The following is an 81,291-nucleotide window of genomic DNA, read 5'->3' on the forward strand; positions in this document are numbered from 1 at the left end:
CGTTCAGAGACGGAGCCGTCCGCTCGATTGACGACCTCGCCGCCGCCGCTGAGTCCCGCATCGATTCGCTCGAACGCGAGGCCGAAGCTCTCGACCGTGTGGTGGAGAGGACCGAAGCCGCCGCCCAGGCCGACGCTCACCGTCATGCGATGGCCGGCTCGAACCTCAAGGAGACGATCGACTCCGCCGCGATCGACAAGAAGTACAGCGACGCGGACGAGAAGGACTCCGACGCGATCCACCGCCGGTTCGATCCGTGGGCGAACCGGATCGAGCAGTTGGAGAACGCCGGCCGGATCAAGAGGGGAACCGCCGCCGAGTATCGTCGTCGGCTCGAAAAGTTCATCGAGACCCGTCGCAAGCACCGCGAGAAGCTCCGCCAGAAGGAGCAACTCCGCGTCGCCCGCGACAACCGCAAGCAGCGGATCGGTCTCATCACGGGCCGCGAGAACGCCGCCGCCGAGCGGGGCGACTTCGAGGGGGCCGTCGGCCACGCCAAGGCCCGCGGTCAGGAATACCTCAACGCCGCTAACCGGGCCGCGAGCGACGGCCGCATCGCCGAGGCTCGCAAGCTCTCGGCGTTGTACGACCAGACCGGGGCGGACGTCCAGAAGTGGCGCCAGAAGGCCAAGGAAGCCGCCCAGGCGGAGAAGAAGGAACTGGAAGGCCACCGCGAGGAGTTGACGCGGATCAAGGAGAAGCTCCAGGGGGTGAAGGAGGCCGCCGCGGCTCTTGAGATCATCACCCCCGAGCACGTTACGCAGGCCCGGGAGTTAGCGAAGTCCTTGGCCGAATCCGCCCGAGCGATTCAGGCGATGGGCGGGGCGGCGGTCGCCGTGCCGAACGCGGACGGCTTGGTCCCGGGGAACGGCGAAGCCGCCCCTGTGGTGGAGCCCGTGCTCGCTCCGAGACCGAACCGACCGATTCCCGAAGGAGTCCAACCTCCTCCCCGCCCGGCTCCGCCCGAAGGCCCCGTCCACCACAATCCGTTCTTCGAGGCCGCCGAAGAGCGGCGTCGGATGGTCGCGGAGCGGGTCGCGGCTCGGAAGGAGGCGAAGGAAGAGGCGATGAGAGAAGCGGCTGAGGAACGACGTCTCAGGGCCGAGTCGATCAAGGAGAAGGTCGAAGCCCGCGAACGCCGGGCCTTGGAGTTGGAGGGCCTTCGATCCGACAGGCTGGAAGCGATCCGGGGCCGTGAACCGGGGCCTCGAGTGGACGCCCCCGCGGCTCCCCGCGTCGCCGCCCCCGTCCCCAACCCCGGCAAGCCGGGCGTGATCCCGCAAGGGGGCAAGGGAGCCGTCGGGGGGGCCGTGACGACCAACACCATGAACGACAACTCCACCACGGTGAGCGTCGGTCGTGTGGTGGTGAACAAGGACATGAAGATCGGCGACCTCGGGAAGAGCAAAGCCGCCGCGATCCGCATGGGACGCGGCTGATCGTCCCGGAGAACCGCTGACTCAATCACCGACGCCCCCGTCCCCCCATCGAGGGAGGCGGGGGCGTTTTCGCGTATAGGTCGTTCCTCGCTCTGTGCGGCCCCGTACGGCATCGTAGCGGTGGGCGGGCAATCCATCGGATCGAGCGACGGGAACGATCAGACGGCGTCAGCGAGAGCGAGTCGACTAGGTGGTCGGCTGGAAGTCCGACCACCCCGCCATCGCCCAGAGCGGAGCTTCCATCGACTTGAACGCCGACCCGATATCCCCGTATTCCATAGCCTCCATCCAGTCCGGGTCCCGATCCTCTTGGGCGACATCGCAGTACTGCTTGGCGATCCGGTGAGTTTCTTCCAGCATCCGGTAAACCGCATTCTGAATCAGGGATCGACGCTGTCGAGCCAGCCCCGTCGGGTCGGCCGACTTCACCTGAAGGAAATACGGTCTCAGGTCGTCTCTCTCCGCAATAGGCAGCGGGGCCGTTTCTCCACCGTCTACGGTCCGTTGGACGTAGGCTCTCGGGGCCGGGCTGTGATTCGTCATCGGGGTCGCTTTGCGTAAAAGACGGGGGCGAAGGCCGACGGGGTCGGCGTTTCGATCAGAGCGCGTTTCCGTCGCGGCGCCCAGCCCGAAGGCGTGCGTCGCATTGCCGCACCATGCGCCGCAAGTCATTGCTGTGTGGTGTGTTGCGTCGGTGTGTGTGTGGTGTGTCTCCGCCCACCACGCGGGGTTGGTCGCGTATTTACTTGTGTGGTGGGTGACGAGGGGCGGAGTCCTGTGTTACCATCGGTCCGGCTCCCGAGAGGAGCCTATATATCGCACCGCCTTGGGCGGTGATGAGGGACCGCCGCCAAGCCGGCGAAGAGATAGAACGACCCGGAAGAGCCGCATGCAGCGGCCCGGGTTCTGGTTTCGATATGCCGTTCACCACATTCGTGTGGTGGATCGCGTCCCCGCCCTCTCTCTATAAAGGCCCCCGATATGGTGGGTTATCCCTCGCGTGTGGTGGGTCGGTCCGTAAAGGATCGCCCGCTGAGACCGCCCAGAAGATCGCAGACCCGGAGAGCCCGCATCGATCTGGCGCCCCCGACGGGCCGCGAACGGGTCCGGTGGATCGAGGCCGGTCGTCCGCCGCTGCCGTTGTTCGCAGCATGTCCAGGGGGTTCGGCTTGAAGGCTTTGCCCCCCGCCATCCGGGCCGCCGACGTCGCTGCCGTCGCCGTGAACGGACTGCGGTGCGGACAGGATCAATACTCGCTCCTGCACGAAGAGCATCGCCTGATCGGCTTTGCTGACTCCGTCGTGACGATCGACAGACGGAAGCGGTTGCAGGCTCTCAAACGCCGCCTCGCCGGGATCGGCATGGAGACGACCGGGGAAGGGATGTTTGGGGACACGGCCGTGGTGGTGGTCGCCTTGGGCGAGCACACCGACGCCGACGGGGAACGACTGTTTGAGCGAGCGGTCGCCGACGTGCTGGCGCCGATCGAGGAACCTCCCATCCCTGCCGGGGAGGCGTCCTGATGACCGCCTACTCAGCCGCAGACTTATCCGGCATCCCCAAAACGGAGTGGATAGTGGACGGCGTCATTCCGTCTAATTCGTTTGCGATGGTGTACGGCGCCAGCGGGGTCGGCAAAACATTCTGGACGAAAGACCTGAGCTTGTCGGTTGCCGCCGGGCGGTCGTCAATTTGGGGGAGACGCATCCTACGTTCAGGCCCGACGCTCTATCTCTTGGGTGAGGGCAGCGGGGGAATCGACAACCGCGTCGAAGCATGGAGCCAAGCCCACGGTGTACGTCGACCGGCTCGGGCGATCATCTGGGATGGCGAGTTCGACGTGACCGACGAAGACTGCCGGAACGCCGTCCTAGCTGGTTACCGGCTCCATGTGAAAGCGGTGCCTGAGTTGATCGTCGTGGATACGCTCAATGCCTATTTCCCGGATGGAGACGAGAACAATTCTACAGTCATGAAGCGATTCGTCAGCGGCTGTAAATCGCTGCGAAAAACTCTTGGCGGAGGGACTGTCCTCGTGGTTCACCACACCCGCAGGAAGGCCGGAACGGCGGACGACGAACGAGGTTCCGGCGCCTTGCGGGCCGCGTGCGACGCCATCGTGCGTTTAGGTCGCGGCAAAGGATCGGATGAGGTGACGGTGACCTCCGATAAGACGAAGGACGACATTGGGTTCGACCCGTTCTCCCTTATGATGACCGCTGTGAAGCTGGATGAGGGCAGTTCCCTGGCGCTCGTCACCGCCGACAGTCCCGCTGCGAAGCTGGCCCGGTTGGCGCCGAAGCATCGCACGGCGTTGTCAGCGGTGGCCGATGAACTGGGCATCAAGCCGAGCAAAGGAGCCGACATTGGACGAGCATCCGGCTTGAAGGGCGGAGCGCTCACCGGGTTCACCGAAGCCGCCATCGCAGCCGGACTCATGACCGACAACGGGGAGAAGGGACACCCCCGGCGGCTCTCCGTCACGCCTGACGCAATCGCCGCATTGGCGGTCCCGGAGAACGGCCCCGAATCGTCCGGTTCTCCCGAGCCTGATCGAGCCGGTTCTCCCGTTCTCCCCGACGCCGTCGTTTCGGCGGGAGATTCGTAGACCCTGTTTGCGTAGGACCGTCCACCGATCGTCCGGGTTGTCCCGTCGTTCTCCTGTTTGGATAGATCGTCGGGGCGTCATGCTCTCCCGTTCTCCCACACCCCTTTAGGGGTGGGGAAGCGGGGAGAGCGCCGGATCGAGCCGACCGGATCGGGGCCGGTTGGGCTGGGGGGTGACGCGATCACCCGTCCACCACAGGCCCAGTCGATGCTCGCATCCGAGGATTGGAGTCCGAGACCCCTGTGGTGGACGGTCACCCGAGACAAACCAAGCCAGTCCCGCCCAGCAAGCCGTCAGCGTCCGTCACGGCGCACTGAGCGCGTCCGGTCGATCGATCCGGCCGGGGCGTCGCGTCTGAGATCGAGCCGTCTCAGACGGCCGTGGAGCCGAGACTGCCGCGGCGAAGCCGCGGGGTGGTCGGTGTCTCCCCCCCTACTCGTACGCAGCAACGAACATGATCGACCGTGAACCCGCCACACCCCGAACAGGATGCCCGGCGGTTCGGTGACGAGCCGATCCGCTGTTTCCCCGGCGGAAGCCGGGCGAACGCTGTTCCCTTCCCCGCTGTCGCGGAAGGCGGTCATGCGGCGAATCCTTCACGGCGTCGGCGGCGTGAAGCTACAAGCGACCTTCGACGGATCGAGGTATTGGGTCCGTCCTGACGATGTCGAGTTGTACCTCTTGGAAACGACCGAAGGCCGCACGCTGCCGTCGAAGCCGAAGGCCGCGGCGAAGCGGGCGGCAAGCGTGGCCGAAGAGGGGCGCTTCTACATGGCGTTGTTGGGGGTGGAACCTGTCGCCGCGTGAACGATGCCGCTGCCCGCCAAGACGTACTCGTCCAGTTGTCGGGCGTATTTGGCTAGCTTCCGGTCGGTCGTCTTCGCGTAGATCGCGGTGGCGGCCGTGCCGGAGTGGCCGAGCAGCGCTGACGCCCCTTCAAGGTCGAATTGCTCGCCCGCTGCGGTAGCGATGGCGTGCCGGAGTTGGTTCGGCGACCACGTCGGCACGTCCTTCCCGTCGTCCCGCGCCTGTCTCACCGCCCGGTGGATCGACTGCCGGTAGAAGTCCGTGTTGTATTGGACCTTCCGCGACCGTCTGCCCCCGCGTTGCTCCGCGGCGGCGTCGACCGGCCGGAAGATCGCCTCGTCCGCGGGGCGGTCCGCCCGTTTGAGCAGGAGCGGTCGAACCGCCTCGGGGATCGCTTTGACGAGCTTCTTTTTCCGCCAAGCGTTTTTGTGTCGGACGGGCGAGTACCGCCAATCGTCCCCGGATCGGTCGATGTGCCCCCACGAGAGCCGGCACACGTCCTGCGGACGCATCCCGCAAGCGAACTGGACGCAAACCATCTCCGCCAACGTCGGCGGCATGTACGCCATCGTGGCGACGACCACGTCCTGATCGACGGGTTGGACCGCGGCCGTCTCCCGGGCCGACGTGCGGCCCTCCTTCAAGTTCTCTACCGTCATCACGTGGTGGTGGGTGCCCTTCGGGACGAGCCCGTGAGACTCCCACCATTTGATCTGGTAGCGGAGATCGTCCACCAATGCGTTCACGTAAACGCGGGCGGCCGGCTTGCCCCCCTTCCCGGGCGTCACCACGAGGTATCGCTGGAAGGCCCGCACCATTGACGCATCGATACGGTCGGCGGGTTTCGTGCCGTTGAGCATCGCGAAGGTCTCCGCGACCTTCTTGTGCGTCCCGTAGGAGGACGTGTGCCCGCCGCTGCGGTGCTCGTCGCGGTAGTACTCGTCCGCGTGCACCATGAACTTGTGGCAGAGCTTGGCGATGCTGCCCCACCCTTCGACCGCCGGGCGGGTCGTGGACTCAGGATCGGCGACGTACGCCCCGACCCATTCGCGGTACTTTGCTTCGGCTTCGGCGGTTCCGTACCGCCCGAAGTACGCCCGCTTCCCGTTCGTCTTCGGGATGCGGACGAACGCCCGGCCGTCGGGATTTTTGGAGAGCTTGGGGAGTCGCATCGGGAGCCTTTCGTATCGGGTGATACGTTCCGGCGGTCAGCCTATTTCGTCAAGGGTCTATGGTGTAGGCGGTTCATGGTAGTTTCGCCGACATAGCCTGCCGCTTGTAGAACGGCAGCGACACGACGACCGCCGGTTCGGTGCGGCCACGGACGTCGATTTCCAACTCGGCGCCCTCCGCGGCGAGATCCGGCGGGACGTAGGCCATGCCGATCGCTTTGCCGAGCGTCGGCGAGTGCGTACCGCTGGTGACCTCGCCGACCGCGTCGCCGTCCCGCACTACGGCGGCGCCTTCGCGGGCGACCCGCTTGCCGCGCATTTCGAAGCCCACGCGAACCCGTTTCGGACCGGCGTCCTTCACGGCGGCGATCGCGCCGCGGCCGAGGAAGTCGTCCTTCTTCAGCGCCACCGCGAAGTCCAATCCAGCGGTCAGCGGGTCGGTTACCACACTCAACTCATGGCCGTACAGCGGCATTCCCGCTTCCAGCCGGAGCGTGTCCCGGCAGCCCAGACCGCAGGGGACGAGGCCGTGCGGTTCGCCGACCTCCCGAAGTTCTCGCCACATTTCCGTGGCCGATTCCGCGGGGACGATCAGTTCGAATCCATCCTCCCCCGTGTACCCGGTACGACTGACGATGATCTCAACCGGCGATTCGCCCGGCCGCTCCCAGACGGCGGGACTGGCCCGGTAGTACCCGAGGGTCTCCAGCAGCGGCATGTGGACCACATGCGAGACGATCTCGCCGGCGTTCGGGCCCTGCACCGCGATCATCGCGGTGGAGTCGGTGCGGTCGTCGATGGTCACGTTGAAGCCCTCGGCCTGCTCCTCGAACCACGTCAGGCAGGCGGGCCGATTCGAGGCGTTGACGACCATCAGCCAGTCGTCGGCCAACTTGGTCGTCAGCACGTCGTCGATGATGCCGCCGTCCTCTCGGCACAGTAGGCCGTACTTCACCCGCCCGGGCTCGGTCGGCACGCGGTTGGTCAGCAGGCGATCGAGGAACCGCTCCGCGTCCGGGCCGCTGAACCGCACCCGACCCATGTGGGAGATATCGAACAGCCCCGCCGCGGTGCGAACGGCGGCATGTTCCGTCACGATCGTGCCGTACCGCACCGGCATGTCGTACCCGGCGAAGTCGACCATGTGCCCGCCGGCGGCAAGGTGGGCGGCGTGCAGCGGGGTCGGTTTGAGATCCATCTCAGGAAGGTACGCCGGTGAGTCGCTCTCTTGAAGAGAGCGGCTCACTCAGGCGATCAATCGCTTGTACCCAGCGAGGCGTAGGCGTATTCGCGGTTCAGGCGGGCGATGTCCGTCACCTTGATGTTCGCTGGGCAGGCGGCCTGACACTCGTTCGTGTTCGAGCAGGCGCCGAAGCCCTCCTCGTCCATCTGGGCGACCATCTTCCGAGCGCGGTCTTTCCGCTCCGCGGACCCCTGCGGCAGCAGGGAAAGGTGCGAAACCTTCGCCGCGGTAAACAGGTGGGCGGCGGCGTTCTTGCAACTCGCCACGCAGGCGCCGCAGCCGATGCAGGCCGCGGAGTTCATCGCCGCGTCGGCGATCTTCTTGGGCACCGCGACGCTGTTGGCGTCCGGAGCACTGCCCACGCCGACGGAGATATACCCGCCGGCCTGTTGGATGCGGTCGAAGGCGCTGCGATCGCAGACGAGATCCCGAACGATCGGGAATCCCTTCGCCCGCCACGGCTCCAGCACCAGCGTGTCGCCGTTCTTGAACTGCCGCATCCGCAATTGGCAGGTGGTGGTGTTCGGCAGCGGGCCATGGGCCATGCCGTTGATCATCACTCCGCAGGTGCCGCAGATGCCCTCGCGGCAGTCGTGGTCGAACGCGATCGGTTCTTTGTCTTCCTGAATGAGCTGCTCGTTCAGGCAGTCGAGCATTTCCAGGAACGACATCTCCGGGTTGATGTCGTCGATCTTGTAGGTCTGAAACGCGCCGGGGCTGTCGGCATCGTCCTGCCGCCAGACCTTCACCGTCAACGAGAGATGGCCGCCGTCGGAGTGGGGGAGATCGATCATGGCTGGGCGCTAACCGCGGTGCGGAAGGAGCGATTCAGGACTTGTAATTGCGGCTGGTGAGTGAGACTTCATCGAACTTCAGCGGCTCGCGATGTTCGATCGGCGTCTCGCCCTCGCCCGCGTGCTGCCAAGCGGTGACGTGGGAGAAGTTTTCGTCGTCCCGCTTCGCCTCGCCTTCGGGCGTCTGATGTTCGCCGCGGAAGTGGCCGCCGCAGCTTTCGTCCCGAACGAGGGCGTCCCGGGTCTGGGTCTCGGCGAATTCAAGGAAGTCCGCCACGCGACCGGCGTGTTCCAGGCCTTGATTGAAGCTGCCGTTGGTCCCGGTGACTTTTAAATCCTGCCAGAACTCAGCGCGGAGGTTCTGGATCTTGTCGATCGCGGTTTTCAAGCCCTCGGCAGTCCGCTCCATGCCGACGTGCTCCCACATGATGCCGCCCAGTTCCTTGTGGAAGCTGTTCACGCTGCGGGTGCCGCCGACCGCGAGCAACGCCTCGATGCGGTTGCGGCTCTCGACGAGAGCTTCTTTGCAGGCGGGGTGGTCCTCGGTGATCTCGGTCCGCTTCATCTTCGCCAGATGGTCCCCGATCGTGTACGGGATGACGAAGTAACCGTCGGCGAGGCCCTGCATCAACGCGGAGGCGCCCAGCCGGTTCGCCCCGTGGTCAGAGAAGTTCGCCTCGCCGAGGACGAACAGGCCGGGGATCGTGCTTTGCAGGCGGTAGTCCACCCACAGGCCGCCCATCGTGTAGTGGACGGCGGGGTAGATTCGCATCGGCGTTTTGTACGGATCCTCGTCGGCGATCTCCTCGTACATCTGGAAGAGGTTGCCGTACTTGCCCGCGATCGTTTTGCGGCCGTCGCGGCGGATGGCGTCGCGGAAGTCGAGGAACACCGCGTTGCCCGTCTTGCCGACGCCGTAGCCGGCGTCGCAGCGTTCCTTGGCCGCCCGGCTGGCGACGTCGCGGGGGACGAGGTTGCCGAAGGCCGGATAGCGACGTTCGAGGTAGTAGTCGCGCTCGGCGTCGGGAATTTGCTCCGGGGCGCGGTTGTCGTCCTTCTTCTTCGGCACCCAGACCCGACCGTCGTTCCGCAGGCTCTCGCTCATCAGCGTGAGCTTGCTCTGGTAGTCGCCGCTCGCGGGGATGCAGGTGGGGTGAATCTGCGTGAAGCAGGGGTTGGCGTAATACGCCCCCCGCCGATGACAGCGCCACGCCGCGGTGACGTTGCAGCTTTTGGCGTTTGTGGAGAGGTAATAGACGTTGCCGTAGCCGCCGCTGGCTAGCACGACCGCGTCGCCGAGGTGGACCTCGAACTTCCCGCTGTTGAGGTTCCGCGTGACGATCCCGCGAGCGACGCCGTCGACCACGATCAGGTCCAGCATCTCCCGCTTGGCGTAGACCTTCACCCGCCCGGCGTAGACCTGCCGGTTCATTGCGGAGTAGGCGCCGAGCAACAATTGCTGCCCGGTTTGCCCGCGGGCGTAGAACGTCCGCGAGACCTGAGCGCCGCCGAAGCTGCGGTTCGCCAGGCTGCCGCCGTACTCCCGGGCGAAGGGCACGCCGAGGGCGGCGCAATGGTCGATGATCTTGTTGCTGATCTGGGCGAGGCGATAGACGTTCGCCTCGCGGGAGCGGTAGTCGCCGCCCTTCACCGTGTCGTAGAAGAGCCGCCAGACGCTGTCGCCGTCGTTCTGGTAGTTCTTCGCGGCGTTGATGCCGCCCTGCGCGGCGATGCTGTGCGCCCGGCGGGGGCTGTCCTGCACGCAGAACGATTTGACGTGATAGCCCAGTTCCGCCAGCGACGCCGCGGCGCTGCCTCCGGCCAGGCCGGTGCCGACGACGAGGATCTGGTACTTCCGCTTATTCGCCGGGTTGACCAGCTTCATCTCGCGGATGCAGCGATCCCACTTCTGCTCGATCGGCCCCTCCGGCACGCGGCTATCGAGCGTGTCGGTCCGAGCGGCGGCGGGTTCGTCGAGCGACGGGGCGGCGGGGGCGACCATGGGCGGCGGTCTGAACGAAAGGAGATTGGGGGCGAACGAGAGCGGGCCGCGAAGGCCGTCAATCGCCGGCGTCCGAGTCGGGCGAGCCGGCGGGGGCGACGTCCTCTGCCGTCATCGCTTCAACCGGTTGATTCAACGCTTGTTCACTGACATGCCGCGCCCGTTCCCGAGCTTCCGCGGCGCTCAGGTCGCCGACCTCCACGCCGGCGACCCAGACGTAGATCGGGATGCTGGCGAACCCCAGCCCGATCACGACCGCCAGGATCACGCCGAGCTTCTTCAACGGCCCTCCCAACCCGTGGGTCTCCAGCCCGACGGACCGGAACCAACTGCTCGCCCCGTGGGAGAGATGGAAGCCCAACAGGATCGAGCCGACCGCGTAAAGGACGAACGAGACCGGGGTTTGCAGGATCTGGATCGCTCGTTCGTAGCGGAGGAACAGCGGGCGGCCGTCCTCGCTTTGCAAGCCCTCGTCGACATACCGCTCGAACGTGGGATCCACGTTGTCCCGCAGACCGAACCGCATGTCGATCAGGTGCCAGATGAGGAACCCCAACACGATCGTCCCGCTGATCGCCATCCAACTCCGGGGGGCGAGATTGAGGTACGTCGTACGCTGCTTGGAGCGATAGCCGATCTCGTAACCCTCATCGCCGCGGCTGGCCCGGTTCTCCGCAACGAGCCAGTAGGCGTACAGCACGTGGACGACGAACAGAGCCAGCAGACCGGCTTCGGCCAGGTACAGCAGCGCCCCGAGGTCGTGCAGCTTGGCTGCATAGGTGTTGTACGCCTCGCTGCCGGAAAAGATCAGCAGGTTGCCGGCGAGGTGCGTCGCCACGAACCCTATCAACAGCAGCCCCGAGAGGCCCATGACGTACTTCTTGCCGATGGAACTCATCAGCAGTCGGCGGAGGGCGCCCACGGGGTCGGTCGCTCGGGTCGGACGAAGGGGAGAGGCAGCGTGTGTACGAACAGTCTAAGCGGCAAGGCTCGGTTCCCCCACCGGGGCGGGGTGACGCGGCTGCGAACCGCCGGAGACCCGGCCGATTCTGCCGCGTGAACCGATCGCCGACCGAGATCTAGCGTCGCCGGGACCGTTTCTTTTTAGGCTTGTCCTCGGCCGCTTTCGTTGGCCTGCGTCCCCCGCCCTTTGCCCCATCGGCCGAATTGCCGCGTCCCTTCGAGGAACCGCTGCGGCTTGAGGAACTGCGGCCCTTGGAGCGGCCGCGGGGGTTCGACGACCCGCGGTCGCCTTTCGGCGATCCCCCGCGTCCGCCGCTCCGGTCGCCGGAGTCCGCCTGCGGGGTCTCCGCCAACTCGAACTGCAGATTGCGGCCTTCGACGTCCACTTCGGCGACCTTCACCTTCAACGGCATCCCGAGTCGATAGGTGACGCCGTCGCGGCTGGTGAGGGTGTGAGCGGTGGCGTCGTGATCGAACCAGCCGCCGCCCAACGCTTCCCGCGGAATCATGCCTTCGGCCGGCAGTTCGACGCCGCGAACGAACACGCCGAAGTTCATGACGCCGGTCACGACCGCGTCGAACTCCTCGCCGACGCGATCTTCGAGGTACTCCAGCAGCTTCACGCGGATCAGTTCCCGCTCCGCCTTGTCCGCCCTGCGGGAGCGGTCGGAGCAGTGGTTCGCCAGCGCCGTGAGTTCCGCCTCGCCCTGCGTCTTGGGCTTCTCGCCCCGGCAGAGGGCGTCGATCAGCCGGTGGATCGTGAGGTCCGGGTAGCGGCGAATCGGGCTGGTGAAGTGCGCGTAGCACGGGAAGGCCAACGCGTAGTGGCCGCCGTCGCCGGGGCTGTACTCCGCCTGCTTCATGCTGCGGAGCAGCGCGTAATTCACCGCGGGCGCCTCCGTTTCGTGCTTCACCTCGTCCAGCAGCGCCTGCAGGTGCGGCCGGCTCTGGTACTGCTTGAGGTTGAAGCCGAGCGTCCCGACGAATTCGGAGAACTTTTTCAGCTTGGCCTCGTCCGGATCGTCGTGCACCCGGCGGATGAACGGCAGCCCGCGCGCCTCCAGCGCCTGCGCGACGGCAACGTTCGCGGCGAGCATGAACTCCTCGATGATCTCGTGACTGGCGTCGTGGTGGGCTTCGCTGGCCCCGACCACCTCGCCCTTCTTGTTGAGATCCAGGGTGACCTCCGGCATGTGCATCTCCAGCGCCCCGGCGGCGAACCGCCGTTTGCGGAGCGTCATGGCGAGCGAATACATGTCCAGCAGCAGGTGCCGCACGTCCTTGCGGACCTTGCGGGTGAACGAATCCGGGTCGTCGACGATCGGCATCACCTGTTCGTAGGCGAAGCGTTTGGTGACCTTGATCGCCGCGTTGGCGAAACGGGTCTTCACCGGGATTCCGGTCGGATCGAACTCGATGAAGCAGGTCTTCACGTATCGCACCTTGCCCTGCTGCAAGCTGGCGAGGCCGTTGGAGATGATCTCCGGCAGCATGGGGATCACTTTCCCCGGCAGGTACACGCTGGTCGCCCGGTCCTTCGCTTCCTTGTCCAAGGCGGAGCCGGGTTTGACGAAGTGGGCCACGTCGGCGATGTGCACGCCGAGCACCCAGTGCCCGTTGCCGATTCGTTTCAGGCTGATCGCGTCGTCGAAGTCCCGGGCCGTCTTCGGATCGATGGTGACCACCGTCTCCTTCGTCAGGTCGAGACGATCGCCGATGAACTCCTCATCGAACCGGCGGGCCTCCTCGCTGGCGGCGGCCAGCACTTCGTCCGGGAACTCCTCGGGCAGGTCGAACTCGCGCATCACGCCCAGTTCGTCCACGCCGGCGTCGCCGCGGCGGCCGAGCACTTCGATCACCACTGCCTCGCCGGGCCGGCCGGCAGAGGGGAATTTGAGGACGTCGATGACGACCTTCTCGCCCGGTTCCGCGGGGTGGGCGCCGGGGTCGCCGATGGGGATCGGTTCGAGGAAGGCGTCGCCGTCGACACGGACGAACGCGTTCCGGCCGGTCTCGTCGTAGGTACCGACGAAGCGGGTCGTTTGGCGTTCGATCACGGAGACGACTTCGCCGGTGATGCGGCTGCCGTCTCGCCCGCCCTTGCGGTTGACGATGCGAACTTCCACTTCGTCGCCGTCGTGGGCGTCGGCCATGTCGGACCGGCGGACGTAGACGTCGTGGTCGCGGCCCCGCGGATCGTTCATCGCGACCCAGGCGTCGCCGCTCCGGGTCGTCTTGATCCGGCCGATGCTGACTCCCGGGCGATGCCGGGCGCGGAGCTTGGCCCCGCGATCCGCGAGCGCTTTGCCGTTGGCGAGCAACGCATCCAGCGCGGTGCGATTGTCGGCCTTGAGCTGCGGCGACCCCCCGAGCTTCTTGAGCAACGTGGCCGCTTTGACCGGTTGATAATCCGGGTGCGTGAGCAGATCGAGGACGCGGTCCTCGGCGCTGCCGTCTTCGGACGCGGTCCGGTCGGACCGCGGGGAGGAGTCGGAACTCGCGTTCTTGCCGGTCCGCTTCTTCGGAGCGCGGCGCTTGGTGGTGGACATTCTGTCTAGCTTGATTTTGAAGTCGGAGCGACGCTCCGGGAGCCGCGACCGTCACTTCGGTCGAACAGCGGCGTGGTTGTGTGTGGGGTTGAACCCGTGGCGGTACGCAGCGCTGACGCTACGCGTCGTGTTTGGGGCCGCGGAACAGCCGGCGGCCGAGGCGGGGGTGGTAGGGAGTCAGCTCCGAATCCGTGTTGGGATCTTCGCTGAGAATCTTCAGGAACTCATTCACTTTGGCGTCGAGCGTATCGATCGCGTGCAGGGCGACCGCTTCGGGGCTCATCGGCTCCTTCACGCTGCCCTTCTCGGGCGTCCCGTGGTGGGACAGGATCAGATGCGTGAGGTGCCAGCGCTGGGCGTCCGGGAACGGCCGCCCGGTGCGGGCGACGGTCGCGGCAATCTTCTCGGCGAGCAGATCGCAAACGATCTGCATATGGCCGAGCAGCTGCCCCTCGGTCGTGTAGGTGAACGTTTCGGGGTCGAGCTCGCGCGTCTTGCCGAGGTCGTGCAGAAAACAACCGGCGAGCACCGTGGACGAATCGACGTCCGGGTACAGGTCCGCCAATCGAGTCCAGGCCAGCGCCATCGCCGCGGTGTGTTCGCACAACCCGCCGCGATGGGCATGGTGGGCCTTGATACCAGCGGGGACGGTGCGAAACGCCTCCATCAACGACTCGTCAGCGAGGAAGGTCGCCATCAAGTCACGGAGATCCTCGTCCGGCAGGCTGTTCAGGATGTCGGACAGCGCCGCGAAGGCCCGGTCGGTCGATTCGCTGGCGGCGGGGCGGAAGGCGTCGGCGTCGAAGTCGTCGCCGGCGGGCTTGAGCTTATGGGCGATGACCTGCAAACCGCCCTGATGGGTTTGAACTCGCCCTTTCACCCGAACGCCGCTGCCGGCGGGAATGGCGTCGAAATCACTTTCGGAGACGTTCCACATCAACGCGGAGATCTGTCCCGACCGATCCCGCAACTGAGCGAGCAGATACAGCTGCCCGTTCCGATTGGTCCGCAGGCTCTTTTCAGCGAGCAGAAACGGCTGGTCGATTGTCGCCCCGTCGCGTAAAGCGTCAACGGGGGTGCGCGCCTCGGGCGTCTTTTCGTCGATCATCTTCCTCCATCGTGACCCGGCGCCCGCCGATTGCAAGGCAAGAAGACGTGAAGACGCGGTTCCTCTGATCTTCCGCTTTACAAAACGGGAGGGGCGAACCCATCCTGCCCGGTTCGCGTCTCCCGCGCACCTCTTCCATCTCAGAACTTATGCGCTGGTCGCAAACGCTCGTCCCGACCCTCAAGGAAGTCCCTGCCGACGCGGAGGTGCCTTCCCATCGCCTCATGCTGCGGGCCGGATTGGTCCGGCAGGTGATGGCCGGGGCGTACACCTACCTGCCGCTCGGCTGGCGGGCGGTGCGGAAGGCCGCGGAGATCGTCCGTGAGGAGATGGAAGCCGCCGGCGCCGCCGAGCTGCACTTCCCCGCCATGAGTCCCATCGAGCTCTGGGAACGCAGCGGCCGGCGGGAGGCGTTCGGCAACGTGCTGTTGAACTTCGCCTTCCCCCGCGGCGATCGGAAGGTGCACGTGGCCCTCGGCCCCACCCACGAGGAGCCGATCACCGACCTCATCAAGCAGTCGATCGCCAGCTATAAGCAGTTGCCGCTGACGCTGTTCCAGATTCAGACGAAGTTCCGCAACGAGGAACGCCCCCGCTTCGGCGTGCTGCGGACCAGCGAGTTCCTGATGAAGGACGCCTACAGCTTCGGCACGGACATCGAACAGCTGAACGCCTCGTACGATGCGATGTACGCCGCGTACTGCCGAATCTTTGAGCGGTGCGGCATCCCCTACCTCGCGGTCGAAGCCGAGAGCGGCCCGATCGGCGGCGACGCCTCCCACGAGTTCATGATCCCCGCCGAGAACGGCGAGGATTCCGTCGTCCACTGCGAGGCCAGCGGCTACGCCGCGAACCTCGAACGCGCCGAAACGGGTCGCACCGCCCCGCAGATCGTCGTCCCGGACGATGTCCCCCCGATGGACGCGGTCGCCACCCCCGGCGTCTCCACGATCGAAGCCGTTTGCGCGGCGCTCGGCGTCCAACCCGAGCAGACGTTAAAGACGCTGCTCTACACCGCCGATGCGGGCACGGACGAAGAGCGGACCGTCGCCGTGGTGGTCCGCGGCGACCATGACGCAAACGAAGGCAAGATTCGTCGCGCCATCGGCGCCGCGACGTTATCGATGGCCGACGAAGCGACCGTGCGTCGGGTCACCGGCGCCCCGGTCGGTTTTGCCGGCCCGGTGGGGCTGGAAGGCGTCACGCTGCTCGCCGATCACGACGCGGTGACGGTGCAGCCCTCGGTCGTCGGCGCGAACTCCGCGGACGCCCACCGGACGAACGTTTGCTGCGGCCGCGACTGGACCGTGGAGACGACGCACGACCTCCGCGACGCCCGCGCCGGCGACCCGGACCCCAAGGGCGGCGGCCCCATGAAGGTCGTCCGCGGCATCGAAGTCGGCCACGTGTTCAAGCTGGGCACGAAGTACTCCGACGCGCTGGGGGCGGAGTACCTCGGCGAAGATCAAAAGCGGCGCAGCGTCGTGATGGGCTGTTACGGCATCGGCATCAATCGCATCGTCGCCGGAGCGATCGAGACCAGTCACGACGACCGCGGCATCATCTGGCCGAAGGCGATCGCCCCCTACCAGTGCCACATCATTCCGCTGGACATCAAGGACGAGGAGGTCATGTCCCTCGCTCAACGATTCCATGACGAGCTGGAAGCCGCCGGCGTCGATTGCCTGCTGGACGACCGGAAGGAACGCCCCGGCGTGAAGTTCGCGGATGCGGATCTGATCGGTCTGCCGACGCGGATCACGATCGGCAAACGCGGTCTGACGGAGGGCGTCGTCGAAGTGAAGCGCCGGACCGACGCCGACCCGGAGAAGATCGCCCCCGACGCCGCCGTCGCCCGGGTGCGGGAACTGCTGGCCTAGCGCAGCACAGCGTCCCGGACCCTTCAAGGGCCCGGGACGCTGGCGATTGCTCGCGACCAGGCTTGCCCTCACGCAGATGCGGCCTGAGCGTTGACGCTGCCCTCGGCGATCTGCGTCATCCGCTGATCGGCGGCGCCGGCTTCGTCGGCGCACTCCGCGTAGAGTTTTGAAGCTTCGTCCTGACCGCAACGAGAGGCGAAGTTCGTCAGGCAGCCGTAGCCGGCGATGTTGTAGTGCTGGATCCGCTGGGCGTTGGCGATCAGCGCCGCGTCGATGACGTGCTCGTCGCCGCTGGCAGCCAGCGTTTCCTCGGCCTCCTTGATCAACCCCTTGGTGGCCTCGCAGGCGTGCCCCTGGGGCGACTCGCCCTTCAGGCTGAACGCCTTCTCCAGCCGGGCGATCTGGGCCTTCGACTCGGCGATCTGAGTGCCGAACGATTGCTTCAGCACGGCGCTGGAAGCCTTCTCCTGGAGCTTCGGCAGGATCTTGGCGATCCGCTGCTCCGCGTCGTAGATGTCCTGCAACTGGGCGACGTACAAGTCGTCCATATTGCTGTAGGTCGTGCTGCTGAAAAGGCCCATCGGGAGCGCTCCGGGTCGGGGGTTTATCGGATGAACGTTCAGCCTAAGCGCCGGGCAACCGCTGCGAATCCGGCGGTTTGAGAGCGTTAACGTGGGGCGTCCCCCTGCCCCGCCCTCGCGTTGTGAAGCTTGACCAGACGCCTCAACTGCACCCGCGGAGCAGGAAGAACAGGCCGACGGACAGAACCGCCGAGACCAACAGCGAACCGGCGCAACCGAGCTTGTTGCTGTAGAAGGCGAACATCAGGAACGCACCGGGCGGAGGGGGATCGGAACGCTGCTAAGATGCGGCCTTCGCCGACGAATGACCGGCGGATAATCCCCGTTTCCCGCACCCGGCCCGCCCCGCGATGGCCTCCGTTCCCGTCACCGCCTCTTCCTCACCCCCGCCCGCGTCCTCGAAGGGGTCGGCGGACGGGCCGCTGTTCGCCACGCCGGCGGCGATGCAGCGGTTCCGCGAACCCGGCAGCACGCACACGCTCTCCGGCGGCTATCTGCTGTGGGCGCTGGCACCGTTCACCCTACTGACCGCGGGCGCCCACCGCTTCTATTACGGCAAGCCGCTGACCGGGTTGCTGTGGTCCGTCACGCTGGGGCTGCTCGGCGTCGGCTGGATCATCGACTTCTTCCTGATGCCCCGGCTGGAAAGCCAGGCCGACCGTCGCTACACGCCCGGGCCGTACGACTACAACATCGCCTGGATCCTGAACGCGATCCCCTTCCTGGGCATTTTCGGCATCCACCGATTTTATCTCGGCAAGTACATCACCGGGGCCATTTGGCTGTTCACCGGCGGCTTATTCGGCCTCGGCTGGATCTGGGATCTCTGCACATTGAACGAACAGGTCGATTCGCGGAACCGAGCGGTCCTCGGCAATCAGCCGAAGCAGGAAGGCGAAGGCGTGATGGGGGTCGGTTGGTGAATGATTCGACCGACGAACGGCCGTCCGGGGCCGCTGATGACTGCCGCGTCGCCTTCAAGGAATGGGCCGCAGTCTGTGATGCACTGTGCGAGGGCCGGGTCGATCTGATCCTTCGCAAAGGCGGCATCCACGAGCGACGGGGCGAGTTCCGCCCGGAGCACGACCGCTTCTGGCTGATGGCGACGCGATTCCACCAGGACGCCGCCGACCTTGCCCCGTTCCTCCACGACCGTCTCCCGGAACCGCCGCCGGAGGGCGTCGTGCGACTGCCGGGATGGTGTCAGGTCATGCGGACCTGGCAGGTGACTGACGAGGCAGACCTCGAAGCGCTCCGCGGGCGGCACGCGCTCTCCGACGCCACCGCCATCGACCGCTTCCGCTACAAGGAACCGGGCCTGTGGGCGATCGCCGTGAAGGTCTGGACGCCGGGAGCGCCGATCGAACTGCCGGATTCGCCCAGCTTCGGCGGGTGCCGGAGCTGGGTCGATCTCCCGGCCGTCAGCACGGCGGGGCTGCGTGCCGTTCAGACGCACGTTCCCCGCTGATTGTTTCCCCGGCGGGTTAGGAGCCGAGGATCGAGGCGAGTTTCTCGTCCGTCTCCGCAGCGCTGATTTCGCCTTTGCCGAAGCCGAGCAACGCCCCGGCCTTCACCGCTCGTTCCTGAGCATCCGCGAAGTTGGAGACCAGCATCACCGGCGGCGCCTCGTCTCCGGAGGCGATCGCTTGAACGGTCTGAAGACCTGACGCTCCGTCGGCGTCGTACAGGCGGTTCACCAATACGAGGTCCACGTTTCCCCTGGAGACCAATTCGAGGGCGTCTTCTTCGGAATCCACCTTCACGACGTCCGCATCGAACTTCCGTCGCAGATAGGAAGAGATCGACATGTGGTCGGGCACGCACTGGCCGACGTTCAGAACGCGAGGCATCGAATCGCTCGGGGGGGAAGAATGGGCGGGGGAAGATCTTAGACCGGAGAGCCCGTCAACGACGGCGGCTTCGGACCGAGATATTGATGCAACGTGCAGGCGAGCGTCCCGTTGTAGAGCTTGCGTCGTCGGTTCGCTTTGCGTCCGACCATCGTGGCGAACGCCGGGTGTGGGGTGAGAACCGCGGCGCTCCAGTCCTCCAATCGGTTGAACAACGCGGCGAGATCCTGATGCACCGTGTCCGCATCGCCGAGGCGCTCGCCGTAGGGAGGATTCGCCAGCAGTACGCCATGCGAACCCTTCGAGCCGGCCTCCGCGATCGGCCGTTGCTGAAAGTGAATGTCGTCCCCCACCCCGGCCCGCTCCGCATGATGGCGGGCGGCGGAGACCGCGTTGCGGTCGAGATCCCCGCCCTGCAACGGGCTGTCGAGCGGGGGGAGAGCCGCTTCGGTCGCCGCGGCCCGTTGTTCAGCCCACAGGTCCGGCGGAGCGAGCGGCCAGCCCTCGGCGACGAACTCGCGCTGCAGGCCCGGAGCCATGTTCCGACCGATGAGCGCCGCCTCGATCGGCAGCGTGCCGGTTCCGCAGCAGGGATCGAGCAACGGGCGTTCGCGATCCCAGACGCTCAACAGCACGATGCCGGCCGCGAGCGTTTCCTTCATCGGCGCCGGTCCAGAAAGATCCCGGTAGCCGCGCTTGTGCAGGCCGGGGCCGGTCGTGTCGAGCAGCAGGGAAACGTGATCTTTCCGCACGTTCACCTCGATCGGCACCGGCGGTCCGACCTCGGGCACCGGCGAGCCGGGAGCGTCCCCGCGGGCCTCGCAGAGCGCCTCCGCGATCGCTTTCTTCGCCATGCTTTGCAGCGTGGGCACGTGGCCCAACGCGCTCCGCACGCTGCGGGCGGTGATGGGGAAGGCGGCGTCGTAGGGGATCCACCGCGTCCAGTCGATCGCGCCGACGACCTCGAAGAACTGGTCGAAGTCCGTGCAATCGAATTCCTCCGCGACGACCTGCACCCGATCGGCAGCCCGGAGCCAGAGATTCGCCCGCACCAGGTCGACGGGTTCGCCCTCGAATCGCACGCGACCGTCCTCGGTCTCAGTGGGCGGCAGGCCGAGAGCCGTCAGTTCACGACCGACGACCGCTTCGAGGCCGAAGGCGGCGGTGGCTTGGAGGAGAAGGGGCAAGGGGCGAGGCGTAAGGCGTAAGCGACAGGACCGGGAGGCATAGCTTACGCCTTACGCCTCGCCCCTTGCCCCTCAGAGAACGCCGTGCAACGGCCCGCCGCGCTCCGCCAGCCGATCGACCTTCGCCGTGACGTGCGGATCTTCGATCAAAGGCGGCGCGTGGTGCGGTTTGACGCGGGCGTCGATGATCAACGGGCCGCGGCAACCCCAGTGCTTTTCCTCGGTGAAACTGTCCACGCCCTGCAGATCGGCTGCGGGGTTGGAGCGGGTGAACGCCGTCCAGAGCAGGTTGTTTGCCGTGCGAGCGCTGAACGCCGCGTCGTCGCACAGCACGATCAGCGGGAACAAACGCAGCGGATGATCACGGTCAATCGTTTCTGCGAGCCGGGCCGCGGCGCCGTCCTTCGTTTCGCAACTCGGTCCCGAGACGCACGCCACGCCCGGAAACGCGACCGCGGCGTGGTCGAATCCGTCCGGCAGTCGCCAGCCGGAGCGCAAGAACTCCGGCAGTTCCCGCCGCACCGGTCCGCGGGCGGCGAGGACGACCTTGCTGCCTTCGTTCAACCCGCTGCCGCTGTAGTCCAGCGTGTCGATCGTCGTGCGGGTCTGGAAATGCAGGTCTCGGGTCGGGTCGATCCGGGCGAGGCAGTGCATTAGGAACGCCGGCACGTCCTCCATCGCCGGCGGGTCGTCGGCCGCGTCCGCGATGAACAGATACTTCGCCAAGCTGAGCTGCCCCTGCCCCAGGATCGCGTTCGCCTGCGTGAGCAATTCCGCGGGCCGGTCGCTGGGCGTATGGGGCGAATAGCGCTCGCTGCCGGTCGCCAGCAGTAGCGGGTGCACGCCGGCGGCGTCGACGGCGTGCACGCCCTTCACCCCCGGCAGCACGGTCGGCAGCGCCGGGCCGGTGATTTCGTGAATCAACTCCCCGAACGACGTGTCCTCCTGCGGCGGACGACCGACGACCGTGAACGGCCAGACGGCCCCGTCGCGATGGTAGACCGCCTCGACCTTCAAGACCGGGAAGTCGTGCACCTTGGCGTAATAGCCGAGGTGATCGCCGAACGGCCCTTCCGGTTTCGTCCCGACGATCCGGCCGCTGAGGCAGAAGTCCGCCTCGCCGTAGACGCGCGGCCACCCCTCCCCCAAAGGATGCTTCGCCATCGGGATGCGGCGCCCGGCGAGCGCGCCGGCGAAGATCAGTTCGCTCAATCCTTCCGGCAGCGGCATCACCGCGGAGAGCGTCATCGCGGGGGCGCCGCCGACGAACACGTTCACCTTCAATTCTTCGCCCCGCTCGATCGCCGCGGCGTGATGTACGCCGATGCTGCGGTGCAACTGGTAGTGCAGGCCGATCTCCTCATCAGGGACGTACTCGTTCCCGCCCAACTGCACCCGGTACATGCCGAGGTTCGAGTTCATCACGCCGGGCTTGCCAGGGTCTTCCGTGTACACCTGCGGCAGCGTGACGAACGGCCCGCCGTCGTCCGGCCAACTGACCATCTGCGGCAGGTCGCGGATCGCGCAACGGTTCTTCAGGACCGGGCCGGATCGCGTCCGCTTCGGCAGCGTGGTCAGGGCGGCGAGGGGCACGTCGAAGTACTTCCACGGGGCTTTCAGGGCGACCGTCGGATCGACTTTCAGATCGACAAGGTGCTCGACCCGCTTCAGCGTGTGGCGGAACAGGAACTTCGCCCGTTCCAGCGTGCCGAACAGGTTGGAGGCCATCGGGAACCGACAGCCGACGACGTTCTCGAATAGCAGCGCCGGCCCGCCGGCGGCGTAGACCCGGCGTTGGATCTCCGCGGCTTCCAGGTGCGGATCGATCGGCTCGGCGATGCGCAACAACCGCTTATGGCGGTCGAGATCGTCGAGGGCGTGTCGGAGCGTCTTATGCACGGCGGGACGACGGTCCTGGACGACGGAGGGGACGACGGAGGGGCATGCCGACGGCGGGGGGCTAGACTCACCGGCCCGCTCCCCCGCCCTTCACCCGAACGCCGTTTTGAACTGGCTGAACGCCGCCCTGCTGTTCGCAATCTACGCGGGGCACTGCGAATTGATGGCGTGGTGGTGCAATCGAACGCACGGCTTGACGCTGCGGCATCGAACCACGACCAAGATCCGCGCGGTGCACGATTTGATCGTGCTCGGGGCGGCGCCGGGGCTGTTGTTCGGGTTCGGGCTGTTCGGGTATCGGCTGATGCGCGGCGGGGAGTGGGCGGCGGTGCCGTGGGGATGGAAAGCTTACTTCGGACTGTGCGGAGTCGGGGTCGTCTCGCTGCTGCTCTGCATCGCCCGGCATCTGTTCCGACCGCTACCCGCCGGGGCGAAGCGGTCGAGCCGACGCATCGACGTGACGGCGGACCTTGGATTCAAGCCGATCGGCGCCGGCAAGCGTCGCGCCCAGGCGGCCCTGCCGGGGAACGCTCAATACACCATCGAAGCGGTCGAGTTGGAACTGACGCTCCCCGCCCTGCCCCCGGGGTGGGACGGCGTCACGATCGGCCACGTCTCCGACACGCACTTTCAGGGCGAGGTCGCCCTGCCCTTCTTCGAGCGGGCCTTCGAGGAGATGGCCGCGTGGAACTGCGATCTGTACGTCTTCACCGGCGACCTGCTCGATCGGCCGCGGCGCATCGACTGGGTGGAACCCACGTTCGGACTGTTGCCGAAGACGAACCCGGAGTTCGGCTGTCGGTTCATTTTGGGCAACCATGACTGGCACTACCGCGTCGCCCCGCTGCGGGCGGCGATGGCGGCGGCGGGTTGGGAGGACCTCTCCGGTCGGGTGGAGACGCTCCGCCGCGGCGGCGATTCGCTGGCGATCGCGGGGGACGAATCGCCTTGGCTGAACGGCCCGCCGGACTGGTCCGCAGCGCCGCCGGAGGCGTTTCGCCTGTTGCTCGCCCACACGCCGGACCTGTTCCGCCGAGCGAAGGCGAACGCCGTCGACCTGATGCTCGCCGGCCACAATCACGGCGGGCAGATCGCGTTCCCGCTCATCGGGCCGATCTACGCCCCCAGCAAGCACGGCGTCCGCCACGCCGGCGGCACGTATCGCGAGGGCAGCCTGCTGATGCACGTCTCCCGCGGCCTCTCCGGCAAAACGCCGGTGCGATACGGGGCGATGCCGGAGATCACCCGCATCACGTTGCGGAACGATAGCCGTGCTCTTGAAGAGGACGGCTAACGCTGCCCCCTAGAAATCCGTGCGTGCGACGTGCCAGCAGGTCAGTCCCAGCATCACCGCCGTGAACGCGAGGTTGTGGATCAGCGGGCCCCAGAATCTCTCTTGAATGACCGGTTGTCGCAGGTCGAGGTCGGCGCCGAAGGCTTCGCGTGCTTCCTCCTCGTCGCCGCTGAAGAGGCTCGACAGCGTTTCGCCCAGCCCGATGCTGTCCGGCAGCAGGTAGTGCAACGGCGTGAGGCCGAAACGCACGATGTCGTCCCAAACTCCCGTCGGCGGGGCGAGCGTTTCGACCGCACGGTACGCGTCGCCGTCCGCCTCGAATCTCGTCACTTCATCCCCCCCGGTGCCGACCCAGAGGGCGCCGTCCCCCCCCCAACCGGCGGCGGAGACGTCGTCGAAAACGAGGCTTCCCTCGCCCTGTACATTGCCCACCCAAAGCGGCCCGTCGTGAGTGGCGAGGGCCAAGCGACCGGTATTGAGATCCGTCGAGAACCCGCGCGGGCGGCTGCCGGGGACCGGGGCGAATTCGCTTGTCGTTCCGTCCGGGGCGACCGCGACCCCTGTCCCGTCGGCGGTCACGGCCAGCGCCCCGCCGTCGCCGGTCGCGAGGACGACCGCCGGCACGCCGCCCGGTTTGCCCGGCTCGCCGTCCGCTTCAAACAGGGTGGCTTGCACGCTCGGCTCCGATTCTCCGGGCGGATAGAGCCGCACCACCCCGCCGGCATAGATCGCAATGTCGCCGGTCCGCGGGTCGATCGCCGCGGCGAACGGTTCGGGAAACGCGGGGGACACGGTGCCGTCGTCCGGCGGTTCAACGATCTGATCGACGTCGGCGCGCGTCTGCCTCGCGACCTCGTTCATCAGGGCGTCAAGAAAACCGCCGCTCGTTTCGTTCGCGGCCGATTCGACCCGCGGCGTAAATACGCCGAGTCGTCCGGCGAACAGGGGCGTGCCGTCGGGGCGGAACAGCAGTTGGGTCGTCAGGGGCGGGGCGGCGATGCCCACCCGCCCTTCCCAGTCGTTCTCCGCGGTCGCGGTGTAGAGACGTCGTGAACCGACGGTCCGTCGCGGCGGACCGCCGGCGCCGACCATGACGCCGGTCGCTTCGAGGGCCGCCAGCGTGTCGGTTTGAGGAACGAACTCGGGGCCGGAGAGCCGGTAGGTGGGAATGGCCGTGTCGCCGCGTCGGCGTCGGGATGTGGTCGGGTAGAGAGCCGGAGTCCATTCGTTCTCGGAAGCATTCCACCGCGTCACCCATCCGCCGGCGTCCGCTTTGAACACTTCGTCGTTGCCGGCGACTACCGCTGCCGGGCGGGCCGCGATGTCCATTTGCTGAACCGGCCGCCAAACGACGTTTAGCACGAATGACAGTGCCCAGACGCCGCCGGCAGCCATCACGCAGACGATCGGATTCTGCCACAACACTCCGACCGCCGCGCTGACGCTGTAAAAGACCGCGAATTGCACCACCAAAAGGCCGGAAGCGGCGACCAAACCAGCGTCCCACACGCCCAGCCGCAGCCCCGCGATCAGCCAGAGTCCGCCGCAGAGGTACAGCCCCGCCAAGCCCACGAACACGCACCCGCCGGCGAACTTCGTTAGGAACGCGACCGTTCGACTGACCGGCTTCGAAAGCAACAGGTCGATCGCTCCGCCTTCAAACGTCTGCGGAATCAGCGCCGCTGTGACCAGCAACGCGATCAGCACGCCGATCGGACCGGCCAGGTAGCCCGCGACGAACTCCATGATGAATCGGGCGATGAACCGGACGCCGCTGCGATTTAGTTCCAGCCCGACGGAATCGGCGATCGACTTGGTGAACTCCTCGGCCACGTCCCAGGGCCCGTAAGTGAGAAAGACACGTTCGGCGTCTGGAGCGGCGATTGCCTGCGGAAACGCGGCGGAAAGCAGCAGCCGATTGAGCCGACCGAGCCGTTCCGGGGGCAGCGACGTCGGCCCCTCGTCCAGCAGCGCTTCCAACTCGCTGGGATCGTCCGGGGAGGAGCCGAAACCACCGAAGCCGCCGCCGGACTCGGGCATCTTCACGGACTCGAAGGCGGTTTCGTCGTAGAACTCGGCGGCGGTCAGCACGTCGACGTTCAACGCATCCCGCAGTCGCTCCGATGTCGGGCCGGCGTCGTCCGCTGCGGGCGAGAGGATCGCTTTGCGAACGTCGGCCGAAAGCTGGGCCAGCACCCGATCGCCCGGTTGCTCGCCCTCTTTCGCCGCGTCGCGGCGAAGCTTCGCGGCCAAAAGCGGCGCGTCGATCAGTTCGTTCGACTGCAATCGCCAAGCCGTCTCGTCCCGCAACCCGAGGGGAGCCAGGACCGCCAGCACGAGGGTGAAGAACACCAGCAGGAACGGCAGCGTGCGGCTGCGGATCGCTTCCCGCACGCTGTCCTTCAGGATTGCCAGATAGGGACGCATGGGCGTTTCGTCGCTTCGCCGGAGGGGCGTGGAAGGTTCAGTTCGTGACGCCGCCGGCCTGCCGGACGCCGTCGGTTCCGGCGACGGGGACGCGGTCGTCGTCGGCGACGGCACGCAGGAAGGCGTCTTCGAGCGAGGGCTTCACGCGGAGCAGCGAGTGCAAACTCACCCCCGCATCACGCAGGGCGTCGACGGCGACGTCCACCTGCGCCTGATCGACGTCGCCCAGTTCTGCGGTGAACCGGCCGCGTCCGTCGTCGTCATGGCCGATCGATTTGAGCGGGACGCCGCCGAAGTGCGAGCCGACCAACGCGGACCGAACCGCCTTCTCCTCGCCGAGCAACCGCAGCGTGACCAGTTCGCCTCCGCCGCGCAGGTCGTCCAGATCGCCCAGCCCGCGGACTTCGCCGTTGCGCAGGATCGCCGCTCGGTCGCAAACCATCTCCAGCTCCTGCAGGAGATGGGAGTTGAGAAAGACCGTCTTTCCCCGGGCTTTCAGTTCTCCGAGCACGCGCCGAATATCCGCATGGCCGACCGGATCGACGCCGTCGGTCGGCTCATCCAGGATCAGGAGATCCGGATCGTGGAGCATCGCCTGGGCCAACCCCAGCCGTTGCTGCATGCCCTTGGAGAATTTGCGAACGTTGGTGTTGCCCCACTTGGACAGGCCCACCAGCGTGAGCAGGTCGCCGCGACGCCGCTTCACCTCGGCGCTGGAGAGGCCGGACAGCCCGCCGTAGTAGTCGAGGGCGGTATTCGCCGTGAGGTGCCGCGGGAGCCGGTGGCCTTCCGGGAGATACCCGATGCGGCGTCGCGCGTCTCGCGCCCCCGCGGGATGCCCGAGCACCGTCGCGGACCCGCCGGACTTCCGACAGATGCCCAGCAGCACCTTGATCAGCGTCGTCTTCCCCGCCCCGTTCGGACCGAGCAGGCCGAAGATCTCCCCCGGACGCACTTGAAAGCTCACGCCGCGGAGCGCGTGGACGGTCTTCCGGCCGAACAATCCGTCGCTGTAGGTCTTGGAGAGATCAACCGCGTCCACGACCGGCGGGCCGTCCGTGGAAGGGGCGTTCGGGGGGCGAGGCTCGACGTCACGGGGGGAAGCCGTGCTTGCGGCGGGGCTCTCGAACGGGTCCACGGGTTCGAGATCGGCGGGCGGCGCTTGGTTCGACACGGCCGCAGGATAGCGTCATTCGGGGCCGATCGTCCCGGCCGCGTCGTTCGCCATCCCGATTCCCCGCCCGGCGATCAGGGTCTTGCCCGATGGTCGGGGGGATGGGCGAGCCGTACCGTGACCCTGTTGCCCTTTTCAGACCGAACGTTCCGACCGAACCGAGCCATCTATGAACTTGCGGTATTTCGTGGTCGATGTGGAAGGTCAGCTCCGTCGCGTGCCCACGACGGCTGCGGAAGCGGTCTGGGGCGGCGAGGCGGATGCTGACGACTTGGACGTGGTTCTTGGATCCGAATTGAAACTCGTCACCGCCGTGATCGACGAGAATCTCGATCCGGTCATGATCTTCTTCCTGCGGGTCGAACTCGACCGCGGGGCGATCACCGAGGAGAGTCGGCTGGCGGCGGTCGAGGCGATCACGGCCGGTCACGGCCGTCGACTGAGCGATCCGCGTCAACGGCGTCAGTTTGAAGGCTGGCCCGACGATTGGCGTCGGCAACTCGCGGTGGCGTTGGACGCTCCGGCCGCGTCATTCACGAAACTGGGCCTCGGCGGGCCGCTGGCGCTGTCCGATCTGTGGGGCGTCTCGCTGGACACCGTGATGGCCTATTTCGAAAAGGCCATCGGGTAGAGGAATGAAATTCGCCGCTCCTCGGTGAGAAGAGCGGCGAACGGAAACGATCGCGTCGCGGACTAGATGATGCCCAATCCGGCGAGCCGGCGGACCCGTTCGAGGTACACGCGGGAGCGGCCCTGAATCGGGGTCATGAACTCGTCGTAGTTCGGGAACGTGTCCGGGGCGGCCTGTTCGAGCAGCACGGCCTCTTCGAGGTATTCGAAGGCCTCGTCGTAGCGGGCGTCGCGGTAGCGGAGTACGAACATCAGATAACTGACGCGCGGATCCGACGGGGTCCGCTCCAGCAAAATCTGCCCCAGTTGCTCCGCGGCGTGCGGGTTCACGCCGGGAACCGGAAGCGATTGGGTGACCACGCCGCCGCAACCGCACGGGGAGCAGGTCGTCACGCAGCGCGTACACGGCAGGCAGGCCTGCCGGGCGAGCAAACAATCGGCGGGAATCGCGACATGATCCCGCAGGTCATAGATGTCGTACGGGTTGCGAATGAGCTCCGCGAGCGGCGTCGGCTGAGTGATCACCGTCACCACCGGATCCTCCGTCACGATGACGTCCGGCCGCCTCGGATCCAGCGGCACGTCCACGTTCGGGGTCGGGGCGACGATCGCGGGATCCTGCAGGAGCGGGTTGACGGGCGGCGCCTCCTGCGGCGCTCCGACGCCGGGGACGGTCGTCTCCTCCATCGGCGCCCCGACGCCCGGCGCCCCGACGCCCGGCGCCCCGACAGACGGCTCCGGTGAGCCGAGGGCGGGCGGAGCGTCGCCGGCCGGCGGGTTCGCGAAAGGATCTTCCCCGGCAGGCGGGTTGTCGAACGGATCGACTTCCGCGGAGTCCGGTTGCGGCGGCTCCTGACCGGGAACCGGCGGCGCCAACCCGTCCCCGGGCGGCTGGGCGGGGGCGAACAGCAGGGGAATGCAGACGAGCAGGGTCGCGGGCACGACGGCACCTTGAGCGGGTGAGTGGCAAAACGGTTTGCCCAACTTACCCAATCTGCCGGTTTATGCGCTCTGGGGCGATTCCCGAGCCTTTCGCGCGCGGGTTACAGGCCCGCCGCGGAGCGCATTTGAGCCGGAGAGCGGCCGGTCTGCTCGCCGCCGGCGCCGCTGTTGGTGGGGGCGTAGGGGACGACGACGTCGGTCCGCACGCCCTCCGCGGGGATCTCGGCTTCCCGACCCAACGCCCAAAGCACGCCCTGCACGGAGAGCCGCCGGACGGCCGGCAGCTTGAAGTCGTACGGATGCCCCAACGTGGTGAAGAACACGCGGCCCGGTTCGACTCCGGTGGGTGAGAACGGATTCGTTTTCGTCCAAGCGACCGGCTGAACCGGGGGATAGCGGTCGCCCCGCCCGCCCTGCAATTGGCGGCTGCGGAGGGTTTCGCCGGTCAGCAGCGGCGTGCTCTCCGGCGCCAACGCATCGCCCCCGCCGGTGACGTGGTACAGCCAACTGTAAGCGTCGAACGGCGTCTCCACGCCATTCAGGATCGGCGAGGTCGCGTTCTCGCTCGTCGTGACCCGCGTCAGCGGGGCTTCGCCGTCGCTGAAGTGACCGTGATGCACGATCCATCGCTGACCGACGAGGGCGGCGATCTTCGTTTCATTCCAGTCGGCATAAGGATGGTCGGCCGAAAACTTGAAGGCGTGGGTGGCGGTGCGAAACCCGACGACGGGGCCGCCGCGCTCGACATAGGCCACGATCTTCGCCATCTGATCGACCGGCAGATCACGCCATCGGGTAAACAGCACGAGGAGATCCGCATCCTCCAAAGCCTCTAAGCCAGGAATGTGGTCCATCCGCGACGGGGCGACCCGGCCGTCCTTCGATTGGCTGAATAACAGAACCGGCTCGATTCCATGATCCCGCTTCAGCAACGCCGCGAGCATCGGCATTGATTCCTCGCTGCGGTACTCGTCGTCCGCCGCGATCAACACGACCTTTGCGGGGCTTGTGGGAGAGGTCGCCTCCTCCGGTCCATCCGGCACCGGATCGGGGCCCGGGGTGCAGGCCAGCAGCGGGACGAAGAGGAGTTGAGCGATCACCGCGATTTTCTCCAAGATCCGGGAGGGTCGTACGAATCAAGGAGAGTGTATCGCCGGTCGCGGCCGTTGGCCCGAACCCCACGCCCGTACTGGGGTTTCCCCCGTACCCAAGGTGCTTTGCTTTGGTAGGTTGGGGGGCTTCAAGCGGCCGGTGACCGGCCTCCATTTCCCCGCTCCCCGAGCTCACTGATGAAGAAGTTTACCCCCCTGGCCCTGATCGCCGGCCTGTGCCTCGTTCCCCTCGGCTGCGACAGCGTCGAAGAGGAAGTGAACGAGACCAACGAAGAGATCGCCGAGACCAATGAGGAAATCAACGACGCCGGCGCCGTCGTGACCGAAGAAGAGGGCGAGGAGATCGCTGAGGAGATGAACGAGACCGCCGAGGAAATGGAAGAAACCGACGAGCAGGTCGAAGAGGAACTGGAAGACGGCGAGCTGGGTGAGGAGGAACTCATCCTCGAAGGCGAAAGCTGAGCCAACGCCTGACGCCGATGCGTCCGACCCGCCGTGGGTTCCGCGGCGGGTTTTTCTATGCGCGAGATGCGGCCCGCAGGGTGCGGCGAAGCGAACCGAGGCACGGGCGACCAACGGCCGGGGGCGCTGCAATCCTTCCAGTCCGCACGGTCCTTGCCCAAAGCTAGGGCTTTGCTCCGAAAACCGACGACCCGCGGCCCGGGGCGGCGCCGGGACGTAGGTTCCAGAGCGGCAAAGAACGGTGCAATCCGTACGTCGCAGGTTCCGTCCTCGCGAGCAGTTCTCTCGATGCCCCCGCCCCCGCCGGCCCACGACTCAGAACTCGACCGCTGCTCACAGCGGCTTGGGCTGGAACGGCCCGTTCTGACTGTCACGGGGGCCGTCGGGCTGTTGCTGGGAAGTTTGGCTTGGGTCGTCACCGGGCAGTTCGCGGCGGCTCCGCTGGTGTTCGCCGCCAGCCTGACGACGGCCGTCGCACTCGCGGCGGTCCTCCATGGGCAGGCGTCGGTCGCAGATGCCCAAACTCAAGCGCTTGCAGCCGATTTAAAGGCGGCCTGCGGGCGGCTCGAACAACTTCGGCGAGCGGATGCTCGGCCTCCAGCGTTACCTGACCATGAACCTGACCAGCCGCGCGACTATGAGTTGAACGACCTGCTCTCGCAGTGCCTTGCCGCTCGGCGGGCGGAGGCCCGGGCAAAATGCGTCACGCTGCGGACGCAACCCTCGGACATGTATCTCGCCGTCCACGCGGCAGCGGGCGATTTGGCGGAAGCGCTCAGCGCTCTGTTGTCGGACGCGCTCGCCGCATCGGCGAGAGGGACGGTCGTGTTCGTCAGGACGCGGCTCGACTTTGATCGTGCGGTCGTGGAGGTGGAACGGGCCGGGACGCGTAGTGCTGACGGCTTCACGGAGGTTGCGCCCGGCGAGACTCGAACGCTTCCGTTCCCTCACATCGCGGGCGTCGAGGGGGGGCGGTTGACCGCGCAATCGCTCTCAGGCGGGGGCAACGTCACCGCGTTATCGCTGCCGTTCGGCCACAAAGCCGGCCGCGTGCCGGAAGTTCCCGCGGACGAAACCCCGACCGCTCCATTCCCCCCCCTCTACGCCAGCCGAGAAATCGCGGAGCCGATCTGCGTTTAGCGGTTCGTTCCCGATCCCCTATTTCCGCAATCCGAATCGCCGTCCTCCATGATTCGTCCGATGAACCACGCCGCCCCTCAGCAGTCGTCCTCCACCGCTCCGCCGCAAGCGGACGCCGGACGCTCCCTCGGCCGGATCGTCGTTTGCGATGACGAACCGCACATCACCCTGGCCGTCTCCCTGAAGCTGAGGAGGGCAGGATTCGAAGTCGAAACCCACGAGGACGGTCGATCCGCGTGGGAGAGCATCGCCCTGAATCCTCCGGCGCTGATCGTGACGGACTGTCAGATGCCCCGCATGAGCGGACTGGACCTGATTCGTTCCGTCCGTGCGCACGCCGCCACTGCGAAGACCCCGGCAATCATGCTGACCGGCAAGGGGTTTGAATTGAGCGAGGCGGAGATGCAGGTCGAGATGGGGCCGGTTCTGCTGTTCTCGAAGCCGTTCAGCCCACGGACGTTGTTGGACTCGGTCGAACGCCTCATGGGCGTTCGGGCGGCGTGAGCCTCTCCCCGGGGCTCGATCGGCCATTGGCATAGCCCGCGACGGGGCTCCTCGCCGGTGCGACCGGTGTATGTCGAAGGAGAGGGGCGATTTCGGCGCCCGACTGCCTCCCATTCTGCGCAAGAAAGGGGGCCGGTTCCGTAGACTTTCCGGGCGGTCGCCAGGCGTTCTCTCGGCGTGTCGTATCCCTCGGCGTGTCGTATCCCTCGGCGTGTCGTATCCCTAAGTGAGATCCCAGGCTGCCGTGCCGTCCGACGTCGCCCCACGCCGTCTCGAACCCTCTGAGTCCGAGCCGCTGGAATCCCTGCCGGTCTGGAAGCCGAGCAATCTCGTCGGCGGGCGACCGGATCTAGCGGTTTGGGGGATCTTCGCGGGCTGGCCCTTCGCGGCATTGTTCGGTGCGACGCTGTCGTGGCCGCCCGGAAGCGGCGGCTTGGTCCTGATGGCGGTGCCGGCGGTCTGGGTGGGAATGCGGTTGCCGGGGCCGGTCGCGGGAATGTTCGCCGCCCTTGCCGCGTTGTGTTGCGCGAGCGAGGCCACGTTGCTGCGCGTGCTCCGACGCTTGGGCGACTGGAACGGCGTGGCTCTTCCTGGCCCTGACGACGATCGTTTGTTCGGCCCGCTGGCGGCGGTACTCCTGATCGGACTCGTCTTCCGCGCGCTGCGGGATCGGCCGACGGAGTTGAACCTCGATGCGCCGCCGGCGGACCCTCGCCGCACGACCGGCGCCGGGATGCTGGAGCAGGCCGCATCTTTGTTGAGATTGCAGGGGCAGGACGAACTCGCCTGCGATTTGCCGGGTTCCGCACGACCGTTGGACGGCGTGATCCGCTCCGTCCGGGCGACGGCCCGAGGGTGCTTGCGGGTCGAACATGCGTCCGTTTGGCTGTGGGACGGGACGCGATTGCGAGAGGCGGGACCGCCCAGCGGAGGCAACGTGCGGACCTTCCCGCCGAATCCGCGGGCGGGGCTGGCCGCGTGGGTGCTCAAGAATCGCCGACCCGTGACGCGGCAGACGCTGGGAAAGTGGGTCACCCGAGATCATTCGCTGTCCGAAGCTTTTTCCTCAGACCCAGCCCCGCCGGCAGGGATCGCCCCGCTCCTCACCCGATCCAGTCCTGGGGAAGCCGGTTCGATCAACGGTGAAACGCTGCACGGACTGCTGATCGTCGATCAGCCTTTGGGATTCGACCCGCAGTTCCCCGCGATGCTCTCCGCGTTGGCGCGGTTCGCGGCGACGGCCCTGGAGAACGCTCGGCGATTCGACCTCGTGCAGGGACGGGCCCGCCGGGACGACCTCTCGGGGTTGCTGCGTCGTGATCCGTTGTTGGAAGAATTGGCGGTGATGCTCGCCCCCGTTCATGGTCAGCGACGCGGGCACAGCGTGGCCGCGGTCATCGGGGATCTAGATCACTTCAAAGCGTTCAACGATCGCCACGGTCATCTGGCCGGAGACGCGGCCATTCGTCAGGCGGCCGCGATCTGGCGCGACCTGTTGCCGGCGGGGGGGCGGTTGTGTCGCTACGGGGGGGAAGAGTTCCTCGCCGCCCTGCCCGACCACACGGTCCACGAGGCCGCCGAACACGCGCAGAAGGTCGTCGCCGCGATCCGGAATCATGGCGTGATCGACGACGGCCAAACGCTTCGTATGACGGCCAGCTTCGGCGCCGCGGCCGCGGATCCGATGGACACCCACGCGCACGGAGGAGGGGGCGCCGCCGCGGATCGCTTGATTCGCCTCGCGGACGGCGCCTTATTCGCCGCGAAGGAGGCCGGGCGCGACCGCGTCGCGCTGGTCGACTCGGACGGCATCCTGCTCGCCCAACCGTCGGGCGGCTCTCGGAAGTTCCAAGCGGACTAAATCCGCCCGCCGACCGTTGTCCTCCGGCCTTACGCACCGACCGGGGAAGGTCGCGGCGGCCCCTGGAGGATTGGACCGGGAATCTGCGGCAGCTTGCGCTCGGGCGGCGGGCTGGGCGTCTCTTCGTCAAACGTCCGCGACCCGCCCCCGCCCAGCTTGCGGAGCGAAGTGTAGAACACCGGCGTGAGGATCAGCCCGAACAGCGTGACGCCGATCATCCCGGCGAACACGGCGGTGCCCAACGCGATGCGCATCTCCGCCCCCGCCCCGGTGGCCAGCACCAGCGGCAGCACGCCCAGCACGAAGCTGAAGGCGGTCATCAGAATTGCGCGGAACCGCAGCCGGCAGGCTTCGATCGCGGCTTCGATCCGGTTCCTGCCCTGCTCCTCCAACTGAGCGGCGAATTCCACGATCAGGATGGCGTTCTTGCAGGCCAATCCGACCAGCACCACCAGCCCGATCTGGGTGAGGATGTTGTTGTCCAACCCGCGAAACCACACGCCCCCCAGCGCCGCGAGGAGGCTCATCGGGACGATCAACACGATCGCCAGCGGCAGGATCAGGCTCTCGAACTGGGCGGCAAGCGCCAGATAGACGAACAGCACGCAGGCGCAGAACACCGCGATCTGCTGGCCCGCCGTGACTTGCCGCTGCTGATACGCGATATCCGTCGGTTCGTAGCTGAACCCGGCCGGCAAAACGGCGTCGGCGATCGCTTCGACTTCCCGCAGCGCCTCGCCGCTGGAGACGCCCGGGGCGGTGTCGCCGTTGAGGTCCGCTGCCGGATACAGGTTGTACCGCACGACGCGGTCCGGGCCGTTTCGCAGTTCGACGTCCGCCAGCGAACCCAGCGGGACGGCCTCGCCGTCGGCGTTGCGGGTGCGGAGCCGGGCGATGTCGGAGGGTTCGTCGCGGAACTCCTGTTCGGCCTGCACGTTCACCTGGTAGGTGCGTCCGCCAAGGTTGAAATCGTTGACGAACAGGCTGCCGAGATAGACCTGCAACGTCTCGAAGACGGCGTCGATCGGCACGTCGAGGATGCGGGCCCGCTCCCGATCGAAGTCGACGTAGTACTGCGGCGTGCTGGCCCGGTAGGTGCTGAACACCTGCTGGAGGTTCGGGTGCTGGACCGGGTCGTTCGCCGCGGCCGCGATTCGGCCGACGGCCGCTTCGAGATCGGCGGGCGTCAACTGCCCGTCGCGCGCCTGAATCTGATACTTGTAGCCGCCGCCGTTGCCCAACCCGCGGACCGGCGGCGGCGGGATGACGACGATCATGGCGTCTGGGATCGCGCTCAGCTTGGCTCGCATTTCGCCCACGATGCCGTCGAGCGTCAGTCCGGCTTCGGCCCGTTCGGCAAACGGGGCGAGCACCGGAAACATCGCCGCGGCGTTGCTGGCGTTGGTGCGCGTCGCTCCGCTGAAGCCGGCGAAACTCACCACGCCGGTGACGCCCTCCACCTCTCGAACCGCCTTCACGGCGGCCTTCGTCACGGCGTCGGTCCGATCCAGACTCGCCCCGTCGGGCAACTGCAAGGCGACGATCACGTAGCCCTGATCCTGCGGCGGAATGAAGCCGGTCGGGATCTTGTCGAAGGCGTAGTACGTCAGGCCCACGAGCGCCCCGTACACGCCGAGCGTCAACACGCTGAACCGAATGGCGCGCTTCACCGTCGCGGCGTACGCCCCCGTGATCGCCTCCAGGACCCGATCGAAGAGCCGAAACAGCCAACCGAGCAGAAACTCGAATCCGCGGTCCAGCCACCCGTGGTGCTCCCCCTTCCTGCGGAGCAGCAACGTCGCCAGGGCCGGGCTGAGCGTCAGCGAGACGAACGTGCTGACCGCCGTGCTGAACGCGATCGTCAGCGCGAACTGCCGGTAGAACTGACCGCTGATGCCCGGGATGAACGCCGTCGGCACGAACACCGCGATCAGCACCAGCGAAGTCGCGATCAACGCCGAGCCGACCTCCGCCATCGTCGCCCGGGTGGCGTCTCGCGGCGAAAGCCCTTCCGCGAGCTTCCGCTCCACGTTCTCCACGACCACGATCGCATCGTCGACCACGATGCCGATCGCCAGCACCAAGCCGAACAGACTCAGCGAGTTCAAGCTGAACCCCAGCGCCAGCATCGCGCCGAAAGTGCCGACCAGCGAGACGGGGATCGCCGCCGCGGGAATCAACGTTGCCCGCCAGCTGCCCAGGAACAGAAACACGACCAGCACGACCAGTGCGACAGCCTGGTAGAGCGTGACGAAGACCTCGTCGATGCTCTGCTCGATGAAGTATTTGGTGGGGTCGTAGACGATGCGATGTTCGAGTCCCGGCGGGAACGGCAGCGAATCGGACATTTCGTCCATCGCCGCACGGACTTCCGTGGCGGTCTCCAACGCGTTCGAGCCGGGACGCTGATTGATCAGCATCGCGACGGCCGGGTTCTCGTTGAGATAGCTGGCGACGGAGTAGTTCTGGGCGCCCAGTTCCACCCGGGCGACGTCGCGGACCCGCACGAGTCGGTTTCCTTCCCCGCCCCGGACGACCACGGCGCCGAACTCTTCCTCGGTCGTCAGCCGACCGAGCGTGCTGACGGGGATCTGGAACGCTCCGGCGCCCTCGACCGGCTCCTGTCCGATCACCCCGGCGGCGACCTGCACGTTCTGTTCTCGCAGCGCCGCGACGACGTCGCCGGCGGTCATGGAGAGCGCCGCCAGCTTGTCGCCGTCGAGCCAGATCCGCATCGAATAATCGCCCGCCCCGAAGATGCGGACGTTCCCCACGCCTTCGATCCGGCTGAGGCGATCGCGGATGTTCTGAAGCGCGTAGTTGGCGATGTCCAACTGCTCCATCGCCCCGTCCGGCGAGAGCAGGTGGACCACCAGCAGCAGGTTCGGACTCTCCTTCGTGGTGACCACGCCGATGCGGCGGACGACCTCCGGCAACCGCGGCTCCGCGGCAGCGACCCGGTTCTGTACCTGCACCTGAGCGGTGTCCAAGTCCGTGCCGAGAGCGAAGGTCACCGTCAATGACATCGAGCCGTCGTTCGCCGACTGACTCTCCATATAAAGCATGCCCTCGACGCCGTTGACTTCCTGTTCAAGCGGCGTGGCGACGGTGTCCGCGATCACCTCCGGCGTGGCGCCGGGGAACGTCGCGCGGACGACGACCGTCGGCGGGGCGACCTCGGGATATTGGGCGACCGGCAGCGCCATGTAGGCGATCCCCCCGCCGACGAGGATCACGACCGACAACACGCCGGCGAAGATCGGCCGGTCGATGAAGAAGTTGGGAAACGTCATTCCGCGGCTCCCGTCGGAAGCGAATTCGGCTCACCGGCAACCGTCTCAGCGCCGTCGCCGTCGGCGTCGGGCATGGCGTCGTAGTTCCCGTTGGCGTTCCGCTCGACCCGCACCGCACGAGCGAGTTCGAGGCGGGCGTCCTGCTCGAAGGATTCTTCGTCGAGTTCGATCTCCCCGGGCTTCGTGCGAACCGGGACGCCGGGCCGGGCCATCTGGATCCCGCGAATGACCACCCGGTCCGTCGGTTCGATGCCCGCTCGCACGACGCGCAGTCCGCCCAGAAGCGGCCCCAAAGTCACGAGACGCGGTTCGACCGTCTCGCCGGCGGGGGCGGCGTCTCCCCCGTTCGACTCGCCTGCCTGAGACTCGTCCGTTGTCTGGGAGAGGGGAACGACCACCAGCACGGACGGAGCGTTCTGCCGGATCGTCACGGCGGAGTCGGGCAGCAACATCCCTTCATAGATGCCGCTGCCGAGGATCTTGACCTTGGCGAACATGCCCGGGGTGAGGATGCCGTCGGCGTTCGAGAAGCTCAGGCGACCGGTCATGGTGTCGGTGCCCATATCGAGCGAGTTGTCGACGAAGTCGATCGCTCCGACGTGCGGATAGCCGGTCTCGTCCGCCAACTGAAGCACGGCGGGATTCTGCACGTTGCGGCTGCTGGGCCGCTCGCCGCTGGCGGCTTGCCGGGAGTATTTGAGGAAGGCCCTTTCCGGGGCGCTGACGAAGGCGTGCATCGGATCCTGCGAAACGACCGTCGTCAGCAGCGTCGCGTCTCCCCCGTCGGCTCCGGTGACCAGGTTCCCTTTGTCCACGAGCCGACGAGAAAGCCGACCGGCGATCGGACTGGTCACGCGAGTGAACGACAGGTCCAGCTCAGCGGCGCTCACCGCGGCTTCCGCGGTGGCGATGCCGGCCTCGGCGGTGGCGGCGGCGGCCTCGGCGTTTTTGATTTGAGCCCGCGCCGCGACGACGTCCGCGGCGGCTTGCTTCCGCTGGGAGGCCTCGATGTCGTAGCCCTCCTGCGTTTCGGCTCCACGCTCCACGAGCTTCCTCATGCGAGCGAGCTGCGTGTCGCGTAGCTCCAACGCAGCTTCGGCCTGCGTGTTGGCCGCCAGGGCGGACGCCTTCAGCGCCTCAGCCTCCTGCAGCGCGGCCGTCGCCCCGGACAACCGCCCCTTCGCGGAAGCGAGCGCGGCTTCGAACGGTCGCGGATCGATCGTGAACAGCAGGGCGCCCGCTTCCACTTCCTCCCCGTCCGCGAAGTGGATGTCCTCCAGGAAACCGCCGACCCGGGGACGGATTTCAACCGTGGCCACCGCCCGCAGACGAGCCGTGTAGTCGTCCCATTCGACCACTTCACGGATCAGCGGGTTGGCGACGAAGACTTCGGGCGGCGGCGGGGGCGGCGGGGCGACCTCGTCCTCACATCCACTGAGCAACAGCCCCGTCAGCAGGACCGCGGCGCTCAGCGGAGGATGCGCGAAACCACGACGAGAACCTGGGCGCCGCGTGGCGTACCGGGGCGAAGACATGAGGGATCGGCGGGACGACGAGAGGAAACGTTGATTCTTGGACGACGGAGGCGTCGTCGCCCGCCGTGAGTCTCCGTTGCAACGGACAGCGGCATCCTAACACCTCGGCCGATTGGTCAACTCTCGGCAGGTTCGCTCGGCATTGCGGGGTTCGGAAATGACGCAGCCCCTGCCCGACCCCTTGGAGGCCGCGTTTCCGCTTATGGGCGAGAGCGAACCGGTTCTCGATTCGTTCCGCCCTCACATTTCGTGACGCATTATGCCGCTGCACGCTGCTATGTCTGACGTTCCACTCCAAGCGACTACGAATGTCTCTGCGGGGCCGGCGTTTCAGACAGAGGCGCTTCCGGCATCGCGGCGCCTCACCATCGGCGAGGTCGTCGGGGGCTGTCGCACGGCCCGAAAATGTCTGGAATGCGGCGAGAACCCGGCCTGCTGGACGAACATCCTTTTAGCGGGCGTCCTGAACTGGACGGGTGCGGATCGAGCGGCCGTGATCTTCCCCGAGAGCAACAAGCTGTACTCGGTCGGCGACTGGGACGTGCTGCAAACGAAGTGCTCCGCACGTAGCCTGCAATCCGCGCAGGCCGCATTGCGCGAGGCTGCGGCCGTCACCTCGCAGCGTATCCCGCAACCCAGTTCTGACGACGAACGTCGGGCCGGCGTTTCCAGGATCCTCTCGCGAAGCGATTTTCCGGAGTCCCGCCGCCCCTCCCCGCGCGCTGGGAAAGCCGGCGACACGCAGATCGGCGCCGCGATCGGCTGGCGGGACGGGCGCGGCCGGGTCATCGCTTTGCTGATCGGCGCCGCAGACGACGGGGACGTGGCCGCTGCCGGCGCCCAACTGACGAAAGTCGTCGTTCGCGAACTCGCCTCCTCGGGGCGGCGGTTGGCACATCCCGGGGAGCCTTCGCCCGAGACCCTCACCCACCGCGCCCGCACCGTCTTGCATCACTGGCTCGACGGACTGCTGGAGAAAGAGGTCGCCGGCGTGCTCAATGTCTCGGACGGCACGGTGCACAAGCAGGTGCACCGCATCTACCGGCACTTCGGCGTGACCAGCCGCGGGGAGCTTCAAGCGCAGTTCCTCAAACGCGGCTGGGGGCGCCGGCGTCGGTGGCGAGATATGGCTCCCTGAGACGTCGCCGCGTCGGGCTTCCTCGACGCTGAACAGCGCCGCGTCTGCACGGCGCGTCGGGGCACGTCAGTCGGCGGACGAGGCGAGGGTGGAGTCGCTCGAGGCCTGTCGATCGGCGGGCGCGGCCAGATCGTCGACGGCTCCGGAACAGATCAACTGCCGAGTCCCGGCGAGCTTGCGCTTGACGGTTTTGGTGGACACATCGAGAAGCCGAGCGATCTCGCCGCTGGTACGCCCTTCCAGCCGGAGGACGACCACCTGTCGGGTGGTGTCGTTCGGCAGAGCCGTCATGAGGCTCTCGAACGTGTCCGCGAATGCGGCCAGTTCCACCGGGGAAAGTTCCGGGCCTTCCGTCCCGTCCAGCCCGGACGACTGGCTGTCGCTGATCCAGATGTCCCCTTCCCCGCGCGTCTGCCCGCCGCCTCGCTTGGCGGCCTTCTCGCGCCGCGCGTAATCGATCGCCTTGCGATCGGTGACGCGCATCAGCCAGCGCCAGAGATCCTCGGAATCCGAGAGCGTGCCGGCGCCGAAGCGGCCGTCTCCGGCGTGGTTCCAAAGTGCCAGGAACACGCTACCCGCGACGACTTCGGCGTCCGCGGCCCGCAATCCGCGCAGTTTACGTTCCAGAATCCGCACGACCCGCGGCAGCAACTGACGGGCGACCTCGCCCACCGCCTCGCGATTGCCTTTGCGGACCTCGGCGAGAAATTGCGTGACGCCCGCGCTCGGATCGACGGTCCTCACATGGGAGGCGTTCGACGCAGCTCCACCGCGGGAGAGTTCCATCGAAGTCGGGGTGCGAAGCACGGCGGAGGCCGAAAGGGTGGGACGAACGCCCCGATCCTGGGGCGCGGCCACGATCCTTCGCCACGGTCATCGCCCGTCAGACCGAAAAGAAAGCCGTCGGTGGGATTTGAACCCACGACCTACGCTTTACGAGAGCGTCGCTCTACCACTGAGCTACGACGGCAGCGTTTCCAAACGATGCGGGACGCCCCGTTCGGATGACGGGCGGATCGTAAAGCGACCCGGCCCCGTCGTAAAGACCACGCGGGGCCGTTTGAGGTTCGGTCCGGAAGCGGGGCTGCTCGATTCGGTTCCAGCTTCTCCGACCCTCAGCGGTCGATTTCCCCCATCACCACGTCCAAACTGCCCAGAATCGACGGTACGTCCGCAATGAAACAGCCGACGCTCAGCGGGCCGATCACGGAGAGGTTGCAGAACGAACTGCTTTTCACCCGCGTCCGCACCGGGATCGGCGTGCCGTCGCCCACGATCCCGAATCCCATCTGACCGCGGGGGCACTCGGTTTCGAGGTAGCACTCGTCCTTGGGCAGCTTCTGGTTCCAACGGTGGGCGATGCGGAACGGCCCGTCCGTCGCTTCATACCGGTCCAGTGCTTGCCGAACGAGAGAGACGCTCTGCACGACCTCCAGCATGCGGCAATAGAACCGCGTCCAGTTGTCGCCGAGAATCGCGTCCGGCGGGGCGTCCGGGAACGGGCCGATGGGGATCTCGAACTCGTAGCCCTCGTAGTGGCGGGCGTAGATCTCCTCCCCGTCCCTGCGGAGGTCGTGGTCGACGCCGCTGCCGCGGAGCGTCGGGCCGGTGCAGCCGTGGCCGATCGCCATCGCGGCGGACATCTCCCCGATCCCGGCGGTCCGTTTGATGAAGATGCCGTTGCGAGTCAACAGGGTGTGGTACTCCTCGATCCGCGGCTCGAACCAATCGAGGAACCGACGCACGGCGTCGCACCAACTCATCTCGGTTCCCTCCGCCACGCCGGTGACCTGAGCGAGGCCGGGCGGAAGCGGGACGATCTCCGGCAGATCGTGCGTCGCCCCGCCGGGGGTGAGGTAGCTGTAAGTCAGCCGGGCGCCGCAGGCGTGCTCGAACAGGTCGAGGATTATCTCCCGCTCGCGGAAGGCGTACAGGAACGGGCTGAACGAGCCGAGATCCAACCCGTAGGCCCCCATTCCCAGTAGATGCGAGGCGATCCGACCCAGTTCCGCGATCGCGACCCGCAGGTGCCGGCCCTTCTCCGGCACGTCGATCTTCAACAGTTTCTCGACGGTGCAGGACCAGCCGAGGTTCATGTTCATTGCGGCGAGGTAGTCCATCCGATCCGTGTAGGGGATGTACTGAGCCGGCGTGAGGTTCTCGCCGATCTTCTCCGCACAGCGGTGCAGGTAGCCGATGTGCGGCGTGCACTCGCGGACGATCTCCCCGTCGGTCCGCAGCAGCAGCCGCAGCACGCCGTGCGTACTGGGGTGCTGCGGCCCCATGTTGACGAGCATCTCGTCAGTGCGAACGTCGAACTCAATCGTCCGCGGGTCGAGCAGTGGGTCAGCGACGGCGTTCATGACTTCTCGAAAGCGGAAAGGGCTTCGCCCGGGGGGGAATCGAACCCCCGATGACCGTTCGTCTAGAACGGCCTACCCGCAGTCAACCGGCGGGATCAACGACGGAGGTCGCCCGCTAGCCATCGCGTTCCAGACGAAGCCCCATGGGATTGTAACGTGGACGCTCCGCAGAGCCTCCGCGTGACAACGACTCAACGACTCACCGACAGCGAATCCCGCCGTATTCCTCCGGCTGCTGGTAGTCCTTTCGCAGCGGGTGGCCGACCCAGTCGTCGTCGGTGAGGATGCGGGTGAGGTTTGGGTGACCGACGAACCGCACGCCGAGCAGGTCGAACGTCTCTCGCTCGTGCCACGCGGCGATGGGGAACACGCCGGACGCCGTGGGGATTTCCGGCAAGTCGTCGTCCGAGCCGCGCGGCAGCACGACCTTCAAGGTCAGCGTGCGGGTCAGCGGGAAGTCGGAGAGCCGGTAGACGACCTCCAGACGCGGCTCGCCCTCGAATTTCGACTCTTCGCCCGGCCGGGGGGCGATGTCCGCGGCGGTGAGATCGTTCAGGTGCTGCAAACCCAGTTCGTCCCGTACGAACGTCAGCAGGTCCGGCACAGCGTCCGCCGCAATCTCGATCCACGGATTGGTCGCCGCGTGCAGATCGCGGACGGCGTCGCCGAAGCGATCGCGGAGGGCGGCGTGGAGGTCTTCGGCGCTCATCTCAAGGCGTCCTGTCGAGCTTGCCCGGCGACGGTTTTGACCCAATCGAGGTCGCCGCGCTTCCAGACGTACGCGAAGCCCACCAGCAACACCCCGAAGAACACGGCCAGATCGAGCGCCCCGCCGATCGCCAACCGGGTCGCGTCGCCGGCGGTGAGGGTCGCTTCGATCGGCAGCGTGCCGGGCGTGTGTCCGCCGAGGCGTTCGGTGAGGCCCAGTCGCACGCCTTCGGACAACGTCGGGTCCGTCAGGGCGATCGCGGAGCCGTACACCGCGGCCCAAGGAAACAGGAACGCCAATTCGACATCGAACACGATGAACAGCAGGGCAACGACGTAGAACCGCAGATCGAATTTTAGATAGCTGCTGCCGATCGCCTCCTCGCCGCAGTCGTAGATTGCGGATTTGTCCGGCGTGCGGTTTTTCGGGCGGATCAATCGGCCCAACGTCAGCGGCGCCGCCAGTGCGACGATCGCGGCGACGGCAAAGATCAGCAGGTGCCCGGCGAGGTCCATCTCGGTCCCTCACTCCTTCTCAGAATACGATTAGGCCGCGTGATCCACGACGGGAAGCTCCGTCGTCGCCAGCGGAAGAGCCGGCCCCCGCACCGGGGCGCGGTCGGCGGGGTCGGCGGCGGCGGGCCGCCAGTGCGTCACGGCGTCTTCGCCCGGTCGCCAACTGTAATAGCCGTCGCGCGCCTCGCCGTCCGCCGTGAGGCGGGGGCCGGGGAATTCGACCAGCCCCGCGGCGGCGTCCCGCAACACGGCGCCGAGGCGGCGGATTTCCGCGACGAACTCGCTGAGGCGGTCGGCGTCCCGGGCGAGCAGCCGTTCGGCTTCGTCCAGTTCCTCCGCGTGCGGGCCGTGGAAGTGCCGCTTGGCGCCCGGCGTGCGCCGGATCCAAGCCAATCGGGCGCGGCGTTCCGCCAGATCCAACGCCAACGGAACGGCGTCGCCGACGATCCGACGAACCAGCGGCAGCGTCGCGGTCGCCCGCTCCGGGGAGAACAGGGCCGACGGACGACCGATCGAGCGCCGCGGCGGGCCAGCGGTCGGCGGACCGGCGCTGGGAGACTCGGGGGGGCGGCGTTGCATGGGAGCTATGCGGTCGGGAACCGGAACGACACGGGGATCGCAGTCTTCATGGCCGCGTGGCGCAACCCGGGACGGAACTATCTTTCCCTTCTCTCGTCGGAAAGCCAAACCCACACGGCGCCGGCCGCGTGTCCGTCAAACTCGGATCGTCCCCATCCGTCCTGTTTTGAAGGAACCCCGTCAATCGGGTGGACTTCCGTTTCAAGCGGAGTTCGGCTTCTGAATCACGGGCAGCACGGCGGCCCCGTCCGGAGCGGGCATCCCCGGTTCGCCCTTCACCCAGACCGGCTCCGCGAGCGTTTTACTCTCCGCGACGATCGTGGGGTTGAGCGTCGCGCGGCCCCACGCCGCCTCCAGCGGCAGTTTCGCAAAGTCCACGCTGCACCCGTCCCGGGTGTAGCAACTGAGGTCGTGAGTGGACCCCATGAAGATGCAGTCGACCGGGCACGGGTCGACGCACAACGCACAGAACATGCACTTGGTGTAGTCGATGGTGAAGCCGTCGACGCGGAAGCCTTTCTTCCCGTCGGGGCCGGTGTCCATCGTCTTGTCGATGTAGATGCAGTCGACCGGGCAGGCGACGGCGCACTTATCGCAGCCGATGCACGCCGTGAGGTCGAACCGATGGAACCCGCGATAGCGAGCCGCGACCGGCAGCGGCTTCTCCGGGTACTCGTAGGCTTCCGTGTAGGTCTTGCGACGGTAGGTGCGCAGCGCCGCCTTCATCGTGACGCCCAATCCCTGAGCGACCGTGACGACGGCGGTCTTCAGATTGCGGAACCATTCGTTCATCGCGTCCCCCCTGCCCCGGCTCCGTTGTCTGCGAGATCGTCGCCGGCGAGGACGGAAAGGACGTAGTCCTGCACGCCGGCGGCGTCGACCTCCCGGACGACTTCGGTGTTCGTCTGCCAACGCCGAACGCCGCGGCGGTCGAAGACCGTCATGCCGTAGGTCAGGTCGCCGGCGGTTTCGACATCCACGGCCATTTCCTCTCGTTCAAACAGTTCGGGGCGGACGGCGGCGGCCAACGCGGTCGGCTCCTGCAAGCTGATCCCCTCCACGCCGAAATGCTGATGATTCGATCGCAGCGCCCACGGCAGCATCTGGCTTAGCAACTCGCCCGCCCCGCCGCGGACCGCGCCCTTGAGCGTCTCGTGAGCCGAGGGGCTGAGTACCGGTCGGCGGGTCACGTCCAGCGGAACCAGCGTCTTCGAAGACCGGCCGGTCAGCACGCTGCGGGCGGCGAGCGGGTCGGCGGCGACGTTGAACTCCGCGGCCGCGGTGGCGTCCCCGCCGATCTCCACCGACCCGGCGCCGATCACCAGGCCGCCCAACGCTTCGTAGAACCCGCCCCAACGCTCCGCGGCGAGCTTCACGTTCGTCAGCGGACCGAGCGTCAGCAGCGTGACTTCGCCCTCGTGCTCCCGGACGAGTTCGACCAGCAAACGGGGCGAATCGCGCGGGGCGTACAGTTCCACATCCGGCAGTTGCCAGGCGCCGAGGCCGTCCGGCCCGTTCACCGCGGCCCAATCAAGCTCTTCCCCGCCGAACTCCGGTCCGACGCCGGCGTCCCCCGCTTCGCAGGCGCCGACCTTCGGCCGTTTATCCGGGTCGAGCAGCGTGAGAATCGCCGTGACGTTGCGGGTCGCGGTGGGACCGTCGACGCAACCGGCGGTCGCGGTGACGGCCAGTAGATCGATGTCCGGATCGAGAACGGCCAGCGTGATCGCCAGCGCGTCCCCGATGCCGGGGTCGGCGTCGATGATGAGCTTCCGGGGCATCGAACGGACCGAGGTTCGGCGGGCGAGGGGCGGGCGATGTCATCCTAACCGCCGTCGTCCCGTCCGTCTTGGCATCCCTGTTCCGCTTGCGATTTGGACGCGGCGGATTCACGGTGCCCCGCGATGTCCGCCCACGCCCCCGATTCCGTCCGTCGCGCCTTCGCTCTGGCCCTGGAGCGACGCGATGTACCTCGCGACCTGATGCGCGAGGCCGTCGGCCTGGTGATGGACGGCGAGGCCGACTCGCACGCTCTCGCCGGGTTGCTCGTCGCCCTGCGGATGAAGGGCGAAGTCGCTGAGGAACTGGTCGGCGCCGCCTCCGCCATGCGGGAGCGGATGACGGCGGCGCCCGTCGCGGCGCCCGCCGACGGCTCCCCCGCTCCGCTGCTGGACACCTGCGGCACCGGCGGCGACGGGCTTTCCACCTTCAACATTTCGACCGCCGCGGCGCTGGTCACCGCGGCCTGCGGCGTCCGGGTGGCGAAGCACGGGAACCGGTCGGTCAGCTCCAAGAGCGGCTCGGCGGACGTGTTGGAAGCGTTAGGGGTGAACGTCTCCCTGACCCCTGACCGCGTCGGGGAGTGCATCGCCGACGTCGGCATCGGCTTCGCCTACGCCCCGGCCTCGCACGGGGCGATGCGGCACGCGGGGCCGGTCCGGAAAGGGCTGGGAGTCCGAACGCTGTTCAATCTGCTCGGCCCCCTGACGAATCCCGCGGGCGCCGGGCATCAGCTACTCGGCGCCGCGACGACGGCGCACGCGGCTCTGATTGCAGACGCCCTGCAGGCGCTCGGAACGAATCGCTCGCTGGTCGTGTGCGGCAATGACGAACTGGACGAAGTCAGCCTGTGGGGCGAGACGGCGGTGTTCGTCGCTACCCCGGACGGCGTGACGCGGGAGACGTGGACCGCGGACACGCTGGGGCTGGCGACGATCGCCGCGGATGACCTCAAGGCCGACGGCCCCGCGGAGAGCGCCGCGATCATTCGCAGCGTTCTGAAGGGCGAACCGGGGCCGGCGCGGGCGATCGTGACGGCGAACGCCGCGGCGGGCCTGCTGGCGGTCGGCGCCGAGACCGAACCGCGGGCCGCGGTGGCCCGCGTCGCCGAAAGCCTCGACGCCGGGGCGGCCGCGGACGTGCTCGCACGACTTGCGGCTTGGACGAACGACTGACGGTCGCCTGGGGGCCATCCAGCCGCGGTCAGTCGCCGGAGACCCACTCGCCCAGACTGACCGGTTGTTCCTCGACGGCCGGCACGACAGTCTTCGGGGTGTGGAACTGGGCCGGTTCGTCCGCCGGGAACGACGCGGCGGGGCGGGCCTTCCGCGGTTTGTGCCACTTCTTCTCCACGGGGGCCGAGGCCGCCGCGGAGCGTTCCGTGGTCGTCGGCGCGGCGGTCCACTTCGTTGCGGCGGGTTGCGGCGTCGACACGGGCTTCATCACCGGCACCGTGCCGGCGACGGGCGTCACCCGACCCGTCGCCCGGGGCGACCGCTGGGCGTCGCCCATAATCCGGGAGCGCCGGGCGCTGCGAAGCGTCTCCGCGGCGGACATCGGTTCGCCGCTCGGTCCGCTCTCCGATGATCCAGCCTCGTCCGGCGGCGCCAGATCGAGACCTTTCAAGATCGCATCGACGTCCAATTCGTCGGGGACCACGCCGTCTAATTCCGGCACGAGATCCAGCGGGTCGGCCGGTTGCTCCTTCACGTCGCCGGGCGAACGTTCCCGCTCCGGGGCGGGCGTCGGCAACGGGGCGACCGGGACGGGGGCCGGCGCGGGTTCCGGCGCCGCCAACGTGTTCGTTCGATCGGCGGCCGCTTCGCCCGGGCTCGGCTCAGGCACATGGACCGGCGGGGGCAGCGGGCCGGGAGTGAAGTCCGTCGGCGCCTGCTGCGGGAGAAACGCCGGACCGGACGGGCAACCGTTCGTCAGGAACTGCGGACAGGCTCGCTCGTCCTCCGGCACGGTGAACGGCGCCGGGCTGGTCTGCAGGTGCTCCGCGGGGAGGGCGTGGCTCCGCTCCCACGCCCGCCGCATCGCTTGCTGATAGGACTTCGGCGTCCACATGCCCTCGGCGAGTTGCACGCCGTTGGCGTCCAGCAGCGTGCCCTTCGTCAGTTGCAGCAACGCCTGAGCCTGGTTGTAAGCGACGATCTCTTGGAAGTACGCCCCTTCCGCGGCGGCGAGATCCGTTTGGGCCCGGAGCAGGAAGTCCGTCCGCAGGGCGCCCTCGGACCGTTGCGCGTCGAGGATGCGGACCCGTTCCTGAGCGGCGCCGATCTGATTGAAGAAGTTCGTCGCCGTGGCGTGCCGCAGCGCGACCTGCTGGAACGCGTCCGCGAGTTGATGCGACACGTCCAGCTCTTGCGCGGCGAGTACCTTGCGGGCCTTGGTCAGCCGGTATTCGAGGTTCCGCACCTGCAGGTTGGCCTGCCGGAAGCCGATCGGGGCGCTGTATTCCAGCCCCAACTGCCAGCCGGTCTGATCGCCGTCGGCGAGCGTACCGAAGGCGCTGGAATCGCCTTCGTCCGCGATCAGGTCGTCGCCGAACCCGTTGACCTGCACCTGCGAGGTGAAGTTGAGGCTCGGCCGCGTCAGGCTGCGGGCGGCCGTCAGCTGGTATTCGAGCGACTTGATGCGGAACTTCTGCTGACGCAGTTCCGGCCGATGGCAGAGCGCCTCGGCGAGGGAAGCGTGCCAGTCGGGGACGAACTCCGCGGTGATCGGCTCGGTCGCCGGGCGGATCACGCGGCCGTCGTTGACCGGCAGCACCATCACCCGACGCAGTTCGGCTTCCGCCGCGTAGATGTCGTTGAGCGCCTGCGTCGCCAGCGATTTCTGCTGGAAGTACTGGTTCTCCGCCTGGGCCAGTTGGGCGGGAGTGGTGTTCCCGTCGCTTTGCTGGGTCTGGAAGGCGATCGTCCGCAGGGCGTCCTCATCCTCGAACTGACTCTCGCCGAGTTCGTCGCTGCGCAGGTCTTCGATCTCGCGTCGGTCGCGGAGGTCGCGCCAGGTCCGCAGGGCGCTATTGCGAGCCGTCAGCCGGGTGTCGTACTGCCGATAGGCGTTGTACAGATTCCAGTAGGCGTCCTCGGTGCTTTTGACGAGGTCGCGGACGTTCTGCTCGAACGTCAGGAGATTAATATCCTCGTTGATGCGGGCGATGATCACGCCCTGATTCACGCCGGTGATCGCGGAGAAGTTCGGGTTCCGCGGACCCGCGATGCGGGTGTACTCGACGCCGGACCCGGCCAGCAGCGGCTGATTGAATCGGAGGCCGACGTTCGAGTCGTACGAGTTCGGGAACACCCCGAAGGACGGATCCGTGTCGAGGTAATTGATATTTCCGAAGGCCGCCACCGAGCCGCCGGTCGCGAGCGTCTTGCCCAGTTGGGCCTGATAAGCGGAGCTGTTCGTGACGGTCTCGCCGGGGGTCAGAGCGGCGGCGCCGACGCCGGCGGCGGTCCCGCCGAAATTCCCGAAGCCTGCGTTGTTGCCCAGCGTCTCGTCGCGGCTGAACAGCAGCGACGACGTGAAGTTGGCGTCGAAGTCCGCCAACGCCGCCTCGACGCCGCGGTTGCCGAAGAGCACGCCGGTCTGGGCGATCGCCGGGTCGAACAGGCTCGGCGTGCCGTCGGGGTTGGCGAGGGCGGCGGTTTGGAAGCCCGTGCCGGTCGCGTTCCCGCGGGGGGCGACGGTGCGGAGGATCTCGCTGTTCTCCAGGGCGATCTTCACCGCGGCGTCGAGCGGCAGATCCCAGATCTCCGCATGGGCCATGTCCGCGACGGTCCGCGGGGCGGCGCCGTTGAGCAGCGGGCGGACGTCGTTCTCCACGCCGTGCGCGTAGGAAATCTTGGCGCCGGTCTCGATATGCTCCGCCGGTCGGGCATCACCGAGGTAGGTGAGATTCGGTTCCGCCGTCGATCCGCCGCCGACCCAGGCGCAGCCGGGCGCCGTCACGAGCGCCGCGAACGCTCCGAGGCCGATGGCGCGCCGCCATCGCGCCGAGCGGGCGCCGACGGTAAGAACGTTGAGAGCAATAGTGCTGGGCCGAGTCATCTGATCGCCCGTGCGATGAGGTTCAATCCGGAAGAACGGCGCCGCCCGATTGCCCAGACGAGACCGCACCGCCGTCATCGGCGGTCGCGCCCGCACGACCCGCACCTGCTATCCGTTGTCAGAGCAACGGTCGCGACCGTTAGAGTCGCCCACCTGCGTGGGGGGCGAAGCGTCTGTCAGGTCACCCCTACCTGCCCAGGTGCGGCAGTGGCCGGAGGCAAGAGTCGGGGAGGAACAGCGTCCACAAGCTCATCCGGCCTCGGCTCGCGTCTCGGCCTGTCGGGCCGCTTGCGACTCGCTATTCCGCGAGGGACGGACGCAGCTTGCCGTAGGCCCAGTCCATTATGACGACCAGCGCCAGGGAGATCCCGAAGGCCGGCAGGAGCAAACAGAGCGCCGAGATCGCCCCCCAGAGCCAAACGGACACGACCTCCAGCGAGCTTTCGCGGGGAAACCCGGACCGCCCCGCGGGGCGTCGCTTCCACCACATCCATAGCCCCGTGAACGGCAGTGCGACCAGCGCCAGGCAGGCGATCAGCCAGACAACTTTCGAGGAGGGGCCGAGCACGCTGCCGACGTGCAGCGGGTAGGCCCAGGTATGCCACCAGTACCGCACGTTGTCCGCGAGATCGTCGTGGCCGAACGCTTCGCCGCTACGCCGGTCCAATTTCAGGCCGGTCGATTCCATCGCCCCGTAGGTGCCGCGCGCGTAGTCGTTGATCGCGGAGACCTCGTAATCGCCCGTCGACTCGGCCGGAATTTTGACGGTGACGTCTCGATCGGGATAAAGGCTTCGGGCCGCGGCCACCGCCTGCTCAATGGAGAAGGTCTCGATGGGAATCTCGTCGGGAGCCTCCGCGGCGTTCTCGGCCTCTTCCCCAGCCGGCACTGGGTCGTCGGCCACCGCCGGCGCCGTGCCGAACGCCTGTTGGCTGACGAGGTGGAACGATTCTCCCCACAAGAGCGTGTAGAAGAGGCCCGAGACGAGGATCGTCATGCAGACCGGCCAAAGATAGATTCCCGCGACGGCGTGCAGATCGCGTAGGAGCGTATAGGGTTTGGCCGACCAGCGCGGTTTCCAAACCCCTCGCACCTTCTCCCGGCGGCGGGGCCACCAGAGATAGGCGCCGGTCAGGAACAGGACGATCGTCCAACAGGACGCCAACTCCACGAGGATGCGGCCGGTCCTGCCGAGAAACAGCTGTCGGTGGATCTTCAGCACGACGCCGAAGAACCCTCCGAGCTTCAGCGGGCCGTCAGAGACCGCCTGTACCTCGGCGGTGCGGGGATTGACGTACACCGTCGCCATCCGCCCGCCTGTTTCTTTCCCAAGATCCTCCTTCGAGACTTCCCCGAGAGAGACCGGTTCGACGGCGACCTCCACCGTCCGCCGTGGGTCGAACCGCCACGTCAGTCGCGTCGCCCGCCCTTCGGGAACCGCGGCTTCGGCGTTCGCGAGGATTGCGGAAGCCGACGCCTCCGTCGCGGCGGTCGCCTCCGCGGAGACCGAGGCGCCGGAGTCCTCCACGAACAGCAGGTCGCTGTTGGCCGCGTCGCTGATCTCGGCGCTGAAGAGATAGGCCCCGCCGGTCAGCGCCGCGGTCATTACGATCGGGGAGACCAGCAGCCCGGCGAAGAAGTGCCAGCGCCAAATCACGCGAAACAGGGACTGCCCCGCCTTCCGGTCCGCTCGGGGCGTCGGGCGCCGCGAGGGCACCTCTCGACGGGGGGAGAGAACGGGGACGACCGGGGCGCCGGCGACCGCGTTCTCGGAGGCGTCGGCCGTCGGCTCGGCGGCGGTGAGATGGCCCATCGGGGTTCCTCGGGATTGGTCCGACGCGGCCGACATGGCCGGCGGCGGGCGAGAGCGTGGGTCGCAGGAACGGCCACGCCGAGAGTCGGCGGCTGGAAGCCGCCGCTACGACACACAGGGATTCGCCCTAGCGGGACCGCGGCTCGTCGGGCGGCGCCATGAGGCGCCCTTCGCCGCGGATGAGCTCGACTCCCTCGATCGCGATGGGAGCCAGCTCCTCACGCCCCTCTTCCACGGACACGGTCCATTGTGATTCGCGGACCTCGTCGTACGCCCCGCCGAGCTGATCGGGGGAACCCATCACCGCCGGATTCTTCCGCCACACGACGGTCAGGGCGTAGGTTCCGGGCGGGGCGCCGTCGTGTTGCTCGTAGGTCTGCAGGGTGAAGGTGCCGTCGCTTTGCACCTTGCCCCACGGCTTCGATTTCCGCACGTCGATCGGCCCGCCTTGCGGGTGCAGCGTGACGACCGCGTTCTCCGGGATCGTGTCGTTGATTCGGAGGGAGCCGCTGACCGGTTGAGTCTCGACCTGCCAATCCTCTTGGCCGGAGCACCCGACCAAGCACAGCGCCGCGAGGCCGCCGAACCGGGAGACCCGGCGAGCGCGTGAAGCGAGGAGCCGCCTCATCAGAAGCCCTCCACGACTTCGCGGCCGTTGATCGAGCTACGAGCGGAAATGGCGTCGTAGGAGGTGTTTTCGCTCAGGAATTGAACCGAGCCGTCGGCCATTCCCAAGTTCACGCCGCCGGCGTGGAAGGAGTACGGCGCTCCGAACCAGTTGGCGACGTTGACGACCCGGTCACCGGTCGACCACAAGACGTCGAAGTCGCCCGGGTCGTTCCAAACGATCGCCTGCGTGAACCACCAGCCTGCGTTGCTGTCTGAGGCCCAGGGATCTTTCGATCGGCCGTAGGCCCAGGGCGGGTCGGCGCCGTTCATGGTGGGATTCTCGACGTCCTCCACATACAGCGAGGAACGGCCGGCCGATTCGTAGATCATGCAGGTGTTCGTCGTGCCGTCGATCACGTCGGCGATACGGTGCGGGGAGCCGTCGAACAGCGAGTCATGGTTGGCCCAGTCGGAGGCGTTCCGCAGGACGGAATAGTCGGTCGTTTGCCAGCCGTTGTCCGACAGCAACTGTCCGCCGGAAGGGTTGGACGGGCAGGAGTAGGTCGTCGGCATCAACTCCTTCAGCGGTTCGTTCGCCGGGTCGTCCCACGGCAGCGAGTAGTCGTAGAGGTCTGCGACGTTGCCCTCGTCCGTCTGGGGCAGAATCGCCACGGCCCAGTTCGCCGTGTTGTCGGTCCAGGTCAGCGGGAAGTAGCGGTACGTGCCGTGATAGTTGTGCATCGCCAAGCCGATCTGCTTGAGATTATTGCCGCACTGCATCTTGCGGGCGGCTTCGCGGGCCTGCTGGACCGCGGGCAGCAGGAGGCTCACTAAAATCGCGATGACCGCGATGACCACCAGCAGCTCGATCAGCGTGAACCCGGCGCGGGCAGGGCGTCGCGGGCGTGTAGACGGAGGAGAAGACAGAAGCATCCGGGAAGGTCTCAACGAGGGGGAAAGACGATCCAGCCTGTAAATCTGACGGCGGCTCCGTGCCCGGAGCGTCCCGCGGTCGACTGAGAGTTGAGATTGACTCTCAACGTCAACAATCATGGCCCCCTTGCCGGGTTTCCGCAACCGGCGCTGCGAAATCTCTGAACCGTCCGCGCCGCTTCGGGGGAAGATCGTTCTTCGGCGCCGGATCGGACGGCTCGGCGGATGCGGGGAATGCGGAACGCATGCGTCCCGGCGGGGGGGCGTTACACTTCGCCCGCCGATCCCCTGCCCCGAGTCCCCGCCGCTCCCGTTGCTTACCGGTCCGATTTTCACGCGGGAGGCCCGCACCGCGCCGCGGTCGGCACGGCACTTCGTGCTGCGGGCGGGGTACGTGCTCGCGCTGTTCGTGCTGCTCTATACGGCGGAGAAGGCGCTCGTCGGCCTGACCGGCGATCTCTCCGCGGCGGGGCGGGCGCGATTCGGAGCGCTGGCGTTTCAGTTGCTGTCGATGGTGCAGCTGACGCTGTGCCTGTTCTTCGCCCTGCTGTTCGCGGCCGGGAACGTCGCGCAGGAAAAGGATCGACGGACCCTCATTCTGCTGTTGATGACGGATCTGCGGAGCAGCGAATTGGTGCTCGGCAAGCTGTCTGCGAGTTTGTTGGGCGTCGCGGTGCTGATTGCCTGCGGGGCGCCGGTGTTCTTCCTGCTACGGCTGTCGGGCGGGGTGAGCGTCGCTCAGATTCTGTGGTCGCTGGCGCTCTGCGCCGCGGCTTCGGTCGCGGCGGGGACGTGGGGCAGTCTGTGCGCGTTCTGGCGTGAGAAGACGTTCCAGAGCCTCGCTCTCGGCGTGCTGGGATTGGTCGGTTGGCTGGGCGTGACGGAGGCGCTCGTGCAGATCGGCGGGACGGGTTCGACGGTCGGTCGATGGGGCGCCGCGCTGAACCCGTTTCGGGCGTTGGCCGGGCTGATGAACCCGGCTGCGACTCCGATCGAAGGCGTTGCGGACGTGACGGGACCGGCGGCGGTGTCGGCGCTCGGGCCGGTCGCCGCGTTGACGCTGTTGTCGGCAGTGTTGGCCGGCGTCACGATTTGGCGACTGCGGGCTTGGAACCCGACCCGCAACGTGCACATCCCCGCGACGGAACCGACGGCCGGCCCTTCGACGGCTGCCTCAGCCGATCCCGCCGCGGTCGGCGAAGCAGCCGTCGACTCGGGGGCCGCCGCCGTCCGCAAGCGGGCGGAGCGGCCGGTTTGGTCGAACCCGGTGCTGTGGCGGGAGATCCGCACGCGGGCCTATGGGCGGAAGGCGATTCTCATCAAACTGGCGTTCGTGGCGTTGTGCGTCGGGGCGGCGTTCGCCCTGCCCGCCGCGGGCGAGGAAGGCGTCGGGGCGGCGGCGACGCTCACCGGGTTGGGGCTGCTGGGGCTGATCCTCGTCAACGCGCAAGCCGTGACCGCGCTCACCACGGAGCGAGACGGCAATACCTTGGAACTGTTGCTCGCGACGGATCTGTCCGCGCGGGAGTTCACGCTCGGCAAGCTGGCCGGGGTGCTGTTCAACGCGAAAGAGGTGCTGCTGGCGCCGCTGATCCCCGCAGCCGTGCTGTTGTGGCAAGGAACGTTGGGCGCCGAGGGGTTCGTGTACCTCGTGCTCGGCTACGCGGTGCTGGCGGTATTCTGCTCCGCGCTGGGATTGCACGCCGCGGCCGGGCATTCGAGCAGCCGGCGGGCGATCGCACACAGCCTCGGGACGGTGTTCTTCCTGAGCCTCGGGCTGGCCGTGTTCTGGCTGCTGCTGATCGAAGCGAGGAGCAATTTCTTCCTGCAGTTCCAGAGCTTCCTGCTGTTCATCGGGTTCGGGTCGGTGCTGCTGTTGATCAGTTTCAACTGGAGCCAACCCAGCAACGCCCTCTCCGCGGCGGCGTTCGTGCTGCCGTTCATGACGTTCTACGCCATCACGGCCTACCTGCTGAACGAACCGCTCGGCTGTCTGCTGGCGGTCGGGGCGGCGTACGGGTTCGCCGCGGCGGCGATGTTGGTGCCGGCGGTCAGCGAGTTCGGCGTGACGCTGGGCGGGGGGAAGGAGTGATCCTTCCCCTGCGTTCGACCGGCGCCGTCGCGCCCCGACGGCGGGGGCGCTGAAGGTGCCGGACGCCTTCCCCCCCGCCTCGCTCTGGCTGCCCGGCGGCCTCACGATGCTGGCCCTCACGCTGGTGAGCGGGTTCTTCTCCGGCAGCGAGACGGCCCTGTTCTTCCTCTCCCCGGAAGATCAGCGCGACCTCTCCCGAGGATCGGCCGGGCGGCGGGCGGCGGCCCGACTGCTGGACCGGCCGGACCGGCTGCTGGCGGCTGTGCTGTTCTGGAACCTGCTGACGAACCTCACCTATTTCGTGGTAAGCGTTGTCGTGGCGGAGAAGCTCCTTCACGACGGCTACGCGACCGCCGCGGGATTCATCGGTTTGGGCGGGCTTGCCAGCATCATTTTGCTGGGCGAGGTGTTCCCGAAGAGCGTCGCCGTGGCCGCGCCCAAGGCCGTCGCCGGGCTGGTCGCCCTGCCGTTGGGGCTGGCGGTGCGGGCGGTCGATCCGCTGTCACCACGGCTCGACGCCCTGACCCGGGCGCTGACGCGGACGTTCTGGCCGAAGCTGGAGACGGAGGAATACCTCAGCGCCGACGACCTCGAACACGCCGTCGAGGCCGCCACGGAGACTCGCGAACTCGCCGGATTGGAACGGCAAATCCTTCGCAACGTCTTGGATCTGTCGGACGTGACCGCCGAGGAGATCATGCGGCCGCGGGGCTCGTACCTCACGTTGACCAGTCCGGTGCGGCGGTCGGATCTCGGGGGGCGGGTGCCGGCCGGCGGGTTCGTGGCGGTGGTCGACCCGATCCTGGATCAAGCCGCGGGGACTGCCCATCAGAACCCTTCGGCGGCCAATGCATCTCGCGTTTTGATGTTGGACACTGCCGCCGCGGCGCTCGGGTCGGATCCGAACGAGGCGAACCCACGCCTCGACGGTCGCGCGGTGTCGCTGCCGTTCCTGCCGTGGTGCGCGTCCGCGGCGTCGGCGTGGGCGCTGCTCAGCGAGACCGGGCGCCCGGCGGCGGGCGTCATCAACGAGTACGGGGAGACCGTCGGGGTGGTCACGTTCGACGACGTCGTCGATGCGATTCTCCGCCCGGATACCAGCCGCGCCCGTCGGTTGCTGCGGAGCGAACCGGTCCGCCCCCGCCCCGCCGGACCAGGCGAACCGCAGAGTTGGGAAGTCGCGGGTCTGACGACGTTACGCTACCTCCTGAAACGCCTCGACCTGCCGGACGACCTGTCGGACACCGACCCCGTCACCGTCACCGGCCTGTTGCTGGAAGAGCTTGAACAGTTGCCGGAGGCGGGCGACGCCTGCGTCTGGCATGGCCTGCGATTGACGGTGGAGGACGTCGGCGGCACCGACGTGCGGCGGGTGCGGGTCGAGCGCGACATCGATGACGTCTCACGCGAATCGGGGCGCGACGAATGATGACCGCCCTGCTGACCGCCGCCGGGCTGTTTGCGCTGGGGGTCTATCTGTCTGCGCTGTTCAGCGGGGCGGAGACGGCGTTCTATCGCATCTCCACGTTGCGACTGAGCTTTCACGCCGCGGCCGGCAAACGTCGGGCGAGCCGCGTGCTGCGATTCGCGGAGCAGCCCGCCCGGTTCGTCGCCACGTTACTCGTCGGCAACAACGTGGCGAATTACCTGACGACCGCGGCGATCGGCGTGGCGGTCGCCGCGTTCTCCACCGGCGGCGGCGGGGCGCCGGAGGTCATCGCGACCTGGCTGATCAGTCCGGTGGTCTTCGTCTGCGGCGAGCTGCTGCCCAAGCGGCTCTGCTACCTCGCCCCCTCCTACTTTCTGGGGCGGCAGAGTTCGTTCCTGCTGGTGATCTTCAAGCTCGCCGCACCGGTTTCGATCCCCCTCGCCGGTCTCGCTCGTCTGCTGGAAAAGGACGATGAAAGCGACTCCCGCCGCGTCGGCGGCGTGTTGGGCCGTGGTCGGTTGATCGAGGTGCTGGATGAAGGTCACCGGGCCGGTTTGCTGACCGACGTTCAGGATCGATTAACGGAAAACGTCCTTCACGCCGCTCCCGGTCGGGCCCGCGAACGTGCGACGCCGCCGGAGCGTGCGGTCTCCTTCCCGCTGGCCTGCACCCGGGACGAGTTGCTGGCGAAAGCCGTCGCGCTGGGCGTCCGAGAAGTGTTGCTCACCGCTGAGCCGGCGGGTGGCGCTTCGACGGTCCCGGCCGCCGAAGCGGCGCCGTTCGTGGGGTATGTGAAGGTCGCCGACGTCGCCGCCGGCGATCGCGCGCCGCGCGACTGGCTGCGGCCGCTTCCCCGGATCGCGGAGGGCGCCACGCGGCTGGAAGCGTTGGCGGAGTTGCGTCGCGAGGGCGACGCCGTCGGTTTGCTGATTTCTCGCGCAGACGGTTCAGGCGGCGGTCGGGTCGTCGGCGTGCTCAACGAGCGGGGGCTGCTTCGGGAACTGTTCGGTCGGGTCTGAACCGCGTGCGGCTTGCCGAAGCGGGGTTCGCACCGCGCAACGACAAACGGCGGCGGGGATGGACCCCGCCGCCGTCGTTCTCTCCAGAAGGCTCGCCCCGGGTCGCCTTACCGGGCGCTGGCGACCAGCGGCAGCATCGGACCGGCATCCCAGCGGCGGGCGGCGGTCACCTGCGGCACCCGGCCGGCGGCGCCGACCAGTTCCGGCGGGGCGACCGGCCGACGAACCGGCTCACGCACCGCGGCGGGGGCCGCATCGGTCGCCGGACGGGCGGCCATCCGCTGTTCGTTCGCCCCGCGGCTGCGTGCCGCCAGCTTCAACGCGGCGAGCCGTTCGCGGTCGGCGTCGGTTAGGGTCCGAACCTTCGGGGCCGCGGGGGCGGCCTCCTCGGTCAGACGGCGGGAGCCGCGACGGGGGGCGTTGTAGGAGGTCGTCGTCTCCTCGAATTCGGAGTTGTCGTCCCGTTTGTACTTGTCGCCGTCGGCGTCGGCGGAGCGGGTCGGCACGCTGTCGAAGCCGGAGTCCGATTCCGGCCGCAGGGCGGTCGCAGTCGTGCCGCGGCCGGAGAGGTACGCCACGGCGACCGGATCGGTGCTGGGCAGGTAGTTGTAAACGGTGCGGGAGACTTCCTTGTACTCCGTCACCGGCTTCAGGGCGGTGACCTTCTGATCTTCCCAAACCACTTCCTGCACCGCGACCTGACGCTTCTTGATGGTCGGAACCATCGTCGTCACCTGGTAGGTGCGGGGCACGTTGGTCACTTCCGCGACCTGGCTGTGAGTGGTTACGTTGCAGGCCATCTGCTGCGGAACGTACTGCCGCTGCGTGGTGTATTTCGGCGTGAACATGCTGCGGACGTTGTACCGGAAGCGGTTCATCGAACCGGCGAATCCCGGCCGCGGGTCGTACTGACAAGGGCTGATCTGCGGATTGGCGATCCGACGGGTCTGCCAGTGACCGGCGTCCTTGATGACGGTCTGGGTATTGCTGACCGGCCGGTAGTTGACCTGCTGAGCCATCGCGGTGCGGGTCTCGGTCTGCGGGACCATTTCGGTAAATTCCCGCTCCTCATACCGCGTGACGGTCCGCGGCCGTTTGACCGTTTCCTGAACGGACACGTATTTCGTCGTCGGCACCCGGTCGGTCACCTGCCGGGGCACGGCGACCATCTTCGGCTGCTCACAGACGGCGACCGTCTGCACCTGTTGGACGGGAATGCACTCCACCGCGGCCGCCTGCTGATAGATCGGCGTGCAGCCGCTCACCGTGCTGTAGCTTCCGCCGTAGGACACGGGAGCGTACGAGGCGGTGGAGTAGGAGCTGGAATAGGAGGGCGAGGCGCTGGCGGTGGAGCACCCGCAGTTGCTCCCGCCGTAGCCATAGCCGCTTTCGTAAAACTGAGCGGGCGCCGACGGGGCGATCGCGATGCCCATCGCTGCGGACAGCAGGCCGGCGAAGAAGCGTTTGGCGGCGGGGCGGTTGGCGCGGCGGAGCCGCGGAATCGGACGCGAAGTCATCGCACCTGTTCCGTGAGGATTTCCGCGGACGAACGGCGCAACGGGGCCGGCCGGGGACGCGGACGAATGGGTTGTCGCTGGGAGTTGCGATCCCGCACAGCAGCGGAGATCGCGGGGCGTGTCGCGCGGCGGGGTGGAGAGTTCCCCTGCCCCGTTCGCCCCACGAATCCCGCGGCGGTTGTGCCGCCGGGATTGCGTCGGGCGCGGGGCTGCCGCGTCGGGGGCGGTTGGTAGATCAGTCGGCCTCAGGCAGTCAACGCGTTTTCCGCCGGAAATCAGAAATCGGCTCAAGCCGCTGCGTTCCCCGTCCGACCCGGCGTCGATTGTGGAGCCGGAGGCCCGCCGCGAAACTCCGTCGTTCGCCCCTTCCCCGAGGTCCGCCGTGCTCGCCCGATCGCTCGTGCCTTTGCTGCTGACGACGCTGTGCGGCGTCGTCGCTCCCGCCTCCGCCGCGGACGACCCCGGTCGAGATGAAGCCCGCGACGCCCTCCGCCGGGCCGGACGATTCTTTGCGAAGGAGGTCGCCCTGCGGGGCGGCTACGTTTACTTCGTCGAACTCGATCGGCCCCGCCGGTGGGGCGAGGGCGAGGCGACGGCGACGCAAATCTGGGTGCAGCCCCCCGCCACCCCGACGGTCGGCGAGGCGTTTCTGAACGCCTACGAAGCGACCGGCGACGCCCCCCATCTCGCCGCCGCGACCGCGGCCGGCGAGGCGTTGGTCTACGGGCAGCTGAAGTCCGGCGGTTGGACGAACCGCATCGACTTCGACCCCAACGGCAATCCCGCCGACTATCGCAACGGCCGCGGCCGCGGTCGGAACACCTCCTCCCTGGACGACGGCCAAACCCCCGCGGCGCTCCGACTGCTGATCCGGCTCGACGCCGCCCACGACGGCCGGCATGCGGCGATCGCCGAGGCGGTCCGCACGGGGCTCGACGCACTGCTTGCGGCGCAGTTCCCCGGCGGCGGGTTCCCACAGGTGTGGGACGACCCGGAAGATCCCCCGCCGACGCTGCGGGCGGTTCTGCCGGAGGGCGACTGGCGCGAGCTGCCGCGGGTCAAGAATTACTGGGATCAGGCCACGTTGAACGACGGGCTCGCCGGGCAGGTGGTCGACACCCTGTTGCTGGCTCGCACGACGTATCTCGAACGCGAACCCCCGCTTGCCGAGCGGTGCGACGCCGCGGTTCGGCGACTGGGCGACTTCCTCATCCGGGCGCAGCTGCCCCGGCCCCAACCCGCCTGGGCGCAGCAATACGATGCGAAGATGCGACCGGCGTGGGCGAGAATTTTCGAGCCGCCCGCGGTCGTGACGAGCGAATCGCAGGACGTGATCGAGGCTCTGTTGACCCTGCACGCGGCGACCGGCGACCCGCAGTTTCTCGACCCGATCCCCGCGGCGCTCGATTACCTCGATCGGTCCGCCCTGCCGGATGGACAGCTGCCGCGTTATCTGGAGTTGAACACGAATCGCCCCCTCTACATGCAGCGGGACGGCGGCGGGTACCGGCCGACGTTCGACGATACGAACCTCCCCGGTCACTACGGTTGGAAGATCGGCAGTCGGGTCGAAACGCTGCGGAACAAGTTGCAGCGGGCCCAATCGGGCCGCCCGCCCTCCCCGCCGAACGCCGTGAAGCTCGCCGACGCGGCTCGTCGGGCGATTGACGCGCTCGATGACGAGGGCCGCTGGGTGGAGACGTCCGACGGTTCCAAACTGGTCGGTCAGGCGAAGATTCCCGTGGGATCGCGGTTTCTCGCCAGCGAGACGTTCGCCGACAACATGTCCGCCCTCGCCGCGTTCCTGCGGGTCGACGCCCCGGCCCCGCGCTGAACAATTTCGACCGCTCGAACCTCAGCGATGCGGCGCGGCGAGTTGAACGAGCAACCGTTCCAGCACCGTGCGGTCCGGCAGCGCCGAGCCGCCGCGGAGGGCGCCGTCCGCCTCCAACAGTAGCCCGCGGAACCGTTCCGCCCGTTTCCGGCCGAGGCGACGCAGGTACTGCTCCGTTTCGCCCCGCTCCTTCGGGAACACGCCCGCCGTCGCCAGCGCCCGCGAGAGGTTCCCGCCGCCCGCGGACAGGTCCACGGCGGTCGCGGTCTTCCGCAGCACGAAGCCGATCCCTCCGAGGATCCTGAACGGCGCCTCCCCCGCGAGCAGCAGCTTGTCCAGCTCCGCCAACGCCCCGCCGACGTTGCCGCGACGCACCTCCGCGAGCATCTCGAAGGTGTTCTTGACGGAGCCGTCCATCACCAGCGCCGCCACGTCCTCCGCCGCGACGGCCTTCGGATCGCGGTCCGCGACGAACGCGCACAGCTTGCCCAGTTCCTGCTCCAACAGGCCGAGGTCCGTGCCGGCGAGCGTCACCATCAACTCCGCGGCGTCCTTGGCCAGCGTCGTTTCGTACTCCGACTTCGCCACGCCGACGAGGTACGCCGCAGCCTTCGCCCCCTTCAACTCCGTGCATTCGATCGTCAGGCCGCTCTTCGCGACGGCCTTCGCCAGCCGGGTGTTCTTCGGCCACTTCGCGACTTCCAGGATCAGCACCCCGCCCGCGGCCGGCGCGGCCACGTAGCGTTCCAGCCCGGCTCGATGGTCGGAGACGAACCCGTCCGCGTCGCCCACGACGACCACGCGGGCGGAGGCGAACATCGAGACCGTCCGCAGTTCGTCCAACGCGGAGGCGAGGTCGGCGGTCTCTCCATCCAGCCGAGTCGGTTCATCCTCGCCCCCCAACGCCGCCTCGGCGATGCGGTCGACGCACCGTCGCGCCAGCAACCGTTGATCTCCGTGGACCGCGACGACCGAGGGAATGTCGCCGGGCGGTTTCTTAAGGAACTCGGCGGCGTGCATGAGGGGAGAGCTGAGAGGCGGGTTCGGGGCGTCAGCCCCATGTGCGTCGAATGTCTCGGAAGGCGATGCCCGCAGTATCGACCAAAGCGCGGCCTGTGCTATCCCTCGCCTGCTTCTCTCAACTGCTCATGGGGCTGACGCTCCACGCTCGCCGGATCGACGACTTGCTCCGCTGCCCTTCCGCCGCCGCTCCGATCTCCCGCGGGACGCATCTGGCCCGGCTGGCCTCGGGCTGGCGGGAGTGCGTCGGGTGCCCGCACGCCGTGGATCTCGACGGAGCGGCCCCGACGCTGCGGCGCCGATTGGAGCGACGTTCGCATCGTGAACGGCCGGATCCGTTCGGCGGTGTGGCGGGCGCTGATTTCACGCCGGACGATGCGGCGACGCTCGCCGCCCGGTTTGCGGCCACCCTCCCGCCCCGCGGCTCCGTGGTGTTGGCCCGAGACGAACGCACGACGCATGCCCCGTTCGTGCTCGCGGTCGCTTCGGCGCTGCGAAATGCCGGTTGCGACGTGCTGCACCTCGGCGAGGCGCTCGAACCGGCCGTGCGGTTCGCCGTCCGCTCGACCGGCGCGGCGGGCGGCGTGTGGCTCGCCGCCCCGGATCACCCCGCCGGACGCGTCGGCTTCGTGCCGATCGGCGCCGGCGGCCGTCCGCTTCGCGATGCCGAGCGGACGGCCGTCGCAAACGCTGAACCGCGGGTCGACCGCCTCCTCGGCGCCGAGCGATCCTGCGGTGCGAAGGCGGAGCACGAAGCCTCCCTGTGGCCGGCGTTCCGCACGCTCACGGCCCTGCGGATCAGCGTGGCCAGTCCTTCGGGGGCGGTCCGATCGCGATTCGAGCGTCTCTTCGCCGCCCTGCCGGACGATCTACGAACCCTCGCTCTTCCCTTCGACTCCCCGTCGGAAGGCAATGGCGAGGCTTTGCGGGAGTCGGGGGGAGACATTCGACTCTCGGTGGACTCTTCGTCCGTGCGTTGCCGAGCCTACGACGGCGCCGGCGCGCCGATTCCCTGGGCGGAGACGGCCCGGACGCTGGCGGCGGACTCAGTTCGCGGGGTCTCCAAGAAGCCGAACGTCCCGACGGTCGCCGTCGCGGCGGAGATGGCGGACGACCTGCGGCTGAAGATCGCCGCCGTGGGCGGGCGGGTGGTGGAAACGACGGACGATCCCGCGGCGCTGTGGTCCGCGGTGGACGAGGGCAGCGTGCTGGCGCTGGGCACGGACGGCTTCGCGGCGTTCGCCACGCCCCGCGGCCCCGCCGCCGACGCGGCGCTGGCGCTCGCCGCGCTGCTCCGAGCCTACTCCGGTTGATCGCGACTCGGCCCGGCGGAGCAATTCCCGCGGCGGCTTCAGCATCCAAACGGCGTTGCCCGGCGGTTGCTTTGATCTATGCGTTCGAACCGTTGAGAAGCACACCGAGTCTCCCCCGGTCCTTCCGCCTGCGGAGACGTTCGTCGCACGAACATCGATTGGCGTGACCGCCGGCGCTTTGCCGACAGCGCAACAAATCCGCCCGGCACGCAAGAGCGTACCGGGCGGTATTGGGCACCGAAGCGGAGAGGAAGCTACTTGTCCGAGTCGCTCTCGGCGGCGTTGAAGTCGTCCGGCTCCCCGTCGCCCTCGCTCACCGCGGCCCCGACCAGTTCGGGGTCGGCCCCGTCCTTGGCGGCTTCGTCGGACTTCGCCTTGTCTCCCTTCTTCTTGGGGAGGTCCGGCTTGGCGACGTTGCGACCGGTGAAGTCGAGCCGCTGCTTGGCGTCCTTCGCGTCGGCGTCTTCGCCCTCCATCGGCACGGCATCGACGAGGATCGAGTTGTGGCCCTCGAAGGCGCCGCGGAGCAGTTCTTCGCTCAGCGGGTCTTCGATGTACTGCTCGACGCTGCGACGCAGCGGGCGGGCGCCGTACTCCGTGTTGGACCCCTTGTCGATCACGAACTCGCGGGCGGCGTCGGTCATCTCCAGGGCGAGGCCGCGTTCGCCGAGACGCTCGCGCACCTTAGACAATTCGATGTCCACGATGTGTTTCAGGTTCTCACGGTTCAATTCGCGGAAGACGATCACGTCGTCCAAGCGGCCGATGAACTCCGGCTTGAAGGCAGCTTCGACGTCATGCAGCAGGCGCTCCTTCATCTTGTCGTAGGAGGCATCTTCGTCGCCCTGCTTGGTGAAGCCGAAGCCGGCCCCGCTGGCGATCGATTTGGCGCCGACGTTCGTGGTCATGATGAGGACCACGTTCTTGAAGTCGATCTTCCGGCCGAAACTGTCCGTGAGGTGCCCCTCCTCCATGATCTGGAGAAGCATGTTGAACACATCCGGGTGGGCCTTCTCGATCTCGTCCAGCAGCACGACCGCGTAGGGACGACGGCGGATCTTCTCCGTGAGCTGGCCGCCTTCCTCATAGCCGACGTACCCCGGGGGGGCGCCGATGAGGCGGGAGACGTTGTGTTTCTCCATGTACTCGGACATGTCGATCTGGATCAGCGCGTCGTCCTCGCCGAAGAGGAACTCCGCGAGCGTCTTGGCCAGCAACGTCTTGCCGACGCCGGTGGGACCGGCGAACAGGAAGATGCCGGTCGGCCGCTTCGGATCCTTCAGGCCGCTGCGGGAACGACGGATCGCTTTGGAGACCTGCTTCACCGCCTCCTTCTGAGAGACGACGGTCTCGTGCAGCTCGTCTTCCATCGCCAGCAGACGCACGGCGTCCTCGCTGGACAGACGGGTCAGCGGAATGCCGGTCATCTTGGCGACGACCTCGGCAATGACGTCCTCGTCGACGGTGCCGTCGGTCTGCTGGGACTGCTCCTTCCACTCCTCGGTGGCGGTCTCCTTCTTCTGCTTCACCTGATCCGCCTGATCGCGGAGGGCGGCGGCCTTTTCGAAGTCCTGATTGGCGACGGCCTCCTCCTTCGCGGCGTTGAGCCGCTCGATCTCCACGTCGAGATCCTTCAGGTCCGGGGGGCGGACCATGCTCTTGAGTCGAATCCGGGCGCCGGCTTCGTCGATGACGTCGATCGCCTTATCCGGCAACGCGCGCTCGCTGATGTAGCGGGTGCTGAACTCGACGGCGGCTTCCAGCGCCGCGTCGGTGATTTCGACGCGGTGGTGCTGTTCGTAGCGTTCGCGGAGTCCCTTGAGGATCTCGACGGCCTGCTCCGGGCTGGGCGGCTCGACGTTCACCTTCTGGAACCGGCGTTCAAGGGCCGAGTCCTTCTCGATGTACTTGCGATACTCATCCAGCGTGGTGGCGCCGATGCACTGCAACTCGCCGCGGGAGAGCGCCGGCTTGAGCACGTTGCTGGCGTCGATGGCCCCTTCGGCCCCGCCGGCGCCGACCAGCGTGTGCAGTTCGTCGATGAACAGGATGACGTTCTTGGCCCGGCGGACCTCGTTCATCACCGCCTTGATTCGCTCTTCAAACTGACCGCGGTACTTCGTGCCGGCGACCATCATGGCGAGGTCGAGCACGACGATCCGCCGCTCGCGGAGCAGGTCCGGGACGTTGCCGTCCACGACCATCTGGGCGAAGCCCTCGACGATGGCCGTCTTGCCGACGCCCGCCTCGCCCAGCAGCACCGGGTTGTTCTTCTGACGACGGCAGAGCACCTGGGTGATGCGTTCGATTTCGCCGGACCGGCCGATGACCGGATCGAGCTTGCCGTTCTTGGCCAGTTCGGTGAGGTCGCGGCCGAAGCTGTCGAGGGCCGGCGTTTTGCTCTTTCCGCTTCGCTTGCCGCGTTCGCCCTTGGAGGAACCGCCGGCGGAACGACCCCCGCGACCGCCGCCGGCCTCCTCATCGTCCTCGCCCCCCTCGAGGCCGTGGCCGAGCAGGTTGAGCACCTCCTCGCGGACGTCTTCGAGCTTCAGGCCGAGGTTCATCAGCACCTGAGCCGCGACGCCTTCCTGTTCGCGCAGCAGGCCCAACAGCAGGTGTTCGGTGCCGACGTAGTTGTGGTTGAGGTTGCGGGCCTCCTCCATCGCGTACTCGATCACCTTTTTGGCCCGCGGGGTCTGCGGGAGCTTGCCCATCGTGACCATGTCCGGGCCGGACTGGACGATCTTTTCAACCTCGAGGCGGATGCCGCGGAGATCGACGTCCAGGTTTTTGAGGACGTTCGCGGCGACGCCGGACCCCTCCTTGACGAGACCGAGGAGAATGTGCTCGGTGCCGATGTACTCGTGATTGAACCGCTGGGCCTCCTGATTGGCCAGCTGCATCACCTTGCGGGCGCGGTCCGTGAAGCGTTCGTACATAGGGGTCGGCGGGGCTGTCTTTGTGTCGTTCGTGCGATACGTCCGAACCGGTGAGCGTTCGCCGGTGGGGGGCGAACGAACGGGCGGACCGCGGATTGTAGGCGACGGGCGCGACGTCGACCGGCGGAAACTCGATCGACGGCCGCGAGGGCGGCAGGAGGGGCTGCTGACTCTAGAATGACCGGCCCGCCCTCACAACCGCCGCGATCGTCACGGCTCTCCGTTTCCCGCTCTGCCGCATGCCCTCAGACCCTGCAACTCTCCGCCTGCTCGACGCCGCTGAGAATCGGGCGCGGGAAGGGTTGCGCGTGCTTGAAGATCACGCCCGATTCGTGCTGAACGACGGCGGGCTGACCGCGGAGCTGAAGTCGATCCGGCACGGGTTGGCGTCCGTGCTGCCGATCGACCGGCTCGCCCGCTGCGATGCCCGGGAGACCGCGGGCGACGTGGGCACGACGCTCAGCGAACCGACGGAGCGCTCGCGGAGCGACGCCGCCGCGGTGATTGCGGCGAACGCGGCCCGCGTGCAGGAGGCGCTGCGGAGCCTGGAGGAGTGGTCGAAGCTGGACGATCCCGAGCGAGCCGCCGCGTTCGAGGCGTTACGGTACCGCGTCTACACGCTCGAAAAGCGGCTCGCGGGAACCCTCGCCCGGCCGTCGCTGGGACCGTGGCGGCTGTATCTCCTGCTCACCCGGTCGGCGTGCGTCCGGCCGTGGCGGGAGGTGCTGAAAGCCGTTTGCGAGGCGGGCGTCGGGCCGGTGCAGGTGCGGGAAAAGAATCTGTCGGATCGCGAGCTTCTCGCCCATCTGCGGGACGTGCGCGCGATCACGGCGGCGGCGGGCGTGCCGCTGATCGTCAACGACCGGCCGGACCTCGCCCGGCTGTGCGGAGCCGACGGCGTGCACCTCGGCGACGAAGACCTGCCGATCGAACCGGTGCGGGCGATGCTGGGCGAGCGGGCGCTGATCGGGGCCTCCACCCACCGCCCGGAGGACGCGACAGCCGCCTTGGCGGCGGGGGCGGATCACCTCGGCGTCGGCCCCTGTTTCCCGTCGGCGACGAAGTCGTTCGAGGCCTTCCCCGGTAGCGATTATCTGCGTTGGGCCGCCGAGCACGTCGCCGTGCCGTGGTACGCGATCGGAGGGATCGACCGGGCGACGATCGAGACCGCGGTCGCCGCGGGGGCGACCCGCGTCGCGGTGTGCGGGGCGATCTGCGGAGCGGACGATCCGGGACGAGCGGCGGCGGATCTGCTTGCCTCTTTGCCGAACGCATCCGACGATCCCCATCCGTCTGCTACACTGTAGTCCCCGCCCAGCGCCGGGTTCATCGCCCCCAGCCACGGCAGCGCGAGCGCGGCGCCCACGCCCTTGAGCATCGTGCGACGCGGGAGCGGAGCGACCATGACGACCTCGACGTGGGGGCGATGAACCCGGCGCTGGGCGGGTATCGGGAGCCGACCGGCGGTCGGCTCGCCGCCCCGCCGCTGCGTTCGGCGTTTCTGTTCAAACCGAACGGAATGCGGCCGGATCAGTGGACGCCGAAGGGCGACGGCGAGACGTACGACCTTTCCCCGTTGCTCAAGCCGTTGGCCGGGGTGAAGGACCAGTTCTCCGTGCTGGAGAACCTCTGGAACGAGCAGTCCGTCGGTCGCAACGGGCACTGGCCGAAGATCCCGGGCTATCTGTCCGGCGGCTACGTCGTGCGGACCAGCGGCCGCGACCTCGATATCGGCGGGCAGACCGCCGACCAGGCGCTCGCCCAAGCGATCGGCGATCGCACCCCCCTGCCCAGCTTGGAGTTGGGCGTCGACGAGGCCTACAGCGGCGTCGACAACGTCGGCGGCGGATTCACCCGGATCTACGGCTCCCACATCGCCTGGCGCGACCGTCACACGCCGGTGCCCAAGGAGATCGTTCCGCGGCTGGCGTTCGATCGGTTGTTCCGCACCGGACCGGCGGCGGCGCCCGTCAGCGGATTCACGACGAAGCAGAAGGCCGTTACGGACAGCCTCGCCGCGGACGACACCTCCGTCCTCGACCTCGTGCTCGAAGACGCCAAGGATCTGCGTCGGCAGGTCGGCGTGGAGGATCGAGCGAAGCTGGACGAGTACCTCACCAGCGTGCGGAGCGTGGAGACTCGCATCGAGAACGCCTTGAAGCCCCAGAAACGATGGATCAACGAGGGCCGCTTCGACGTGCCCCGCCCCGGCCCCGGCATCCCGGAGAACTTCATGGAGCACACCCGGTTGATGCTGGACGTGCTGGTCCTCGCGTTCTGGACGGACACCACCCGCGTCGCCACCTACATGTTCGGCAACGCCCAGACCGGTCGGAACTTCTCATTCTTGGACGGGGTCAGCGGCTCGTACCACTCGCTGTCGCACCATTCCAACGAAGAGAAGAAGATTAAGGTCTACGTGACCGTCAACCACTGGCACACGGTGCAACTCGCCTATCTGCTGGAAAAGATGCAGGGGTTGAAGGAAGCCGACGGCACCCTGTTGGATCACTCGCAGATCCTGTTCGGCTGCACGATCAAGGACGGCAACGCACACCAGGAGCACGACCTGCCGATCCTGCTCGCCGGCGGCGGCAACGGGGCCTACCGCCCGGGTCGCCGGGTGCGGTTCGACAAAGACACCCCGCTGTGCAACGTGCTGCTCCGCATGCTGCACACCGCGGGCGTTGAACGAGACGCCTTCGGCGACAGCACCGCCGTCGCCGCGAACCTGTAGTCGATCGGGGGCGACGGAACCCCTGTCGAAATCGCCGCTCGGTTCCTTCGCCGGATCGTGCGGGATCGGTCCGGCTGTCGCTCGCGGACAGGGGGCGCCGGGGGCGGGTCTCAGTGTTCGCCCCGTGGCGGATTCGCGCGACGACTCCACAGGCCGCCGGGGCTGTGTTACACTTCAGTCCCCGCCGATGCGTTATGCATCGCTCCGTTCCTGCCTCGCCGACAGGGTTCGCGTATGTCCCGCCGCTCGCTCGTGTTGGGACTGACGGCTGGAATGGTCGGGTGGGGTCTGGGCGTCGCCGAGGCCGCGGACCCTGCGGACGTGGCGTTCTTCGAGACGAAGATCCGGCCGGCGCTGGTCGAGCATTGCCTCGAATGTCACGGAGCGGAGGCCGATCCGCCGGACGGCAATCTGCGGTTGGATCTTAGAGCGGGCTGGGAGATCGGCGGGGACAGCGGCCCGGCGCTCACGCCCGGCGACGTCGACGGCAGCGTGTTGATGGAGGCGCTGCGGTACGAAACCTATGAGATGCCGCCGGAGGGAAAGCTGCCGGATCATGTGGTCGCGGATTTCGCGAAGTGGATCGAACGCGGCGCCGTCGATCCCCGCGGCGGCACGCTGGAGGCGCCGGATGCCCCCGCCGCGGCGAACGTCGAAATTGATGAGTGGACTTACCGCACGCCGACGGCCGAACCCATCCCCGCGGTTCGTGACGAGGCATGGCCGCGGACCCCCGCGGATCGGTTCATTTTGGCCCGCTTGGAAGACGCGGGGCTCACGCCTGCCGCCGACGCCCCCGCGGCCACGGCGTTCCGTCGCCTGCACTTCGACCTCAGCGGACTGCCGCCGGACGCCGACGCGCTCGCCGAGTTTCAAGCCGATCCGAGTGAGGCCCGCTGGGCGGCGGCGGTCGATCGGTTGCTGGCCTCGCCGCGGTTTGGGCAGACGTGGGGGCGGCACTGGCTGGACGTTGCCCGCTACGCCGACAGCAACGGCAGCGACTTCAACGCCACCTGGCCGGACGCTTGGCGATACCGAGATTACGTGATCGAGGCGTTTAACGACGACCTGCCCTTCGATCGATTCCTGACGGAACAGATCGCCGGCGACCTGCTGCCGGCGGACACCGACGCCGACCGCGCCCGGCAGACGATCGCGACCGGGTTCCTCGCGCTCGGCACGAAGATGCTGTCGGAGCGGGACAAGGTGAAGCTGACGATGGACGTCGCCGACGATCAGATCGACACCGTCGGCCGGGCCGCGATGGGGCTCACGCTCGGGTGCGCCCGCTGTCACGACCACAAGTTCGACCCGATCCCGACCCGCGATTACTACGCCCTCGCGGGCATTTTCGCGTCGACGAAGACGTTGGACGGGGAGATGCAGAAGTACGTCTCCGACTTCGTCCGCGTCCCCCTGCCCGAAGATCCCGCGGTCACGGCGGCCCGCAAGGCCCATAAGGCCGCCGTCGCCAAGGCCGAAGCCGCGGTGAAGGACGCCAAAGCCGCGGTTGATGCGGCGGGTCTGGTCCCTGAGGGGGCGATCGCCGTGGATGACGCGGATGCGAAGGCTGTGGGCGATTGGAAGGCGAGCACCTATTCCAAGCCGTTCTACGGCAAGGGGTATCTCCACGACGACAAGTCGGGCAAGGGCGAGAAGTCTTTGACCTTCACCGCGACGTTGCCCGCGGCGGGGCGGTGGGAAGCCCGCCTGCTCTACGCCGGCAGCGGCGGACGGGCGTCGAACGTGCCCGTGAAGCTCCGCACGCCGGACGGCGAAACGGAGATGATCCTCGATCAAACCAAACCCGGTCCGCTGTTCGGCCGAGCGGCCGTGGTGGGCGAATACGAGGCGATGTCGGCGGGCGAGGTCGTCTCCGTGATTGTGCGGAACGACGGCACCGAGGGCCATGTGCTGGCGGACGCGGTGGTGTTCGCCCCCCTCGCCGACGAAAGCGTCGACCCGGCCGCGCACGCCGCTGCGAAGGCTCTCGTCGCCGAGACGGAAGCGACGCTGAAGGCTCTGAAAGACAACGCCCCGCCGCCGGCGCCCAACGCCTTCGCCGTGACGGATCGCCCGCGGGACGAGATCGCCGACACCGCCATCCGCATCCGCGGCGAGGCTCGGCAGGAGGGGGAAACGGTCCCCCGGGGCTTCCTCTCGGTCTGCGGCGGCGGCTCGGAGGAGATCCCGGAGGGCAGCGGGCGGCTCGAACTGGCGGAGTGGGTCACGCGGCCGGATCACCCGCTGACGGGGCGGGTCTTCGTGAATCGCGTGTGGGGACACCTGTTCGGTCGGGGCATCGTGTCGACGGCGGATAACTTCGGCGTCCTGGGCGCTCCTCCGACGCATCCGAAACTGCTGGATCGCCTTGCCGCGGAATTCGTGGCGGACGGTTGGCGGATCAAACCGCTCGTGCGGAGGCTCGTGACCAGCCGCGCCTATCGGCTTTCGTCCGTCCACCCGGACGCCCTCGAGAACGACCCGGAGAACGAACTTTTCGCCCGGGCCAATCGCCGTCGCCTCACCGCGGAAGCGCTCCGGGATACGACGCTGTGGCTCGCGGGCCAGTTGGAAGAGGCGCCGCCGGGCCGCTCGCCGGTCTCTGGGTTTGGTCGCCTGGCGGTCGACACGGCTAGCGGAAAGCCGACGGGGCCGGTCGAGGTGAACGCTCTCGCCGTGCGCAGCGTCTACCTGCCGCTGATTCGCAACGAACTGCCGGACGCCTTGGCGGTGTTCGACTTCGCCGATCCCGAGTCGGTCATCGGGGTACGACCCGCGACCAACGGGCCGGCTCAGAGTCTGTTCCTCTTGAATGCCCCGCAGGTGCGCGCTCGCGCCGAGGCGGCTGCCGATCGTTTTCGCACCCGGCCCGGCGAGGTCGGGGAACGGGTGTCGGAGTTGTATCGGGCGACGTTCAGCCGCGATCCCAGTGAGGCCGAGATCCGACGAGCCGTCGATTACCTCGATGCCGCCGCGGCCCGCGACGGCGAGGCTGTGGCTTGGGCGGACTTCGCGCACGTGCTGTTCTGCTCCGCCGAATTCCGCTTCCTCGATTAATTCCCTCCCGGAGGAAACGATGCCCGTCCGCGACCCCTATGCCTGCCACGACTTCGCCCCGGCCACGACCCGGCGGGCCGCGTTGCAGACATTGGGGGCGGGCTTCGGATCGCTGGCGTTAGGAGGAATGTGCGCCGATCTGACCGCCGCGGAGGCCGCCGCCGGTCCGGTCACGCCGGGATCGCTGACCCATCACGCCGCGCGGGCGAAGCGGGTAATCTTCCTGTTCATGCACGGCGGTCCCGCGCAAATGGACACGTTTGAGCAGAAGCCGCTGCTCACCCGCGACGACGGCAAGTCGCTGCCCGATCGGCCGGGGGCGCTGAAGTTCAACGACGCCAGTTCCAAGCTGCTGGCCAGCCCGTGGAAGTTCAAACGCTACGGACAGTGCGGAAAGGCGGTCAGCGACCTCTTCCCGCACGTGGCCGAACACGTCGACGACATCGCCTTTCTGCACGGAATGCACAGCCGCGGGCAGAGCCACGGGCAAGCCGTCTGCATGCTGCACACCGGCAGCGATAACCTCCCCCGCCCCAGCGTCGGCGCCTGGGTGAGCTACGGCCTGGGGACGGAGAATCGCGACCTGCCGTCGTTCATCTCCCTCGCCCCGCCCGGCGGGCACGGCGGGCCGCGCAACTACGGGCCGGCGTTCCTTCCCGCGGAGCACCAAGCCACGGCGATCGGTCGCGGCGGACGGCTGGGAGCGGGCACGGTCAAGCATCTCGCCCGGCCGGAGGCGCTCTCCGAAGATCGCCGGGCCGCGCAGCTAGGTCTGCTCGCCGACCTGAACGCCGACTATTCCGACTGCATCGCCGAGGCCGCCGGCCAGCCGGACGCCGCTGTGGAAGGCGCCGTGCGCGGGTTTGAATTGGCCCATCGCATGGCAGGCGTCGCCCCGGACGTCCTCGACCTCTCCCAAGAGACCAAGGAGACGCACGCACTTTACGGCGTGGGCGAGAAGCCGACGGACGGCTTCGGCCGGGAGTGCTTACTGGCTCGTCGGCTCTGCGAGGCCGGCGTGCGCTACGTGCAGGTTTCCACCGGATACGACTGGGACCAGCACGGGGGGTTGAAGAAGGGACACGAGGCGAACGCCGGCAAGGTGGATCGCCCGATCGCCGGCCTGCTGACGGATCTCAAACGTCGTGGACTCTTGGAGGACACGCTCGTGGTGTGGGGCGGCGAGTTCGGCCGCACGGCGACGGCTCAGGGGAAGGACGGCCGCGACCACAACCCGAGCGGCTTCACGATGTGGATGGCCGGCGGCGGGGCCAAGGGCGGTCACAGCCACGGCGCCACCGACGAATACGGCGCCTACGCCGTCGAGGGCCGCACGCACATGCACGACCTGCACGCCACGATGCTGCACCTCCTCGGCCTGAATCACGAACGTCTGACCTACCGCCATGCCGGCCGAGATTTCCGCCTGACCGACGTCGCGGGGCGCGTGGTGAACGAAGTCATCGCCTGACCGCGTCGCTGAGGACGGCGGGCGCGCTCAGCCGGTCGATTCTTGCTCGTCGGGAGAGGCCTCATCCGGCTCAGGTTCGCTTTGGAGCGGCTCGGGAACCTCTGTGAACGATGAGGGCAGGGTGAAGTCCGATCGTCCCTCGACGTAGATTTTCTGGATGCGGAATCGTTGGGGTTCTTGAGCGTACGACACGGAGCCCAGTTTGAACCGGCCGATCTCGGACGGGCCGCGGCGCTGAGTTCGAACCATGTATCGATGGTTGAGGCAACAGACGACGTCATCCGGGCGGACCATCGTTTGAAGCGGATAGAACGGCGCTTCGCCCGACGTTCCAAAGACTCGTGCAGAGGGGTCCTGGTGCGGCAGCGGTTGCCAAGCCAGCCAGCCGCTGTCGGTCTGGGGATCTCTTGCGATGCCCCAAAGCCCGCCGTCCGAGGAGTCGAGTTCGCCGGGATTTGCAGGCCAAATCCCCCGCCCGACCCCGATGCCGACGCTTCGCGTGGGGGTCGATTCGTCGCGCTCCGGCGAGATTGAAACGTAGATGACGATCGGCCGCGGGAATGCGACCAGCGGACTGAGATAAGGCGTGTTGCGACCCGATCCGCTCAGCGTCGCGATCCCGCCCGTCTCGCCCTCCTCGACCGTCACGTACTCCGCCGGGCAGCGGAACCCCGAGAGATCCTCGTCGATCGGCAGACTGAAGCTCCTGTCCTCATCGTACGCCTGCCGCCAGGCGAGCAGCAGTCGGACCTCCCCCGCCCATTCGCGGATCGTCTCAGCGTCGCCGTCGTCTCCGTTCACAGATTCCAACACGGACTGAACGTCTTCGAACAGGGCCGGCAGATCGGCGGAGTCGATGGGATCGGCCTCTTCTTCGAAGGCCGCGGCCAACCGGTTCGCGGACTCGGCCGCCGAGCCGTCCGCGGCGAGCAGCGGCCCGAGCACCCAGGACCGCCGGTAGCCGTCGAGGAATCTCCGCAGGTCGGTTCCGTCGTCCGGCCAGACGCGGAGCATCGCTGTTCGCTCCTTGGACATGCCGAGGTCCGCCATCTCTTCGAAGAGGGCTCTGGCACGGTTCGATTGGAAGTGATGCAGTCGAAAGCCCGGTTCGACGGTCGCGGCGAGTTCGAGGAACCGGCCCGTTTGATCCTCCAACAGGGTCCGCCATGGACCGTCCGCGGGGGCTGCGAAGTCGTCCCCGCTGTCAGCGATCTGACGTGCGATCTCCCAGCCGGCGTTGGGAACGACCGTGTCCTCGAGGTCTTCCCGCAGCGTCTCCGCGGAGATCGACACCAGAATGTCGAACGAACCGCCCCACTTCGGATGCATCGCGTTGGCGATCGCCATATATGCGTCCCAATGGTCGATTTTGGCCGCCACGGCCCAGCGGAACCACGCGATCGGGCTCAGTCGCCCCCCGCCCGCCATCGCCACGCTGATTAGCTTTGTCGACGCCGGCGACAGGTCCGGCCGGTGCAGGAACGCGGCGTGCAGGTGCTGGGCGGCCATGGCGATGCGTTGACCAAACACGTCCCAAGCGCCGGCGACGACCTGATTGGCCATCCCGTCCCCGCGCGCGTCCCAAGCGGTCTCCAAGAACGTTTCGCCGGCGAAGCAGTGGAACGCATAGGGGTCGCCGCCGGCTTCGGCTCCGCTGGAGAGGGCGTTCAGCGTGTACAGGCCACCGACCGAGACGCTCATGTGATCGGCCGCTCTGTTCACCGGCTGCCCTTCGGGGTCATCGGGGTACAAGCCTGCGACGTCCCGAGCGGCATTCAGCAGAAAATGCGGGGCGAGCGGGTGCTGGGCCAAGACCTCGGAGTCAGGCGTCAGCGAGGCGGCGAACGCCTCCAACCCATCCCCCGCCGACTCAAGTGCGTGGCCCTCATCCTCCAAACCGGCCGGTTGGACGACTCTCAAGCGCCAATAAGCGACCCGATGCAGGAACCAGGGCGGCGCCTCCGCGGCGAACAGGGCCTCGACGACGTCCGCGAACTCCTTCGCCACCTCCTTGGTCACGGACTCCACGGCGATCCCCCTCGTCGATTCCCACGCGAGATGGGCCTGAACCAGCGGATCGTCGGTTCCCGTCTCACGGATGCGATCCGCCGCGGCAGCGATGGCGGCGTTTCGCTCTTCGGCTCCCTCAAGCCCGAGCTTGCCCACCTCGTCTAACAGCAGCGCTTCGTCCTCGGTCAGGGGATGCTCCGCCGTCCAGACGGCGACCTGGTCCGCCCAGAAGCGCTGAAAATCCTGTTCGAACTGCTCGTCGGTGAGCAGATCCCCCGGCGGGGGAAGCAGAGCGGGAAATTGCTGCCCTGGGACGGGCTCTAAGGGCGGCAACGCCGGCGGATCGACCTGCTCCCCGCGTTCGGCCGTCGCCCAGCGAGCGAATCGCTCCTCCGTTTGAGCCAATTCATCCCGCCACCGATGGTGGATGACGCCCAGCGTCGGTCCGGCGTAGAGCACCCGCTTGATCGGCTTCCTTGGGCGACTTTTCTCTGCGGTCGCCTCCGCGGCCGCCGCTTCCGCGATGTTCGCTTCGATGACCGAAGGCTCCCCCTGCTCGGGGTCCCCGCCGCACCCCGCGGCGACCAGCGCAATGAGGGATGCGACAACGGTCCGGGACGGCGTGGCGATCATCGATTCAATTCCGGCTTATTTCTAGCCGCCAGACGGTAGCCGAGCCTTCCCGACGCCGCGACTTCGAACGAGCGGCTTCCGCTTGTCGGTTCGGCCATCCACATCACCACCAGCGCATTCCATAAACCGCCAGTTCTTCCGCGACGGTCGCCGGGGCGTCGCCGTTCAGCAGCGCCTCAATACGAGCGCGGTTTCGCTGGAGCATTGCTTCAAACTGCCTGCGGGCGAGCTGATAACGGCCCAACCGTGCAACCGCCGTGGGGGCGTCGGCGTCGCGGGGGGCGTCGAGCGCACGGGCCGCGAGCGTCATCCGGGCGGCCACGCCGCGGGCGACGACGGGGTTGTCGCTTTCCAGCAGCGGCTCCAGCGCCAGTAATCCGCCGAGGTCGATGGCGTGGTTGCCGATCAACGCCAAGGGCGGCAGATCGTCATTCGCCACCCGGGAGGCATTGTAGGTGTGGGCCATCCAGTCGATGGGGAAGAGCAGCCCGGCCAGCAGAACCAATGCCGCCGCCCGGGCCTGCCGACGAACCAGCCAGGTGAAGCCGCGATCCCACGCGATCTTGGCCACGACGATCGCGAATCCGACCGCGACGGCGGCGATCCCGAGGAAACCGACGATCCGCATCCGGGATAGGCCGTTGAAGTCGACGTAGTTCAGCAGCCGGTTCAGCACGGCGGCGACGAGCAGGAAGTTCAAACCGCTCCAGATCCAAGCCAGCGTACGCAGGCGTCCGGCCCGCGGATCGGAGATCAGGGAGCCGCGGAACATCGCCGACAGCAGCGCCGTCGCCGCGGCGAGCGCCGCCGTCAGCCAAGCGGCACCTTCATGAGCATACCCGGCGTAATAGAAGTCCTCCGGGAAGTTGCGCCGCCACAGCGTGGCGAACTCGAAGGGCAGATAGACCGCGAAGACCCCCACGACGACCAGCAGAGTGTTCCGCACGGCGGAGTAGGCATGGGACGGCGTGCCTCGAGACGCCCGGCGGCGGGCCGTCGCGGCGGCCTCCCGGTCCGCCGTCAGGTCCAACAGAGAGCCTCGCACCAACGGCCGTAACGATCCGAGCGTCGCTCCGCCCACGACGACCCAGAGGAACACTTGCACGGGACCGGGCACGATCCAGCGGATCGCGTCCCCGAACCGGGCCGAGACGCTGGCGAGCCACTCGCCGACCATCTCTTTCAAGTCGGGATTGGCGAGGAGAAACAGCCCCGCGAACACCGCTCCCGCGGCGATCGGCATCAGGACGCTCAGTGAATTCGAGGTTCGACCGGCTCCCCGAACGCCGGAGTCGCGGTGGGAGCCAGTCCCGGCGCCGTCGGCGTGATCCCGACCCAACAGGTTCCGAAGAGCGACGACGGCCGCCGGAGCGGCGGGAAACGCTTGGAGCGCCTGAATCGGCAGATCCAGTACCCACACCTTCCGTCCCGCGCGAGCCAGCCCCAACGCGACCAACAGGGCGATGCCCGCCGCGACCGCTCCTCCCCACCCGAGCCACGCCAACCGCCCGGCTGTCAGCACGAGCAGCCCGGCGACGACCGCAAACCCGCGCCAATTCGACTGACGAAAGGGCGATCCAAAGGCCACGACCGGAATCAGCCCCAGCAAAAACAGGCCCGCAGCCGCATACCCGCCCGTTCGGTAGATCAGGAGATCGAACAGCACGACCGCGGCCAGCGCCGCGACTGGCTCCCGCACCGTCGGCGGAGGATCGGTCGGATCGTCTCCGACCCAGTCGTCGGTCGAACCGCCCGCCCGCGGGGCGTGTGCGTCCGGCGGTTCCTCAAAGAGATCGGCGGGTTCGTCGGACGAGGACATCGCGATCCTTGAGGGACGGGCGGTCCGAGTTTAACGCTCCGACACGCCCCCCGGCGACTCGCTCGAAAGCGACGCGAGGAGCGTGCGCTGGGCGTCGAGCGGGTCGGCCAACTCGGCGAGCGCCCGCCGCAATCGGGGGAGATCGTCGACCGTATCCACGTCGAAAGAGACCGGCTCCTCCGCCGTCGTTCCGAGCGGGCCGAGCGCGGCGATCGTTTCGGCGGCAGTCGTCGCAGCGCTGTAGTTCACGGAGAGAAACGCCGCGCGCGGGATCGGCCGTCGCCCCCCCAGCAGCCAGTATCCGCCGTCTTCGCAGCGCCCGAGGCGAAAGTCGGCGGGGTGTGATGCGTCCAGCAAGGCCGCCGCGGGACGCACGAAGTGGGCGGGGGTGTGATGGGGCGAATCGCAGCCGATCAACAGGACCGCCGGCCGCTCCACGATCAGGCGGGAGTACACCGTGTGCAGGCGTTCGCCGAGTCCGCCCGTCCCCTGCCCCGTCGTGCGGCGCCCGGACCAGATCGGGGCGTTCGCAGCCTCCGGTTCGGCGACGGCCCAGACCACGTCCAGCGGCCCGAGCGCGGCGGCGGCCTCGGCAATGGCCGCGGTCGCGGCGAGGCTCCCTCGATAGAATGCCCCGGCCCGCGTCGTCCCGATGTCCGCGGCCAAACGCGTCTTCGCGGGGGTGCGACCGGGCGTCTTGGCGAAGACGGCGAGGGCGGCCCGGTTCGTTTTGGTCCCGTTCATGGCGCTCACCGCCCTCGCATCCAGGCCCACCACTGCGGAGCGGCCTGTCGTGCCGTCAGCCAGACGTGCGTTGCGGTCGTGCGGATCCAGCCGCGCCGCTGATACTTGCGGGCGCTGGTCGTCACCGTCGCGGGCAGTTCGATGAGAAACGCTCCGGCCCGGCGGGCCTTCCAGGCGAAAAGATGGCCCTCTCCGTAGGGCGCCGCCTCGTCGAATCCGCCCAACTCCTCCCAGAGCTCGCGCGAAAGGAAGAACCCTTGATCGCCGAAGGGCATCCCGAGCATTCGACTGCGAAGATTCGCCGCCCATCCGTTGAGGCGCGTCAGCGGCGGCCCGTCGGCTGCGAAGTCGAGTTTCAGATAGCCCACCGCTCGCCCAAGTCTTTGCCCGCGTTCCACGGCGGATCGGATCGCCCCGGCGTCGAGGCGGCTGTCCGCGTGCAGAAACCACAGCATCGCTCCGTCGGCTGTGCGAGCCACGGCGTTCATCTGCGACGCTCGGTTCGGGCGGTCGGCCGGGATCCACTCGGCCCACTCCGCCAGACCGGACGGCGAATCCCCCGGCCCGCAGAGAATCGCTTTGCCGCCGGCGTTTCCGAAGGGACCGAGGTCGTCGAGCAGCGCCCGCCAAGCGCCCTCGCCGGGGCCGACGGGGATGCAGACGCTCACGTCGGTCGCCCACGCAGCCGATGCGGCGTCAACAAGCTGGGGGCGGCGAAGGGCGGAGGGCGGCATTGGAAGCGCCATCGAACGCTCGTCCGATGTGTCCCGCAAGGCCGCTCTCGTCCGTTCGGGGGCCGAGGCAGCCCAGGGCGTTCGCGAGCGAAGGGGGCCGGTTCAAGCGGTTCGACCGGTTCGCCCGAAGATGACGCCAGGGCCGGCTGCATCGCCGCGTCCTGCCCCGCGCCCGCTTTGATGGACCCGTGATGACGACCCTCCCCGCAATCGCTGTCGGCCGTGGTTCCGCCCGCCCGGCGGTTCGGGTCGTCAAGGGAATGGTCTGCCTCGCGTTGCTGGCCGCGGTCTGCGCAGCCTCAGGCTGCGCGGCGATGCATCCACTCAGCGGGGTTCCGGCGGAGAACTTGGCGGACAGCTTCCGTACGCCCGTCCGCACGCCCCAGCGGCCCATCGACCCGTCGTTGCTGGGCCAGCCGCGGCCGTCCGTGTACCGGCTCGACACCGGCGACATCGTCGGGGTGTTCGCCCCGGCTCTGTACGGGGACGGCGGACTGGAAAGTCCACCGCCGGTCGTCGCGGAGACGACGCTGAACCTCATCCCCGGTCAGGGCTTCCCGCACCGCGTCGGCCGCGACGGGGCGCTGCACATTCCGTTGCTCGGCCCGGTGCTGGTCCGCGGAATGACGATCGAGGAAACCCGCGGTCGGCTGGTCGATCTGATTCGCGCCCAGTACGAAATCGACGAGGACAAGCCGGATCCGGTCGTGACGCTGAGTCTGTTGAAGGAACGGACGATTTCCGTCGTCGTCTTCCGCAACGAGATGGGACCGGACGGGGCGTTGGATAACGACGCCCAAGGCCAGGGTGGGGAACGCTTCGATTCGCCGACCGGAGAGATCGTCGAATTGCCCGCTTATCAGAACGACGTGCTGCACGCCCTCGCCGCGACCGGCGGCACGCCGAATTTGGAGGGCGATACCGTCGTCACCGTCGCCCGCGCCGGCGGCCTCCGGCTGACCGGCTGCGGCCCGAACGGCTGCCGCCCGGACGGTCTGATGGGCGGAACGCCGCCCGGGCTGCCGGCCGGAGCCATCGGCGGGCACAGCGCGGGACCGGCGGGACGGCCGATGATCGCCGCTCCGCCGACGGTGGACGGGCCGCAAGTCGTCAAGATTCCGATGCAACTGCTGCCCGGTCAGGCCCCGGGGTTCTGCCACTCCGACGTCATCCTGCGGGACGGCGACGCCGTCTACGTCGGCAGCCGCACGAAGGACGTGTTCTACACCGGCGGCCTGCTGGGGCCGGGCAGCTTCCGACTGCCCCGGGACAGCGACATCGACGTGTTGGAAGCCCTGGCGGTGGTCCAGGGGCAGCGGCAGAACGTCGGCACGACGCGGGCCCTGACGGGCAACAGCGTGCTCAGCCGCGACGTCACCGCCGGCGCCAGCAGCCTGATCATCCTCCGCGAACGTCCCGACGGCACCCGGTTGCGGATCGAAGTGGACCTGCGGGACGCCATCGTCGACCCCCGGCAGCGGATTCTCATCCGGCCGCAGGACTACCTGATCCTGCAGTACCGCAAGGGCGAGGCGCTCGTGGCCGGGTTCGAGCGATTCTTCATCGAGGGCATCGTGCAGGGCGTGGCCGCGTCGCTGACCTTCGGCAACTGACGCGGGCGGCGGAGGCTGTTGCGGACGTAGCGATCGGAGGGATTCTCTGGTCGCGGCAGTCGGTCGGCGCCGGGTCGTGGCGATCCTGGCGCGGCGGGGTCGGTTCGCTTGCCTGACCGGAGGGGGCGCTCTCTGGCGGCGGACCGTTGCGACCCGTAGCGTTTGCGCAACGCCCCCATTCTTTTCCCCGGGGGGGAACGCTCACACGGCCGTATCGCGTCCGGACGTGAGCTAGGTTGCACGGTCGGCCCCCTCCGCAACGCCAGGACGGCGAGGCATCGAGGACGTGATCGGGCCGGCTTCGATTCGTCGGTTCGCCCCACAACCGCCCCGCCATGCACGCCCCGAGTC

Annotated in this window: 60 protein-coding genes, 2 tRNA genes and 1 pseudogene; 25 read left to right on the plus strand and 38 right to left on the minus strand. The window is 67.8% G+C overall.

What is annotated here, in order from left to right; all coding sequences use genetic code 11:
• Positions 1 to 1,439: pseudogene (locus LzC2_RS00365) on the plus strand (hypothetical protein); the annotation flags it as partial.
• Between the two features lie 186 nt (positions 1,440 to 1,625).
• Here the strand turns inward: LzC2_RS00365 and LzC2_RS00370 are convergent.
• Positions 1,626 to 1,868 (minus strand): hypothetical protein, encoded by a 243-nt coding sequence (locus LzC2_RS00370; protein WP_171182523.1) that lies wholly within the window; start codon positions 1,866 to 1,868, stop codon positions 1,626 to 1,628.
• Between the two features lie 722 nt (positions 1,869 to 2,590).
• Between LzC2_RS00370 and LzC2_RS00375 the strand changes: the two genes are divergently transcribed.
• The 3 genes from LzC2_RS00375 to LzC2_RS00385 all read left to right on the plus strand — a co-directional run bounded on the left by LzC2_RS00375 (position 2,591) and on the right by LzC2_RS00385 (position 4,854).
• A complete protein-coding gene (locus tag LzC2_RS00375; RefSeq protein ID WP_171182526.1) occupies positions 2,591 to 2,962 on the plus strand; it encodes a hypothetical protein in 372 nt (123 codons plus the stop codon).
• Positions 2,962 to 4,047 (plus strand): AAA family ATPase, encoded by a 1,086-nt coding sequence (locus LzC2_RS00380; RefSeq protein ID WP_171182527.1) that lies wholly within the window; start codon positions 2,962 to 2,964, stop codon positions 4,045 to 4,047. The genes LzC2_RS00375 and LzC2_RS00380 overlap by 1 nt, the downstream gene beginning before the upstream one ends.
• A gap of 582 nt (positions 4,048 to 4,629) precedes the next feature.
• Positions 4,630 to 4,854, plus strand: a complete 225-nt coding sequence (locus LzC2_RS00385; RefSeq protein ID WP_171182529.1) for a hypothetical protein — start codon at positions 4,630 to 4,632, stop codon at positions 4,852 to 4,854.
• Here the strand turns inward: LzC2_RS00385 and LzC2_RS00390 are convergent.
• The 7 genes from LzC2_RS00390 to LzC2_RS00420 all read right to left on the minus strand — a co-directional run bounded on the left by LzC2_RS00390 (position 4,815) and on the right by LzC2_RS00420 (position 14,685).
• Positions 4,815 to 6,026: a tyrosine-type recombinase/integrase gene (locus LzC2_RS00390; protein WP_171182532.1), complete on the minus strand. Its 1,212-nt coding sequence runs from the start codon at positions 6,024 to 6,026 to the stop codon at positions 4,815 to 4,817. The genes LzC2_RS00385 and LzC2_RS00390 overlap by 40 nt on opposite strands.
• A 73-nt stretch (positions 6,027 to 6,099) precedes the next feature.
• Positions 6,100 to 7,272, minus strand: a complete 1,173-nt coding sequence (gene gcvT, locus LzC2_RS00395; RefSeq protein WP_315854472.1) for a glycine cleavage system aminomethyltransferase GcvT — start codon at positions 7,270 to 7,272, stop codon at positions 6,100 to 6,102.
• Positions 7,273 to 7,280: 8 nt separating this feature from the next.
• Positions 7,281 to 8,063 (minus strand): succinate dehydrogenase/fumarate reductase iron-sulfur subunit, encoded by a 783-nt coding sequence (locus LzC2_RS00400; RefSeq protein ID WP_171182534.1) that lies wholly within the window; start codon positions 8,061 to 8,063, stop codon positions 7,281 to 7,283.
• A 34-nt stretch (positions 8,064 to 8,097) separates the two neighbouring features.
• Complete coding sequence (locus LzC2_RS00405; protein WP_171182536.1) at positions 8,098 to 10,065, minus strand: fumarate reductase/succinate dehydrogenase flavoprotein subunit; 1,968 nt, start codon at positions 10,063 to 10,065, stop codon at positions 8,098 to 8,100.
• 58 nt (positions 10,066 to 10,123) lie between these two features.
• Positions 10,124 to 10,987: a succinate dehydrogenase cytochrome b subunit gene (locus tag LzC2_RS00410; RefSeq protein ID WP_171182538.1), complete on the minus strand. Its 864-nt coding sequence runs from the start codon at positions 10,985 to 10,987 to the stop codon at positions 10,124 to 10,126.
• Between the two features lie 157 nt (positions 10,988 to 11,144).
• Positions 11,145 to 13,577: a ribonuclease R gene (gene rnr, locus LzC2_RS00415; RefSeq protein WP_171182540.1), complete on the minus strand. Its 2,433-nt coding sequence runs from the start codon at positions 13,575 to 13,577 to the stop codon at positions 11,145 to 11,147.
• A 118-nt stretch (positions 13,578 to 13,695) separates the two neighbouring features.
• Positions 13,696 to 14,685 carry a 3'-5' exoribonuclease YhaM family protein gene (locus tag LzC2_RS00420; protein ID WP_171182542.1) on the minus strand — a complete coding sequence of 330 codons (990 nt, stop codon included), beginning with the start codon at positions 14,683 to 14,685 and terminating at the stop codon, positions 13,696 to 13,698.
• A gap of 149 nt (positions 14,686 to 14,834) precedes the next feature.
• Here LzC2_RS00420 and LzC2_RS00425 point away from each other — a divergent pair, with 149 nt between their 5' ends.
• Entirely contained in the window at positions 14,835 to 16,565 is a 1,731-nt protein-coding gene (locus LzC2_RS00425; RefSeq protein WP_171182545.1) for a proline--tRNA ligase, read from the plus strand.
• A gap of 68 nt (positions 16,566 to 16,633) precedes the next feature.
• On the opposite strand, the gene LzC2_RS00430 is transcribed toward LzC2_RS00425, so the two are convergent.
• On the minus strand, positions 16,634 to 17,146 hold the full coding sequence (locus LzC2_RS00430; protein ID WP_171182547.1) for a YciE/YciF ferroxidase family protein: 513 nt from the start codon (positions 17,144 to 17,146) through the stop codon (positions 16,634 to 16,636).
• Between the two features lie 350 nt (positions 17,147 to 17,496).
• On the opposite strand from LzC2_RS00430, the gene LzC2_RS00435 reads away from it, so the two are divergent.
• Together LzC2_RS00435 and LzC2_RS00440 are read left to right on the plus strand one after the other, a co-directional pair.
• A complete protein-coding gene (locus LzC2_RS00435) occupies positions 17,497 to 18,069 on the plus strand; it encodes a TM2 domain-containing protein (RefSeq protein WP_206678506.1) in 573 nt (190 codons plus the stop codon).
• Positions 18,066 to 18,614 (plus strand): DUF1802 family protein, encoded by a 549-nt coding sequence (locus LzC2_RS00440; protein ID WP_171182550.1) that lies wholly within the window; start codon positions 18,066 to 18,068, stop codon positions 18,612 to 18,614. Before LzC2_RS00435 ends, LzC2_RS00440 begins: the two co-directional genes overlap by 4 nt.
• 16 nt (positions 18,615 to 18,630) lie before the next feature.
• Here the strand turns inward: LzC2_RS00440 and LzC2_RS00445 are convergent, their stop codons facing one another.
• The 3 genes from LzC2_RS00445 to LzC2_RS00455 form a co-directional block, all read right to left on the minus strand.
• Positions 18,631 to 18,996: a DNA-binding transcriptional response regulator gene (locus LzC2_RS00445; protein WP_171182552.1), complete on the minus strand. Its 366-nt coding sequence runs from the start codon at positions 18,994 to 18,996 to the stop codon at positions 18,631 to 18,633.
• A 38-nt stretch (positions 18,997 to 19,034) separates the two neighbouring features.
• On the minus strand, positions 19,035 to 20,183 hold the full coding sequence (locus tag LzC2_RS00450) for a THUMP domain-containing class I SAM-dependent RNA methyltransferase (RefSeq protein WP_171182554.1): 1,149 nt from the start codon (positions 20,181 to 20,183) through the stop codon (positions 19,035 to 19,037).
• Positions 20,184 to 20,255: 72 nt separating this feature from the next.
• Positions 20,256 to 22,082: a UbiD family decarboxylase gene (locus tag LzC2_RS00455; protein ID WP_171182556.1), complete on the minus strand. Its 1,827-nt coding sequence runs from the start codon at positions 22,080 to 22,082 to the stop codon at positions 20,256 to 20,258.
• 106 nt (positions 22,083 to 22,188) lie between these two features.
• On the opposite strand from LzC2_RS00455, the gene LzC2_RS00460 reads away from it, so the two are divergent.
• A complete protein-coding gene (locus LzC2_RS00460; RefSeq protein WP_171182558.1) occupies positions 22,189 to 23,376 on the plus strand; it encodes a metallophosphoesterase in 1,188 nt (395 codons plus the stop codon).
• A 9-nt stretch (positions 23,377 to 23,385) separates the two neighbouring features.
• Here LzC2_RS00460 and LzC2_RS00465 read toward each other — a convergent pair whose 3' ends face one another.
• Positions 23,386 to 25,803, minus strand: coding sequence for an ABC transporter permease (locus tag LzC2_RS00465; RefSeq protein ID WP_171182560.1), 2,418 nt, complete (start codon positions 25,801 to 25,803; stop codon positions 23,386 to 23,388).
• A 37-nt stretch (positions 25,804 to 25,840) separates the two neighbouring features.
• A complete protein-coding gene (locus LzC2_RS00470) occupies positions 25,841 to 26,941 on the minus strand; it encodes an ABC transporter ATP-binding protein (protein WP_206678507.1) in 1,101 nt (366 codons plus the stop codon).
• Positions 26,942 to 27,146: 205 nt separating this feature from the next.
• Between LzC2_RS00470 and LzC2_RS00475 the strand changes: the two genes are divergently transcribed.
• Entirely contained in the window at positions 27,147 to 27,608 is a 462-nt protein-coding gene (locus LzC2_RS00475) for a hypothetical protein (protein WP_171182564.1), read from the plus strand.
• A 62-nt stretch (positions 27,609 to 27,670) separates the two neighbouring features.
• Here LzC2_RS00475 and LzC2_RS00480 read toward each other — a convergent pair whose 3' ends face one another.
• Positions 27,671 to 28,549: a tetratricopeptide repeat protein gene (locus tag LzC2_RS00480; protein ID WP_171182566.1), complete on the minus strand. Its 879-nt coding sequence runs from the start codon at positions 28,547 to 28,549 to the stop codon at positions 27,671 to 27,673.
• A 101-nt stretch (positions 28,550 to 28,650) separates the two neighbouring features.
• Positions 28,651 to 29,664 (minus strand): ThuA domain-containing protein, encoded by a 1,014-nt coding sequence (locus LzC2_RS00485; protein ID WP_206678508.1) that lies wholly within the window; start codon positions 29,662 to 29,664, stop codon positions 28,651 to 28,653.
• 174 nt (positions 29,665 to 29,838) lie between these two features.
• Between LzC2_RS00485 and LzC2_RS00490 the strand changes: the two genes are divergently transcribed.
• The 4 genes from LzC2_RS00490 to LzC2_RS22675 all read left to right on the plus strand — a co-directional run bounded on the left by LzC2_RS00490 (position 29,839) and on the right by LzC2_RS22675 (position 33,628).
• Positions 29,839 to 30,123: a hypothetical protein gene (locus tag LzC2_RS00490; RefSeq protein ID WP_171182570.1), complete on the plus strand. Its 285-nt coding sequence runs from the start codon at positions 29,839 to 29,841 to the stop codon at positions 30,121 to 30,123.
• A 288-nt stretch (positions 30,124 to 30,411) separates the two neighbouring features.
• The gene (locus LzC2_RS00495) at positions 30,412 to 31,263 is read left to right on the plus strand and encodes a sensor histidine kinase (protein WP_171182572.1); all 852 of its coding nucleotides are present in this window, start codon (positions 30,412 to 30,414) and stop codon (positions 31,261 to 31,263) included.
• 48 nt (positions 31,264 to 31,311) lie between these two features.
• Positions 31,312 to 31,767 (plus strand): response regulator, encoded by a 456-nt coding sequence (locus LzC2_RS00500; RefSeq protein ID WP_171182574.1) that lies wholly within the window; start codon positions 31,312 to 31,314, stop codon positions 31,765 to 31,767.
• 244 nt (positions 31,768 to 32,011) lie between these two features.
• Positions 32,012 to 33,628, plus strand: a complete 1,617-nt coding sequence (locus tag LzC2_RS22675; protein ID WP_171182576.1) for a sensor domain-containing diguanylate cyclase — start codon at positions 32,012 to 32,014, stop codon at positions 33,626 to 33,628.
• A gap of 29 nt (positions 33,629 to 33,657) precedes the next feature.
• Here the strand turns inward: LzC2_RS22675 and LzC2_RS00510 are convergent, their stop codons facing one another.
• On the minus strand, positions 33,658 to 36,921 hold the full coding sequence (locus LzC2_RS00510; RefSeq protein WP_171182578.1) for an efflux RND transporter permease subunit: 3,264 nt from the start codon (positions 36,919 to 36,921) through the stop codon (positions 33,658 to 33,660).
• Entirely contained in the window at positions 36,918 to 38,456 is a 1,539-nt protein-coding gene (locus LzC2_RS00515) for an efflux RND transporter periplasmic adaptor subunit (protein WP_171182580.1), read from the minus strand. Before LzC2_RS00515 ends, LzC2_RS00510 begins: the two co-directional genes overlap by 4 nt.
• Positions 38,457 to 38,949: 493 nt before the next feature.
• Between LzC2_RS00515 and LzC2_RS00520 the strand changes: the two genes are divergently transcribed.
• The gene (locus LzC2_RS00520; protein ID WP_171182582.1) at positions 38,950 to 39,594 is read left to right on the plus strand and encodes a helix-turn-helix transcriptional regulator; all 645 of its coding nucleotides are present in this window, start codon (positions 38,950 to 38,952) and stop codon (positions 39,592 to 39,594) included.
• Between the two features lie 66 nt (positions 39,595 to 39,660).
• Here LzC2_RS00520 and LzC2_RS00525 read toward each other — a convergent pair whose 3' ends face one another.
• The 9 genes from LzC2_RS00525 to LzC2_RS00565 all read right to left on the minus strand — a co-directional run bounded on the left by LzC2_RS00525 (position 39,661) and on the right by LzC2_RS00565 (position 45,541).
• Entirely contained in the window at positions 39,661 to 40,401 is a 741-nt protein-coding gene (locus LzC2_RS00525) for an RNA polymerase sigma factor (protein ID WP_171182584.1), read from the minus strand.
• Between the two features lie 91 nt (positions 40,402 to 40,492).
• A tRNA-Thr gene (locus tag LzC2_RS00530) sits at positions 40,493 to 40,564 on the minus strand.
• A 145-nt stretch (positions 40,565 to 40,709) separates the two neighbouring features.
• Positions 40,710 to 41,957, minus strand: a complete 1,248-nt coding sequence (locus LzC2_RS00535; RefSeq protein WP_171182586.1) for an NADH-quinone oxidoreductase subunit D — start codon at positions 41,955 to 41,957, stop codon at positions 40,710 to 40,712.
• 23 nt (positions 41,958 to 41,980) lie between these two features.
• Positions 41,981 to 42,050, minus strand: a tRNA-Leu gene (locus LzC2_RS00540).
• A gap of 106 nt (positions 42,051 to 42,156) precedes the next feature.
• A complete protein-coding gene (locus LzC2_RS00545) occupies positions 42,157 to 42,666 on the minus strand; it encodes an NADH-quinone oxidoreductase subunit C (RefSeq protein ID WP_171182588.1) in 510 nt (169 codons plus the stop codon).
• Positions 42,663 to 43,181, minus strand: coding sequence for an NADH-quinone oxidoreductase subunit A (locus LzC2_RS00550; RefSeq protein ID WP_171182591.1), 519 nt, complete (start codon positions 43,179 to 43,181; stop codon positions 42,663 to 42,665). Before LzC2_RS00550 ends, LzC2_RS00545 begins: the two co-directional genes overlap by 4 nt.
• Positions 43,182 to 43,211: 30 nt before the next feature.
• The gene (locus LzC2_RS00555) at positions 43,212 to 43,760 is read right to left on the minus strand and encodes a DUF2203 family protein (RefSeq protein WP_171182593.1); all 549 of its coding nucleotides are present in this window, start codon (positions 43,758 to 43,760) and stop codon (positions 43,212 to 43,214) included.
• Positions 43,761 to 43,961: 201 nt separating this feature from the next.
• Positions 43,962 to 44,552 (minus strand): NuoI/complex I 23 kDa subunit family protein, encoded by a 591-nt coding sequence (locus tag LzC2_RS00560; protein WP_171182595.1) that lies wholly within the window; start codon positions 44,550 to 44,552, stop codon positions 43,962 to 43,964.
• Positions 44,549 to 45,541, minus strand: coding sequence for a nucleoside hydrolase (locus tag LzC2_RS00565; RefSeq protein ID WP_171182597.1), 993 nt, complete (start codon positions 45,539 to 45,541; stop codon positions 44,549 to 44,551). The genes LzC2_RS00560 and LzC2_RS00565 overlap by 4 nt, the downstream gene beginning before the upstream one ends.
• 123 nt (positions 45,542 to 45,664) lie before the next feature.
• Between LzC2_RS00565 and trpD the strand changes: the two genes are divergently transcribed.
• Entirely contained in the window at positions 45,665 to 46,714 is a 1,050-nt protein-coding gene (gene trpD, locus LzC2_RS00570; protein ID WP_171182600.1) for an anthranilate phosphoribosyltransferase, read from the plus strand.
• A gap of 28 nt (positions 46,715 to 46,742) precedes the next feature.
• Here trpD and LzC2_RS22680 read toward each other — a convergent pair whose 3' ends face one another.
• From LzC2_RS22680 to LzC2_RS00590, 4 genes are all read right to left on the minus strand, one after another.
• Positions 46,743 to 49,502, minus strand: coding sequence for a TolC family protein (locus tag LzC2_RS22680; RefSeq protein WP_171182602.1), 2,760 nt, complete (start codon positions 49,500 to 49,502; stop codon positions 46,743 to 46,745).
• 397 nt (positions 49,503 to 49,899) lie between these two features.
• Positions 49,900 to 51,414, minus strand: coding sequence for a PepSY-associated TM helix domain-containing protein (locus LzC2_RS00580; RefSeq protein ID WP_171182604.1), 1,515 nt, complete (start codon positions 51,412 to 51,414; stop codon positions 49,900 to 49,902).
• 127 nt (positions 51,415 to 51,541) lie between these two features.
• Positions 51,542 to 52,042, minus strand: coding sequence for a peptidase associated/transthyretin-like domain-containing protein (locus LzC2_RS00585; RefSeq protein WP_171182606.1), 501 nt, complete (start codon positions 52,040 to 52,042; stop codon positions 51,542 to 51,544).
• The gene (locus LzC2_RS00590; protein WP_171182608.1) at positions 52,042 to 52,956 is read right to left on the minus strand and encodes a DUF1559 family PulG-like putative transporter; all 915 of its coding nucleotides are present in this window, start codon (positions 52,954 to 52,956) and stop codon (positions 52,042 to 52,044) included. The genes LzC2_RS00585 and LzC2_RS00590 overlap by 1 nt, the downstream gene beginning before the upstream one ends.
• Positions 52,957 to 53,269: 313 nt before the next feature.
• On the opposite strand from LzC2_RS00590, the gene LzC2_RS00595 reads away from it, so the two are divergent.
• Genes LzC2_RS00595 through LzC2_RS00605 form a run of 3 tightly spaced genes read left to right on the plus strand, consistent with a single transcriptional unit; the run spans position 53,270 to position 57,496 of the window.
• Complete coding sequence (locus LzC2_RS00595) at positions 53,270 to 55,048, plus strand: ABC transporter permease subunit (RefSeq protein WP_171182610.1); 1,779 nt, start codon at positions 53,270 to 53,272, stop codon at positions 55,046 to 55,048.
• A 55-nt stretch (positions 55,049 to 55,103) separates the two neighbouring features.
• Complete coding sequence (locus LzC2_RS00600; RefSeq protein ID WP_171182613.1) at positions 55,104 to 56,477, plus strand: CNNM domain-containing protein; 1,374 nt, start codon at positions 55,104 to 55,106, stop codon at positions 56,475 to 56,477.
• Positions 56,477 to 57,496: a CNNM domain-containing protein gene (locus LzC2_RS00605; RefSeq protein ID WP_171182615.1), complete on the plus strand. Its 1,020-nt coding sequence runs from the start codon at positions 56,477 to 56,479 to the stop codon at positions 57,494 to 57,496. Before LzC2_RS00600 ends, LzC2_RS00605 begins: the two co-directional genes overlap by 1 nt.
• 107 nt (positions 57,497 to 57,603) lie before the next feature.
• Here LzC2_RS00605 and LzC2_RS00610 read toward each other — a convergent pair whose 3' ends face one another.
• On the minus strand, positions 57,604 to 59,013 hold the full coding sequence (locus tag LzC2_RS00610) for a hypothetical protein (protein ID WP_171182617.1): 1,410 nt from the start codon (positions 59,011 to 59,013) through the stop codon (positions 57,604 to 57,606).
• 400 nt (positions 59,014 to 59,413) lie between these two features.
• Here LzC2_RS00610 and LzC2_RS00615 point away from each other — a divergent pair, with 400 nt between their 5' ends.
• The gene (locus tag LzC2_RS00615; protein WP_171182619.1) at positions 59,414 to 60,847 is read left to right on the plus strand and encodes a pectate lyase; all 1,434 of its coding nucleotides are present in this window, start codon (positions 59,414 to 59,416) and stop codon (positions 60,845 to 60,847) included.
• A 21-nt stretch (positions 60,848 to 60,868) separates the two neighbouring features.
• On the opposite strand, the gene holA is transcribed toward LzC2_RS00615, so the two are convergent.
• Positions 60,869 to 61,867 (minus strand): DNA polymerase III subunit delta, encoded by a 999-nt coding sequence (holA, locus tag LzC2_RS00620; RefSeq protein ID WP_171182621.1) that lies wholly within the window; start codon positions 61,865 to 61,867, stop codon positions 60,869 to 60,871.
• 95 nt (positions 61,868 to 61,962) lie between these two features.
• Here holA and LzC2_RS00625 point away from each other — a divergent pair, with 95 nt between their 5' ends.
• Positions 61,963 to 63,180: a phosphohexomutase domain-containing protein gene (locus LzC2_RS00625; protein ID WP_171182623.1), complete on the plus strand. Its 1,218-nt coding sequence runs from the start codon at positions 61,963 to 61,965 to the stop codon at positions 63,178 to 63,180.
• Between the two features lie 254 nt (positions 63,181 to 63,434).
• On the opposite strand, the gene LzC2_RS00630 is transcribed toward LzC2_RS00625, so the two are convergent.
• Positions 63,435 to 66,119: an ATP-dependent Clp protease ATP-binding subunit gene (locus LzC2_RS00630; protein WP_171182625.1), complete on the minus strand. Its 2,685-nt coding sequence runs from the start codon at positions 66,117 to 66,119 to the stop codon at positions 63,435 to 63,437.
• Positions 66,120 to 66,358: 239 nt separating this feature from the next.
• On the opposite strand from LzC2_RS00630, the gene LzC2_RS00635 reads away from it, so the two are divergent.
• The 4 genes from LzC2_RS00635 to LzC2_RS00650 all read left to right on the plus strand — a co-directional run bounded on the left by LzC2_RS00635 (position 66,359) and on the right by LzC2_RS00650 (position 73,387).
• Positions 66,359 to 67,426: a thiamine phosphate synthase gene (locus LzC2_RS00635; protein WP_171182627.1), complete on the plus strand. Its 1,068-nt coding sequence runs from the start codon at positions 66,359 to 66,361 to the stop codon at positions 67,424 to 67,426.
• Positions 67,427 to 67,545: 119 nt separating this feature from the next.
• Positions 67,546 to 68,856, plus strand: a complete 1,311-nt coding sequence (locus LzC2_RS00640) for a DUF1552 domain-containing protein (protein WP_171182629.1) — start codon at positions 67,546 to 67,548, stop codon at positions 68,854 to 68,856.
• 234 nt (positions 68,857 to 69,090) lie between these two features.
• Positions 69,091 to 71,916 carry a DUF1553 domain-containing protein gene (locus tag LzC2_RS00645; protein WP_171182632.1) on the plus strand — a complete coding sequence of 942 codons (2,826 nt, stop codon included), beginning with the start codon at positions 69,091 to 69,093 and terminating at the stop codon, positions 71,914 to 71,916.
• A gap of 19 nt (positions 71,917 to 71,935) precedes the next feature.
• Positions 71,936 to 73,387, plus strand: coding sequence for a DUF1501 domain-containing protein (locus tag LzC2_RS00650; protein WP_171182634.1), 1,452 nt, complete (start codon positions 71,936 to 71,938; stop codon positions 73,385 to 73,387).
• 27 nt (positions 73,388 to 73,414) lie between these two features.
• Here the strand turns inward: LzC2_RS00650 and LzC2_RS00655 are convergent, their stop codons facing one another.
• The 4 genes from LzC2_RS00655 to LzC2_RS00670 all read right to left on the minus strand — a co-directional run bounded on the left by LzC2_RS00655 (position 73,415) and on the right by LzC2_RS00670 (position 79,327).
• Positions 73,415 to 76,030, minus strand: coding sequence for a hypothetical protein (locus LzC2_RS00655; RefSeq protein ID WP_171182636.1), 2,616 nt, complete (start codon positions 76,028 to 76,030; stop codon positions 73,415 to 73,417).
• 103 nt (positions 76,031 to 76,133) lie between these two features.
• Positions 76,134 to 77,849 carry a DUF4153 domain-containing protein gene (locus LzC2_RS00660; protein ID WP_171182638.1) on the minus strand — a complete coding sequence of 572 codons (1,716 nt, stop codon included), beginning with the start codon at positions 77,847 to 77,849 and terminating at the stop codon, positions 76,134 to 76,136.
• A 30-nt stretch (positions 77,850 to 77,879) separates the two neighbouring features.
• The gene (locus tag LzC2_RS00665) at positions 77,880 to 78,593 is read right to left on the minus strand and encodes a TIGR04282 family arsenosugar biosynthesis glycosyltransferase (protein ID WP_206678509.1); all 714 of its coding nucleotides are present in this window, start codon (positions 78,591 to 78,593) and stop codon (positions 77,880 to 77,882) included.
• A gap of 5 nt (positions 78,594 to 78,598) precedes the next feature.
• The gene (locus LzC2_RS00670) at positions 78,599 to 79,327 is read right to left on the minus strand and encodes a glycosyl transferase family 2 (protein WP_171182642.1); all 729 of its coding nucleotides are present in this window, start codon (positions 79,325 to 79,327) and stop codon (positions 78,599 to 78,601) included.
• A 191-nt stretch (positions 79,328 to 79,518) separates the two neighbouring features.
• Here LzC2_RS00670 and LzC2_RS00675 point away from each other — a divergent pair, with 191 nt between their 5' ends.
• Positions 79,519 to 80,940, plus strand: coding sequence for a polysaccharide biosynthesis/export family protein (locus LzC2_RS00675; RefSeq protein ID WP_171182645.1), 1,422 nt, complete (start codon positions 79,519 to 79,521; stop codon positions 80,938 to 80,940).
• The last annotated feature ends 351 nt before the right edge of the window (positions 80,941 to 81,291 follow it).

Source organism: Alienimonas chondri (assembly GCF_013036045.1).
Taxonomy (GTDB): Bacteria; Planctomycetota; Planctomycetia; order Planctomycetales; family Planctomycetaceae; genus Alienimonas; species Alienimonas chondri.

Coding starts and splice junctions, on each gene's coding strand:
- LzC2_RS00555 (WP_171182593.1), bottom strand. CDS start 43,760: ATGCAACGCCGCCCCCCCGAGTCTCCCAGCGCCGGTCCGCCGACCGCT.
- LzC2_RS00490 (WP_171182570.1), top strand. CDS start 29,839: ATGAAGAAGTTTACCCCCCTGGCCCTGATCGCCGGCCTGTGCCTCGTT.
- LzC2_RS00630 (WP_171182625.1), bottom strand. CDS start 66,119: ATGTACGAACGCTTCACGGACCGCGCCCGCAAGGTGATGCAGCTGGCC.
- LzC2_RS00475 (WP_171182564.1), top strand. CDS start 27,147: ATGAACTTGCGGTATTTCGTGGTCGATGTGGAAGGTCAGCTCCGTCGC.
- LzC2_RS00550 (WP_171182591.1), bottom strand. CDS start 43,181: ATGGACCTCGCCGGGCACCTGCTGATCTTTGCCGTCGCCGCGATCGTC.
- LzC2_RS00545 (WP_171182588.1), bottom strand. CDS start 42,666: ATGAGCGCCGAAGACCTCCACGCCGCCCTCCGCGATCGCTTCGGCGAC.
- LzC2_RS00390 (WP_171182532.1), bottom strand. CDS start 6,026: ATGCGACTCCCCAAGCTCTCCAAAAATCCCGACGGCCGGGCGTTCGTC.
- LzC2_RS00465 (WP_171182560.1), bottom strand. CDS start 25,803: ATGCGTCCCTATCTGGCAATCCTGAAGGACAGCGTGCGGGAAGCGATC.
- LzC2_RS00425 (WP_171182545.1), top strand. CDS start 14,835: ATGCGCTGGTCGCAAACGCTCGTCCCGACCCTCAAGGAAGTCCCTGCC.
- holA (WP_171182621.1), bottom strand. CDS start 61,867: ATGCACGCCGCCGAGTTCCTTAAGAAACCGCCCGGCGACATTCCCTCG.
- LzC2_RS00635 (WP_171182627.1), top strand. CDS start 66,359: ATGCCCTCAGACCCTGCAACTCTCCGCCTGCTCGACGCCGCTGAGAAT.
- LzC2_RS00495 (WP_171182572.1), top strand. CDS start 30,412: ATGCCCCCGCCCCCGCCGGCCCACGACTCAGAACTCGACCGCTGCTCA.
- LzC2_RS00640 (WP_171182629.1), top strand. CDS start 67,546: ATGAACCCGGCGCTGGGCGGGTATCGGGAGCCGACCGGCGGTCGGCTC.
- LzC2_RS00430 (WP_171182547.1), bottom strand. CDS start 17,146: ATGGGCCTTTTCAGCAGCACGACCTACAGCAATATGGACGACTTGTAC.
- LzC2_RS00380 (WP_171182527.1), top strand. CDS start 2,962: ATGACCGCCTACTCAGCCGCAGACTTATCCGGCATCCCCAAAACGGAG.
- LzC2_RS00645 (WP_171182632.1), top strand. CDS start 69,091: ATGTCCCGCCGCTCGCTCGTGTTGGGACTGACGGCTGGAATGGTCGGG.
- LzC2_RS00445 (WP_171182552.1), bottom strand. CDS start 18,996: ATGCCTCGCGTTCTGAACGTCGGCCAGTGCGTGCCCGACCACATGTCG.
- rnr (WP_171182540.1), bottom strand. CDS start 13,577: ATGTCCACCACCAAGCGCCGCGCTCCGAAGAAGCGGACCGGCAAGAAC.
- LzC2_RS00590 (WP_171182608.1), bottom strand. CDS start 52,956: ATGCTTCTGTCTTCTCCTCCGTCTACACGCCCGCGACGCCCTGCCCGC.
- LzC2_RS00510 (WP_171182578.1), bottom strand. CDS start 36,921: ATGACGTTTCCCAACTTCTTCATCGACCGGCCGATCTTCGCCGGCGTG.
- LzC2_RS00385 (WP_171182529.1), top strand. CDS start 4,630: ATGCGGCGAATCCTTCACGGCGTCGGCGGCGTGAAGCTACAAGCGACC.
- LzC2_RS00375 (WP_171182526.1), top strand. CDS start 2,591: ATGTCCAGGGGGTTCGGCTTGAAGGCTTTGCCCCCCGCCATCCGGGCC.
- LzC2_RS00660 (WP_171182638.1), bottom strand. CDS start 77,849: ATGTCCTCGTCCGACGAACCCGCCGATCTCTTTGAGGAACCGCCGGAC.
- LzC2_RS00585 (WP_171182606.1), bottom strand. CDS start 52,042: ATGAGGCGGCTCCTCGCTTCACGCGCTCGCCGGGTCTCCCGGTTCGGC.
- LzC2_RS00610 (WP_171182617.1), bottom strand. CDS start 59,013: ATGACTTCGCGTCCGATTCCGCGGCTCCGCCGCGCCAACCGCCCCGCC.
- LzC2_RS00405 (WP_171182536.1), bottom strand. CDS start 10,065: ATGGTCGCCCCCGCCGCCCCGTCGCTCGACGAACCCGCCGCCGCTCGG.
- LzC2_RS00515 (WP_171182580.1), bottom strand. CDS start 38,456: ATGTCTTCGCCCCGGTACGCCACGCGGCGCCCAGGTTCTCGTCGTGGT.
- LzC2_RS00665 (WP_206678509.1), bottom strand. CDS start 78,593: ATGAACGGGACCAAAACGAACCGGGCCGCCCTCGCCGTCTTCGCCAAG.
- LzC2_RS00435 (WP_206678506.1), top strand. CDS start 17,497: ATGGCCTCCGTTCCCGTCACCGCCTCTTCCTCACCCCCGCCCGCGTCC.
- LzC2_RS00580 (WP_171182604.1), bottom strand. CDS start 51,414: ATGGGCCATCTCACCGCCGCCGAGCCGACGGCCGACGCCTCCGAGAAC.
- LzC2_RS00400 (WP_171182534.1), bottom strand. CDS start 8,063: ATGATCGATCTCCCCCACTCCGACGGCGGCCATCTCTCGTTGACGGTG.
- LzC2_RS00500 (WP_171182574.1), top strand. CDS start 31,312: ATGATTCGTCCGATGAACCACGCCGCCCCTCAGCAGTCGTCCTCCACC.
- LzC2_RS00675 (WP_171182645.1), top strand. CDS start 79,519: ATGACGACCCTCCCCGCAATCGCTGTCGGCCGTGGTTCCGCCCGCCCG.
- LzC2_RS00535 (WP_171182586.1), bottom strand. CDS start 41,957: ATGAACGCCGTCGCTGACCCACTGCTCGACCCGCGGACGATTGAGTTC.
- LzC2_RS00655 (WP_171182636.1), bottom strand. CDS start 76,030: ATGATCGCCACGCCGTCCCGGACCGTTGTCGCATCCCTCATTGCGCTG.
- LzC2_RS00670 (WP_171182642.1), bottom strand. CDS start 79,327: ATGCCGCCCTCCGCCCTTCGCCGCCCCCAGCTTGTTGACGCCGCATCG.
- LzC2_RS00605 (WP_171182615.1), top strand. CDS start 56,477: ATGACCGCCCTGCTGACCGCCGCCGGGCTGTTTGCGCTGGGGGTCTAT.
- trpD (WP_171182600.1), top strand. CDS start 45,665: ATGTCCGCCCACGCCCCCGATTCCGTCCGTCGCGCCTTCGCTCTGGCC.
- LzC2_RS00650 (WP_171182634.1), top strand. CDS start 71,936: ATGCCCGTCCGCGACCCCTATGCCTGCCACGACTTCGCCCCGGCCACG.
- LzC2_RS00560 (WP_171182595.1), bottom strand. CDS start 44,552: ATGAACGAATGGTTCCGCAATCTGAAGACCGCCGTCGTCACGGTCGCT.
- LzC2_RS00565 (WP_171182597.1), bottom strand. CDS start 45,541: ATGCCCCGGAAGCTCATCATCGACGCCGACCCCGGCATCGGGGACGCG.
- LzC2_RS00420 (WP_171182542.1), bottom strand. CDS start 14,685: ATGATCGACGAAAAGACGCCCGAGGCGCGCACCCCCGTTGACGCTTTA.